This is a genomic window from Rhodococcus sp. DK176 (assembly GCF_038447315.2).
GTDB lineage: Bacteria > Actinomycetota > Actinomycetes > Mycobacteriales > Mycobacteriaceae > Rhodococcus_F > Rhodococcus_F jostii_A.
The window spans coordinates 168510-283852 of the sequence record NZ_CP118321.2 but is presented as its reverse complement, the minus strand read 5'-3'; the positions used below and the strand labels follow the sequence as shown (position 1 = coordinate 283852).

General features: G+C 67.8%; 99 protein-coding genes, 3 pseudogenes and 1 riboswitch (2 of these 103 cut by a window edge). Of the genes and pseudogenes, 43 read left to right on the top strand and 59 right to left on the bottom strand.

Annotated elements, in window-relative coordinates; all coding sequences use genetic code 11:
• Window positions 1-334, top strand: the final stretch of a protein-coding gene (locus PSR88_RS01155; RefSeq protein ID WP_009472799.1) for a Clp protease N-terminal domain-containing protein. It extends 410 nt beyond the left edge of the window; 334 of the gene's 744 nt are visible here — the last part of the coding sequence; its start codon lies beyond the left edge, outside the window; it ends in the stop codon at window positions 332-334.
• A 30-nt stretch (window positions 335-364) separates the two neighbouring features.
• Here the strand turns inward: PSR88_RS01155 and PSR88_RS01150 are convergent, their stop codons facing one another.
• Both PSR88_RS01150 and PSR88_RS01145 read right to left on the bottom strand, forming a co-directional pair.
• Window positions 365-1261, bottom strand: a complete 897-nt coding sequence (locus tag PSR88_RS01150) for a glucose 1-dehydrogenase (RefSeq protein ID WP_011593541.1) — start codon at window positions 1259-1261, stop codon at window positions 365-367.
• A gap of 146 nt (window positions 1262-1407) precedes the next feature.
• Window positions 1408-2331 (bottom strand): AraC family transcriptional regulator, encoded by a 924-nt coding sequence (locus PSR88_RS01145; RefSeq protein ID WP_011593540.1) that lies wholly within the window; start codon window positions 2329-2331, stop codon window positions 1408-1410.
• A gap of 151 nt (window positions 2332-2482) precedes the next feature.
• On the opposite strand from PSR88_RS01145, the gene PSR88_RS01140 reads away from it, so the two are divergent.
• Entirely contained in the window at window positions 2483-3565 is a 1083-nt protein-coding gene (locus PSR88_RS01140) for an aldo/keto reductase (protein WP_029538497.1), read from the top strand.
• Here PSR88_RS01140 and idi read toward each other — a convergent pair.
• From idi to PSR88_RS01115, 5 genes are all read right to left on the bottom strand, one after another.
• Window positions 3487-3906: an isopentenyl-diphosphate Delta-isomerase gene (idi, locus tag PSR88_RS01135; protein ID WP_192815052.1), complete on the bottom strand. Its 420-nt coding sequence runs from the start codon at window positions 3904-3906 to the stop codon at window positions 3487-3489. The genes PSR88_RS01140 and idi overlap by 79 nt on opposite strands.
• 2 nt (window positions 3907-3908) lie before the next feature.
• Window positions 3909-4649, bottom strand: a complete 741-nt coding sequence (locus PSR88_RS01130; RefSeq protein WP_411755659.1) for a hypothetical protein — start codon at window positions 4647-4649, stop codon at window positions 3909-3911.
• Window positions 4650-5065: 416 nt separating this feature from the next.
• Window positions 5066-6055 (bottom strand): non-homologous end-joining DNA ligase, encoded by a 990-nt coding sequence (ligD, locus tag PSR88_RS01125; protein ID WP_016881172.1) that lies wholly within the window; start codon window positions 6053-6055, stop codon window positions 5066-5068.
• Window positions 6056-6274: 219 nt separating this feature from the next.
• Window positions 6275-6580, bottom strand: a complete 306-nt coding sequence (locus PSR88_RS01120; protein ID WP_016881173.1) for a hypothetical protein — start codon at window positions 6578-6580, stop codon at window positions 6275-6277.
• Window positions 6581-6834: 254 nt separating this feature from the next.
• Complete coding sequence (locus PSR88_RS01115) at window positions 6835-6972, bottom strand: hypothetical protein (protein WP_157180088.1); 138 nt, start codon at window positions 6970-6972, stop codon at window positions 6835-6837.
• A 36-nt stretch (window positions 6973-7008) separates the two neighbouring features.
• On the opposite strand from PSR88_RS01115, the gene PSR88_RS01110 reads away from it, so the two are divergent.
• From PSR88_RS01110 to PSR88_RS01100, 3 genes are all read left to right on the top strand, one after another.
• Entirely contained in the window at window positions 7009-7719 is a 711-nt protein-coding gene (locus PSR88_RS01110) for a thioesterase II family protein (RefSeq protein WP_011593534.1), read from the top strand.
• Window positions 7716-8546 carry an SDR family oxidoreductase gene (locus PSR88_RS01105; protein ID WP_011593533.1) on the top strand — a complete coding sequence of 277 codons (831 nt, stop codon included), beginning with the start codon at window positions 7716-7718 and terminating at the stop codon, window positions 8544-8546. The genes PSR88_RS01110 and PSR88_RS01105 overlap by 4 nt, the downstream gene beginning before the upstream one ends.
• Before the next feature lie 94 nt (window positions 8547-8640).
• Window positions 8641-11448 carry an amino acid adenylation domain-containing protein gene (locus tag PSR88_RS01100; RefSeq protein ID WP_029538501.1) on the top strand — a complete coding sequence of 936 codons (2808 nt, stop codon included), beginning with the start codon at window positions 8641-8643 and terminating at the stop codon, window positions 11446-11448.
• Here the strand turns inward: PSR88_RS01100 and PSR88_RS01095 are convergent.
• Both PSR88_RS01095 and PSR88_RS01090 read right to left on the bottom strand, forming a co-directional pair.
• On the bottom strand, window positions 11424-38039 hold the full coding sequence (locus PSR88_RS01095) for a non-ribosomal peptide synthase/polyketide synthase (RefSeq protein ID WP_342338029.1): 26616 nt from the start codon (window positions 38037-38039) through the stop codon (window positions 11424-11426). The genes PSR88_RS01100 and PSR88_RS01095 overlap by 25 nt on opposite strands.
• 291 nt (window positions 38040-38330) lie before the next feature.
• Window positions 38331-38528: a hypothetical protein gene (locus PSR88_RS01090; protein ID WP_237723923.1), complete on the bottom strand. Its 198-nt coding sequence runs from the start codon at window positions 38526-38528 to the stop codon at window positions 38331-38333.
• Between PSR88_RS01090 and PSR88_RS01085 the strand changes: the two genes are divergently transcribed.
• From PSR88_RS01085 to PSR88_RS01075, 3 genes are all read left to right on the top strand, one after another.
• Window positions 38461-38622, top strand: coding sequence for an RGCVC family protein (locus PSR88_RS01085; protein WP_237735074.1), 162 nt, complete (start codon window positions 38461-38463; stop codon window positions 38620-38622). The two genes, PSR88_RS01090 and PSR88_RS01085, sit on opposite strands and share 68 nt — an antisense overlap.
• A 101-nt stretch (window positions 38623-38723) precedes the next feature.
• Window positions 38724-39488: a haloacid dehalogenase type II gene (locus tag PSR88_RS01080; protein WP_016881178.1), complete on the top strand. Its 765-nt coding sequence runs from the start codon at window positions 38724-38726 to the stop codon at window positions 39486-39488.
• Window positions 39489-39663: 175 nt separating this feature from the next.
• Window positions 39664-40068, top strand: a complete 405-nt coding sequence (locus tag PSR88_RS01075; RefSeq protein WP_016881180.1) for a hypothetical protein — start codon at window positions 39664-39666, stop codon at window positions 40066-40068.
• A gap of 57 nt (window positions 40069-40125) precedes the next feature.
• On the opposite strand, the gene PSR88_RS01070 is transcribed toward PSR88_RS01075, so the two are convergent.
• Window positions 40126-41115: a glutamate ABC transporter substrate-binding protein gene (locus PSR88_RS01070; RefSeq protein WP_016881181.1), complete on the bottom strand. Its 990-nt coding sequence runs from the start codon at window positions 41113-41115 to the stop codon at window positions 40126-40128.
• Window positions 41115-42479, bottom strand: coding sequence for a hypothetical protein (locus PSR88_RS01065; protein ID WP_016881182.1), 1365 nt, complete (start codon window positions 42477-42479; stop codon window positions 41115-41117). The genes PSR88_RS01070 and PSR88_RS01065 overlap by 1 nt, the downstream gene beginning before the upstream one ends.
• A 150-nt stretch (window positions 42480-42629) precedes the next feature.
• Between PSR88_RS01065 and PSR88_RS01060 the strand changes: the two genes are divergently transcribed.
• Window positions 42630-43721 carry a sugar ABC transporter substrate-binding protein gene (locus tag PSR88_RS01060; protein ID WP_016881183.1) on the top strand — a complete coding sequence of 364 codons (1092 nt, stop codon included), beginning with the start codon at window positions 42630-42632 and terminating at the stop codon, window positions 43719-43721.
• A 14-nt stretch (window positions 43722-43735) separates the two neighbouring features.
• Here PSR88_RS01060 and PSR88_RS01055 read toward each other — a convergent pair whose 3' ends face one another.
• Window positions 43736-44158, bottom strand: a complete 423-nt coding sequence (locus tag PSR88_RS01055) for a nuclear transport factor 2 family protein (protein WP_016881184.1) — start codon at window positions 44156-44158, stop codon at window positions 43736-43738.
• Between the two features lie 160 nt (window positions 44159-44318).
• On the opposite strand from PSR88_RS01055, the gene PSR88_RS01050 reads away from it, so the two are divergent.
• Window positions 44319-44948 (top strand): class I SAM-dependent methyltransferase, encoded by a 630-nt coding sequence (locus PSR88_RS01050; RefSeq protein WP_029538510.1) that lies wholly within the window; start codon window positions 44319-44321, stop codon window positions 44946-44948.
• On the opposite strand, the gene PSR88_RS01045 is transcribed toward PSR88_RS01050, so the two are convergent.
• Window positions 44899-45669 carry a MerR family transcriptional regulator gene (locus tag PSR88_RS01045; protein WP_029538512.1) on the bottom strand — a complete coding sequence of 257 codons (771 nt, stop codon included), beginning with the start codon at window positions 45667-45669 and terminating at the stop codon, window positions 44899-44901. The two genes, PSR88_RS01050 and PSR88_RS01045, sit on opposite strands and share 50 nt — an antisense overlap.
• A gap of 63 nt (window positions 45670-45732) precedes the next feature.
• On the opposite strand from PSR88_RS01045, the gene PSR88_RS01040 reads away from it, so the two are divergent.
• Window positions 45733-46209 carry a DUF6194 family protein gene (locus PSR88_RS01040; protein WP_016881187.1) on the top strand — a complete coding sequence of 159 codons (477 nt, stop codon included), beginning with the start codon at window positions 45733-45735 and terminating at the stop codon, window positions 46207-46209.
• Window positions 46210-46270: 61 nt separating this feature from the next.
• Here the strand turns inward: PSR88_RS01040 and PSR88_RS01035 are convergent, their stop codons facing one another.
• Complete coding sequence (locus tag PSR88_RS01035; RefSeq protein ID WP_009472773.1) at window positions 46271-46612, bottom strand: hypothetical protein; 342 nt, start codon at window positions 46610-46612, stop codon at window positions 46271-46273.
• A 269-nt stretch (window positions 46613-46881) separates the two neighbouring features.
• A complete protein-coding gene (locus PSR88_RS01030; protein ID WP_016881188.1) occupies window positions 46882-47004 on the bottom strand; it encodes a hypothetical protein in 123 nt (40 codons plus the stop codon).
• A 185-nt stretch (window positions 47005-47189) separates the two neighbouring features.
• On the opposite strand from PSR88_RS01030, the gene PSR88_RS01025 reads away from it, so the two are divergent.
• Window positions 47190-47498 carry an alpha/beta fold hydrolase gene (locus tag PSR88_RS01025; protein WP_011593518.1) on the top strand — a complete coding sequence of 103 codons (309 nt, stop codon included), beginning with the start codon at window positions 47190-47192 and terminating at the stop codon, window positions 47496-47498.
• A 124-nt stretch (window positions 47499-47622) separates the two neighbouring features.
• Here PSR88_RS01025 and PSR88_RS01020 read toward each other — a convergent pair whose 3' ends face one another.
• A complete protein-coding gene (locus PSR88_RS01020) occupies window positions 47623-48657 on the bottom strand; it encodes a Gfo/Idh/MocA family oxidoreductase (RefSeq protein ID WP_009472771.1) in 1035 nt (344 codons plus the stop codon).
• 201 nt (window positions 48658-48858) lie between these two features.
• Here PSR88_RS01020 and PSR88_RS01015 point away from each other — a divergent pair, with 201 nt between their 5' ends.
• The gene (locus tag PSR88_RS01015; protein ID WP_016881190.1) at window positions 48859-49473 is read left to right on the top strand and encodes a methyltransferase domain-containing protein; all 615 of its coding nucleotides are present in this window, start codon (window positions 48859-48861) and stop codon (window positions 49471-49473) included.
• A gap of 28 nt (window positions 49474-49501) precedes the next feature.
• Here the strand turns inward: PSR88_RS01015 and PSR88_RS01010 are convergent, their stop codons facing one another.
• Complete coding sequence (locus PSR88_RS01010) at window positions 49502-49822, bottom strand: hypothetical protein (RefSeq protein WP_009472769.1); 321 nt, start codon at window positions 49820-49822, stop codon at window positions 49502-49504.
• A 184-nt stretch (window positions 49823-50006) separates the two neighbouring features.
• Here PSR88_RS01010 and PSR88_RS01005 point away from each other — a divergent pair, with 184 nt between their 5' ends.
• The 3 genes from PSR88_RS01005 to PSR88_RS00995 all read left to right on the top strand — a co-directional run bounded on the left by PSR88_RS01005 (window position 50007) and on the right by PSR88_RS00995 (window position 52064).
• On the top strand, window positions 50007-50717 hold the full coding sequence (locus PSR88_RS01005; RefSeq protein ID WP_016881191.1) for an SDR family NAD(P)-dependent oxidoreductase: 711 nt from the start codon (window positions 50007-50009) through the stop codon (window positions 50715-50717).
• Entirely contained in the window at window positions 50714-51772 is a 1059-nt protein-coding gene (locus PSR88_RS01000) for an S-adenosylmethionine:tRNA ribosyltransferase-isomerase (protein ID WP_016881192.1), read from the top strand. Before PSR88_RS01005 ends, PSR88_RS01000 begins: the two co-directional genes overlap by 4 nt.
• A 97-nt stretch (window positions 51773-51869) precedes the next feature.
• Window positions 51870-52064 carry a CsbD family protein gene (locus tag PSR88_RS00995; protein ID WP_029538518.1) on the top strand — a complete coding sequence of 65 codons (195 nt, stop codon included), beginning with the start codon at window positions 51870-51872 and terminating at the stop codon, window positions 52062-52064.
• A gap of 21 nt (window positions 52065-52085) precedes the next feature.
• On the opposite strand, the gene PSR88_RS00990 is transcribed toward PSR88_RS00995, so the two are convergent.
• The 12 genes and pseudogenes from PSR88_RS00990 to PSR88_RS00935 form a co-directional block, all read right to left on the bottom strand.
• Window positions 52086-52418, bottom strand: a complete 333-nt coding sequence (locus PSR88_RS00990; RefSeq protein ID WP_009472765.1) for a gas vesicle protein K — start codon at window positions 52416-52418, stop codon at window positions 52086-52088.
• Complete coding sequence (locus PSR88_RS00985; RefSeq protein ID WP_011593512.1) at window positions 52411-52620, bottom strand: gas vesicle protein; 210 nt, start codon at window positions 52618-52620, stop codon at window positions 52411-52413. Before PSR88_RS00985 ends, PSR88_RS00990 begins: the two co-directional genes overlap by 8 nt.
• Before the next feature lie 4 nt (window positions 52621-52624).
• A complete protein-coding gene (locus tag PSR88_RS00980) occupies window positions 52625-53404 on the bottom strand; it encodes a GvpL/GvpF family gas vesicle protein (RefSeq protein ID WP_011593511.1) in 780 nt (259 codons plus the stop codon).
• Entirely contained in the window at window positions 53391-53798 is a 408-nt protein-coding gene (locus PSR88_RS00975) for a gas vesicle protein (protein ID WP_009472762.1), read from the bottom strand. The genes PSR88_RS00980 and PSR88_RS00975 overlap by 14 nt, the downstream gene beginning before the upstream one ends.
• Window positions 53795-54085 (bottom strand): gas vesicle protein, encoded by a 291-nt coding sequence (locus PSR88_RS00970; RefSeq protein ID WP_009472761.1) that lies wholly within the window; start codon window positions 54083-54085, stop codon window positions 53795-53797. The genes PSR88_RS00975 and PSR88_RS00970 overlap by 4 nt, the downstream gene beginning before the upstream one ends.
• Window positions 54086-54091: 6 nt before the next feature.
• A complete protein-coding gene (locus PSR88_RS00965; RefSeq protein ID WP_009472760.1) occupies window positions 54092-54346 on the bottom strand; it encodes a gas vesicle protein GvpG in 255 nt (84 codons plus the stop codon).
• A 3-nt stretch (window positions 54347-54349) separates the two neighbouring features.
• Window positions 54350-55138 (bottom strand): GvpL/GvpF family gas vesicle protein, encoded by a 789-nt coding sequence (locus PSR88_RS00960; RefSeq protein ID WP_011593509.1) that lies wholly within the window; start codon window positions 55136-55138, stop codon window positions 54350-54352.
• On the bottom strand, window positions 55138-55551 hold the full coding sequence (gvpJ, locus tag PSR88_RS00955) for a gas vesicle protein GvpJ (protein ID WP_016881193.1): 414 nt from the start codon (window positions 55549-55551) through the stop codon (window positions 55138-55140). Before gvpJ ends, PSR88_RS00960 begins: the two co-directional genes overlap by 1 nt.
• A complete protein-coding gene (locus PSR88_RS00950; protein ID WP_342338026.1) occupies window positions 55548-56735 on the bottom strand; it encodes an SRPBCC family protein in 1188 nt (395 codons plus the stop codon). Before PSR88_RS00950 ends, gvpJ begins: the two co-directional genes overlap by 4 nt.
• Window positions 56736-56740: 5 nt before the next feature.
• Window positions 56741-57454 (bottom strand): hypothetical protein, encoded by a 714-nt coding sequence (locus PSR88_RS00945; protein WP_342338025.1) that lies wholly within the window; start codon window positions 57452-57454, stop codon window positions 56741-56743.
• Window positions 57455-57738: 284 nt separating this feature from the next.
• Window positions 57739-57891, bottom strand: a complete 153-nt coding sequence (locus PSR88_RS00940; RefSeq protein WP_009472754.1) for a hypothetical protein — start codon at window positions 57889-57891, stop codon at window positions 57739-57741.
• Window positions 57892-58352: 461 nt separating this feature from the next.
• A pseudogene (locus tag PSR88_RS00935) lies at window positions 58353-59139 on the bottom strand (cupin domain-containing protein).
• A gap of 304 nt (window positions 59140-59443) precedes the next feature.
• Here PSR88_RS00935 and PSR88_RS00930 point away from each other — a divergent pair.
• The 4 genes from PSR88_RS00930 to PSR88_RS00915 all read left to right on the top strand — a co-directional run bounded on the left by PSR88_RS00930 (window position 59444) and on the right by PSR88_RS00915 (window position 62836).
• Window positions 59444-60643, top strand: a complete 1200-nt coding sequence (locus tag PSR88_RS00930; RefSeq protein WP_050787447.1) for a serine hydrolase domain-containing protein — start codon at window positions 59444-59446, stop codon at window positions 60641-60643.
• Window positions 60644-60647: 4 nt separating this feature from the next.
• Complete coding sequence (locus tag PSR88_RS00925) at window positions 60648-61145, top strand: SMP-30/gluconolactonase/LRE family protein (RefSeq protein ID WP_063711562.1); 498 nt, start codon at window positions 60648-60650, stop codon at window positions 61143-61145.
• A 94-nt stretch (window positions 61146-61239) separates the two neighbouring features.
• On the top strand, window positions 61240-62292 hold the full coding sequence (locus PSR88_RS00920) for an RNA polymerase subunit sigma-70 (RefSeq protein ID WP_029539640.1): 1053 nt from the start codon (window positions 61240-61242) through the stop codon (window positions 62290-62292).
• Between the two features lie 157 nt (window positions 62293-62449).
• Complete coding sequence (locus PSR88_RS00915) at window positions 62450-62836, top strand: hypothetical protein (protein WP_016884191.1); 387 nt, start codon at window positions 62450-62452, stop codon at window positions 62834-62836.
• 11 nt (window positions 62837-62847) lie between these two features.
• On the opposite strand, the gene PSR88_RS00910 is transcribed toward PSR88_RS00915, so the two are convergent.
• Window positions 62848-63774 (bottom strand): LLM class F420-dependent oxidoreductase, encoded by a 927-nt coding sequence (locus PSR88_RS00910; RefSeq protein ID WP_020476854.1) that lies wholly within the window; start codon window positions 63772-63774, stop codon window positions 62848-62850.
• A 54-nt stretch (window positions 63775-63828) separates the two neighbouring features.
• Between PSR88_RS00910 and PSR88_RS00905 the strand changes: the two genes are divergently transcribed.
• Window positions 63829-64305, top strand: coding sequence for a DoxX family protein (locus tag PSR88_RS00905; protein ID WP_029539641.1), 477 nt, complete (start codon window positions 63829-63831; stop codon window positions 64303-64305).
• Between the two features lie 215 nt (window positions 64306-64520).
• Here PSR88_RS00905 and PSR88_RS00900 read toward each other — a convergent pair.
• The 5 genes and pseudogenes from PSR88_RS00900 to PSR88_RS00880 all read right to left on the bottom strand — a co-directional run.
• A pseudogene (locus PSR88_RS00900) lies at window positions 64521-64952 on the bottom strand (UPF0182 family protein); the annotation flags it as partial.
• A gap of 173 nt (window positions 64953-65125) precedes the next feature.
• Window positions 65126-65443: a chorismate mutase gene (locus PSR88_RS00895; protein WP_016884194.1), complete on the bottom strand. Its 318-nt coding sequence runs from the start codon at window positions 65441-65443 to the stop codon at window positions 65126-65128.
• 116 nt (window positions 65444-65559) lie between these two features.
• On the bottom strand, window positions 65560-66963 hold the full coding sequence (locus PSR88_RS00890; RefSeq protein WP_029539642.1) for a phenylacetate--CoA ligase family protein: 1404 nt from the start codon (window positions 66961-66963) through the stop codon (window positions 65560-65562).
• Window positions 66964-67204: 241 nt separating this feature from the next.
• A complete protein-coding gene (locus PSR88_RS00885) occupies window positions 67205-67936 on the bottom strand; it encodes a hypothetical protein (RefSeq protein ID WP_016884196.1) in 732 nt (243 codons plus the stop codon).
• Between the two features lie 82 nt (window positions 67937-68018).
• Entirely contained in the window at window positions 68019-69623 is a 1605-nt protein-coding gene (locus tag PSR88_RS00880) for an acyl--CoA ligase family protein (RefSeq protein ID WP_016884197.1), read from the bottom strand.
• 123 nt (window positions 69624-69746) lie between these two features.
• Here PSR88_RS00880 and PSR88_RS00875 point away from each other — a divergent pair, with 123 nt between their 5' ends.
• The 4 genes from PSR88_RS00875 to PSR88_RS00860 all read left to right on the top strand — a co-directional run bounded on the left by PSR88_RS00875 (window position 69747) and on the right by PSR88_RS00860 (window position 73140).
• Window positions 69747-70598 carry a LuxR C-terminal-related transcriptional regulator gene (locus PSR88_RS00875; RefSeq protein WP_016884198.1) on the top strand — a complete coding sequence of 284 codons (852 nt, stop codon included), beginning with the start codon at window positions 69747-69749 and terminating at the stop codon, window positions 70596-70598.
• A gap of 482 nt (window positions 70599-71080) precedes the next feature.
• Window positions 71081-71818: a transglycosylase family protein gene (locus tag PSR88_RS00870; protein ID WP_016884199.1), complete on the top strand. Its 738-nt coding sequence runs from the start codon at window positions 71081-71083 to the stop codon at window positions 71816-71818.
• Window positions 71819-71885: 67 nt separating this feature from the next.
• Window positions 71886-72173, top strand: coding sequence for a hypothetical protein (locus PSR88_RS00865; protein WP_016884200.1), 288 nt, complete (start codon window positions 71886-71888; stop codon window positions 72171-72173).
• Between the two features lie 130 nt (window positions 72174-72303).
• Window positions 72304-73140: an HpcH/HpaI aldolase/citrate lyase family protein gene (locus tag PSR88_RS00860; protein WP_009472732.1), complete on the top strand. Its 837-nt coding sequence runs from the start codon at window positions 72304-72306 to the stop codon at window positions 73138-73140.
• Here PSR88_RS00860 and PSR88_RS00855 read toward each other — a convergent pair.
• Window positions 73119-74546 carry an MFS transporter gene (locus tag PSR88_RS00855; RefSeq protein ID WP_016884201.1) on the bottom strand — a complete coding sequence of 476 codons (1428 nt, stop codon included), beginning with the start codon at window positions 74544-74546 and terminating at the stop codon, window positions 73119-73121. The genes PSR88_RS00860 and PSR88_RS00855 overlap by 22 nt on opposite strands.
• 50 nt (window positions 74547-74596) lie before the next feature.
• Between PSR88_RS00855 and soxR the strand changes: the two genes are divergently transcribed.
• Window positions 74597-75037, top strand: a complete 441-nt coding sequence (soxR, locus tag PSR88_RS00850; protein ID WP_009472730.1) for a redox-sensitive transcriptional activator SoxR — start codon at window positions 74597-74599, stop codon at window positions 75035-75037.
• Window positions 75038-75207: 170 nt separating this feature from the next.
• A complete protein-coding gene (locus PSR88_RS00845; protein WP_009472729.1) occupies window positions 75208-75510 on the top strand; it encodes a hypothetical protein in 303 nt (100 codons plus the stop codon).
• A 53-nt stretch (window positions 75511-75563) separates the two neighbouring features.
• Here PSR88_RS00845 and PSR88_RS00840 read toward each other — a convergent pair whose 3' ends face one another.
• The 4 genes and pseudogenes from PSR88_RS00840 to PSR88_RS00825 form a co-directional block, all read right to left on the bottom strand.
• Window positions 75564-75758: a hypothetical protein gene (locus tag PSR88_RS00840; RefSeq protein ID WP_005246414.1), complete on the bottom strand. Its 195-nt coding sequence runs from the start codon at window positions 75756-75758 to the stop codon at window positions 75564-75566.
• Between the two features lie 69 nt (window positions 75759-75827).
• Window positions 75828-76289 carry an RrF2 family transcriptional regulator gene (locus PSR88_RS00835; RefSeq protein WP_011593492.1) on the bottom strand — a complete coding sequence of 154 codons (462 nt, stop codon included), beginning with the start codon at window positions 76287-76289 and terminating at the stop codon, window positions 75828-75830.
• A gap of 59 nt (window positions 76290-76348) precedes the next feature.
• The gene (locus tag PSR88_RS00830) at window positions 76349-77098 is read right to left on the bottom strand and encodes an SDR family oxidoreductase (protein ID WP_009472727.1); all 750 of its coding nucleotides are present in this window, start codon (window positions 77096-77098) and stop codon (window positions 76349-76351) included.
• Window positions 77099-77244: 146 nt separating this feature from the next.
• Window positions 77245-77403, bottom strand: a pseudogene (locus PSR88_RS00825) (hydroxyquinol 1,2-dioxygenase); the annotation flags it as partial.
• 77 nt (window positions 77404-77480) lie between these two features.
• On the opposite strand from PSR88_RS00825, the gene PSR88_RS00820 reads away from it, so the two are divergent.
• On the top strand, window positions 77481-77735 hold the full coding sequence (locus tag PSR88_RS00820; RefSeq protein ID WP_237724178.1) for an ester cyclase: 255 nt from the start codon (window positions 77481-77483) through the stop codon (window positions 77733-77735).
• Window positions 77736-78091: 356 nt separating this feature from the next.
• Complete coding sequence (locus PSR88_RS00815) at window positions 78092-78412, top strand: hypothetical protein (RefSeq protein ID WP_009472723.1); 321 nt, start codon at window positions 78092-78094, stop codon at window positions 78410-78412.
• Window positions 78413-78576: 164 nt separating this feature from the next.
• On the opposite strand, the gene bla is transcribed toward PSR88_RS00815, so the two are convergent.
• Window positions 78577-79530 carry a class A beta-lactamase gene (gene bla / locus PSR88_RS00810; protein ID WP_016884203.1) on the bottom strand — a complete coding sequence of 318 codons (954 nt, stop codon included), beginning with the start codon at window positions 79528-79530 and terminating at the stop codon, window positions 78577-78579.
• Between the two features lie 147 nt (window positions 79531-79677).
• Here bla and PSR88_RS00805 point away from each other — a divergent pair, with 147 nt between their 5' ends.
• The gene (locus PSR88_RS00805) at window positions 79678-80571 is read left to right on the top strand and encodes a LysR family transcriptional regulator (protein WP_029539643.1); all 894 of its coding nucleotides are present in this window, start codon (window positions 79678-79680) and stop codon (window positions 80569-80571) included.
• Window positions 80568-81479: a serine hydrolase gene (locus tag PSR88_RS00800; protein ID WP_016884205.1), complete on the top strand. Its 912-nt coding sequence runs from the start codon at window positions 80568-80570 to the stop codon at window positions 81477-81479. The genes PSR88_RS00805 and PSR88_RS00800 overlap by 4 nt, the downstream gene beginning before the upstream one ends.
• A 5-nt stretch (window positions 81480-81484) precedes the next feature.
• Here PSR88_RS00800 and PSR88_RS00795 read toward each other — a convergent pair whose 3' ends face one another.
• The 3 genes from PSR88_RS00795 to cobG are packed head-to-tail and all read right to left on the bottom strand — an operon-like array spanning window position 81485 to window position 84768.
• Window positions 81485-82987: a precorrin-2 C(20)-methyltransferase gene (locus PSR88_RS00795; RefSeq protein ID WP_016884206.1), complete on the bottom strand. Its 1503-nt coding sequence runs from the start codon at window positions 82985-82987 to the stop codon at window positions 81485-81487.
• On the bottom strand, window positions 82984-83610 hold the full coding sequence (locus PSR88_RS00790) for a precorrin-8X methylmutase (protein ID WP_009472718.1): 627 nt from the start codon (window positions 83608-83610) through the stop codon (window positions 82984-82986). Before PSR88_RS00790 ends, PSR88_RS00795 begins: the two co-directional genes overlap by 4 nt.
• Before the next feature lie 24 nt (window positions 83611-83634).
• Window positions 83635-84768: a precorrin-3B synthase gene (gene cobG / locus PSR88_RS00785; protein WP_011593486.1), complete on the bottom strand. Its 1134-nt coding sequence runs from the start codon at window positions 84766-84768 to the stop codon at window positions 83635-83637.
• A 6-nt stretch (window positions 84769-84774) separates the two neighbouring features.
• Window positions 84775-84918: riboswitch (cobalamin riboswitch) on the top strand.
• Between the two features lie 55 nt (window positions 84919-84973).
• Between cobG and cobN the strand changes: the two genes are divergently transcribed.
• From cobN to PSR88_RS00770, 3 genes are all read left to right on the top strand, one after another.
• Window positions 84974-88576 carry a cobaltochelatase subunit CobN gene (gene cobN / locus PSR88_RS00780; protein WP_016884207.1) on the top strand — a complete coding sequence of 1201 codons (3603 nt, stop codon included), beginning with the start codon at window positions 84974-84976 and terminating at the stop codon, window positions 88574-88576.
• Between the two features lie 32 nt (window positions 88577-88608).
• Complete coding sequence (locus tag PSR88_RS00775) at window positions 88609-89010, top strand: PPOX class F420-dependent oxidoreductase (protein ID WP_009472714.1); 402 nt, start codon at window positions 88609-88611, stop codon at window positions 89008-89010.
• A gap of 198 nt (window positions 89011-89208) precedes the next feature.
• Complete coding sequence (locus tag PSR88_RS00770) at window positions 89209-89418, top strand: hypothetical protein (protein ID WP_237724179.1); 210 nt, start codon at window positions 89209-89211, stop codon at window positions 89416-89418.
• A 58-nt stretch (window positions 89419-89476) separates the two neighbouring features.
• On the opposite strand, the gene PSR88_RS00765 is transcribed toward PSR88_RS00770, so the two are convergent.
• A complete protein-coding gene (locus PSR88_RS00765; RefSeq protein ID WP_016884209.1) occupies window positions 89477-90061 on the bottom strand; it encodes a TetR/AcrR family transcriptional regulator in 585 nt (194 codons plus the stop codon).
• A gap of 126 nt (window positions 90062-90187) precedes the next feature.
• Here PSR88_RS00765 and PSR88_RS00760 point away from each other — a divergent pair, with 126 nt between their 5' ends.
• On the top strand, window positions 90188-91327 hold the full coding sequence (locus tag PSR88_RS00760) for a DUF418 domain-containing protein (protein WP_016884210.1): 1140 nt from the start codon (window positions 90188-90190) through the stop codon (window positions 91325-91327).
• Here PSR88_RS00760 and PSR88_RS00755 read toward each other — a convergent pair.
• From PSR88_RS00755 to PSR88_RS00735, 5 genes are all read right to left on the bottom strand, one after another.
• Window positions 91296-91643 carry an ANTAR domain-containing protein gene (locus PSR88_RS00755; protein ID WP_009472710.1) on the bottom strand — a complete coding sequence of 116 codons (348 nt, stop codon included), beginning with the start codon at window positions 91641-91643 and terminating at the stop codon, window positions 91296-91298. The genes PSR88_RS00760 and PSR88_RS00755 overlap by 32 nt on opposite strands.
• Entirely contained in the window at window positions 91640-91846 is a 207-nt protein-coding gene (locus PSR88_RS00750) for a hypothetical protein (RefSeq protein WP_011593480.1), read from the bottom strand. The genes PSR88_RS00755 and PSR88_RS00750 overlap by 4 nt, the downstream gene beginning before the upstream one ends.
• 218 nt (window positions 91847-92064) lie before the next feature.
• Entirely contained in the window at window positions 92065-93426 is a 1362-nt protein-coding gene (locus PSR88_RS00745) for a metallopeptidase TldD-related protein (protein ID WP_016884211.1), read from the bottom strand.
• Window positions 93423-94943 (bottom strand): TldD/PmbA family protein, encoded by a 1521-nt coding sequence (locus PSR88_RS00740; protein ID WP_029539644.1) that lies wholly within the window; start codon window positions 94941-94943, stop codon window positions 93423-93425. Before PSR88_RS00740 ends, PSR88_RS00745 begins: the two co-directional genes overlap by 4 nt.
• Window positions 94944-94965: 22 nt before the next feature.
• Window positions 94966-95733 carry a TSUP family transporter gene (locus PSR88_RS00735; protein ID WP_011593477.1) on the bottom strand — a complete coding sequence of 256 codons (768 nt, stop codon included), beginning with the start codon at window positions 95731-95733 and terminating at the stop codon, window positions 94966-94968.
• Window positions 95734-95779: 46 nt separating this feature from the next.
• Between PSR88_RS00735 and PSR88_RS00730 the strand changes: the two genes are divergently transcribed.
• Entirely contained in the window at window positions 95780-96943 is a 1164-nt protein-coding gene (locus tag PSR88_RS00730; protein ID WP_029539645.1) for a sensor histidine kinase, read from the top strand.
• A 10-nt stretch (window positions 96944-96953) separates the two neighbouring features.
• Here PSR88_RS00730 and PSR88_RS00725 read toward each other — a convergent pair whose 3' ends face one another.
• The 3 genes from PSR88_RS00725 to PSR88_RS00715 form a co-directional block, all read right to left on the bottom strand.
• Window positions 96954-97358: a hypothetical protein gene (locus PSR88_RS00725; RefSeq protein ID WP_009472704.1), complete on the bottom strand. Its 405-nt coding sequence runs from the start codon at window positions 97356-97358 to the stop codon at window positions 96954-96956.
• A 116-nt stretch (window positions 97359-97474) separates the two neighbouring features.
• Window positions 97475-99130 carry an amidohydrolase gene (locus tag PSR88_RS00720; protein ID WP_011593475.1) on the bottom strand — a complete coding sequence of 552 codons (1656 nt, stop codon included), beginning with the start codon at window positions 99128-99130 and terminating at the stop codon, window positions 97475-97477.
• 60 nt (window positions 99131-99190) lie between these two features.
• On the bottom strand, window positions 99191-100720 hold the full coding sequence (locus PSR88_RS00715) for an APC family permease (protein ID WP_029539646.1): 1530 nt from the start codon (window positions 100718-100720) through the stop codon (window positions 99191-99193).
• A gap of 170 nt (window positions 100721-100890) precedes the next feature.
• On the opposite strand from PSR88_RS00715, the gene PSR88_RS00710 reads away from it, so the two are divergent.
• Window positions 100891-101619 carry a TetR/AcrR family transcriptional regulator gene (locus PSR88_RS00710; protein WP_016884215.1) on the top strand — a complete coding sequence of 243 codons (729 nt, stop codon included), beginning with the start codon at window positions 100891-100893 and terminating at the stop codon, window positions 101617-101619.
• Between the two features lie 50 nt (window positions 101620-101669).
• On the opposite strand, the gene PSR88_RS00705 is transcribed toward PSR88_RS00710, so the two are convergent.
• From PSR88_RS00705 to PSR88_RS00685, 5 genes are all read right to left on the bottom strand, one after another.
• Window positions 101670-102263 (bottom strand): nitroreductase/quinone reductase family protein, encoded by a 594-nt coding sequence (locus tag PSR88_RS00705; RefSeq protein WP_237724180.1) that lies wholly within the window; start codon window positions 102261-102263, stop codon window positions 101670-101672.
• 197 nt (window positions 102264-102460) lie between these two features.
• Window positions 102461-104020 carry a membrane protein gene (locus tag PSR88_RS00700; protein ID WP_016884217.1) on the bottom strand — a complete coding sequence of 520 codons (1560 nt, stop codon included), beginning with the start codon at window positions 104018-104020 and terminating at the stop codon, window positions 102461-102463.
• Window positions 104021-104258: 238 nt separating this feature from the next.
• Window positions 104259-104930 (bottom strand): PAS and ANTAR domain-containing protein, encoded by a 672-nt coding sequence (locus tag PSR88_RS00695; RefSeq protein WP_011593470.1) that lies wholly within the window; start codon window positions 104928-104930, stop codon window positions 104259-104261.
• A gap of 122 nt (window positions 104931-105052) precedes the next feature.
• Window positions 105053-105337 (bottom strand): YciI family protein, encoded by a 285-nt coding sequence (locus PSR88_RS00690; RefSeq protein WP_009472697.1) that lies wholly within the window; start codon window positions 105335-105337, stop codon window positions 105053-105055.
• A gap of 11 nt (window positions 105338-105348) precedes the next feature.
• Window positions 105349-105777, bottom strand: a complete 429-nt coding sequence (locus PSR88_RS00685; RefSeq protein WP_009472696.1) for a CBS domain-containing protein — start codon at window positions 105775-105777, stop codon at window positions 105349-105351.
• Window positions 105778-105953: 176 nt separating this feature from the next.
• Here PSR88_RS00685 and PSR88_RS00680 point away from each other — a divergent pair, with 176 nt between their 5' ends.
• On the top strand, window positions 105954-106613 hold the full coding sequence (locus PSR88_RS00680; protein ID WP_011593468.1) for a response regulator: 660 nt from the start codon (window positions 105954-105956) through the stop codon (window positions 106611-106613).
• 27 nt (window positions 106614-106640) lie between these two features.
• Here the strand turns inward: PSR88_RS00680 and PSR88_RS00675 are convergent, their stop codons facing one another.
• On the bottom strand, window positions 106641-107258 hold the full coding sequence (locus PSR88_RS00675) for a hypothetical protein (protein ID WP_011593467.1): 618 nt from the start codon (window positions 107256-107258) through the stop codon (window positions 106641-106643).
• A gap of 204 nt (window positions 107259-107462) precedes the next feature.
• On the opposite strand from PSR88_RS00675, the gene PSR88_RS00670 reads away from it, so the two are divergent.
• The 5 genes from PSR88_RS00670 to PSR88_RS00650 all read left to right on the top strand — a co-directional run.
• Window positions 107463-107969 carry an FxsA family protein gene (locus PSR88_RS00670; protein WP_009472693.1) on the top strand — a complete coding sequence of 169 codons (507 nt, stop codon included), beginning with the start codon at window positions 107463-107465 and terminating at the stop codon, window positions 107967-107969.
• Between the two features lie 12 nt (window positions 107970-107981).
• A complete protein-coding gene (locus tag PSR88_RS00665) occupies window positions 107982-109586 on the top strand; it encodes an amidohydrolase (RefSeq protein WP_016884219.1) in 1605 nt (534 codons plus the stop codon).
• Window positions 109576-111279: an apolipoprotein N-acyltransferase gene (gene lnt, locus PSR88_RS00660; protein ID WP_016884220.1), complete on the top strand. Its 1704-nt coding sequence runs from the start codon at window positions 109576-109578 to the stop codon at window positions 111277-111279. The genes PSR88_RS00665 and lnt overlap by 11 nt, the downstream gene beginning before the upstream one ends.
• Window positions 111206-111988 carry a polyprenol monophosphomannose synthase gene (locus PSR88_RS00655; protein ID WP_029539648.1) on the top strand — a complete coding sequence of 261 codons (783 nt, stop codon included), beginning with the start codon at window positions 111206-111208 and terminating at the stop codon, window positions 111986-111988. Before lnt ends, PSR88_RS00655 begins: the two co-directional genes overlap by 74 nt.
• Before the next feature lie 208 nt (window positions 111989-112196).
• A protein-coding gene (locus PSR88_RS00650; RefSeq protein ID WP_029539649.1) for a non-ribosomal peptide synthase/polyketide synthase crosses the window boundary here: on the top strand, window positions 112197-115343 show its 5' portion. Its footprint extends 27972 nt past the window's final position; the window shows 3147 of its 31119 coding nt (coding positions 1-3147); it begins with the start codon at window positions 112197-112199; its stop codon lies beyond the right edge, outside the window.

Genomic DNA, 115343 nt, shown 5'->3' with positions numbered 1-115343 from the left:
TCCCGAAGGGCTCGGCGCCCGGGCGATCGCCGCGCAGGGCGTGAAACTGGATTCGGTCCGGCACGCCGCGACCGCGACGCTGCCCCCCGCCGCCGAGGAGGTGCCCGCACTCGTTCCCTTCGATGCTCAGTCACGCAAGGCGCTCGAACTGACGTTCCGTGAGGCACTACGTTTGGGGCACAACTACATCGGAACCGAGCACATCCTGCTGGCCCTGCTCGAGGTCGAGGACGGGGTCGGTGTGCTCACCGGACTGGGTGTCGACAAAGCTGCCGCCGAGGAGAACATCGCCGCCAACCTCGACGCCATCGTCGCCGCCCGCGAAAAGGAGTGATCCGCGGGGGCTCCGTCGCCGCTGCGGTGCTCAGGTGAAGGGCGTCCCGCCGGTGACGCCGAGTACTTCTCCGGTGACGTAGCTGGATTCGTTCGATGCGAGGAATACGTACGCGGGTGCCAGTTCGGCCGGCTGGCCGGGCCTGCCCAGAGGCACGTCGTCCCCGAACTGCCGATAACCGTCGGCGGGCATCGTCGCGGGGATCAACGGCGTCCAGATGGGCCCCGGTGCAACGGCATTGACCCGGATTCCCCGCTTCGCCACATCGGCCGCCAATCCCTTGGTGAAATCGATGATCCCTGCCTTCGTGGTGGCGTAGTCGAGAAGCCCGGGAGACGGATTCGTCCCCTGGATCGACGAGGTGTTCACGATCGTCGATCCAGGTTCCATGACTGCGACGGATTTCTTGCACAACCAGAACAGCGCGTAGAGGTTCGTGCGCAGGACACGGTCGAACTGCTCGGTGGTGATGTCGGCGATACCACCCGTCTGCACCATCTGAAAGGCCGCGTTGTTGACGAGGATGTCGAGACCGCCGAGTTCACGGACCGTCAGGTCCACGAGATACTGGCAGTGGTCCTCCGACGTGATGTCGCCGGTCGCGACGACGCCTCGTCGTCCGGCCTCTTCCACCAGTCGCACGGTCTCCCGTGCATCCGCCTCCTCCTCGTCCAGACAACTGACCACGACATCGGCACCCTCGCGAGCGAACGCGATCGCCACCGCTCGCCCGATGCCCGAATCCGCGCCGGTGATCAGGGCGCGGCGACCGTCGAGGCGTCCGCTTCCCCGATAGGACTTCTCGCCGTGATCCGGGGCGGTCACCATGTCGGAGGTCAGTCCCGGGTGCGATAGCTCCGGTTGGTGTTCGCGATCGGGGGCGGGGTACTGCGTGGTGGGATCCTGCTGGGCGTACTGGTCGGCCATTCTCGTACCCTTCTTCGTCTTCTGTCGAATCGGCAAGCGGGACTGACAAGTTCGTCGAATCAAAGGCGCTGCCCGCCACGCTTACCCCTTCCGGAGCACCCGGAAACCGGGGTTGCATCCGCTACCGGACGCTGTGCGTCGACAGATCAGGGCAGGGGGCCGGTGTCCGACAGCGCGGTGTTTCCGCGTAGGCCGTGAGCGTCTTTGCCGGGGGAGGCGCCGAACAGGCGGCGGTATTCGCGATTGAACTGGGAGGGGCTGTCGTAGCCGACGTGATGCCCGACGCCGGCGACGTCACCGGGGTGTGCGACCAGCATCGAGCGGGCGTGTTGCAGTCGGATACGTTTCTGATACTGCAAGGGGCTCATGGCCGTGACGGCTCGAAAGTGCCGGTGAAACGCCGATGCACTCATACTGGACAACCGTGCGAGGTCGTCGATCCGCATCGGCTCGGAGTAGTTGTCGCGGATCCAGTGGATCGCCCGGCTGACATGCGCCAGGTCGCTGTCGGCCATCCCGATCTGGCGAATTGTGCTCCCATGTGGGCCGGTGAGCAGCCGCCAGAGGATCTCCTGCTCGATCAGCGGGGCGAGCACGGGCGCGTCCGCGGGGTGATCGAGCAGTCGCAGCATCCGGGCCGCGGCGTCGAGTAGATGGACATCTGCGTCGCCGGTCTCGATCGCCGGCACGCCGGCGGCGCCGCGGGACCACCGTTCGGTGGGGGCCTGCAGCACCAGTGCGGCGATGGCGGCCGGCCGCAGGACCAGTCCCATGGCCAACGACGGCGCGCCCTCGCTGATGTCGATGTAGTGGCCGGTGACAGGCACACTGGCGGTGACGACGAGACATTGCCCCGCCCGGTACTCGTAGAGTCGGTCGCCGAGCAGGAGCCGCTTGCCGCCTTGGGTCATGATCACCAGCAGCGGTTCGGTCAGCGAATACTCCGGCGCCGCCGACTCGGCCGTTACTTTCGACAACAACAGCCCATCGATCGGCGTCTGCAGATCCGGCCGGGCATGGACCGTGATTCCGGCGCGGATCTCGTCCAGGAGGTCGGGGGAGTTGCGCACAACTCACGAAAGCATCCGCGTGGCCACTACGGCAACCCAATCGGGGCGACACGGACAGGATCGTGCAATGCCCGGCGCCGATCGATCTACCGCTGCCACTGCGGTTCGCGTTTCGATGGATGTGCACATTCCGATACCCCAGGAGCAGATCATGCGACTCGATCAGTACGTCACACTCGGCCGCTCGGGACTACGGGTCAGCCCGTTCGCCCTCGGTGCGATGACCTTCGGCGAAGACGCCGGTGGCGCCGGCTGCAGCGTCGAGGAATCCGAGAAGATCCTCGCCACCTACCTCGACCTCGGCGGCAACTTCATCGACACCGCCAACTTCTACACCAACGGCCACTCGGAGAAGATCCTCGGCGATTTCTTCGCCGCCCATCGCGGTCGCCGCGAACGCGTGGTGCTGGCATCGAAGTTCTTCGCGAACCTCTTTCCCGGCGACCCGAACGGCGGCGGTGCGGGCCGCGCGGCCATCATCGCTCAGCTCCACGAAACCCTTCGCCGCCTGCGCACCGATTACGTCGACGTGTACTGGCTGCACAACTGGGACCGCCATACCCCGATCGAGGAAACCCTGCGCACCCTCGACGACCTTGTCCGCGCCGGCAAGATCCGCTACATCGGGATCTCCAACAACCCGGCGTGGGTGACCGCGCAGGCTCAGACCACGGCGCTGTTGCGAGGATGGACCCCGCTGATTGCACTGCAGGTCGAGTACTCATTGCTGGCCCGCACCGTCGAGGGCGAACTCGCGCCCCTCGCACTCGATCAGGGCATGGCTCTGGTGCCGTGGAGCCCACTGAAGAACGGATTCCTGTCGGGCAAGTATCGCCGCGGCACCGAGGTCACCGACTCTGCCCGCACCGCCTTCGTCGGCGGTCCGACCGATGCGGAGTTCGTTGTCATCGACGCCGCCGCCGCAATCGCCGACGACCTCGCGACCACCTCGGCTGCCGTCGCGCTGGCCTGGCTGCGTGCCCGATCCGGGACCGTCGTCCCCATCCTCGGCGCGAGGCGCGTCGAACACCTCACGGACAACGTCGCCGGGCTGGAGGTGACTCTCGGCCCCGAACACCTCCGCATCCTCGACGAGGTCTCGGCGCCGACGTTGAACTACCCGGCGCCGATGCACGGCGAGCAGCGGGCGATGCTTCAGTTCGCAGGCACCACCGTGGACGGGGAGTCGTCCACCGTGTATCCACCGCTGCTGCAGAGCGATGTCCGGTACTGACGGCCCACGTACTGGTGCGGATCACGTGTCCGGCACCGGAAATCGGGAAGGACCAGCGTGATGTCGGCGGGGATGATCCCGAGTACCTCGTCGACGCGGCGTGCGACCGCCTCCGGTAAGTTCTCGCCAGGGCAGGGATGACCGGAACAGCTGTTGGTCCAGACTCCGGGCCATGTCGACTTCCACCGTGCGCGCCGACCGACCAGCCCCTGTCCCTCGGGGTCGATGACGTAGGCGGAAGACGCAAGGTGCAGCGGTGTCGCCGAGGTATGTACCGATGCTTCGGCCACGGTGCCGACCTGGGCGCCTGCCTCGTCGAGCAGCTCTGCGGAGGGGCTCACCCCTAGTTCGCAGGCAATATCCGCCGAACTGCGCGAATCGTGGCGGCCGGGCTCGCCGGATGCCACACCTCGCGATCAGAGTAGGACCAGGCGTACGTCGGACTACCGTCGCAAATGCAGTCGAGTAGCCCCGGCTCGTCGAGTTCGTCGGCCGACCACTCGTACAACTGCTGCAGTCGCGGCCCGATCATGCCGTAGTCCAGCATCTCACCGATGTTGTGCTCAGCGGCGACATACGCCGCGACGTCGTCTCCGAGGGGATGTCGGTCGGGAAGGACCCGAGAAAGGGACAGGAAGATCCCGGTCATCGAGAGACGAGGATCTCCCAGAAGGGGGCCGGCCGGCGCGAGCCGCCCCAGCGCCAGACGCGGCGCCGAGACCAAGGCATGGGCGTAGAGAACACGGAGCAGTACCACGTTGAGAAAGAAGCGCTCGGGGTGGCTCTCGGTGCAGGCAAGGTCGCGATGGTCCAGGTAGGCGGAGGCAATGCTCGCATTGTGGGCCCGGTACCAGGTGCGTGCGGTCGGATCGGCAACGAAAAGCATCCACAGATCGACCGTGTGCGAGGACGGCGTCCCTCCCATTCCGCCGCTCCGGGCGACAGCCTCGCAGCCGTCGCGCATCAGCCGTTCGTTGACCGCTCGCCACCACGGACTGCCGGGCGGCATCGCACTCAGCGGCGCCAGCACGCCGCGACCGATCTGCCAGCGCATGAACGACAAAGCCGCCCGGCGGAACGGCAAGTGCCGGGGCGCGTTGCCGATCGGACCGTGATATGTACGGCGATCAGCTCGAGTCGGGCTGCAGGATCGTCCCGCACATCGTGGACCTGATCGACTGCCCACTCTGCGGCGGAACGTCGAGAAGTCACGCTCCCTATTGTCGGACCCGCCGGTCCGAGGGGGAAGTGTGCGATTTCTACTCGGCCGCCTTGCTGATCGGTTGCCGACACGGAGAGAGGTGCCGCCAAGGACGTAACAGTGGAAGAGCCCTGTGACTGCCTCGATTTCAAATGCAGAAGAGCTACAACACAGTTCCATTCCGGGCTTCGCCGATGCGGCGCCGGATCGGCGAAGCTCCTGGCGGTGTAGGGCCGCGCCCCGAAGACCGGCCGGGCCTGCCGAGGCACAGAAGCCATCGTGCCGAGACACGCGCGGGACTACGGTAACTCCTCGACGGTCACCCATCTCGGGTCTATCCCCGCGCGGAATCCCTTCCACGACGGGTGGCGGAGCCGCCGGTCCAGGGTGAACTCCCGGTACTCGACGGTGCCGACCAGAATCGGTTCCACCCAGCGGGCGTGAGCGGCAAGCTCATCGGGAACATGATCGTCGAAGGGACTGGAAGGGCGCTCGAGTGGCCGGAGCAGCATGAGCGTTCGGCGCCGGTGGGATTCGGTGAAGCCGGAACCGACGTGCCCGACGAATATCAAGCCGACCTGGTCCGCGTGGGCACCGACGATCAGCGACCGCAGACCGCCGCGGCTGGTCGCTTCCCACCCACCGACGATCACCTCGGCGCTGTTGCGTAGCGGAGTTTTGACCCAATCTGGTGAGCGGCGTCCGGGCCGATAGGGCGAGGTCATTCTCTTGGCGACAATTCCTTCGAGACCGTGCTCGTCGGCTAACCGGAGCATGTCCTCGCCGGCGACATCGACCCAGTGTGGAGGTACCCGTAGAGCCTCACCCTCCAGATCGAGGTTCAGGTCGGCCAGGAGTTGTCGGCGCTCGAGGTACGGCCACTGCAGGATCGGCGCCCCGCGGTGCACCAGCAGATCGAAGATGCAAAAGGCGACCGGTACGGCGCGCTGCAGCGCGGGCGGTGGATCCTGGATGGGGGTCCGCTGTCGGAGCAGGTCGAAGCGCGGTCGGCCGCTGCCGGCTGCGGGCGCGACGATCTCACCATCGACTATTACGCCTCGGCCTGGGTTGATCTCGGAGAGTCCGGCGGCGATCTCCGGGTATGCAGCGGTGATGTCGGCGTTGTCGCGGCTGAACAGGTGCACCGCGGCCGGGGTGATGGTGGCGACGGCGCGTACACCGTCGAATTTCATCTCCACCGCCCAGTCGTCTCCACCCGGTGGTGAGCCGAGCGTCGCCAGCATCGGTTTCACCGGGCGGAGAGGTGGTGCGGGCTGATGAGCGGGCACAATGCTGATTCTCCCCCTCGTTCCGCCCCGGCGCGGCATCGCCCGGATCGACGTCAGGTGGATGCCGATCACCCTCGCCACACTGCACATCCCGCCAGAACTGCCGACCGCAGATCACGGGGCCGGTGCGCCTCGTTACTCGGGAAAGTCTGATTCGTGGGTCGCCTGGGCAGGCCACGGCATAAGTGGACGCTCGCCGAATGCGCGGCGCGCCTCGCGTCAGGGCCGCTCGAGGACGACGACGTCGGTATCGCGGAGAGCCTGCCGTTGTCGGCGGGCGATGGCGTATCGCACGGCGGCACTGCGCTGCCGCAACATCTGTGCGTGCGTGGCTGCGAAGTCGTCGTCGAACAGAATCGCTGCGGCCTCGTCACACTCGATCAGCACCCACTCGTACGCCAGCCGGGCCGGGGCAGCGTCGTCGAAGAATGCCGGCATCACCGTGTCGTCGACGAGGTGGAAGGGAATGCGCGCGATTCGGTACTGGAGGCGGCCGAGCGCTCGTGCCGCGGCTGCGACTCCCATGCACTCGATAGTAGGTGGTACGACGTGCACGCGTATCAATTCCGCTGCCTCACAGTCGGACCGGGGTCCGTGTGAGCGGCCCCGCCGCTGAGCCCGCCGACAATTCCGCTGCTGAGGATCGACCCGCAACCAGGTGTGCCGACAATCGGCCGGGTGGTGTAGCAGACAGTGGACAAGCTTCCCGACCACGTCGAGTTCCGTCGGTCTTGACACCCAGCACATGTCGCTGTCCGTGTGCGTGCCATGCACCCCCTTCACCCGCATTCATCAGCCTGCTCGACGACGGGCACGTCGAGCAGGCTGGGCAGCTCGCGTGCTCCGCGGAAGTGCTGGCGGCCCTGCGCGGGCGAATTCCCACACCGCAGGGGAGCGCGGCCTAGGGTCGGAAGCATCAGCGGTCTTCCTCGGCGTCGTAGAAGGAGGTGACAATGTCACCTGCGACCCTGGTGTGTCTGCCGTACGCAGGGGTGGGCGCGTCATTCTTCCGCGATTGGCAGAGTTGTGCGCCGCGGGGACTCGACATCCTCCCCGTGCAGCTACCCGGCCGCGAGGAACGCTTTGGTGAGGACCTGCTCACCTCGGTCGACGCCGCCGTCCATGACATTGCGCCGCGCGTGCTGCCGGTCCTCCGGGAGTCTTCCGGGGTGGCCGTGTTCGGGCACAGCCTCGGTGCGGTCCTGGCCTACGAGCTGGCGCATCGCCTGACTGCCGACGGAGACGTCGCGCTGACCCGCCTGTTCGTGAGTGGATCGCCGGGTCCGGCGACCGTGCGGGAGGTCCGGGCGTCGTCGTTGGCGGATGAGGAATTCCTCGACCGGGTGGGTGAGCTGGCCGGGTACTCCCATCCCGCGCTGGCGAACCCGGAACTGCGCGAGCTGCTGTTGCCCGTCGTCCGGGCCGACGTCGAGATGCACGAAAACTATCGGCCACCACCACGCCCACCGCTGGACGTCCCGATCACCGCCCTCCGAGGGCGGGGTGATCACCTCGTCGGTGCCGCTCAGTTGGCGGAGTGGGCGGCGACGACGACCGCGGGGACGTCGGTGATCGAGGTCGACGGCGGGCACATGTACCTGACCGAGCACCCGCACGCGCTGGTACGGCTGCTTGCCGCGCAGCTCGCCGAGGACGCTCGGTGAGCGCCGACCTCGCCGGAAAGACGGCCTTCGTGACCGGCGCGGCGCGGGGGATCGGCCGTGCCTGCGCCGTCGAGTTCGCGGCGGCTGGGGCCGACCTCATGCTCGTCGACATCACCCGAAACCTGCCAGGGGTGCCGTACCCACTCGGTTCGCAGAGTCAGCTCGACTACACCGCGGAGTTGTGCCGCGAGCACGGTGCGACGGTTCTGACCCAGGCGGTGGATGTCCGCGAGCTCGCAGAGATCACGGCAGCGGTGCAGGTCGCCCACGAACGATTCGGTCGCCTCGACGTGCTCCTCAACAATGCGGGAATCGCCGCACCGTCCGGAAAGGCCGCTCACGACATCGCCGAATCCGAGTGGCGTCTGATGATCGACGTCGACCTCTCCGGGGCGTGGCGGACGATCGCGACGGCCGGACGGATCATGGTCACCCAGCGCAGCGGAAGCATCATCAATATCGCCTCGACGGCCGGGCTCGTCGGGTACCGCCACTTCGCCGGGTACGTTGCGGCTAAGCACGGCCTGGTCGGCCTCACCAAGGCCGTCGCCCTCGACTACGCGCCGAGCGGGGTCCGGGTGAATGCGCTGTGCCCGGGATCGGTGCGGGACAGCAGTGAGTACGAAGGGCGGATGCTGGCGGAGATCGCACGCTCCCTGGGTGTCGGCGTCGATGAGCACGAGTCGGTTTTCGTGCAGGCCCAGCCGACCAACAAGCTCGTCGAACCCGGCGAGGTCGCGGCAGCGGCGCGGTGGCTCGCGTCCGACGATGCGCGTGGAGTCACGGGTTCCGTGGTGACGGTGGACGGCGGTTTCACGGCCCGGTGAGAACGATGGGCCCGTGTCCGCCGGCCCCAGTCGCCGCGCGTCTGTCGACTACGATTGCTTCATGCACCAATCTCCTTGGGGGAGGTCTGGACCGGTGCGCACGGCGTTCGGCCATGCGATGACGGTGCGGGTGCCCCGCGGAGTGAGCTCGGACATGCTTGCGGTGCGGTGGGGTACGGCGTCCCGTCGCTGGTGGGAGCGCGCGACCAGGCCGTCGCGTCTATGGGTGGTGGATGTTCCGGCCGGTTCGGCGTCGGAGGAGGCACGACGCCGGCTTGCCGCCGAGTGCCGGCGGCCCGTCGCTGTCGATGGTCCGGCGGTGCGCGCAGTCGTGATGCAGTACCTCGACCAGGTGGCCGATCTGGTCGTGGTCGCCGATCGGCGTGATCTCGACACTGCCTCGCTCACGCTCGTGTGTGACGTGCTCGTCGGCGTGCGCGACGCCGACACGGTGACCGCGAATCCCGTTGGTCGACATCGGCACGGTCGGGCACTGGGCGGATGGAGCGCGGAGGTACTGCGTTCCTCCCACCCGCTGGTCGCGGCCCGTGAGGATATGACGGCGACGGTGGCCGCTGCCGCCGCGGTGGTGACCGGTAGGCGTGACGACCTCTCCGTGGTCACGGTTCCGGTGTGGCGGGTCGACCGGACGCGGCCGCCCCGAATGCTCGGCGGATTCGAGAACTGGGTCGACCTGGCCTTTCACACTTCCCTGGACCGCACTCTGGTCGAGCTGGCGGAAGAGGTGAAATGCTCACGGCAACAGGAGGTCTCGTGGGAATCCGTGAAGATCGGAGAAATGCGCAGTACGGCAGCCGGGGTGCTGGGGACGGTTACACGTGACACCGGACGTGAGTATCTCCCCTGCCAGACGGCGCCGTTTCCGCTGACACTCGTGCCGGTGGCCGACACCGGCGGACACGCCACCCTGGAGGTCTACGCCGACCCGGTGTCTGTGGACGCCGACACAGCGGCGAGGTTCGGGCAATGGGTCGCCCGAGTGGTGAACGGACTTCGCGATCCGTCACCGCGACGACGTCGTGTGTTCGGTGCGGCGGTGGCACCGGTGGGTGCCGGTGTGCGAGCGCCTGTCTCCGGCGGGAGAATCGAGGATCTCGTCGTCCGGCACGCTCACGAGCGTCCCGACGCGGTCGCGGTGACCCATGGCCGGCGCACATTGACTTACCGTGCACTCGAGGAGCAGTCGGCCTGGATGGCGCGAGGTCTTCACGATCGGGGAGTCGGCCCGGGGGACCGGGTCGGAATCTGTGTGGATCGGTCGGTCGATCTCGTCGTGACGATGCTTGCGGTGTTGCGCAGCGGTGCGGCGTTCGTTCCGATGGACGTGCGGCATCCTCCGGATCGGCTCGCGTACACGGCGCGTGATGCCGGTGTCCGATTGGTCGTGACCGAGTTGCAGGGCGAAGCCCGGTGGGCCGGAGTACCGGCGGTGACGCCGGGGGAGTTGCCGGGATCGGTATCGGGCCCGGGTGAGGTGGATTGGGCTGTGGGAGGCGACGGCGCCCCCGCCTACGTGGTCTACACGTCGGGGTCGACGGGTCGGCCGAAAGGCGTGGTGATTCCGCACCGTGCCGTGCCGGCGCTGATGTCGGCCACCGCAACCGAATTCGCGCCGACTCCCGGGGACACCTGGTCGATGTTCCATTCGCCCGCCTTCGATTTCTCGGTGTGGGAGATCTGGGGCTCGTTGTCGACCGGTGGCCGACTCGTGATCGTGCCGTACTGGATCTCGCGGTCCCCAGTGGAGTTCCACACATTGCTCGCCGACGAACGCGTCTCCGTCCTCAGTCAGACGCCGTCCGCATTCGTCCTCCTGGCCGCGGCCGACCGGGATCTCGAGCCGCTGTCCGCGCTCCGCCTCGTCGTGTTCGGCGGTGAGACTCTCGACCCCCGGGTGGTACTGCCGTGGCTCGACCGGTATCCGGAATCACGATGCCGGTTGGTGAACATGTTCGGGACGACGGAAACCACCGTGCACGTCACCGCGCACACCGTGACGCGGCGCGACGCCCTGACCGGATCGCGCACGGTGGGGAAACCGCTACCCGGCTGGGAGATGGCGGTCGCGGACGAGTTCGGCGATCCTCTGCCGAACGGCCTGACCGGCGAGATCTACGTCGGCGGGGCCGGTGTCGCGCTCGGGTACCTCGACCGTGCCGGACTGACTGCCTGCCGCTTTGTCGCTGCACCCGGCGGGTCCCGCTGGTATCGAACAGGCGATCGCGGAAGAATCTGTGACGACGGCACTCTCGAGCATCTCGGTCGCCTCGACACCCAGGTCCAGATTCGCGGGTTCCGTGTGGAGCTCGACGAGGTGCGGTCCGTGCTCCTCGACGATCCCGTCGTCACGGCAGCGGCCGTGGTGCCCTCGGGAAGGCCGGAAGACCCGGCCGGAATCGCGCTCGACGCCTACGTCGTCCCGGGCGGGTCCGCTGCGGCCGGGGGGACGGAGACGGTCGCAGCGATACGCGAACGCGCGGCCCGATTCCTACCGGAACACATGGTGCCCCGGTCGATCACCCTGGTCGACGCTCTACCGCTCACCATCAACGGAAAGATCGACGTGGCAAGGCTTCCCGCACCCGCCCCGCGGTCTCTGCCGCACAATGTCGTCGAACCGCAGGACGGTGGCCCCCTCACCGATGCGGGAACAGCGCACATGCTCACCGACATCTGGGAGTCGGTGCTGGGAGTCCCGGTCTCGCTGGACGACAACCTCTTCGAGCTCGGGGGGAACTCGCTGTGCGCGATCAAGGCCGACAGCATGATGCGGCGGCTCGGTCTTCCTGCCCTCCCGATGCGGGAGCTGTACCGGCACCCGAGCATCCGCGGAATCTGCGGCACTCTGGCGCGGCTCTACCCGCCCCGCCCGGATAGGTAGTTTTCGACGAGCATGCCGATCGCACGTGCTGGTTTCGGTTGCATCATGTCGTTGTGTCCGCAGTCGACGTGTTCTTCCTGCACGGTGCCGGTAATCGAGTCGCCCCATCCGTCGTGGGGACCGTCCTCAGCGATGAGCAGGAGCGCGTCCCCGCGAAAGACTCTCGGGGCGAATCGCGCCGCTAGCCGGGTCGACCGGTCATATCCCTCGGCGATGCGCCGCAGCTGGTCTGCCGTCATGGCCGCTGCGGGACCGTACGCCTCGCGGAGGCGGTCGCTGGCGTCGGAGTACCTGAGCGGTCGGGAGTTCGCGCCGGGTCCGACGTCGACCCCCAGCCCACGCAGAAGGTCTCCGACGTCCAACGGGTCGGGTTCCGCAATCGGTTCGCCCGCATAGCTGTCCAGGAGCACGAGGGACGCGACCTCCTCACCTCGGTCCTGCAGCTCGGTGGCCATGGCATGCGCGATCAGACCGCCGAGCGACCAGCCGAGCAGATGATACGGCCCCGCCGGCTGGACGGCACGGACCTCGTCGAGGTATCGGTGCGCCAGGTCCTCGATCGAGTCGTACTCGGGACCGCCGCCGAGGGAGGGCAACTGCAGTCCCCACACGGGCCGGTCCGGTGAGAGATGGCGCACCATCCCGGTGTACGCCCAGGCCAGGCCCATCCCGGCATGGACGCAGAATAGTGGTGCGAGCCGGTCACCACGGCGCAGCGGCACGAGAACCCGGAGAGCTTCGTCGGTGGTGGCGGGCACTTCTGTGGCGAGGCGGGCCGCGAGCCCCGCGGGAGTGGGGTTCAGGAAGAGCGCGGGAAGCGGCACCGGCCGGCCCAGTCGCCGCTGCAGGTCCGCGGCGACGCGGACCGCGGACAGTGACGTGCCGCCGAGTGCGAAGAAGTCGTCCTCCACTCCGATCGGGCGGTCCTCGCCGATGTCGACGACTTCCGCGATAGCCTCGACGACGGCCCGCTCCACGGCCGTGGACGGGGCACGGAATCGTTCGGGCCGGGGACCGAACTCGGGTTCGGGGAGGGCCGAGCGGTCGAGCTTGCCGGCCGGGGTCAGTGGCACCTCGTCGAGTACGACGACCGCGGCGGGCACCAGATACGGCGGAAGCTGCGCGGACAACGCCGTGCGCACCGCACTCGCGTCGACGTCCACGCCGGTCGCACCGTGGACATAGGTGACGAGTATCGGTTCCCCGTCCGGTCCGGTTCGCCCGACGGTGGCCGCGAAACCGATGTCCGCGCGCGCCGCGAGGATCGAATCGACCTCGCCCGGCTCGACCCGGAATCCGCGCACCTTGATCTGGAAGTCGGTGCGGCCGAGGTGTTCGAGCGTGAGGTCGGGCCGGGTGCGTACCAGGTCACCGGTGCGGTACATCCGCGACCCGGGGGCGGCGAACGGGCAGGCGACGAAATGGGTCGCCGTCGTGGCCGGGCGGTCGTGGTAGCCGCGGGCCAGACCGGGCCCTGCCAGGTACAGCTCGCCCGGGGTGCCCGGGGGAACGGGATGCAGCCGGGCGTCGAGGACGGCGGCGGTGAACCCGCGGACGGGGCGCCCGATGGTGACGGGTTCCGCCGGTGCCAGTGGTTCACTGACATGCGACCAGATCGTCGTCTCGGTGGGACCGTACGCATCGAGCATGCGCCGGCCGGGTGCCCATCGCCGGGCCAGGTCGGTCGGGCACGGTTCACCGGCGACGACGAGGACCCGCAGCGAGTCGAGTCCCGTCGGTTCGAGCGTGGCGAGCGCGGTCGGGGTTATGAACGCGTGGGTGATCCGCTCAACGGCGAGGATGTCCGCCAGGGCCGACCCGCCGTAGGTCGGCGGGGGTACGAGCACGACCTGGGCACCCGCACAGAACGCCATCGTCAACTCGAACAGCGACGCGTCGAAACTGGGGGACGCGAGGTGCGAGACCCGCGCATCGGGCGTGACGTGGAGGTGGTGACGTTCTTGCTCGAACAGGTTTGCCAGACCCCGGTGCGACACGACCACGCCCTTCGGGGCGCCGGTGGACCCGGACGTGTAGATGAGATAGGCGGGGTTGTCCGTGCGCAGCGGAGCTGTGCGGTCGACGTCGGTCACCGGCGTGGAAGGAAAGTGCCGCGTTTGCGTTTCGAAGTCGGGATCATCGAGCACCAGCCACTCGACCGTGTCGGGCAACTGTGCACGATACCCAGCGACGGTGAGGCCGAGCGCAGCGCCGGCGTCGGCGAGCATATGGGCGATCCGGGTGAGCGGATACGTCGGGTCGACGGGTACCGACGCCGCACCCGAGCGGGCGACCGCCCACACGGCACGGACCCACGCGATCGACCGCGGCAATGCCAGGGCGACGACACCCTCTGGGACGGCACCCCGAGCGATGAGCAACCGGGCGAATTGCGCGGAGTCTTCGCCGAGTTGGCGATAGGTGAGCGCGCGACCGGCGTCGGATACGGCCAGCCGGTCGGCGTGCCGCTCCACCGCCTCGGTCAGCAGGTCGGGCCACACCCGCGCCGGGAGGCCGGGCGGTCCGGAGACAGATGTGTCCTCGTCCTCGTCGCCGAGCGTGAGGTCTCCGACCGGGTGGTCCGGGTCGGCGACGACCGCCGCGAGGAGACGGGTCAGACGATCGGCGAAGCCCTGCACGGTCGCGGCGTCGAAGATGTCGGTGGCATAGGTGAATCCGGCGGCGATCCCGTTCGGGTCACCGGACTCGTCGAACGTCTCGGCGACCACCAGTTCGAGATCGACCTTGACGACGGGCGGCGTGTACTCGGCGACCGTGACCGTCAGGTCCGGCAGTGTGATCTCTGGTCGCTGGACGCTCTCGAATTCGAGTGACACCTGGAACAGCGGTGAGCGGGAGGTCGACCGCGCCGGATCCACGGCCTCGACGACGCGCTCGAAGGGCAGGTCGGCGTGCAGGAAGGCGCCGAGATCGACGTCCCTGGTGCGGTCGAGTACCTCGGTGAACGACCGGGAGCCGTCGACCGGCGTGCGCAGGACGAGTGTGTTGACGAACATGCCGACCAATGGGTCCAGCCGGGGATCGGGGCGGCCGGCGACGGGGGTGCCGATCACGATGTCGGAACTCCCGCTGAGGCGGGCGAGGAGGACGGCGAATACCGCGTGGATCGCCATGAAGAGCGTCGAGTTGTTCTGCCGCGCGAGCGCCGATAGTGACCGGTGCAGGTCCCGTCCGATGTGGAACACGACCCGATCCCCGTGGTGGATGCGGTGGGTGGGTCGGGGTCGGTCGGTGGGGAGGGGGAGGGTGTCGGGGAGGTTGGTGAGTGTGGTGGTCCAGTAGGTGGTTTGGGTGTGGGTGGTGGGGGTGGGGTGTTGGGGTGTGCCGAGGAGTTGGTGTTGCCAGTGGGTGTAGTCGGTGTAGGTGAGGGGTAGGGGTGTGGGGTGGGGTGGTTGGTGGTGGGTGTGGGCGGTGTAGGCGGTGGTGAGGTCGTGGGTGAGTGGGGTGAGGGAGTGGCCGTCGGCGGCGATGTGGTGGAGGACGAGGGTGAGGGTGTGGTGGGTGTTGTCGAGTTGGTAGAGGTGGGTGTGGAGGGGGGTGTCGGTGGTGAGGTCGAAGGGTTGGGTGGTGTCGGTGTTGATGTGGTGGGGGAGTTGGGTTTCGGTGGTGGGGGTGGGTGTGAGTGGTGGGGTTGTGGGGTGGGGGTGGATGTGTTGGGTGGGGTGTCCGTGGTGGAGGGGGTAGGTGGTGTGGAGGGGTTGGTGGCGGTGGATGAGGTCGGTGAGGGCGTGGTGGAGGGCGGTGGTGTCGAGGTGGCCGGTGAGGTGGAGGGTGAGGGGGATGTTGTAGGTGGGGGTGGTGGTGTCGTATTGGTTGAGGAACCAGATGCGTTGCTGGGCGGGCGATAACGGCACGAACTCGGGTTGGGGCCCCGAAGTGGGCACCGGCAGCGGGGCGTCGTTCGAGTCGTGGTCGAGGTGGGTGGACAGGACCCGCGGTGTCCGGTCCTCGAACAAGGTCCGGACGTCGATGTGGGTGTGCAGCGTCGAATTGACCCGTGCCACGACCCGTGTCGCCGTCAGCGAGTTCCCGCCCGCCTCGAAGAAGTTGTCGTCGACACCGACGTGCTCGAGCCCCAGAACGGCCGCGAATGCGTTCGCGATGGTCTCCTCGACGGGCGACGTCGGTCGGTGGGCGGGATCGGCCGGGGAGTCGAACCGGGGATCGGGCAGTTCGGCGCGATCGAGTTTGCCGACGGGGGTCAGCGGGATCCGGTCGATCGGCACGATCGCGCTGGGCACCATGTGAGCCGGAAGTCGTTCGGTGAGATAGGCCGAGAGTAGTGCCGGGGCGAGTTCCGCGGAACCGACGACGTAGGAGACGAGGATCGGGTCCCCGGCGGGTCCGGTGCGGGTGAGTGTCGCGGCGTATTCCACGTCCGGGTGGGCACCGAGGACGGCGTCGACCTCGGCGGGTTCGATGCGGAACCCGCGCACTTTCACCTGGAAGTCGGCGCGGCCGAGGTACTCGACCACCCGACCGCCGGACGTGTCGGCGATCCAGCGGACGATGTCGCCGGTCCGGTACATCCGCTCGCCCGCCGGCCCGTATGGAGCGGCGACGAAGCGTCCTGCGGTCAGCCCCGGCCTCCGGTGGTATCCGCGGGCCAGACCCGGCCCGGCAATGTACAACTCACCCGGAACGCCGTCCGGGACCGGTTGCAGCCGCGCATCCAGCACCACTTCCTCCGCACCGGCGATCGGGCCGCCGATCGTCACGTCGGACCCGGGTGCGAGCGGCGCGCTGATGTTGGACATCACGGTGGTTTCGGTGGGGCCGTAGCCGTTCCGCAGAGCACGGCCACGGGACCACCGGGTCACCAGACCGGGCGGACACGCTTCTCCGGCCGCGAGAATCTCGCCGAACCCGTCGTATCCGTCGAGATCATCGGGATCGGCCGAGGCTAGTGCGGCAGTCGGGACGAAGGCATGCGTCACCCGTTCGGCGGCGACGAAGCGGGACAGCTCCGTGCCGCCGACGATTGTCGGCGGGCTGATCACCAGAGTCGCGCCACAGCCGAACGCCAGTAGATAGTCGAACACCGATCCGTCGAATGAGGGTGACGAGAAGTGGAGCACGCGCGAGTGCCGCCCCGGACCGAGGCCGGCCGCCTGCGCCGCAGCGAGCGTGGCCAGCCCGCGGTGCGGAACCACCACGCCCTTCGGGACACCGGTCGATCCGGACGTGTAGATCATGTATGCGGGATGGTCGGGTCGCAATGGCCGGCGGCGATCGGCATCACCGACGGCGCCGCTCGGCTGTTGTTCGACCATCGTGACCGTCCCGGGTTCGTCCAGGACGAGCCATGGCACCGTGGCCGGCAGCCGCTCACGTTGCGGTGTCAGTGTGACGCCGAGCGCGACACCCGAATCGGCGATCATGTCGGTGATGCGTGCGGCGGGATAACCCGGGTCGATCGGGACGAAAGCGGCCCCGGTCTTGGTGATCGCCCAGACCGCAAGCACGGAGTCGGCGGAACGGGGAATCGCCAGGGCAACGTAGCGCTCCGGGCCGGCGCCACGCGTGATCAGCAGGCGCGCGAGCCGGTTCGACGCCTCGTCGAGGTCGCGGTAACTCACAGCGCGACCGGAGTCTTCGAGCGCGACGGCGTCCGGATCGAGGGCTGCGGCGTCGGTGACGATCGTCGCGAGCGTGCGGGTGGCGGGTGCGGGACCGCCGCGCACGGGCGCGAGCGCACGGAACTCGTCGTCGCCGAGAAGCCGCACCGACGCCACGGTCGTGTCCGGTGCCGTCGCGATGACGTCCAGTGCCCGGCACATGTGGGCCGCGATCGCCTCGGTGTCCTTGCGGCTGAGGAACTCCGGCAGAAACTCGAACTTGAGGTGGAGTGTGGTGTCGGTGGTGGCGGCGAGTGCGAGGGGGTAGTGGGTGGCGTCGGTGGCGGAGGTGGTGGTGATGGTGAGGTCGGTGGGTGGGGTGGTGGTGTGGTGGGGGTAGTTCTCGTGGACGGTGATGGTGTCGAAGGTGGTGGCGTGGGGGTTGGGGATGTGGGTGAGGGGGAGGTGGTGGTGGTCGAGGAGTTGTGTGTGGGTGGTGTGGGTGCGGGTGAGGAGGGTGGTGAGGGTGTCGGTGGGGTGGAGGGTGATGCGGACGGGGATGGTGTTGATGAAGAGTCCGATCATGGTTTCGATTCCGGGGATGTGGGGTGGGCGTCCGGAGACGGTGGTGCCGAAGGTGATGTCGGTGGTGCCGGTGTGGGTGGCGAGGACGAGGGCCCAGGCGGTGTCGATGATGGTGTGGAGGGTGAGGTCGTGGGTGCGGGCCACCGTCCGCAACGCATCGGTGTGCTCCCTTGACAGCGAGACCCGATACTCCTCGGGGAAAGTGGATGGGACGCGGCCGCGTGCGGACGGCACCAGGATCGTCGGTCCTTCCAGTCCGTCGAGGACGTCGGCCCACGCGGCCCGGCTCTCCTCGAGGGACTGCTGGGTGAGCCACTCCAGGTAGCGGCGATACGCGAGGGGTCGAGGCACAGCGCCGGGGTCGGTGTGGTGCTCGTACAACTGGAGGAGTTCGTGCAGGAGAAGGGGCGTCGACCAGCCGTCGAGCAGGATGTGGTGATGAGTGAGGGCGACCTGGTGGTGGGTCGGTCCGTGGGTGATGAGCGTGAGCCGGAGCAGGGGTGGCGCGGTCAGGTCGAACGCGGTGGTGCGGTCGGCGGTGACGATGTCGTGAGCGACCGTCCCGTCGCGCTCGTCGCTGAGATCGTGGTGATTCCAGGGAAGTATTGCAGGAGTGATGATTTGAATCGGGGTGCCGTCGGGAGTGTGTCCGAAGGCGGCGCGGAGGTTCGGGTGGCGGCCGAGTAAGGCGTCCGCGGCGTCGCGGAGACGGTCGGGATCGAGGGGGCCGTCGATGTCGAGGACGAGTTGCACGACGTAGGTGTCGAGGTCCTGGCTGGTCAATTCGTGGTGGAACAGTAGACCGGCCTGCAAGGGGGTGAGGGGCCAGACGTCGGTGAGGGTGGGGTAGTGGTGGTGGAGTGCGTCGAGGGCGGGTTGGTCGAGGTGGACGAGGTCGAGGTCGCTGGGGGTGAGTCGGCCGGCGCCGGGTCGGCTGATGTGGTCGGCGAGGGCGGTGAGCGCTTCGGTCCACAGCTCGGTGAGCTCGGTGACGTCGGCCGCCGGGAGCACACCGGGCGGATACACCCAGGTGGTGCGCAGGATCGGGGCGCCCCCTGACTCGTAGACGTAGGCATTGACGTCGAGAATCGCTGCGACGGGCACGTTTCCGAGAATCGTGGTGTCGAACTCGATGCTGGTTATCGGTTCCCAGCCGGCACCGTTCGAGAGCCCGTGCGGCGGGTAGTCGAATCGGCCGAGGTAGTTGAGGGTGATTTGGGGTTGGGGGAGGTTGCGGAGTTGTGTTGCGGTGTGGGGGTTGAGGTAGCGGAGGGGGCCGTATCCGGTGCCGTGGTCGGGGGTGTTGTGGAGTTGTTCTTTGATGGTGGTGAGGGCGTGTCCGGTGGCGGGTCCGCCGGTGAGGGCGTCGTGGAGGTCGATGTCGGTGAGGTCGAGGAGGGCGGGGTGGATGGTGGTGAACCAGCCGAGGGTGTGGGTGAGGTCGGCGCCGGGGATGTGGGTGTTGGTGCGGCCGTGGCCTTCGATGGTGACGAGCAGGGTGTGGGTGGGGGTGTGGTGTCGGTGGCGCCAGGTGGTGACGGCGAGGGCGAGGGCGGTGAGGAGGGCGTCGTCGATGCCGCAGTGGTAGGTGGTGGGGAGGGTGGTGAGGAGGGTGTGGGTGGTGTGGGGTGGGAGTTCGGTGGTGGTGTGGGTGGTGGTGTGTTCGGTGTCGTGGGTGGGGTCGAGGGGTCTGGTGCCGAGTGGGGGGTCGGGGGTGGTGAGGATGGTGCGCCAGTGGGGGAGTTCGTGGGTGTGGTGGGTGGTGGTGTCGGTGAGGGCGTGGGCGTAGCGGCGGGCGCTGGTGGTGACGGGTGGGAGTGTGGGGGTGGTGCCGGTGGTGTGGGCGTGGTGGGCGGTGGCGAGGTCGGGGATGAGGATGCGCCAGGAGACGCCGTCGATGGCGAGGTGGTGGATGGTGAGGAGGAGGTGTCCGGGTTGGGTGTGGGGGTCGAGCCAGACGAGTTGGAGCATGATCCCGTTCTCGGGATCGAGTCGGTGCGTTGCGGCGTCGAGTTGCGCGCGTGCCGTCGCGGCGAGGTCGTTGTCCGAGTGCGTCTCGACCGCGACGTGGGTGATGAGGGGTGCGGCGGCGATTGTTCCGGCCGGTGGGATCTCGAGGACGGTGTCCTGGTCCGTTTTTCCGCGCCGGAGTCGGGCTCGGAGCATGTCATGGTGGTCGAGGACCGTCTGCACGGTGGCGGTGAGAGTGTCGGTGTTCAGGTCGGGTGGGGCGGTGAGCAGGACCGATTGGCAGAACGTGTCGAGGTCGCCCCCGCGCTCGAGCAACCACCGCGCGATCGGCACGAGCGGTGCGGTCCCGACGCCACCGCCGGGAAGCTCGGCCAGCACGTCCTGCTTCACGGTGGCGGCGACCTCGGCGAGTGCGGCCACGGTCTGGTGCTCGAAAATGTCTCGGGGAGTGACGAAGACACCGTCCTCGTGGGCGCGGGACACCAACTGAATCGCCATGATGCTGTCGCCACCGAGTGCGAAGAAGGACTCGTCGGCACTCACGGACGGCACGCCGAGGACCTCCGCAAAAATCTCGGCGAGGGCCAACTCGCTCGCGGTCACCGGGGCGCGACCCGTAGAGACGCGTTCGGCGAAGTCGGGTGCGGGCAACTGTCGGCGATCGAGCTTGCCGTTCGGGGTCAGCGGCAGGCGGTCCAGGACCACGAGCGTCGCAGGCACCATGTGCGGTGCGAGAATCGTTCGGGCGAAGCCGAGGACCCGATCGATGTCGACAGCCCTCGTCTGTTCACCGTCCCGGACGGGTACGACGTACCCGATCAGGCGCTCGGTGCCTCGGTCGTCGGGACGGACCGACACCGCGGCCTGTGCGACATCCGGGTGGCGGACGAGCGTGGCCTCCACCTCTCCGGGCTCGATCCGGTAGCCGTGGAGCTGAACCTGGAAGTCGGTGCGTCCGAGGAACTCGAGTTGGCCCTGCGCGTTCCAGCGTGCGAGGTCACCGGTGCGATACATGCGTCCTCCGCGCCCGGCCGGGTCCGCCACGTACCGGGTCACCGTCAGCCCGGATCGGTGCAGGTACCCACGGGTGACCTGGTTCCCGGCAACGTACATCTCGCCGGTCACTCCGGTGGGTACCGGGTGGAGCCGCCGGTCGAGGACGTACACGCGCAGTCCCGGAATCGCCCGGCCGATGACCGACCGCGCAGCGGGACGAGGGTCGCCGAGGGGATGCCTGGTCACGTGCACGGTGGTCTCGGTGATGCCGTACATGTTCACGAGCTGGGGTCGGGTGTGATCGTGCCGGTCGAGCCAGTCGACGAGGTGACCGTGCTCGAGGGCTTCGCCGCCGAAGACGACGTACCGCAACGCCAGGTCGGTCGGCTGGTTCCGTTCCGCCGTGGCCAACTGGGCGAACGCGGTGGGAGTCTGGCACAGGACCGTCACCCGCTCGCGGCGGAGCAGGCTCAGGAACTCGTCGGGTGCGCGGGCGGTGACGGTGTCGACGATGACCAGTCGGCCCCCGTGCAGGAGGGCGCCCCACAACTCCCATACCGAGAAGTCGAAGGCGGCCGAGTGGAAGAGCGTCCACACGTCGGTCTCGGCGAAATCGAACGCAGTCCGGGTGTTGTCGAACAGTGTCGTGAGATTACGGTGTGTCACCACGACACCTTTCGGGCGTCCGGTCGACCCCGATGTGTACACGACGTACGCGACCGCGTCGGGGGTGAGCGCGGCCCGTCTCTCGGGATCGGTGATCGGATCCGGCGACAGATCCAGCAGGTGTGCGCGTGTGTCCGCGTCGTCGACGAGCACGGTGGGAAGGTTCCGCCGCAGTCGGGCCGCGTGGTCGGTCGTGGAGACGAGACACACCGGGGCGGCGTCGGACATCGTGGCGTCGAGCCGGTCGGCCGGGTGACCGACGTCGAGGGCGAGGTAGCCGGCTCCCGCTTGCTGTGCGGCCAGCAGGGCGACGACCAGATCGATTGAGGGTGGCAGTGCTACGGCGACGACCGTGTCGGGGGCGGCGCCCAGTTCGACGAGATGCCGGGCGAGTCGGTAGACGCGGGCACCGAGTGCCGCGTAGGTGAGCGTTTCGCCGGTATCGGTCAGCGCCGATTCGTCGGCGAAGCGGCGGACGGACCGAGTGAACCGGTCGGCGAGTATGGCCTCGACTGGCTCCGCCGGCGGCGAAGGTGTGCTCGACCCGGTCGTCAGCGCGGTCCGTTCGGTGGCGTCGAGGAGGTCGACGTCCCCGACTGGCCGGCCGGGGTCCGCGGTCACCGAGTCGAGGAGCCGGAGGAAGCGCGCGGCGACACCCTCGACGGTGGTGCGGTCGAAGATGTCGGTGGCATAGGTGAACGCGGCCGACAGGCCGGGGTTCGCGGCGTCCGCATGCTCGCGGAGGGTGAGCTGAAGGTCGAACTTCGCGAGGGGCGGAGTGTCCTCGGCGACCGTTACCGTCAGGTCCGGCAGTTCGAGGTGGAGTGGTACCTCGGTCCCATAGTCGATCAGGACCTGGAACAACGGTGTGTGCGTCGTGGACCGCTCCGGTGCCAGGATGTCGACAAGCATCTCGAAGGGCAGGTCGGCGTGCATGAATGCACCGAGGTCCGCGTCGCGGGTTCTGGTCAGGACTTCGCGGAACGAACCGGCCGAGTCGACCGGGGTCCGGAGGACGAGCGTCCCGACGAACATGCCGACGAGTTGGTCCAGCCGGGGATCGGGGCGGCCGGCGACGGGGGTGCCGATGACGACGTCGTCCGTGTCGCACAGGCGCGCGAGCAGCGCGGCGAAGGCCGCATGCAGAGTCATGAACGTGGTCGCCCCGGTACTCCGCGCCAGCGCACGCAGGCGGTGGTGTACGTCGGCGGGGATCTCGAAGCGGATGGACTCCCCGTGGTGGGTGCGGTGGGTGGGTCGGGGTCGGTCGGTGGGGAGGGGGAGGGTGTCGGGGAGGTTGGTGAGTGTGGTGGTCCAGTAGGTGGTTTGGGTGTGGGTGGTGGGGGTGGGGTGTTGGGGTGTGCCGAGGAGTTGGTGTTGCCAGTGGGTGTAGTCGGTGTAGGTGAGGGGTAGGGGTGTGGGGTGGGGTGGTTGGTGGTGGGTGTGGGCGGTGTAGGCGGTGGTGAGGTCGTGGGTGAGTGGGGTGAGGGAGTGGCCGTCGGCGGCGATGTGGTGGAGGACGAGGGTGAGGGTGTGGTGGGTGTTGTCGAGTTGGTAGAGGTGGGTGTGGAGGGGGGTGTCGGTGGTGAGGTCGAAGGGTTGGGTGGTGTCGGTGTTGATGTGGTGGGGGAGTTGGGTTTCGGTGGTGGGGGTGGGTGTGAGTGGTGGGGTTGTGGGGTGGGGGTGGATGTGTTGGGTGGGGTGTCCGTGGTGGAGGGGGTAGGTGGTGTGGAGGGGTTGGTGGCGGTGGATGAGGTCGGTGAGGGCGTGGTGGAGGGCGGTGGTGTCGAGGTGGCCGGTGAGGTGGAGGGTGAGGGGGATGTTGTAGGTGGGGGTGGTGGTGTCGTATTGGTTGAGGAACCAGATGCGTTGCTGGGCAGGCGAGAGCGGTGCGTACTCCGGTTCTTGCGCGGCGGCGGTCAACGGGGGGCGCGGCTCCGATTGTGTGTCGTCCAGGAGCAGCCGCGCCAGAGCGCGCGGCGTGGGGGCCTCGAACAGGCTCCGTACGGCGAGGTCGGTATGCAGGGTCGTGTTCACACGGGCGACGGCCCGGGTCGCCGTCAGCGAGTCTCCACCTGCCGCGAAGAAGTCGTCGTCCACTCCCAGACTCGACAGGTCGAGTGCCGCGGCGAGGGTTTCCGCGACGGTCTGTTCGAGTGGGGTGGCCGCCGACACCTGCGCGGGGAGCGGGGTGGATCGGAGGGCGCGGAGTGCGTCGCGGTCGAGCTTGCCCGACGGCGTCCGCGGAACCACGTCGATCTCGATGACCGCGGACGGAACGAGCTGTGCGGGAAGCCGACCGGCCAGGTAGTCGCGGAGTTCTCGGGGCCCGGCCGCACCGGCGGTCGTCACGTAGGAGATCAGTGTCGCGTCCTGATCGGTCGTGTCCGGGCCGCCCGTCGAGGGGAGGGTCGCGCTGAACGTGACCGCCGGATGACCGGACAGCACCGCGTCGATCTCGCCGGGTTCGATCCGGTACCCCCGCACCTTCACTTGTGAGTCGGTGCGACCCAGGTACTCGAGGACGGCAGACCCTTCGCGTCCGGTGTTCCAGCGGACGACATCACCGCTTCGATACATGCGACCGCCCGGTGGGCCGAACGGATCGGCCACGAAACGGGTGGCGGTGAGTGCGGGCTTGCCGTGGTATCCGCGGGCGATCGCGTCACCCGCGATGTACAACTCGCCCCGGGCCCGGATCGGGACCGGTTGCATTCGAGCGTCGAGTACGACCTCGGTGACGCCGCGGATCGGGCCGCCGATCACATTCGCACCGTCGGCGGCCGGATCGTCCGAAATATCCGCCGCTACGGTACTTTCCGTCGGTCCGTACGCGTTGATGAGTCGACAGTGCGGAGACCACCGGCGAATCACCTCGGGGGTGCACTTCTCACCGCCGGTCACGACGCACTCGAGGTCGTCCAGGCCGTCCGGGTCCAGGGCAGTCAGCGTCGTGGGGGTCAGGAAAGCATGGGTCACCCGGCTGTCGGCGAGATGCCGACGCAGTTCATCCCCGCCGTAGATCGTGGTGGGCACGATCACCGCCGTGGCTCCCGCGGACCACGTGAGCAGATACTCGAGTACCGACGCGTCGAAGCTGGGAGACGCGAAATGCGCCACCCGGGACGCTGCTGTCACCCCGGTACACTCGCGCAACGTGGTTGCGAGAGAGTTCACTCCACGATGACCGACCACCACACCTTTCGGAACCCCCGTGGAGCCGGACGTATAGATCAGGTACGCCGCGTTGTCGGGGCGGATCGTTGGCGCCGGACAAGCCTCCGAAACACCGGCGTGTGGTAGCCGGCCGGCACCCGTGCCCTCGATGTCGATCCACGTGACGGTGTCCGGCAGCGCGTCGCGACGACTGCTCGTGGTGAGCCCGACGAGGACTCCGGAATCGGCGACCATGTGCTGGATGCGGATCTGCGGATACGTCGGGTCGACGGGCACGAACGCGGCGCCGGTTCCGGCGACGGCCCAGACTGCGAGGACTGACTCGAGGGACCGCGGTATCGCGATGGCGACCACACTTTCCGGACCCACACCCGACTCGACGAGACGGTCGGCAAGGAGCAATGCGCGGGCCTCGAGTTCGGCATACGTCAGCCGGCGGGCCCCGTCGTCTACGGCGACGGCGTCGGGCGAGCGCTCGGCGGCGTCCCCGAGGATCGCGCCCAGGGTCCGCGGCTCGTCGGCCGCCTCACCCAGGGCGGGCACCACGGCTCGCTGCTCCGCAGCATCGAGAAGGTTCAGGCGGGCGATCGGCAGGGACGCGTCGGATCCCATGGCGACGAGCACACGCGCCAGTTGTCCGAGGATCGCGTCGACGCTGTCGGCGTCGAATGCCGACAGCTGGAAGATGCCCCGCAGGTGGAGTGTGGTGTCGGTGGTGGCGGCGAGTGCGAGGGGGTAGTGGGTGGCGTCGGTGGCGGAGGTGGTGGTGATGGTGAGGTCGGTGGGTGGGGTGGTGGTGTGGTGGGGGTAGTTCTCGTGGACGGTGATGGTGTCGAAGGTGGTGGCGTGGGGGTTGGGGATGTGGGTGAGGGGGAGGTGGTGGTGGTCGAGGAGTTGTGTGTGGGTGGTGTGGGTGCGGGTGAGGAGGGTGGTGAGGGTGTCGGTGGGGTGGAGGGTGATGCGGACGGGGATGGTGTTGATGAAGAGTCCGATCATGGTTTCGATTCCGGGGATGTGGGGTGGGCGTCCGGAGACGGTGGTGCCGAAGGTGATGTCGGTGGTGCCGGTGTGGGTGGCGAGGACGAGGGCCCAGGCGGTGTCGATGATGGTGTGGAGGGTGAGGTCGTGGGTGCGGGCCACGGTCCGCAACGCATCCGTCTCGGCGGCCGTCAGTGCCACCACGCGCTCCGCGCAGGAACCCGGATCCCGGTGAGGTTCGAGGCCCGGTGCGAGCCGCGTAGCGTCCTCGACACCCTCGAGCGCACGACCCCACGCGGCGACGGACGCCGAGACGTCGCGTGTGCCCAGCCATTCGAGGAAATCACGGTACGGCCGCACCGGCGCAAGCGCATCGGGATCCGCGTGGCTCTCATAGAGCTGGAGAAGTTCGTGCAGCAGTAGTGGGGTGGACCAGCCGTCGAGTACCAGATGATGGTTGGTGAGCACCAGATGGTGGTCGTCGGGGCCGGTCGTCACGAGGGTGAATCGCAGGAGAGGCGGCTCGGCCGGGTCGAACGGCGCGGCGCGGTCCGCGGTGACGATGTCGCCGAGTTCTGCGGCGGGACGGTGTGCGGTGGTGACGTCGTGGTGCGCCCAGGCGAGAGCAGTGGTCGTCACGACCTGTACCGGTGTGCCGTCCGCCGTGTGAGTGAAGGCCGCGCCCAGGTTCGGATGACGACCGAGCAAGGCTGCCCCGGCGTCGCGTAGACGGTCGGCGTCGAGGGGTCCGCTGATGTCGAGGACGAGTTGGACGACGTATGCGTCGGCAGCGGGGCCGCCGAGTTCGGCGTGGAACAGTAGACCGGCCTGCAAGGGGGTGAGGGGCCAGACGTCGGTGAGGGTGGGGTAGTGGTGTTGGAGTGCGTCGAGGGCGGGTTGGTCGAGGTGGACGAGGTCGAGGTCGCTGGGGGTGAGCCGGCCGGCGCCGGGTCGGCTGATGTGGTCGGCGAGGGCGGTGAGCGCTTCGGTCCACAGCTCGGTGATGTCGTCGACATCGGTTGCGGCAAGGACACCGGCGGCGTAGGACCATGTAGCCGTCAGCCGTGCAGCGCCCTCCGTGACGACCGTCGCGGCATCGATTGTCAGGACGGCTGCAGCAGCAAGGTCCGAGTCGGGTCGTCGGCTGAGATCCACATCCGTCACGGGCATCCAGCCCGCCTCCGGACCTGACGGCGGGTAGTCGAATCGGCCGAGGTAGTTGAGGGTGATTTGGGGTTGGGGGAGGTTGCGGAGTTGTGTTGCGGTGTGGGGGTTGAGGTAGCGGAGGGGGCCGTATCCGGTGCCGTGGTCGGGGGTGTTGTGGAGTTGTTCTTTGATGGTGGTGAGGGCGTGTCCGGTGGCGGGTCCGCCGGTGAGGGCGTCGTGGAGGTCGATGTCGGTGAGGTCGAGGAGGGCGGGGTGGATGGTGGTGAACCAGCCGAGGGTGTGGGTGAGGTCGGCGCCGGGGATGTGGGTGTTGGTGCGGCCGTGGCCTTCGATGGTGACGAGCAGGGTGTGGGTGGGGGTGTGGTGTCGGTGGCGCCAGGTGGTGACGGCGAGGGCGAGGGCGGTGAGGAGGGCGTCGTCGATGCCGCAGTGGTAGGTGGTGGGGAGGGTGGTGAGGAGGGTGTGGGTGGTGTGGGGTGGGAGTTCGGTGGTGGTGTGGGTGGTGGTGTGTTCGGTGTCGTGGGTGGGGTCGAGGGGTCTGGTGCCGAGTGGGGGGTCGGGGGTGGTGAGGATGGTGCGCCAGTGGGGGAGTTCGTGGGTGTGGTGGGTGGTGGTGTCGGTGAGGGCGTGGGCGTAGCGGCGGGCGCTGGTGGTGACGGGTGGGAGTGTGGGGGTGGTGCCGGTGGTGTGGGCGTGGTGGGCGGTGGCGAGGTCGGGGATGAGGATGCGCCAGGAGACGCCGTCGATGGCGAGGTGGTGGATGGTGAGGAGGAGGTGTCCGGGTTGGGTGTGGGGGTCGAGCCAGACGAGTTGGAGCATGATCCCGTTCTCGGGATCCAAACGTGTGGCGGCAGCACGGGACTCGACCTCGGCCCGGCCCTTCAGGTCGGCCGGATCATCGAGTGCGACCCGGCGGATCAGCGACTCGACCCGTGGAGCCTGGTGGGCGGCCACGACCTCCAACACCGTGTCTTCGTCCGTTGTCCCGCGCCGGAGCCGGGCCCGAAGCATGTCGTGGTGGTCGAGGACCGTCTGCACGGTGGCGGTGAGAGTGTCGGTGTTCAGGTCGGGTGGGGCGGTGAGCAGGACCGATTGGCAGAACGTGTCGAGGTCGCCCCCGCGCTCGAGCAACCACCGCGCCGCCGGTGGCAGCGGGAAGGAGCCGATCCCTCCGCCCGGAAGTTCGGAGAGGACCGCGCGCGGCTCCGGCCGTGTCGAGATCGCGCGCGCGAGCCGGGCGATCGTCTTGTACTCGAACACATCCCGCGGAGTGAGTGCCAGCCCGGCGGTCTTCGCGCGTGCCACCAACTGGATCGCCATGATGCTGTCGCCACCGAGCGCGAAGAACGAGTCGTCGACACCTACGGACTCGAGGCCGAGCACGTCGCGGACGAGGGTTACCAACGACTCTTCGACAGCTGTTCCGGCCGAGCGGAATTCCGCGGCGCGGGTCGTGAAGTCGACGACCGGAAGCGCGTTCCGGTCGACCTTCCCGTGGGGCGTCAACGGCAGCGTGGACAGTGAGATCACCGCGGACGGAACCATGTGCGAGGGAAGAAGTGACCTCGTGTGATCGAGCAGTTCCTCCTCTGCTACGTCGATGCCGGGGACGGGGACGACATATCCGACGAGGTGGTGTGCGCCGTTGCGATCGGCTCGCGGCACTACCACGGCCTGCGCGATCCCGGGGTGACGCAGGAGGGCGGATTCGACCTCGCCGGGCTCGACGCGGTAGCCGTGGAGCTGAACCTGGAAGTCGGTGCGACCGTGGTAGTCCAGCTGTCCATCGGGGTTCCAGCGGGCCAGGTCTCCGGTTCGGTACATGCGGGAGCCTGGGGCGCCGAACGGATTCGCGACGAACCGTCCGGCCGTGATCCCGGGCCTGCCGAGATACCCCCGCGCCAACTGAGCCCCGCCGAGATACATTTCGCCGGTCACCCCGGGGACGACGGGGTGCAGCCGACCGTCGACGACGTACACCTGTGTATTCCACACCGGCGACCCGATGGGCACAGTGGTGGCAGCTCGAGCGGCTGCGACGTCGTGGTACGTCGCTGTCACCGCCGCCTCCGCGGGACCATACATGTTGCCGAGGCGGACACCCTGCGCGAGCACGCTGCTCGCCGTCCGTGTACTGATCGCCTCACCCCCGGTCAGGACCCGGCGCAGGGACCCTGGGAAGGAGTGCCGATGATCGTTGACGAACACGTCGAGTAGGGAGGGCACGAACTCCACCACTGTGATCTGCATGTCGTCGAGGAGGCCGGACAGATAGTCGAGGTCGAACTGCCGATCCGGCGGCAGGAGGACCAGGACGCTTCCTGAACACAGAGCCGCGAAACACTCCCAGATGGCAACGTCGAAGGCGATCGGCGCCTTCTGTACGGTGCGGTCGTGCTCGTGTATCGGGAGCTGTGCCTGCGACCAGGCCAGCTGATTCGCTATCGCCGCGTGGGATACCGCCACGCCTTTGGGTGCGCCGGTCGAGCCCGATGTGTAGACCACGTAGGCCAGGTTGTCGGGGTGCAGTGATGCGCCGCGGTCCACGTCGGTCACTGGTGCTGTGTCTCGGGCCTCGTGGTCGATGTCGTCGAACCGTGCCACCGGAAGTCCGGTGGGAACGGGTACATCGGCGTCGCCGGTGGTGACGACGAGAGCCGCCGACGCGGATTGGATCAGTGATTCGATGCGGTCGGTGGGGTGGCTGGGATCGAGTGCGAGCACCGCAGCACCGGACTTGACCACCGCGTACATTGCGGCGAGCATCTCGACGGATCGCGGGATGACCAGGGCCACTATGGATTCGGCGCCGATGCCGCGTGCGAGGAAGGAATGCGCCAGCCGGGTGGACCAGGTGTCGAGTTCGGCGTAGGTGAGGATTCGATCCTCCCCGCGGACGGCCGGGGCATCGGGTGTCGCAGCGACCTGGGCCTCGAACAGGTCCACGATCGTCGTGGCCGGAAGGTCGTGGGCCGTGGCGTTCCACCGGTCGAGGACGAGCCCGCGTTCGGCGTCGTCGAGGATGTCGACGTCGCCCACCACCGTCTCGGGATTCGTCAGGGCGGCGGTGATCACCCGAAGGAGCCGGCTGGAGAAGGCACGGATCGTGCCGGCGTCGAACAGGTCGGTGGCATAGACGATCTGCCCGCTGATACCCGTAAGCGAACCGTCCTCGGCCGGTTGTTCACGCACCACCACATTCAGGTCGAACGGCGACACCCGGGGCTCGAGGTCCGTGACATGAGCCTCGAGGCCGGGCAATCCGAGGCATGGTGGCTCGATGTTCTGGAACGACAGCATGACCTGGAACAACGGATGAAGGGCCGCCGAACGCGGTGGGTGAAGTTCGTCCACGAGGGTTTCGAACGGGATGTCGGCGTGCGCGAAGGCCGCCAGATCGGCGTCGCGCACCGCCGCCACGACGGCACCGAACGGTGACGCCGGATCGACGGTCGTGCGCAGAACGAGAGTGCCGACGAACATACCGACCAGGGGATCGAGTGTCTGTTCGCCGCGGCCGGCGGTCGGCGATCCGACGACGACGTCCGTGGTGGAGGCGAGCCGGGACAGCAATACGGCCAGGGCCGCGTGGATGACGACGAAAGTCGTCGTGTCGTGGGCACGGGCGAAGTCGATGAGCCGGCGGTGCGTCCTCTCGGGCATCACGAACGGCACCGCTGCGGCCCGGTACGACGCGGTGGCGGGACGTGGCCGATCCAGCGGCAACTCCAACCGTTCGGGAAGATCGGCGAGCGCCGTGCGCCAGAAGTCGAGTTGCCGTGCCACCGGCGACGCCGGGTTGGTCACGGATCCGAGGACCTCCCGCTGCCACACCGCGAAATCCGAGAACCGGACGGGCAACGGCTCCCACACGGGAGCACGGCCGACGCGGCGCGCGGTGTACGCGGTGGAGAGGTCGCGCGCCAGGGGAGCCAGCGAGGACCCGTCGGCGACGATGTGGTGCACGACGACGGCCAGGACATGGGCGTGGTCGTCGAGTTGCCACAGTCGGACGCGTACCGGCGGACGGACCGTGACGTCGAACCCCTCGGCGACGACTTCGTCGACGAGGCCGGAGACACGCGCTGCGTCGGCCACCGGAATCGGTGCCAGATCGACCGGCACGCTCTCGGCGGGGACGACGACCTGCACCGGTCCGGTGTCGGTCAAGGGGTAGAGGGTCCGCAACGGTTCGTGCCGCACGAGGACGTCGATCAGGGCAGCGTGTAGCGCGGGGACGTCGAGGAGACCGGTCAGCCGGACCACCATCGGAACGTTGTAGACGGCCGACGTCACGTCGAACTGGTTGACGAACCACATACGCTGCTGCGCGAACGACACCGGTGCGGGTTCGGTATGGGCCCGTGGTCCCAGGGCGGGTCTGTCCGGGTGCACCTCGCTCGCATCGAGGACGGTGGCGAGTCCGCGTACCGTGGGCGCCTCGAAGAGGGAGCGGATTCCGATCCTGGTTCCGAACGCCGAATCGATTCGGGCGACCACTTTCGCCGCGTCGAGCGACGTGCCACCCAGTTCGAAGAAGTTGTCGTCGACACCGACGCCACCGATACCGAGAACCTGGGCGATCACCCTCGACACCGTCTTCTCGGTCGGGGTGGCCGGGGCGTGGTAGACGGGTGCGTGCCGCAGCTCCTCGGGAACGGGAAGGGCGTCGAGGTCGACGTCCCCCGTCTCGGTGACGGGCAGTCGGTCGAGGACGACGACAGCGCCCGGGACCCAGGGCGGGGGCAAGATCATGGCGGCGTGGGCGCGGACCTCGGAGATGGTCGTCGTCGATCCGGGTGCCGGCACGACATACGTCACAAGGGCGGGCTTTCCGGCGCGAGGGGTGTGGTCGACGGTGACGGCATTCGCGACCTGCGGGTGCGCGGTGAGGACGGTGTCGATGTCGCCGAGCGGGATGCGGTATCCGCGCAGTTCGGACTGGAAATCGCGGCGCCACAGAATGTTCAGGCCTCCGGTCGGCGTGAGGCAAGCGGCATCGCCGGTGCGGAGCATGCGTTCGCCGGGCGGGCCGAAGGGACTCGCCACGAAGTGGGTGCTCGTCGCTGCGGCCCGGCGATGGTAGCCACGAGCGAGCGTGGGTCCACCGATGTACAACTCACCGACGACGCCGGGTGGGACAAGCGCGAGGCGGTCGTCGAGGACCGCGAATCTTCGTCCTCGCGCGGGCCGGTATTCCATCCGGTCGGCACCGGCTTCCGGTGCACGATCGGTGGCGGCGGCGAACCAGACGGCCTCCACGGACGCGTAGACGGCGACAACTTCAGGGGCAGCCACGACCGCGGCGTCGACGGGGTCACCGGTGAGCAGGACCGAGCGAAGTTCGTCCGCCGCCGGCGCGGATTCCCTTGCTCGGGACAGGTGCTCGTACGCGGCCGGGGTCTGGGCGACCATGTTCACGTCGCGGCGGTGCAACAGGTCGGCCAGGGCGGACGGTGCGGAGGCAGTGGCGTCGTCGACCACCTCCAGCCGACCTCCATGGAGGAATGCGCTCCACGGGGTCAGGACGGTGACGCCCGGCGCGAAGGTCGGGACCATTGCCCAGACCTCGCCGGCCGGGACGGCGGGACGTGCCAGTGCCGACAGCACTGCACGGTGAGTCACCGATACCGGTTTCGGCAGCGCGGTCGACCCGCGTGTGAGCAGGACGTAGGCGGCGGTGTCCGGGCTGGGACCGGCGCCGACGTCGACGGCGGTGAGGGGGTGACCCGACCTGCGCGCGAGGTCGGCGACGGTGCCGGGCGCGTCGAGGACGAGGGTGGGAACGTGACCGTGGGGAAGATGTTCTTCCACAGCGGATATCGTCACAAATATCGCGACGTCAGGGATCGTCCGGGAGGTTTGCGTGGGCGACGCCCATCCGGGATCGAGTGGTAGGCACACGCCGCCTGCCGCGAGCACGCCCAGTGTGACGGCGACGTAGTCCATCGAATGGGGAATCGCCACGGCGACGAGGCGTTCCGGTTCCGCTCCGTGATCGTGGAGCAGCCGGGCGATTCGGTTCACCCGGTCGGCGAGTTCGCCGTACGACAGCGTGTCACCCGCGAACGACACCGCGACGGCGTCTGGTTGCCGTGCCGCCGTCCGGGCAAACTCCGCGGGCAGCGTCGTCGCGGGGCCCGGTTCGTCCGGTGCGGTCCACGAACGGAGGGCGACGTCACGATCCCGGTCGGTGAGCAGATCGATGTTCCCCACCACGGTGTCCGGCTCCGTGGTCACGATATTCAGGACGCGGACGAGCCGGTCGGCGAGCCCACGCACCGTCTCTTCGTCGAACAGATCGGTGGCGTATACGATTCCGCCGTCGATTCCCTGCGGCGCCCCGCCGTCATCGCGGCGTTCACTGAGCCACACCTGCAGGTCGAATTTACAGATCTTCGGGTCGTAGCCGACGGCCGCGACGTGCAGACCGGGCAGGTCGAGCTCCCGCGCCTCGTGTCCGGCAGGCAGGACGTTCTGGAACTCGAGAAGAACCTGGAACAACGGTGAACGACTGTCCGTGCGTTCGGGTTCGAGGGAGTCCACCAACTTCTCGAACGGATAGTCGGCGTGTGCGAACGCGCCCAGGTCCACATCCCGCACAGTGCGTACGGTGTCCGCGAAGCCCGCCTCGGGATCGATGCGGGTGCGCAGCACGAGCGTGTTGACGAACATGCCCACCACGTCGTCGAGTGCGGGCTCCCCACGTCCCGCGACCGGGGTGCCGATGCTCACATCGTAGGTGCCGGCGAGCCGGGCGAGCACGACTGCCAGCGCCGCGTGACACGTCATGAAGAGTGTGGACGTGCAGGTTCGGGACAGTGCCCGCATGCCGGCGTGCAACTCCGGAGGCAGGTGGAAGTCCACTCGGCCGCCGTGCAGGGACCGCCGCTGTGGGCGCGGACGGTCGGTCGGCAGCGCGAGAAGGGGCGGCGATCCCCGGAGCGACTCACTCCAATAGTCGAGTTGCCGCGACGCGAGGCTGTCGGGATCGGTGGGCCGACCCAACAGTGCGTGTTGCCACAAGGCGTAGTCCACGTACTGCACGGCCGGCGGTTCCCAGGCGGGGGCGCGTCCCTCGACCCGGGCACGATAGGCGGCGGAGAGGTCACGAGCGAGCGGACCAGCCGACGCACCGTCGGCCGCGATGTGATGGATCACCAGGGCCAGCACGTGGTCGGTGTCACCGATCGTGAACAGAGATGCTCGGAGCGGCGCGTCGACGGTGACGTCGAACGGCGCGGCCGCGGCCCCGGCGACGTGTGCGTCGAGGCCGGTCGGACCGTCGACCCGCACGGTCTCGACCCGGGGCAGCGCCCGTTCCGCGGGCAGGATCACCTGATGTGGTCCGTCGTCCGAGGTCGGGTACACCGTGCGGAGCGACTCGTGCCGTTCGACGACGTCTGCGATCGCTGCTTCGAGGGCACCGACGTCGAGGTGACCGGTGAGCCGGACGACCAGCGGAATGTCGTAGGCCGGGGAGTGCGGGTCGTACTGGTTGACGAACCACATCCGTTCCTGCGCCGGGGAGAGCGGAATCCTGGCGGGGCGGGGGAACCGGCGGAGGGGAGGCCGCTCGGAGCCATCGCCGCGCCGGCTCTCGACGATATCGGCGAGTGCGGCGACCGTCGGGTGCTCGAAGAGATCACGGACGTCCAGCGAGGTTTCCAGGGCGGAATTCAGCCGTGCCACCACCCGGGTCGCCGCCAGGGAACCTCCGCCGAGATCGACGTAGTCGTCGTCCACACCGACACCCGTGACACCGAGCACGGTCTCGAACACCGACGCGACCGTCTCTTCCGTTGGCGTGCGCGGCCGGTGGCCGGCGCCGCTCCGCGGGGCGAACGTCGGCGCCGGGAGCGCGGCACGGTCCAGCTTGCCGCTCGGGGTGCGCGGAATGACGTCGAGGGGGACGACCGCGGCAGGGAGCATGTGCGCGGGCAGTGTGCGCGCGAGCCGACGGTGCATTTCCCCGACGTCGACGCGCCGCCCTTCTGCCGGGTGAACGTAGGCGATCACCGCGGCATCTCCCGTGTTCGGGTCGGTCGCGGCAGTTGCGACAGCGAACCCCACGCTCGGGTCGGCACGCAGGACTGCCTCGATCTCCCCGAGTTCGATGCGGAAACCGCGGACCTTTACCTGGAAGTCGCTGCGCCCGACGTAGGCGAGGTCGAGGGCGGCGGATGGATCCTCCCCGTGCCGGACGCGCCATCGCACGAGATCGCCGGTCCGGTACATCCGCGTCCCCGGCGACCCGAAGGGCGCGGCCACGAAACGTACGGCATCGAGTCCGGCACGGTTTCGGTATCCGCGCGCGAGGCCTGGGCCCGCGAGGTACAGCTCGCCTACGGTGCCCGGCGGAACCGGGTGCAGCCGGTCGTCGAGCACGACGACCTCGAACCCGCATGCCGGCGCTCCGAGGCTGACCGGCTCATCCGGCACCAACGGTGCGCTGATGGTCGACATGATCGTCGCCTCGGTGGGCCCGTAGGCGTTGACGACGCGCGGCCCCGGCGCCCATGTGGATACGACTTCTGGCGGGCAGACCTCGCCGGCGACGGTGAGATGCGACAGGGTCGGCGCGCCACGTCGTTCGAGCGTGGCGAGCGTGGTCGGAGTGAGGACGGCGTGGGTCACCTGATAGTCGTTGAGTACTCGCTCCAGTTCCGCACCCCCGACCACTTCGGGCGGGACGATCACCACACGCGCACCGGATCCGACAGCCGCGAGCAGTTCGAACAGGGAGGCGTCGAAGCTCGGGGACGCGAACTGGGCCACCCGCCCGGTGGGCGGCACGTCGAGCCCTTTAATCTGTGCGGCGATCAGATTCGCGATCCCGCGGTGGGTCACCACTACCCCTTTGGGGACGCCGGTCGATCCTGACGTGTAGATGAGATAGGCCGGGTGGTCCCACCGCAGCGGGCGGGGGCGGTCGGCGTCGCCGACCGGTGTACTGGTGCGGACGGAAGTGGTGTCGTCGGCGTTGCGGTCGTGTAGTTCGATCCACTCGACGTCACCGGGTAGGTCGCCCAGGTGGCGGCTGACCGTGACCCCGAGATTCGCACCGGAATCGGTGAGCATGTGCGCGATGCGGGCTTCGGGGTATCCGGGATCGACGGGCAGGAAGGCGGCCCCGGATTTCGCGACTGCCCACACGGCGCGGACGAGATCAGCGGATCTCGGGAGCGCGAGAGCGACGACGGTTTCAGGGCCGGCGCCCCGGGAGAGGAGAACGCGAGCGAGCTGGGTGGATTCCTCGTCCAGCTGACGGTACGTGATGCCGGTACCGTCACCAGCAGCGTCGACGACGGCGATCGCGTCGGGGTCGCGGTGTGCCGCATTTGCCAGTATTTCGGGCAGCGTGCGCGGCGGAACTCCCGGATCGCCGCGCGCGGGTACGAGCCGGCGCCATTCGGCGGAACTCAACAGGTCCAGATCCGCGATCGGGATGTCGGGGTGCGCTGTGACCTGGTCGAGTACCCGGACCAGACGGTCGGCGAATCCGCGGATCGTCGACGGCTCGAAAAGCTCCCGCGCGAAGGTCAGTCGGAGGTCGAGCCCGGCGCGTCCGGGATGTTCGACGATGTGGATCCAGAGGTCGGCGCCCTCGTCGGACCGGCTGTCGGGTTCGTGAGGGTGATCGCTGGTCTGCAAGTCGAACCCGACCTGGAACGGGTGCCGGCCCGCAGATGCTGCTGGAATCGCGAGTGCGGCGGCGATCTCGTCGAAGCTGACGTCGGCGTGCGTGAACGCACCGAGTTCGGTCGTACGTGCGCGCTCGACGAGCTCGGTGAACGATTCGGTGCCGTCGACCCGCATACGCAGAACCAGAGGCCATCCGCCTGAGCCCGCGGGTGTCCCGAGGACGACGTCGCGGACCCCGCCGAGACGAGCGAGCAGTGCCGCGACGGCCGCATGCGTGACGGTGTACGTGGCGAACGGGCAGTCCCGTCCGAGGGTCTCGATCCGGTGATGCAGGTCCGCGGTCACGTGCGCCTCGACGTGCTCTCGCCGGCCGTCGACGGTACCTGCCCGGCGGGTGTGGTCGCGGGGAAGAGGTGTGTCGTGGGCCAGGTCGGTGAGCATCGTCCGCCAGTAGTCCAGATGTGCTGTGCGCCTGTGGATCCGATCTCCTTCATGTGCGGACTCCGCGTGCACCTCGGCCACGGGATCGCCGGGATCCGCCGCGAGAAACTCCTCGAGGAGGCCCACGAACGACCGATGGTGACGAGCCAATTCGTCCCGGGAGTAGCGGTGGGGGTTCCCGCGGAATTCGATGACCATCCGCCCGGCAGCGGTGGTGCGGTACACATTGACCAGCAGATCCTCCACCGGCCCCGACGTGACCACGTGAAAGTCTCCGGTGAGCGGTCCGAACTGGATCCGGCGGTGGAAGAGCATGACGTTGACCATCGGCCCGCACAGCGATTCCGCCGCTGCGGTCTCGCGCCGGATGTCCTCCAGCGTGAACCGCTGATGACGAAGAGCACCCAATATTTCGTGGTGTACCCGGCGGGTGAGGGAAGCCACGGTGTCGTCGGGTGCGGTTGCCACCGGCAGCGGAGCGAGCCCGACGAGCATCCCGCCCGATCGCTGCAGCAGTGTGGTGGTGCGGCCCGACACCGGGAGGTCGACGACCACGTCGTCTTGTCCGGTCATCCGGGCGAGATACGTGGCGAAGGCGGCGATCACTCCGGTCGCCGGCGGCGTGCCGAGCCGTTCGCCGGAACGGTCCAGTCGCTCCGTCGCGGCCGTCGACAGCAGGGTCTTCTCGAGAATGCTGTCCGCGACGGCGGGTGCCACTGTCGGCGACAGGCTCGAGTTGGAACGGAGACCGGCGAGGCGGTCCCGCCAATACGCCCGATCGGACTCGTAGTGCCTCGACGACCGATACTCCTCGTCGAGACGGTGAAGGGTGCGCAGATCTGCGGCACCGGCCGGTTGCGGCGTCCGTGCCTCCACACGCGCGGTGTACAGGGCGGCGATTCGGTTCACCAGCGTCATCGCTCCGTAACCGTCCAGTGCGACATGGTGAATTCTGCTGTACCACAAGTAGCAATCGTCACCGACTTGTAACACCGTCGACGTCGCCAGCCGGTCCCGCGTCGGATCGAGCGGCGCGGTGTAGTCCCGCGTCATCCACGCGTGGGCCGCCGCGACGGGGTCCGGCTCGTCTCCGAGGTCGACATATCCGGTCGACAGCTCGATGGTCGGGTCGACGATTTGGAACGGCTGCCCGTCGATCTCGAACACCCGCAGGAACGCCGACTGGAACTCACGACCCGCGGTCACCGACGCGTCGTCGAGGGCCGCGAGATCCAGAGCGCCGCGCACCTCGACGTACTGCGCAATGCACCTCGGGACGTCGGGGGCGAGGCGCTGGGCCAGCCAGATTCCGCGCTGCACGGGCGTCAGCGGGAAGGCGTCGGGCCGACTGCGAACGGTCGCGTCGCTCCTGTTCCTGGTATCCACTTGCTAGAACCTCCCGACGGCAACCAACGACGATTGCCTCTGGGTCGGACGTTTCGGCTTAGCTGATCTATATCGCGGGCACGACCGGGTCCGTTACTACCAGTATGTGCTGTACCTGCGAAGATGCCCCCGGCCGTCGCCTTGCGGGCCGACTTCCGGCGCTCGCCGAGAGGGCCCGCCCGATCAGGCGGTCGACCCGTGCGTCTGCCGAGGTCACGAATGGTGACGCGGCGGGGTTGGGCCGTGAGGGGGTAGCGTGGTGGTTGTCGAGGGTTATTCGAATATGCGCGGTCATGCCATGTCGTCCTCGGCGCCCACCGCGGCCCGCAGTCGAAGGGCCGAGAACTGGAGCGCCGCCATGGCGTCGAACCCGACTGATGTGTCAAATTTCCTCGTCTCCGAGTCGCCGAGCCCCACGCTGGTGGTGGAATCGGAGGCGTCGTGCACGGCATGCCCACACAGCGCGGATTCCCACGACGAGCTCGGGATTCGGTTCTGTGCCGTGACCTCGGCGCGAAGCCTCGAACGCAAGTGCATCTGCGCCGGTGACCAGGTGAGTGGACAGCACTACTCCCGGTACTGAAGCAGACGCTCACCCATGGGCGCTCCGTTCGATTCGCCGACGGCTTTGTATGACGGCACTATTCTGATGCCACGTCATCCGTTCGAGTCGAAAGGACGCCCATGGCTGGTGTGCCGTTCCGGTCCCCGTCGACGGGGCGCAATATCCGCGCCGTGTTGTTCGATACCTTTGGCACCGTTGTCGATTGGCGCACCGGTATCGCCACCGCTGTTGCGGATTATGCGGCGCGTCATCAGCTCGAGGTGGACGCAGTTGCATTCGCCGACCGGTGGCGCGCCCGTTACCAGCCATCGATGGACGCGATCCTTTCCGGCGCCCGCGAGTTCGTGACTCTCGATATCTTGCACCGCGAGAACCTCGACTTCGTGCTCCGCGAATCGGGTATCGACCCCACGAATCACGATTCCGGAGAGCTCGACGAGCTCGCGCGCGCCTGGCATGTGCTCACCCCCTGGCCCGACAGCGTGCCAGGGCTCACGGCGATCAAAGCCGAGTACATCATCGGCCCGCTCTCGAACGGCAACACCTCACTTCTGCTCGACATGGCCAAGAACGCCGGAATCCCGTGGGACGTGATCATCGGCTCCGACATCAACCGGAAATACAAACCTGATCCCCAGGCTTACCTGCGGACAGCACAGGTTCTCGGTCTTCACCCGGGCGAAGTCATGCTCGCCGCCGCCCACAACGGCGACCTCGAAGCCGCTCACGCCACAGGACTGGCTACAGCCTTCATTCTCCGGCCCGTCGAACACGGACCGCACCAGACGGATGATCTCGCGCCAACAGGCAGTTGGGACATTTCAGCCACCGACATCACTGATCTCGCAGCGCAGCTCCGTGCGGGATCGACAGGGTTCAGGTGAGGCGGCGAACCTTCTCCACTGCCCGCGTGATGACTGCGTCGAACTCGACCTGGAATTGCTTGCCCTGACATTCGAGCACCGTGAATCCGGTCGCGCGTCCCACCTCGTGTCAGGTAATTCTTGACGCCAGGTCCCATCCCTGTCAGGCTATACCTGACAGAATTGGGAGGTAGTCATGGAACTGGTCGAACGCGCCGTCAGTGCGGAAATCGACGCCGCTGCTCGCGCGGTGATAACGGTTGCGGCCGCCGAAGCAAGCCGTCACGCCGACGAAATCATCGGCACCGGGCCGCTTCCCGGCACGGCGGAATGGGACGCCGAGCAGGGCACGGACATTCCCAACCAGCGAACCCTGGCCTGGCACCTGCTGAGTCTTCGTATACAGCTCGCTGCCGGCCTGGACGGCATCGAAACCGTTCTCGGCCTGCGCTTTCAGGGAGCGACGTGGGCGACCATCGGCAAGGCCGCCGGGATGACCCGCCAATCCGCGCACGAGCGATGGGGTTCGCGCACCACGGCCCTGCTCGACCCGATGGGGACCGGCCTGCCCAAGACCGTTGCCGACGACGATCCGAGCTGAGCCGGGACGTGGTGGAACTCGGGGGATAAAAGTGGCGCCCGCCGTCTGAGGGGTCGGTCAGTCCCGGTACTCCGGGGCCGGTGGTCCGGGTGCCGGGCCGAGCGACGACAGCCACCGCTCGTAGAGGGCCGTCCAGGTTCCGTCTGTGCGCAGTCGTTCCAGTGTGCCGTTGACGAACCGGACGAGGTCGTCGTTTCCGGGAGCGAGGCCGATGGCGTACTGGGCGGAATCTGTTTCGGGACCGACGATTTCGAGATTCGGATCCTGGGCGACGAGACCGGCGAGGAAGGCGGCGCCTGCGACCGCGTCGGCCTGCCGCTGCTGGATGGCCATGAGACAGTCGTCCCAGTCGGGGACCGCAAGGATCGTGGCTTTGGGGGCGATGCGCGACAGCGCCGACATCGACGCCGGGTCGTGATGCGTGCAGACCCGTCGCCGGGCAAGGTCGGCCGGACCGGAGATACCCGACCCGTCCCGCACCACGAGCCGGCGTGAGGCCTCGAGATACACCGTGGAGAACGTCAAGTCCTGGAGACCTTGACAGGGGAGGGCCACCGGACGCACGACCATGTCCGCGTCACGGTCGGCGAGCATCTCGGCGCCGTCATCGGTTCCGAGCGGCCGGAACTCGACCTTGGTGGGATCGCCGAGCAGATCACGTGCGACCTCCCGAGCGAGGTCGACACCGAATCCGGTGAGGGTGCCGGTCGTCGGGTCGCGGAAACTGAACAGGTTGGTGTTCTGATCGACCGCGACGACCACGGTGCCGCGGGCACGGATATCGCCGAGCGTGCCGCCGAAACTCGGAGTCCCCGGGCGGAGGCTGGCCGGTGCTGCGCATGCCGGCGTCTCTGTATCCGGTGGCGGCGTGTCGGACGGTGCGATGAGCTGGGCGCCGGCCGACAGGGGAAACTCCGTGAAGTCTCCGGAGAACCTCGGGGCGGGTGCGTCGGGGGCGCCGCAGCCGGCAATCAGGACAGCGCCGAACGCGAGGCACCCGAGCAGCCGGGTGGAGCGCGGTCGCCGTTCCGGGTGTGTTCGCACCATCAGTGGTACTCACTCACTCGGGGTTCGATCCCCGCGACGACGGCGAGCGCTGCGGAAACAGCGAGCACGATGCCACCCACGGCGAGCGCCGCCATCGTGCGGTACGACTCCCGCATCGCGTCGAGTTCCTCGGTGCGCAGGGCGGTGATGGCGTCTTCGAGCGATTCGTCGAGGGCCCGGAACTGGGCGGTCGATGCCGTCGCGCCCGGACCGACCGCGACGTCCGCCGCGCCCTGGTAGTCGCCGTCTGCGAGCTTCTGCTGCAGATCCCGGTGCGCGCTCCGCCATCCGTCGAACGCGGCGGACGCATCGGCGATCGTCGGCGCGATCACGGTGTTCCGCGACGCGTCCGAGTTCAGAATCGCGGAGAGTGCGTCCGTGTGCCGGGCATAGTCGCTCCCGGCCGGATCGAAACCCGGCCGGAGCAGTCCCAGTGTCTCGTCGGCGCGGGCCTGCTGGGCGAGGATCCTCGCCTTCGCGACCGCCGCGAGGGGTTCGGCGCCGTCGATCCGTGCGCGTTCGCTCGCCGACGTCGACAACAGCCCGGCGATCACGATCCACACGACGAGTGCGGCCAGCAGGACCGTCGCGCACGCCAGCCCGGGATTGACCCGGCGACGGCTTCGATGCGCCACGTATGCGTGTGCGACGGCGAGGACGACGACCCCGGCCGACGCGACCACAATAGCGGTGGCGGGCAACCGGGCGGTGTGGGATTGCGTGTCGGCGACGGCGCGGGCCTGGTCGTTGTAGAGGTGTTCGGCCAAGGGCAGGATGGTGTCCTGCATCAGAGCCGAAGCGGTTCCGAGATACGCCACCCCGACCGGATTTCCCGCGGAGTCGTTAGACCGTGCGGTCGCCACCAGGTCCGTGTACACGGCGACGTGCCGCGACATCTCGGTGAGCAGTCGCAACGATTCGACGTCGCCGGAGGTGACGCCGTACGACGCGGTGACGAGTGCGTTCGACGCGTCCCCGAGCGCCTGGTTGTACCGGTCGCGCACCGCCAGCGGCTCGATGGCACCCGCGATGAACGACGATGTCGCTGCCGCGTCGGCGATCGACAACGAGCTGAACAGGTTCTGCGCGGCGTCCGCCAGCGGTTCGGTGTGGGCGCGAAGGGTTTCCATGCGCTGCTGCCGCGCGGCGACCACGGCGGACGTCACGAGACCGGCCGTCAGCGCCACCGCGACGAGGACGACGGCGAGGAGGGACAGGCGTCCGGGCGTCGACGCGAGGAATTCGCGCCAGGGGCGCCGGCGGACCTCGGGCTCGACGAGAAGGGATTCGTTCAGGAGATGCTCGTCGGCCGTCGAAGTGTCACGATCTCCGCTGAATACGGCGCCGCGGTCCTGGTGGAACACCTTCTCCTCCTCATCCCTGCACTCAGTGTGCGCCGATCACGGTCGGAAAACACCGAAAGCATCGACCCGCGCGAGTAGCGGGCCTCGCCCGCGGGTATCTCCAGACTGGGCACGATCAGGCTGGAGGTCACGGCTCATGAAGACAGGCTCATGAAGAGAAGGGTGCGCGCGTTCAGCGTCGCGGCTGCGGTCGGAGCGGTGGTGCTCGGGGCCTGCGCGGCCCCTGCTCCGCAGGGCGACGATGCACAGGAGAAGGTTTTCTTTTTCTTGCCGAACACGACGACCACCCGATTCGTGGAGCGCGACGAACCCTTGTTCACCGACTTCCTGGAGCTGTTCGCGCCGGAGGCGACGGTCACGGTCCGCAATGCCGAGGGCGATCCGGCCCGCCAGCAGAGTCAGGTCGAGTCGGCGATCGCGGAGGGCGCGTCCGTGCTCGTGCTGATCTCCACGGACGCGAGGTTCTCGGGTGGAGCCTTGACCGCCGCCGCCGAGGGGGACGTTCCGGTCGTGCTCTACGACCATGACGCGGTCGGTGGACCGGCAGACGTTCAGGTGATCTTCGATCCACTCGAGGTCGGCCGACGGCAGGGTAGCCGCGCCGCGGATCTGATCGCCGCGATGCCCGGCGACGGGGTGAAGATTGCCCGGGTGGGGGGAAACCTCGGTGAATACGGGACCCGTCAATTCCGGCTCGGCCAGGACGAGTTTCTGCAGCCGCTCGCCGACAGCGGCAAGATCCGCGTGGTCTGCGAGACCGCGATCGACGACTGGGACCCGGCCGAAGGTCAGGCATTCGCCGAGGAATGCCTGGCCCGTGAGAACAACGACATCGCGCTGTTCGTCACCATGAACGACGACCTGGGAGGCGGAATCGTCGCGGCACTGGCAGGCCGCGGGCTCGCCGGGCGGATCCCGGTCACCGGCGGCCAGGACGCCAATCTCGCTGCGCTGCAATTGATCGCACAGGAAACCCTCGACAACACGATCTTCAAGAATCTGTCCGATCAGGCAAAGGTCGCGGCGCAGCTGACCACATCGATCCTGCACGGTGACGGCATTCCGGAGGAGATCGTCAACGGCACGATCGACAACCAGTACATGGCCGTGCCGACGGTGTTCCTGCCCGTGCAGAACATCACGAAGGACAACCTCGACGTCGTGGTCAACTCCGGCTTCTACACCTGGCAGCAGATCTGTGCACCGGACCCGGCATCCGCGGTGTGCGGCGACCACAGCTGAGCCGTCGACGGGGTTCAGCTCAGGGGTGCGATGACACCGCGGTCGCCGATCTCGGCGCGGACGTCGATCACCCGCCCGGCCAGCAACCAGGCCGAAGGTCCGCGGCGCCATTCGTCGCGGTACTCGCCGAGGCATTCGTACGTCGCGCCGGCGCGTTCTCCGAGGCCGACGTGAAACGCCCGGAAATAGGACCGAGTGCGCGCCGCGTCACCGTCGACGTCGACGCGGATGTTGCCGAGCAGGTGCTGGGTGGCACCGCAGACGTCGAGGTAGGAGCGGACGCGCGCGACCACGTCCACCGGCCCCGTCCGCCCATAGGCCACGACATCTTCGGTGAGTGTCGCCGCGAACCCCGGCCAGTCCTTCGTGTCGAGCAGGTCGGCCACGACGTGCAGGCGGTCGGTGATCTGGACGCGGTCGGGAACGGACTCGGGCATGGCTCGATCTTCCTCGGAGGACCGGCCGCGCCGGCCCTGGCATCCCGCTGATCGAGACTCGCGTCGGCGAAACACCGTCGGGCTGCGGGTGGGTGCCGAGGTGGTGTCGCATACGGTGGCAGTGGCTCGCCGAGCGGGCCGGATCGAGGAGGAATCGGTAATGAGTGCACGCACCCCCGAGGAGCGCATCCCCAGCCAGTGGGAGGAGATCACAGCAGCCGACCCGGGGCATTCGATGTGGTACGTCGAGCGGTTCCGTGCCATGGAGGCGCAGGGCAAGGACATTGTCGGGGAGGCGCGGCTGGTCGATGCGATGCTCGGCCGCGGCGGTCGGGTACTGGATGCGGGGTGCGGACTGGGCCGTCTCGGCGGCTACTTGCACGATGCCGGTCATGTCGTGGTGGGTGTCGATGTGGATCCGGTGCTCATCTCCGTGGCAGAGGAGGATCACCCCGGTCCGACGTGGCTGGTCGGTGATCTCGCGGAGTTGGATCTGCCGGCTCGGGGGGTGACAGCCGATTTCGAGGTCATCGTCTGTGCGGGCAACGTGATGACTTTCCTGGCGCCGTCGACCCGGGAGGCGGTGCTGACGGGATTCGCCGCTCATCTCGCCCCGACCGGCCGAGTGGTTGTGGGGTTCGGCGCCGACCGGGGCTACGAGTTCTCCCAATTCCTCGCGGACGCTCAGGCCGGCGGCCTGACGGCGGATCTGCTGTTCTCGACGTGGGATCTGCGCCCGTTCAGCGAGGATTCCGATTTTCTGGTGGCGGTGTTGTCGCGCGCGCACTGAACACCCCTTCTCGGAGTGCGAGGAGCACGGTGAGGGCAGCGGTTGCGTCGAGCAGGGCTCGGGAGCGGGCTGTGGTGGCCTGGTCGCGGGCAGCGAGCGCGGCGCCGATGTCACCCGATCCGGGTGTGTGCCCGAGTTGGGTCATGACCGCGTGGAGAGGTGCGATGCGGTAACCGGCCTTGCGTAGCTGATGCACGACGCGAGCGGCGCGGACCTGTGAAGGGGAGTATCGGCGCGCTCCCGTGGGTGTGTCCCGGTCCGGGACGACGAGTCCCTCTGCGTCCCAATGCCGCAACGTGGAGGGGCGGATGCCGAGGGCGGCGGCGAGTTCGCTCACGCTCATCCAGTCGGATGCCTGCACGTCGTCGACAGGCTCGGTCGAGATGGCCTCAGCGGCCTGCTTCGCCAGCGCGAGTTCGGTTCGTTCCGTGTGGAGTCGGGCGTGCGCGGCATCGAGGAGGGCGACCGTTGTCGCGGCCGGGCACGTGTGCACGCTGCGCACGATCCGTGTGGCTTCGACCGGGCCGACGCCGATGGCGAGTTCCCGATAGGCGAGCGCGGACTGCACATGCACGTCGGTGTAGATCCGGTATCCGGTGGCTGTGCGGGTTGCGGGAGGCAGCACCCCGTCGCGTTCGAGGTTGCGTACGTGCTGCACGGAACATCCGGCACGCCGGGCGACATCGACGGTCCGCAGATGACGCGATTGGAGACTTGTCACCGTATTTCTCCTACGTCTGCTCCTCGAGGTCTCCACAAGCACTTTAATGAAACGCTGGAAGCTATGACCATGGACGACATCATCGACTTCGTCGAAGGCCTCGGCGATGTTCTGACGCTCAGGCCTGCCCCCGGCGACGGTTCGCCGGAGATCAGCTGGGGTGACACCTTCTTCTACTACACACCGGATCGGATCGTTCCGGACAGGACCCAGCCCTTCGCCACCATCGTCACCAAGAACTACCCCGGCGACGAAAGCTCGGGTCTGGACCGCGCGGGTGCGTTCCGGGTGAACATCCATGCCGGGAAGGAGGCGTTCATCGAGGCAACCGGCCATGCACCGCGAGAGCAGGGCGTCGCCGACGTCGACGCCGGTGCGCGCGACACCGTCATCGCGCATCCCGTCTATGGCTCACTGGCCTGGCTGGCAGTCATCGACCCCGGCTCGCGCACAGGCGAAGTCACGCGGGCGTTGCTGTGCCGTGCGCACGCCCTGGCTCGCTCGCGCTACGAGCGACGAGCGGAATCCACTCCACGCTGAGGGGGGAAGGCATGCGAAAGCGAGGACGACGAATCCTGGCGCCGTCCTCGGTCAAGCGTCATCACATCTGGTAGATCTGGCTGCTGTTCCACCCGACGAGGAGTTCGTCGAGCGTCATGCTCTGGTCTCGGCGTTCTTGCCGTTGGTCGCGTTGTCGGTCGTGGCGGGGGCCGTCACCGTGGTCACCACGATCGCCGGGGATGGTGGGTGCGGCGACTGTCGCAACGGGGTGTTCGGCCGCTGTTGCGATGGTGGTAGCGGCGCCGAGGGGGATGACGGCGATCGCGGCGGCGACGGCGGCCGTGGCGAACCGGTTCCGCAGGGTGATTCGAGGGCGACGGTTCACTGCGCCCGACGGATTCGCCGCGCGCGAAGCCTGGGAGTGGGGAAGTGAGATGTGCATGTCGTAATGTCCTGTTCGAATGCGTGGGCCCAACGTCCACAGCTACTCGAATGGTGTCTGCGAGGGCCCGGAACGTTACACCCGACAGTCCAGGAATTTCGGTTCCACAGTGAAACCGTCCCGGAGTGGAGATGTTCTCCATGGATGGATTCCCGAGTCCGTACCAGCGCCACGGTGACCGCAGGCGGGCACCACGGCGCGTCAGCCGGGAACAGTTGGGGGATAGGAGAAGCAATGCTGTCCATCGAATCCGGCGGTGCTCGAATCGACTACACCGTGCACGGTGACGGCCGATCCTCGTCGAGCGTGATGTTGCCGGCGGGCTTCACAGCCCCCGCCACGTCGTGGCGGTATCCGATCCCGTCGCTGATCGAGGCCGGCCACCGCGTCATCGCTGTGGATCTGCCGGGTCACGGGACGGCTCCGGCCACGCCGCACGGAACGACGATGCAGACACGCGCCGGATTCGTGCACGCCCTCATCGAGGGGCTCGACCTGCAAGGTGTGGCATGTCGACACGTCCTTTGCGGACAGGATTCCCCCGACCGGCCACGGCACCCCGATCTGGAGACGCGGCATGCGGTTGGTCCGCCTGCTCGCCGCGATGGGCCGCGTCGACCGAACACTGTCGCCACCGGAACTCGCCCTGTTGAACGATCATGCGAAAATCGACTGGCGTCCGACGATCCGTTCGAGCGATCTTCCCGTGCTCTTCGTGGCCGGTTCCGACAGCGAGTTCTGGCCGTCAGCACACGCCGCAGCGGCTGCGGCACTCGCACCGAAGGGAGCGTCGACCGTCGTTCCGCGCGCGGGGCACGCGACGAACATGGAACGACCACATTCGTTCAACAAGGCGGTCGCCGAGTTTCTCGATTCCGCGTCCTGAGCCCCGAACCGACGCGAGCCCCGAACCGACGCGAGCCCCGAACCGACGCGAGCCCCGAACCGACGCGAGCCCCGAACCGACGCGAGCCCCGAACCGACGTGAGCGCCGGCGCAGTCGCCTCCGGTCAGTCGAGGGACTGCACGACGACCGTGCTGCCGCTTTCCGCGGCCTCACGCGCCGCTCCCAACACCGCGATGGTGCCGAGCGCGGTGCGGGCAGGCACCGGTTGTGTGCCGGTGCCGGCAACGGCGGCCGCGAATTCCGTGTAGTAGTCCTGATACGCACCCCGCTGCGACGGAACCGGTTCCGCGCCATCCGCTGTGTGGAGGACGCCCCACCGTTCCCGTCGTTCGTAACCCCACCCGGTGGGATCGTCGATGGGCCGCACCCCTGCGAAGAGAGCCTGCGCCTGCACATCCGTCCCGTCCGCCACATAGCTGCCCACGCTGCCGAACGCGCGTAGCCGCCGCCCCTCGAGGTGGTTGACCTTGCTCGACGAGACGCTCGAATAGACCCCGCTGCGGTGAGCGATGTTGACGACGAAGCCGGCGTCGGTGCGCCCCTCCGGCCGATCGACGTAATCGAGGTGGGCGTCGACCCTCTCTGCCGGCCCGAACAACCACAGCATCTGGTCGACGACGTGTGCGCCGATGTCTCGCAGCAACCCGCCGGCCGGGCCTGATTCGAGCGTGTCGGCACCGTCCAGGTCGAAATGGGATTCGACACGCCAGATGTCGCCGAGTCGCGGCAACACCGACTTCAGGGTACGGATGTCGGCGTCGTATCGACGGTTGTGATAGACGCTGAGCAGCACGCCGGCGTCATCGGCGGCTGCTACCAGCTCGCGGGCCGTCTCGAGATCCGGCGCGAAAGGCTTGTCCGCGACCACGTGCACGCCACGCCCGAGTGCTTCGAGCACGAGTTCGCGTCGCGTCTGCGGTGGGGTGGTGATCGTGACGGCATCGACGCCGGAGTCGATGAGTTCGCCGAGGCTCGAGAACACCGGCACTCCGGGGAAGTCGGCGGCGGCCTGGGCGACACGGGAGTCGGATCGGGTCACGATGCCGCCCAGCGTGATTCCCTCTGCCGCGTCGACGAACGGTGCATGGAAGTAGCGGCCGCCCAGCCCGTACCCGACAATTCCGATATTCGTACTCATGCCTAAATTATATGTTAAGACATTCGAACATATGTCCGGTGTCGGCAGGGCAGGCAGTCGCGGTGTCGAGGGTCGAGAACCGCGCAGTGCCGTGCCAAGATGAGGTGGCACGATCCGTTTCAGGGAGGCGTCGAAGTGTCGGAGCGATCAGGACCCCTCGCCGATCCGTTCAGTGGTCGGCAGCCAACCAGCCACGAACGCATGACGGGACGGCCCTGGGATGCGTCGTATCACGAGGGGCCGGCGCCGTGGGATGTCGGCCGGCCGCAGCCGGCGGTCGTGCGGGTGGCATCCGAAGGCGGCTTCGCCGGAGCGGTGCTCGATGCGGGATGCGGCACCGGCGAGAACGCGCTTCACGTCGCCTCCCTGGGATTGCAGGTTGTGGGCGTCGACGTGGCTGAGACGGCACTGGCGATTGCCAGGGAGAAGGCCGACGACCGTCGGATCGAGGTCGAGTTCGCGCTGGCCGACGCGTTCCAGTTGGACGGAATGGGGCGCCGGTTCGACACCGTGCTGGACTGCGGACTGTTCCACACGTTCGACGCCGCCGAGCGACCACGCTACGTGGCGAGCGTGGCGTCGGTGACCGAACACGGCGGAATCGTCTATGTGTTGTGCTTCAGCGACGCTGGTCCCCATACCGGCCCGCACCCCGTCAGCCGGGAGGAGTTGCGAGCGGCGTTCGACCCCGGCGACGGATGGAAGGTCGCCGCCATCGAACCGGATCGGATCGAGACGAGATTCCACGACAACGGCGCACCGGCCTGGTTCGCGACCATCGAGCGGATCCACCCGGTGGGCGGGCCGGCCCGGTGAAAGTTCGGCATTGCGTTCTTGCGTGCCGTCATTCGGCGTTGCCGGTCGGGAAGTAGACCGACCCGTCGCTACCGACGCAGCCGCCCTGGACGGGGCCGGGACCGAAGTACGCGCCGTTGACCTGCCCGGCGCCACCGGAGGAATTCGAGCCGACTCCGGCTCCCGCGACGCCGACTGCCCCGCAGGTGTAGCTGTTCGAGTCGCCCGGATCGCTCTCGACCTGAACCTGTGTGCCCGGCGTTGTGGGATCCCCGTGCAGGTTCGGCGCCGCGGCCGCGACACCGGGTGTTGCGAAGACGGCGAGCGCGGCTGCCGCCGCGAGCGCCGACCGCACTGCGAATGTGTTCATACGATGTCACCCTCGATTCGTCTCATGGTAGGGACCCAATTATCGTCCGCTCCATCCTGAAATCCCACCCCGGAAGTGTGCCCCGCGAATCGGCCGGCGGTCCCCTGACGCTGCCGTCCTTGACATGAAGTGGACTCGAGGTTTCACGATGGTCGCAGATGTCACAGGAGACAAGGAGTCTGCGATGAACGGCACCAGGACGGCGCTGATCACAGGAGGATCTGCAGGGCTGGGACGGGTGAGCGCAGTCGCGCTCGCGGAGCGCGGCTGGGAGGTGATCGTCACCGGCAGGCGGGTCGAACCCCTCGATCGGGTTGCCGCGCGGGCACACAGCATCACCGCGCTCCCCGGTGACGTGACCGATCCGGGGCATCGCGAGAGTATCGCCGTCGAGATCGCGGCGCGGGGGCGACTGGACCTGTTGCTCAACAACGCCAGCGCGCTCGGACCCAGCCCGATGCCCGCCCTCGCCCGGTATCCGGAGGACGCATTGGCGCAGGTCTTCGCGACCGATGTGCTCGCCCCGCTCGCATTGATCGCCGCGTTGCTCGAGCACGTGCGGGACGCGGGCGGGACCGTGATCAACATTTCGTCGGATGCCGCGGTCGCGGCGTACGCGGGCTGGGGCGGTTACGGAGCCGCGAAAGCGGCGCTCGACCAAGCGACCGCGGTGCTGGCGGTGGAGGAACCCGGCCTTGCGGTGTATGCATTCGATCCCGGCGACATGCGCACCGAGATGCACCAGGCGGCGTTTCCCGGCGAGGACATCTCGGATCGGCCCGATCCGGAGACCGTGGTGCCTCCACTGCTGCATTTGCTCGACACCAGCCCACCCAGCGGCCGGTACCGTGCGGCGGACTTCGCGGTCGCAGCGAACACGGGGGTGTCGTCGTGACCCGCGCACGCATCCCCTCCGCGGCCGAGTTCCGGTTCGTGCTGCCTCAGCGATTGGAGGCGAGTGGCCCACCGGAGAGCCGGGGGCTGCTGCGCGACTCGGTGCGAATGCTGGTGTCCGATCGGGGCAGGGTGGAACACAGCAGATTTCACGACCTGCCGCGTTTCCTGCGGCCGGGCGACGTGGTGGTGGTGAACGCGTCGTCGACACTGGCGGCGGCGGTGGACGGGACCGTCGACGCGGTCGGACCTGTGGTCGTGCACTTCTCGACCGATCTCGAGGACGGAGACTGGGCGGTCGAGGTGCGAGCGCCGGGACCGGTCTCCGGCGCCCTCGATACGATTGCGGCGGGAACGCGGATCATTCTGCCGCGCGGTGTCGTTGCGACGCTCGTGAAACCCTGGCCTCTCGGGTCGACCAGGTTGTGGCGGGCCTCGATCGACGGCGTCGCGGACGTAGCCGCGGAACTGCTCGCCACCTCGGGCCGTCCGATCACCTACGCGTACGTCCACGAACGCTGGCCCCTGTCCTCGTACCAGACGATCTTCGGTCGCACCGGTGGAAGCGCCGAGATGGCCAGCGCCGCTAGGCCGTTCACTCATCCGATGGTTACCGACCTCGCGACCTCGGGGGTGGTGGTGGCACCGATCCTGTTGCACACGGGGGTCTCCTCGCCGGAGCGAGGGGAGCCGCCGATCCCGGAGCGGTTCGAGGTGCCGGAGCAGACGGCGCGGCTGGTCAACGACCGGCGTGCCGCCGGAGGCCGCGTCATCGCGGTCGGAACCACCGTGACCAGGGCCCTCGAGACCGAGGCCACTTCGGGCGGCATGGCGGTGGCGGGCGCCGGCTGGACGGACCTGGTGCTGAGTGCGGGTAGGCCGACCCTGGTCGTGGACGGCCTGATCACGGGCTGGCACGCACCGGGGGCGTCACACCTGATGCTGCTCGAATCGGTGGTGGGGGAGAAGGCCGTCCGTCGTGCCTACGACGAGGCGCTCGCACGTGGCTACCTGTGGCACGAGTTCGGAGACAGTGCATTGTTGCTGCGACGGTGACGACGCGATCGAGGTTCTCGACAGCGGCGCTGTGGACGAGTTGACTGAGGTTGGTGATCGCGAAAACGGAACGGATCACAGAGGACGGGACGTCGTCATGAACATGGGAAAGAAGATCCGGCACAAGGTCGAAACCGCCGAAGGCGCCGCCAAGAAGGCTGTCGGCAGGGCCACGGGGAATGCCCACCTCGAAGCCGAGGGGAGCAAGGAGCAGGCCAAGGGCAATGCCAAGCAGATGGGAGACAAGGTCAAGGATGCGGGCAAGAAGATCAAGAACGCCCTCAAGCATTGATCGAACCGCGGAGAGCCCGGACTATTCGTTCGACAGCAGCGGCCCCAGCGGTCCGAGATCGATGTTCAGGTCCTCGGGGGTGAGATCGAAATGCTCACGCAACTCGGCCATTCGCTCCTCGAGTAGCATGAGTGTCGTGCCGATGCGTTCGATCTGCTCGTCGCTGAGATCGCCGTGCTCGACTCGGCGTATCGCCTGCCGTTCCATCAGTTGGCGCAGTAGTTCGACGATCGTCAGGACCAGGGTGACCAGGCCCTTCTCGACGGATTCGGGGTCGGCGTCGATTCGCTGCGGCAGAACCCGGCGACCGATGTCGGTCGGTGCATCCGAATCGACGGGCTCGGGCTCAGTCATCGGTGGGCTCCGGCCCGACCGGGTCGGGGACGAGTGCGCTGACCGAAGCGATGAGTGTGCGCAGTGAGATTCGGACCATGTCGACGTCGGCGAGCGACAGGGTGATCTCACCGGTGATGACGACGCCGCCGCCGAGCACCCGATCGAGCAGATCGACGAGCGCGATGCGGCGAGTGTCGTCCGCGGGGACCATCTCGCTCATGTGCTCACCCGTCGATCCCGGCGAAGGAGTACGGCGGCCACGGTCCGGTCAGGTCCAGTGTGATGCCGGGGCGTGCGGTGTCGAGTGCCGAAACGAGCGCAGCGAAGTCGTCGACCCGCTCGTCGTCGACGAGGTAGGTGCCGTTGAAGATCATCCAGGCCCGTTTCCCGGTCAGCACCGGATCGGTGACCTGCCGTCGAACCCCGTCGACGGCATGGCCCAGGAGGGCGGAGTGAATCTCGTCCGCGTGGCCGGCCGCCCGGCGTTCGACGTCTTGCTGTGCGCTCAACTCCGCACGGCGACGCAGTAGGTACGCGGTCCCCTTGCCTGCCGCACCCGTCGCGGCGGGATCCTCCTTCACGTTCTGCGCCAGGGCCTTCGCGTCTCCGTACGCTTTGACACCCCACTCGCTTCGTCCGGTCACCCGACGCAGCGTTGCGCCGAACTCGTCCTGTCTTTCGTCGAGGAGGAGGCGAACGCGATCGTCGTCGAGGTAGAGGGTTGCCAGTCGCAACGGAACGGTGGGACCGCAGCGCAACACGGCAGCCACCACCGCGTCGTGTGCTCTCGCGGTTGCCGCAAGCCAGTCGAGGTCCTCGAGGTTGCGCTGCAGCGGTTCCTGCCCGAATTCGCTCAGGCTCACCGTTCCCACCACCGCGACGAGACCAGCCGACGACACAGCGCGGACCGGCTCGCCTGCCACGCCGGTGACTCCGGCGAGTTGTGCGTCGCCGATCCTGTCGGTGGTGATGCTGTACAGCCAGACACCCTCATCCGCGGTCATCGCGGGGCTTCCGACGTTTCCCCTCGACCTCGACCGTGTCGGCGGCCTGGACGGCAGGGCGGACCGACCTGTCGGACTCGAGTTCGGCGATCCGCTCCCGCAGCTTCCGGTTCTCGAGTTCGACGTCGCTGTTCTTGCCGGTCAGCCAGGGGTCGTGCTCCCACCAATCGATGCCCACCTCCTTCGCGGTCTCCAGAGAGGCGATCACCAGGCGCACCTTGATGGTCAGCAGTTCGATATCGAGCAGGTTGACTTGGATGTCTCCGGCGATCACGAGCCCCTTGTCGAGCACCCGCTCGAGAATCTCGCCGAGGTTCGTCGACTGATGCCCGCCGCCCATTCCGCCGCCCGAGCTCTGCGGAAGGTTGCTCGCACCGCCGCCGGTGATGGTCATGACGACGCGCTCCCACTGTCACCGACACCGCGAATATAGCGGCGGGTTCTGCGGTAGGACAACAGCTCTCCGTCCAGATCCAACACCACCTCGTACATCGCGAGCATGTCCGTCGACGACGGGATTCGCCGATCCTCGACTACCTCCACCTCCACCGTCCAGCCGTCGTCGGTCGGCATGACCGATGTCGCACCCAGCGGTTTCTTGCCGGTCAACTGCGCAATGTCATGCGTTGCGATCTCGGCGATCTCGGGTGCCGGCAACGGAGGTGGCTGCTCTTCTGCCATCGCAGGTCACTCCTTCTCCGTACCGGAGGGCGGCCGTGCCGTCCCGGTCATCCGGTCGAGGATGGCCTGCTGGGCCTGCTCTTCCTCCTCGGCGGAAATCTCGCCTGCCGCGCGCGCGTCCTCCAGTTCCTCGAGAGCACGCCGCGCACTCGCGGGATTGTGGGCTTCCTCCTCGACCTGTCGCTGAATCAACTCGGCCAGCGAGATCACCCCACGAACGGGGGCGAGTGGCAGCGTGGCAATGAACGACAGCAGACCCATCGGTCAGCCCTCCGGCTTCTGCGTCACCACGAAGTCGTAGGCGGCGAGCGGTCCGAGCAGGCGCATGTCGACCCGGCCGTCCCACTGCTCGGCCAGCTCTCCCACTGCCTTCTCGAGTTCTTCCTGCCGCGCGACTTCGACGAGGGCGGCTACTTGCGCGGCCTCCTCCTCATGCGTCGGTTCCCGGACGTTGACCGAATCGGACAGCGACTCGAGTGCCTCGACCACCTTCTGGGTGTCTTCGTCGCGTTTGGCTTCGATGGCGTTACTCACGATCTCGCCGAGGGCCATGCGGGCGTCGCGGGTGGTCTCCTCGGGCTGATCGCGGATCGCGCCGAGCAGTTTGCTCGCCTGCTCGTTCTCTTCGATTATTTCCTCGAGGATCGCCTGCTCGACGTATCGCCCCTTCACCACGTACTGTGCTCGGCCTTCGAGTTCCTTCAACGCCGCGGCGAACTCGTCGGCGTGTGCTGCGAGCAACTCTTCCTCGACGGCCCCTTCATCAGTCATGACCGCCCCGAAACGAAGCGGTAACACCGGGGCCACACGCGACGTGCCGTCCAGCACGTGCGCATGGGTTCGGAGGTCCTCGGGCTTGCCGAGCGGCCTGTCCACCGAGATCTCGCTCACGAGCGCTGCGATGTCGCCGTGCTTGACGATGCTGACCGGTCCGTCACACACGCCGACAGCGTCCTCTTCGGCTTGAACGTCGGCGGGCACGATGCCGTACACGTAGACACCGCTGGTGCGCGGCTCCTCAGCTGAGTCGGTGTTCTCATTCGACGTAGACATCACTTGTCACCTCGTGTGGACTTGCGCGAAACGCGTTCGCGCTCAGGTTCTTCCTTTCCGCCGCCGAGGATGTCGCCGAGTTTCTCACCGGCGGACTCGAGCGCGCCCTTGGTCTTCGATTTGGCGCCTCCCTCGGTGACGTCCCCGACCAGATCCGTCAGGCCTTTCGACTCGCCACTGCCGATCTCGAGCCGGTTCACGGCCTCCGCGAACCGCAGGTACGTGTCGACACTGGCGACCACGACGCGTGCGTCGATCGTCAGCAGTTCGATGCCGACCAGCGAGACGCGCACGTAGGCGTCGATGACCAGGCCCTTGTCGAGGATGGTGTCGATGACGTCGGCGAGGCTACTCGAGCTGGGACCACCGCTGACTCCGCCGCCGCCTCCCCCCGCCGGTTGAATCGACGTCATCGCCGTGCTCCTTGTCGCGAGCTCGAGGTCTTCGTAGCCGTTGCCTTGCGTGGGCGACCTCGCTGTTTCGGGGCCTGGTCCACAGCGGCGGCCGCGGTCTTGCGTGGGCGACCGCGGCGTCTCGGCGGCGGGGGTGCTTCCTCTTCCTCTTCCTCTTCGTCTTCACCCTCGCCCTCGTCAGCCTCGTCTTCCTCTGCCTCGGGCTCCTCGTCCTCGTACTCGTCTGTTTCGGCGGGCTCCTCGGTCTCGTCCTCTTCGCCCTCGTCCGGCTGGGTTTCGTCCTGTTCGTCTTCCGTTTCCGCCTCGTCCTCTTCGGGCTCGACCACCTGACCGTCCCGGATCTCTCCGCGCCAGCCCTCGACGTCGTCGGGATGGAGGATCGACTGTGTCATGACGTGGCGTGCAAAGTGTTTCAATTCCAGCCGTGCTCGGCGTCCCTGCGCACGCCAGAGGTTTCCCGTCTTCTCGAACAACCCCTTCGGGTGATACTCGAGAATCAGAACGATGCGGGTGAGATCCGGGGTCACCTCGTGGAACGTCACCGCACCGTCGATGAACCCCTTGGCGCCCTTCGAGCGCCACACGATCCGCTCGTCGGGAACCTGCTCGAGGATCGTCGCTTCCCAGGTTCGGTGCGACAGGAAGATCTGCGCCTTCCACTCGAGCTTTTCGTCCGATTCCTGCTCGACCCGTTCGACCTTCTTCATGAACGACGGAAAGTCGGCGAATTGGGTCCATTGGTTGTAGGCCAGCTGAACCGGGACCCCGACATCGATCGTTTCGACGATGTTGGTCAACTTCAGCTTCTTGCCTTTTCCGCTACCGCCACCGCCACCGCCGGTGACCGCGTCCTTGAGGTCGGACGCCTTGTCCTTGACCGTCTGCTTGGCGCCCTCCCACCAGCCGCCACCGGTGTCGGACTCGTCCGGTGACTCATCGTCATCTGACTCATCGTCATCCGTTTTCTCGGAACCGGTGAGGGCGGCGAGCAGCCCTCCTTCGCCGCCGTTCTCGGCGTACTCGGTGAGCCGCCCGGAGGTGTTCGCCACCTTGTCCGAGACCGAGGACAGTGCCTTCTCGGCGACCGTGCCGACCAGTCTCTGCATTGCTTCCTGCAGCACGCTCGACGATCCGTCCCCGTCACCCGGTGCGGCCTCTCGTAGTTTCTTCGCGGCGCTCGTCATCGCCATCACCTCCGTGCCCGTCGGACGGGCGCTGAATCAGTGGTGGCTTTGGCCCGCGTCTTGCGGCCGCGCGTGGGAGCTTCTTCGTCATCCTCGTCGGATTTCGCGGTCCGCGACCTGCCTGCCGGCCGGGAGCTACCGCTGCTGGAAGTCCGTCGACGCGCGGCGGGGCGCTTGCGAGGGGCGGGTTCCTCCTCGGCGGCTTCTTCCTCCTCGGGCTCCTCGTACTCGTCGTCCTCTTCGGCGTACTGTTCGTCGGGCTGTTCGTCCTGCTCTTCGTCGACTTCGGACTCGTCGTACTCGTCGTCCTGCGACCGGCCGCGTCGTTTACGGCCGAGTCTTCCGACCCTGCTGAGCTTGCCTACGGAGTTGCCGACACCGCTCACCGTGTCGTCCACGGTGTCGCCCACGTCGCCGACGGCTTCTCCGCCGCTCGACAGGAGCCGGTTGTTGAGAGAATTGATGCGCTGGCTTGCGGCCGTGACCGCTGCGGCCTTTGCCGCGTTGAGCAGCTCCTCGCGTACCGAGTCGCTGATCTTGGCGAACTCGGGGGAGCTCGCGAGCATTTTCGTCCCGCGTTCCAGTAAGTCGCGTGGCCCGCCGGGGAAGCGTCCGGTCGCACCCGCGGCCGCGAGCATCAGTGCCATTTTCATTCGGTGTGTACGGCCCAGCATGTATCCCGCACCGACGGCCAATGCCACCTGACCTTTGGTTTTCATCGTCGAACCCCTTTACCGAGTAGTCACCGGCGCACCGCTTGCCAACTTCGGCAATGTGTCGCAGAACCGTCCTCGGAAATGTGTCGCACAACCGTGCGCGGTAAGGGGCGCCGCTTGTGGACTACCCCAGCCGCGAGACACTCAACCAGCAGCAGAAGACTTGGTTCGAGCAACTTCCCGCGGCAGCGCATGTACGCGGGCTGTGTCGGGAGTGCGATCGAGTACCGAAAAGCGAAAGCAACTGAGCGGCAACCCTGTTCGCGGTCAAACTCTAAATTCAGGCTTCACTGCGCAGTGGCGCGCACCGCCGCGACGACGAGCGCCAGCAGGAGGACCACGAGAACCGGCGCGAGCAGGACCTCGAGGGTCAGGATGAGAACAAGGGCGACCTTGGCCTTGCCGCTCAACCCGGACACCAGCGCTTTGATCGCGGCCACACCGGATTCTTACCCGTCAGGGCGGCCCGAATGCCTGCGATTCCGGCTTTCATCCACGCTCGCTTTGCGCGGTCGCGTCGACGAGCGTGTCCATCCATTCGGGGATATTCTGCCGCAATTTCTGGGTGACCGTGTCACGCGGCCGCGCACCGCGTCCACGAGCCGGTAAACGTGCTCTTTCGGTCATTCGGCGACGGACTCGACCGCCCGCGACAACAGGCCGCGGAGGTTGCTCTCGTGGCTGCCGGTCGCCTGAGTGGGAGCCGTCGCCGTCGTGGATGATCGAGCTGTCGACGACGTGGTGGTTGCCGTCAGATTGTCACTGTTCCTGGTCTTGCTGCGGGAGGAAGTGGCTCCGCGGTCAGCGGGCCAGGGTCCTCCGGCCGCGTGTCGTCACTTGTGCCCCTATACCCGCGATCACCCGCGCGACCATTCTTGAACGAGAGCGGATTGCGGCACTATTACTCTCCGACGCCGCGTTCGTCGAGCGGGTTGGTGCGGGTGACGCGGAGCGGGTCGGACGAGGTGAACGGGAAGTTCGGCAGAGGGATGTCCTCGGATCCCACGACCTCGATGTGATGCGGGTACGCGCGGGGGATGAAAGACACATCACCCTCCTCGAGATGCCAGGTGTCGAGGGAGCCGTCCGGGTCCATGAACGTCATCCGCGCTGATCCGCGGCGCACGTACCCCATCTCTGCGGTGATCGGGTGCCAGTGCGGTTCGCGCATTCCGTCCTCGCGGATCCGCAGCGAGTACATCGACAGATCCTTCAGCGCCGACCAGAACTGGACGCGTGCCAGGTGGGCGGATCCGCAGCGCCCAGACCGAAGTCCTCAGGCCGCTCGCTCCGGAATGCGATGATGAACTCCGCGACGTCGGCGCCGACATTCTCGATGTGGTGCAGAGATCCGGAATCGATGTGGAACATCTCCCCGGCGCCGATCGTGAAGGTGGAGAATGTGCTGCCGGTATCGAGAACGGAAACCAGGGATGTTCCGGACACGCAATAGGTGAGTTCGTTGGCGTTCGCGTGCCAATGGGGGTGCGCATGGCACCGGGATTGATCAGCACGCGTTTGATCGACATGCCTTTCAGGATCGGGAACGTGTCCGCTGTTATCCGGGTGATCGAGCCGAGGTCGGATTGCTCGACGATCTCGCCACCGGTGAGCGAGGTGCTGTGGCTGCTGCGTCGCGTGCTCATGGAATTGCCTTCCGTGTCGGTGGTGGGAAGCAGTTCGCACATACAGGGTTCCGAGCAGGATTGTTCCGGTGAAGTCGAAGGAGCGGGTGGGCATCGGGGTTACGATGCACAAGGAGATCTGCCCAGCCGATACCCGCTCATAGGCGGTATCGAACTCAGCCGCAGAGGCGGTGTGCCGACGATGAGGGATTCCCCGGCGGAGAACGTGCCGAGCCGGACGGCCGGAGGGGGTCGTCACCGCACACTGAGAACCACCCGTGTCGTGCTCGCAGTGGGCGTTGCCGTCGTGATCGCGGGCTGCTCGACCACTTCCGAGCCGACGACCTCGCAGACGTCGAACGGTGCACTGCCCGCCACGACCACCGCGGCCGCCTCAACGGGGTCGGCGCTGAAACCCATCGATCCGGCTGCATTCCAGGCAGCCGTGAACGCTGCGGCCCAGGAACTGCTCGTGCCCGGTGCGGTGGTGCAGCTCCGCACCCCACAGGGGAACTTCGGCGCCGTGGTCGGTACGACCGAACTGGGCGTGCAGACGCCGCCTGACGAACACACCCACTTCCGGATCGCGTCGAACACCAAGACCATGACCGCGGCGCTGATCGTGCTTCTCGCCCAGGACGGCAAGCTCGAGTTCGGCGACCCGGTGTCCGCCTACGTTTCCGATGTGCCGAACGGCGAGAACATCACCGTCGCAGAGCTGTTGACGATGCGCAGTGGGCTGTACAACTATACGAACTCGCCCGAACTCGCGGCCACTCTGGATACCGACCCGGCGAAGGTCTGGACGCCGCAAGAGGTCTTGGAGATCGCGTTCCGGCACCCGCCGGAATTCCCGCCGGGCACCTCCTACGAGTACAGCAATACCAACTACGCATTGCTGGGTCTGATCGCCGAGAAGGTCGGCGGGCGACCGCTGACCGAGCAATTCCGGGATCGATTGTTCGGTCCCCTCGGGTTGCAGCACACCCTGCTTCCCGCCGCCGCCGACGCCGCGACCATCCCGGATCGCTACTCACACGGGTACATGTACGGCGAATCGTCCTTCGCGATGGTCGACGAGGAGTACCCCGCCGACATGCAGGCCGCCGCACGGGCGGGGACACTCCAACCCCTCGACTACACCAACCAGAATTCCTCCTACGCCACCGCTGCCGGCGGCGCCATCTCCACGGCGGACGACATGACCGCGTGGATCCGGGCACTGGTGTCGGGCAACGTCCTGAATTCCGAGTACCAGCAGCAATGGCTCCACAGCCTGCAACCGGAGGACCCGAGCACACCCGATGGGCAGCAATATGGGTACGGCATCAGCTATCAGCGTTTCGGGCCGAACGCCTCGATGTACTACCACGGCGGTGAGCTGCCGGGTTTCAACTCGTTCATCGGCTACGACCCGGACAACGACGTCACGCTGGTGATCTGGACGAACCTGACCCTGTCACCGGAGGGCAAGACCACGGCGAACGCCTTGCTGCCCACAGTTCTCGACGAGATCTACGCCGGGTTGTCCCTGGCGCCCACACCAGCCCCGACCACCACCAGGTGATGCGGTGTGGTTGTGGAGCTCCTGTTCGAAGCAGAAGGGTTGTTGGAGGAACTGCTGCACAATTTCACCGAGAGGCTTCGTGCGTGTTGTTCGCGACGACCTCCTGTGGCCGAACGGTATCGGCATCTCACCTGACGGAACGAGGGTTTACGTCGCCGAGTTCGCCGCTTCGCGTGTCCGCGTTCTGGGCCCGCAGGGGGCCTCGGCATTCGCTCATGCTCCTCGCGGTGAATGTGATGGGCTCCCGGTCGACGTCGAGGGCTGCGTCTGGGTGGCCCTGGGCAGCAGCGGCGGCATCGCTCGATTCAGCGCCGACGGAGTCCTCGATGAGCTGATCGACCTGGCAGGGCGTTTCGTGTCCTCGCTCGCCTTTTCCGGAACGGCGATATACATCACGACGCCGGGCGCTCTGTTGCGTCATGACGTCGACGTGCAGGGACTTCCCGTCGCAGAGGCGCGAGTTCCTGTGGCACGACTTCAGGTCACCGGTCGGGTTGGGTGACGCACGCGTGCTCGCGCCCCGCCGCAGAGCGGTGGACCGGTGTTCGCGAACAGGAGTGGGTCCGACCACCGGCGGTCGGGCAGAATCGTTTCTTGTGACCGACATGTCCGCACGAACCCCCGACGCGGCGGCGGCAGACGCCGAGGCTGCCGACCTGGCGCGGGCCCGCGACGGAGACGACGCCGCGTTCACCCGCCTGGTCGGACCGTTGCGCCGCGAACTGCACGCCCACTGCTACCGCATGCTCGGCTCCAGTCACGACGCCGACGACGCGCTGCAGGATGCCCTGCTGCGGGCGTGGCGGGGTTTCGCGCGGTTCGAAGGTCGGAGCACGCTGCGCTCCTGGCTGTACACCGTCGCGACGCGCACGTGCCTGGACGCTGTCGAATCGCGCGGTAGGCGGGCGCTGCCCGTCGACCTGGGTCCGTCCAGTGATCGTGCTGTCATCGGTGACGTCCCGCTCACGGACGTGGCGTGGCTGGGGCCGTACGCCGACGCGGGTCTGACCGCCGGTTCAGCGGGGCCGGCCGCACGCTACGAGCAACGTGAGGCCGTCGAATTGGCATTCGTTGCGGCACTGCAACATCTGCCGGGCAATCAGCGTGCGGCCCTGCTTCTCTTCGAAGTCCTGGGTTTCTCCGCCGCCGAGATCGCCGACACCATGAACACGTCGACGGCGTCGGTGAACAGCGCGCTGCAGCGGGCACGCACGATCGTCGCCGAGAAAATTCCGCCGGTGACGCAGGCGCGCACTGTGCGAGAGATCGACGACGCGCGTCTGCGTGCCATCGTCGCCGGGTACTCCACTGCTTTGGAACGCGGTGATGCCGACGCCCTGGTTGCCCTGCTGACGGAGGATGTCACCTGGTCGATGCCGCCGATGGCGCACTGGTACCGCGGTCTCGACGCGGTCACCGATTTCGCGGTCCGGGTCCCGCTCACGGGGTGCGGTTCGTGGCGTCACCTCCCGGTCGGTGCGAACGGTCAGCCCGCCGTCGCCTTCTACCTGTGGGACGAGGACGCCGGCACCCACCTGCGCTGGTCGATCACCGTGCTGACCCTGCGCGGCACCAAGATCGCGGACCTGACCTCGTTCCTCGGGCCGGAGCATTTCGACCCCTTCGGGTTGCCCGAATCGCTGCCCTGATCTGGGGCCGGCGACCATCGTGCGCCATTCGTCGGCACCCGTGCAGGCGGGCAATCGCCGCGGTAGCATCTTCCGATGCTGCGGTTTCGCCACCGATGATGCAGCCGCAGGTTACAGTCGGAACCGGTTTTTCCTTCTTCAGCAGGGTGGGATCGCGATGAAATTGATCAAGAAATCTGCAGCGTCGGTCCTCGTCGCAGCGACGGTGACACTCGGGGCGGGTACGGCCCACGCCGACCCAGTCGTACCGAACACGGGAACGCCTGCGCTGGCGATCCCCGGCAGGCACGAGGTCGACAAGCAGAAGGCCCTCGAGAACATGCTCAACGAGCTCGGCGTCGGCTGGGCCAACGGGGGAGCGGCCGGGACGGCGATCGGCGCGCTCATGGGTCTCGGCGTCGGATGTATCTCGATGTTCCCCGGCAGTCTCGCCGGTTGCATCATCGGCACACCGATCGGGGCGATCACCGGCGCGATCGTCGGTATCGGACAGGGCAACCCCCGGGCTCAACAGGCCATCCAGGAATACATCAACACGCCGTGAGTCGTTGTCCGTCAACTCTGTTCGCGGAGTTGACGGATCACGGGTGCAAACAGCTCCAGATACGGTTCATGGACGGTGATGTACGAAAAACCGTAGCGCTCCCGATGGCGTCGGAGTTGCGCGGCCATCTCGTCCACGGTTCCCACGAGGACATACGGGGTGTCGAGGACGTCGTCGACCGTCATCGTCCCACCGAGCCGGTCCGCGATCTCGTTGGCCGCGGCCCGGCGGTCGTCCGTCTCGACGACCAGCTGAACCAATAGATGCCACTCGATGTCTTCGGCTCTCGCTCCGGCGTGTGTCCGTACGAAGCGAATTCGCTCGGCCGTTTCATCTGCGGTGGCGAGGCGGAAGGTGCCCGGTGGCCGGCCCGGAATCTGAAATGCCCCCGCGACACCGACTATGTCTGCGTGTGCCGCCGCGATCTGCAGCACCCGGTCCCCGGTGCCGCCGACGATCAGCGGTGGGCCCGAGCCGCCGAATCCGCGCCGCTGCAACGGTCGTGGCAGGGCGCGGCCCTCGGGTAGCTCGTCGAGATCCGCGGTGAAGAAGGTGCGTAGGCCATCGACCATCTCGGACAACTGTTCGACCCGTCCGCCGAGGGCTTTCCATTCGATACCCGCAGCGTCGAACTCCCACTTCATGTGTCCGGCGCCGAGTCCGATCTCGAGCCTTCCGTCGGTGAGCACGTCCGTCGTCGCGATCTCACGGGCGAGTAGGGCGGCATTCCAGAACGGTGCGTTGAGCACCAGGGTTCCGACACGTAAGCAGGTGACGTCGGCGGCGGCCACCAGCAGCGGAAACGGGGCCGGGGCGCCGAGATGGTCCGCGGCGAACACGGTGTCGTAGCCGGCGCTCTCGCCGAGTCGACAACGGTCGAGAAGGGCGTCGCGGGATTCGAAGCCGAAGATGTTGAACGAGAATCTGAAATCACGCATGGCCTTCACGATGCACCCGAAGTGGCTCGGCCGGTGACCGAATGCGGTGAGTGAATCCGGGACCGCGCGGTCGACTATGCCGTCGCTGCTTTTCGTGTGGTTATCGGCTTCCTATTCTTCTGCCACGGCACGTCGACCTTGTTCGCGTGGCCGACTGCACCTCATGGAGGGCATACCGCAGCGGTAGGTGCCTGGCCGAGTTGGTGGGGCGCAGTCATCCAACTCGTCTGTGGCGCCGCGTTGTTCCTCGGCCTGGGGACACGAATCGCCGCGTTCATTGCCTCGGGTTCGACGGCGTACGCCTACTTCTGGAGTCATCAGCCGGACGGCGTGCTCCCCATCCAGGACAACGGTGAGCTCTCGGCCATCTTCTGCTGGGCCCTGTTCCTGATGATCTTCCTCGGCGCCGGCGCTCTCTCGCTCGATCGCCTCATTGCTCGCGGTGGGCGCACGGCGCAGTCGGGCGACGGCGACGAGGGCACCGCCGGCGAACAAGGACCTACCACCGAATTGCGTGAGGTGAACGCCTGAACTGCTTCTCGTGAGCCGGGGCGGTGACCGTTATCCGCCGGAGGTGAGGTAGGCATCGACCGCGTGCTGGAGGCGGTCGAGGGCGGCACCGAACGCACTGAAGTCGCCCCGCCGCTGGGCGTCGCGGAGCTGTTCGAGTGCCGCCTTCAGCTCGACAGGCGCGGTCGCATCCGCCGTCGGACGGTCCGGGGTGGTGATTCCTCCGACATCGAGTGGGAGATCACCGAGTTCTGAACCTGTTGCGGGCCCTGGGTGAGCGTGTCGGTGGGCAACTGCAGCACGCTGATCTTTCCGTAGTTCTCCGGGTCGGAGTGCGCGGAGATGTACGACGAGAGGAATTCTCGGTTGTGTCCGACGATGGCGCCGGCCGGCCGGAACGACGGCTGCGCGGTGCCCCGGTCCCCGACGAGGACGTCGAACGGGGGGCTGGTGGGGATTGTCGTCGACGATCGGGTCGCTGGGAACCGACCAGAAGGCGTTGGTGGTGAAGAATTCGCGGGGATCGTCGACGTGATATTTCGCGATCATCTCGCGTTGGACGGTGAACAGGTCCTCGGGATAGCGGAAGTGTGCGCGGAGTTCCTCGTGACGGACGCTTCCGGTTCCACGGTTCCGGGGAACACGTTCATCCAGGTTTGCAGTACCGGCGCCCATCTCGACGGGCGCAACGCGTCGCACCGTGGCGCGGCTACACGTCCGGCACCACGAGAAATGGGTGCCGTCCCGGATTGCGCTGGACAGGCGAACAGTGCCCAGCGTCATGGTGACTGCTGGGCACTGCTCTCGTGCTCGGTATCGACCGAGGTGAGAATGGGTGGGGCTACCGAGTTCGGTACGTCGACGAGAAGGGTGGCCGCGCGAGCCGGAGCAATTCCAGGGCCAGCAGCGAGCCACGGGGGCCCAGCTCGTCCTGATAGCGGCGGATCACGTCCGTCTCTCCGCCGAGCGCGACCATCGGCGCTCCGGACTCGATTCGGGTTCGGGCCGCGAACTGCGCGAGAGCGAGACGGCGATTGACCGCGTCCAGGATCTCCGCGTCGAGGCGAGCGATCTCGGCGTGAACGCGACTCAGATCAGTGGCGGCAGGCAATGCGCCCGCTGCGTTTTCGGTGACCGCCCCGAAATCCGTGTCCGTCATCGTTGCTCCTCGACTGTGTGATCGTGTACCACCATCGTCGGACCGGAGTGGCGGTGACGACAGACACCCTGGGGTGCGGATCGTCGACCCCTTGCTTCCCGCGAGGCACTTGCGGACTATCGCAGTGCGATGAACCGCTGCAGTTTCCCGCTCGCGAGATGACGCTGCAGATGGTCGACCACTTCGATCCGGACCTGCGGATCGGCCACACCTTGCCGGCGCAATGCCGCCGTGACAGCCGGCGTCAGGGCGGCGACGTCGGGGTCGCCGACCGCGAAGATCTCCGCTCCGTCGGCGGTCTGTCGGACCTGGTACTCGGAAATACGCGGATCTGCACCGAGGACGTAGCGAAAAGTGCTTGCGGGCACGATCGTCGTTCCGTACCGGAAATCGTCGTCGCGCCGCCCACCGATGTCGGCGACGCGTGCGAACGCGCTTCCGCACGCGCACCCACCGGGCAGCAACGTGACCTGGTCTCCGAGGTCGTATCGGATGAAGGGAAACGTGCGGTTGGCCAGACCCGTCGCGAGCGTTCGCGCCGCGGGCGCATCGGCTGCGACCGGAGCACCACTGTCATCGACACGCTCGAGCACAACCTCGTCCTCACACACGTGCAGGCCCTCGCCGTATCCGCAACCCACGGCCTGCACGCCGATCTCGGTCGACCCCCAGAGGTTGTGGATCGGCACCGACCAGGCGTCGCGGATGGCCTGCCGATCCTCCTCCAGCAGGGGTTCGGAGTTTGTGCTCACCCGCACAGGACTGATCTTCAGATCACCCGCCACCGTGGCCCGGGCAAGTCGCCCGATGACCGTCGCGTAGCCCACCAGATGCGTGGGCCGGGCCGCGGCCACCGCGGCGACGATCTCGTCGAACGGTGCGCCCGCCGGGATCACGACGGTCTCCATTCCCGGTGCGGTCGGCACGTCGAACAGTGGCGTGCTCGCATGCGGGGGGACACCGGCCGCCAGCACGGCCAGCCGCGCGGGAGACCGCACCGACGACGCCCGCCGTTCCTCGCGCGCCTGTACCCGCCAGGCAAGGCACGCCGCCGAAACGTAGAACTGCCAATCCCAGACGTAGACGCCCCGGACACCACTGGACCCACCCGAGCTGAAGATCTGCTCGTCGCCCGACGTGTACGAAAACCATTGCTGCTCGGCCAGAATCCGTTCGGCACGTTCGCGATCGAGGTCGCGCACCGTGACGATCGCATCCCACTCGTCCTGAGCGTCCCGCTTCGTCATCATCGGCAGCGTTGCCAGGTCGGTGAGCGAGGCCGAGGACGGATCGAGATCACGAAGCCTCCGGGCGTGAAATGGCGACCGCTCGCGTGCGTGCGCGAGGAGGGCCCGCAGCCGGTCGGTTCGGTAGCGCTCGATCTGATCTCTCGGCCAGTCCAGGCGTCCCAGGTGATCCTCGAGGGCGGCGTGAACCGCATTCACATGGCCGGCGCGCACACGCGCGTACGCCCTGCGCTCCGCGTCTTCCGAAGCACCTCCGGCAACCGATCGGGACATGACGCCCTCCGCATCACGGTGGTTCGGCGCACCACGCTCGTGCGTGCCCTTTCGAGTTTCGCACAGCGACGCATCGATCGTCAGGTGTGCGCGAGCCCAGCTCGGTGCCCACATGTCTCCCGGCGGGTCGGAGCCCCCGGCCTGGGGGTAGTTCTCGTTGTGCCGAGCGGAGTGTGGCGGATGCGATGACACCGGGGAAGAAGTAGTGGCGAAGCAATCAGTCGCGTTACTACTCGGGCCCTCAGACTTCGGCGTTCGGTGCGCGTTCGTCGGTGCGAACCTTTCGCAGGAGCCGCCTCAGTATTCGGGACTCCCGCCACCCGAACGAGGTGCGGTCCGTGGCGCGTCGGTGGACCAGGTCGAATATTCGTGCGGGGACGACCACCTGGTGTCTCGCCGCACTTGCGACGACCTCGATGACCGCGCGGTGGGGCCGGTCGTCCTCGAGCGCGAAGCCGGCGTCGTGCAGCGCCTCGGCAGGGAGCATCGGCCGCAACGCCGAGATCACCTCGTATGCAAACGCGTTGACATCTTCCCTGCCGAAGGCGTTCGTGAGGGTAACCGTGGCGACGGAACCGAGCAGTTCGCTCTCGCGGGCCAACCGGGGGAGTTGCCGTTCCCAGTCGGGCATCGAGGTGATGCCCGCTCCGGCGATCACGCCGACCGCGCCGAGGGCTCGAACATCGTCGATCCACCCGTGTGGGGGCACGACGACGCCCTCGAAGAGAACGTCCGTGTCATCCTCGATCAACAGGGTGCGCCCGTCGAGCGATCGCAACGACAGCACTGGCGACGTCACGCCGTCGACGCCGTCGAAGACGGGGCTGGGATCCCGCCATCCGCGCCCCGCCAACTTCCGCAGCAGGCGGTGCTGCATGCCGGGTTCGACGTCGTAGTCGAGCGCCACCATCGGTGTGACCCACTGGTTCGCTGCGTGGAAGATGGCGAACGCGTCGACTCCTGGTTCCCCCATGGATCGTTACGATGCCATAGAAAAAGTCCGACTGGAAGGTTTTGTTCTCCGTTTCCGCGCCGAGCGCTGCCTGCGAGATGCGTCAGTTCGAATTTCGAAGTTCGAACTTGAGGACCTTCCCGGTGGGGGTGCGGGGGAGTTCGAGGGGAAAGACGATCTCGTCGGGAACCTTGAACTTCGCAATGCGCCCACGGGTGTGCTCGACGAGTTCCTCGGCCGTGACGGTGGCCCCCTCCTTCACGATGACGAATGCCTTGGGCCGCTCACCCCACTTGGGATGTGGGACACCGACGACCGCGACGTCGAGTACGGCGGGATGCGTCATCATCGCCTGCTCCACCTCGACGGTCGAGATGTTCTCGCCGCCGGAGATGACGATGTCCTTCGCGCGGTCCTTGAGCTGGATGTAACCGTCCGCGTGCATGACGCCGAGATCGCCCGTGTGGAACCAGCCACCCGCGAACGCTTCCGCAGTGGCCTCAGGATCGCGGTAGTAGCCGAGCATCACGTTGTTGCCGCGCAGCACGATCTCCCCCATGGTCTCGCCGTCTGCCGGCACGTCGTTCATCTGCGCGTCGACCACGCGGGCGTTCTCCGCCTGCACCATGCCCACGCCCTGCCGGGACAGCAGGGACGCACGCTCCTCGGCGGTCCGATCGCTCCACGAGTCCTGGTACTCGCAGATCGTGTACGGCCCGTAGACCTCGGTCAGCCCGTACACGTGGAAGACGGTGACGCCGATCGCCTCCAGCTGGGCAATCACCGTCGGTGACGGCGGTGCCCCGGCGGTGGTGATCCGCAGGGCGTCGACCGGATGTGCCTGGGGCGCTTCGGCAATGGTGGAGCACACCGCGGGAGCGCCGCACAGGTGAGTGACACCGAGGGTGTCGATGGCGTCCCAGATCGCATCGGCTCGCACCGCCCGCAGGCAGATGTGGGTGCCGGCGGCCTGCGTGACCGCCCACGGGGTGCACCAGCCGTTGCAGTGGAACATCGGCAGCGTCCACAGGTACTTGGTGGACCCGGTGAAGCCGTTGTGGAACGTCTCGCCGAGGGAGTTGAGGTAGGCACCGCGGTGCGTGTACATCACGCCCTTCGGTTTCCCGGTGGTTCCGGACGTGTAGTTGATCGCGATCACCTGCTGTTCGTCGTCGACACCCCAGTGCAGCGGGGTGCCGTCCACGTCGTCCGCGGCGGCGAGGAAGTCGGCGTACATCCCGGTCACGATCCCCTCCGGGACCATCGGCCGCGCGATCGTCGAGTCGGGGATCTCGATCACCTCGCGCAGACTCGGGACCGCCTCGCGGGCGGTCGCGACGGATCCGACCAGTTCGGAGTCGACGAACAGCAGGCTCGTTCCGGAGTGCTCGAGGATGTACTCCAGTTCGCGGCCCGCCAGCCGCGAGTTCAGCGCGATGAGGACGCCGCCTGCGAGGGGCACCGCGAAGTGCGCGAACAGCATCTCGGGGGTGTTCGGGCACAGGAATGCAACGCGGTCGCCGGGCTCGATCCGGCTCCGCAGGACCCGGGCGAGTCGCTCGACCTCGTCGCCGAACTCGCGGTAGCTGTAGCGGCGGTCGCCGTGAACGACGGCAATCCGGTCCGGGAACACGCTCGCCGAGCGCTCGAGGAAGCGCAGCGGGCTGAGCGGTGTGTGGTTTGCGGTCGAGAGGGTCGGTCCGGACACTGGAAACCTCCGAGATGTGGTGAGACTACTGTGACGGGCGCTACACGCCCCGGATGACGTTAGGGAACGTCAGGCCGGCACCGCTACCCTCCGAAGTGGGTATTGCCGAATATGAGAGTGCCAGTGAACGACACGTTGAGACCCAGCGACACCGACGCGATCCGCGCCGAACTACGCGACCTACGGCGGCAGACCGACTTTCCGGTGCTCTTCGGAGGCACGGTCGAGGGCGGGCATCTCACGCTGTCCGGCTTCGTGGGAACACGGAGCACGATCCTGCGCGACCTCGTCATCGACGCGGAGTGCGGCGTCGGCGGTCGCGCCATCGCGGAGCAGCGCCCGATCGGGATCCAGGACTACTCGAACTCGGAGTCGATCACGCACGAGTACGACGTCCAGGTGGGCGCCGAGGGGATCGAAACCCTGCTCGCGGTCCCCGTCGTGGTTCGTGGCCGCACGCGCGGCACCCTTTACGGGGGACTGCGCGCCAACCGCCCGCTCGGTGACCGGGTGACCGACCGGGTGATGCGCGGGGCGGCCAGGCTGGCGCGCGAGCTCGACATCCGGGACGAAGTCGACCGCAGGCTCGCCATGCTCGCCGCGTCGAGCGGCGTAGATCGCGGCGTTCCGCGAGACGTGCGCGTGTCGGAAGCGATCACCGAGAGCTACCTCGCGCTTCGCGACATCGCGGACAGGCTCGGCGACGACGGTCTCGGCGCCGAGGTGCAGGCGGTCGAGCAGAAGTTGCGCCGACTTACCGCGCCGGGCGACCCACCGACGATGACGCTGTCGCGGCGTGAGAGTGACGTCCTGGCGCACGTGGCGCTGGGGTGCCGCAATGCCGAGATCGCCGACCGGCTGTCGCTGAGCGTCGAGACCGTCAAGTCGTACATGCGCAATCTCATGGGCAAGTTGGAGGTACGCAGCAGGCAGGAAGCTGTTGTGGAAGCCCGACGTCAGGGTTTGCTTCCCTGACCCGTCACCAATTCGGTGAATGATGTCGAGATGCTTTGCTGTCGAGGGCTGCTCATCTCGTTCGGATCGGGGGACGGCGGCGTCTGCCGCCACGCCTGCGGGCCGCGGAGGTTCGCCGCGCTGGGCCGTGTCGAAATCGAGACCACGCCGTGGGGCGGGAATGAGTGAGCCGCTGGGGCATTCGCCTGCCCGCCCAACGCATTACGGAATTGTCACGACATGACGTCGAAACGGTATCGAAACCTCAGAACAGCACAATTTTCACTCGCGTTTCTCAATAGTCGAACATCCGTACCTTGTTCATGCCGTGTGAATTTCGGGAGGAGGCCACGTTCGGGGGCCCGCCGCTGCAGATCTGCCGACGCGGGTTCGTAATCCCGACACCTTCGAGGCGCGGGACGAGGCACCGAAAGGGACGGCCGACAACCGAGGCGTTGTCGCCGGCACGCCGCGTCCGCACGCGCGGAGAGGATTGAGCCAGCATGACCACTCGCAACATGGAAAAGTACACCCTCGGCTGGATCGCCCTGATCGGCGCGGTCGTCACCGTTCTGCTCGGGCTGGGCGCCGGAACCGCCGGAGGCGCCCCGCACGACTGGGAGGAAGTCGCCGAGTGCGAAAGCGGCGGCGACTGGACCACCGACACCGGAAACGGGTTCTACGGCGGACTGCAGTTCACACCGGAAACCTGGAAGGCCAACGGTGGAACGGGCGTGGCCTCGGAAGCCAGTCAGGCCGAGCAGATCCGGGTCGCCGAGAACGTCCTGAAGACCCAGGGCCCCGGCGCGTGGCCCGTGTGCGGACAGTATCTGAAAAAGGGTGGCACAGCGCCCGTCGAGGTACCCCACACCACGCCTGCACCTGCACCGGCCATCGAAACTCCCGACCCTGTCGAGACTCCTGACCTCGTCGAGACGCCCGATGCTGTCGAGACGCCGGATGTTGTCGAGACGCCGGATGTTGTCGAGACGCCGGATGTTGTCGAGACGCCGGATGTTGTCGAGACGCCGGATGTTGTCGAGACGCCGGATGTTGTCGAGACGCCGGATGTTGTCGAGACGCCGGATGTTGTCGAAGCGCCTGCGACCGTCGACGATTCCGCCGCGGTGAAGGCAGCGGTGAAGGCGGCGGCCCAGGAAGCGCTGAACAGCGCGCGTGAACTTGCCGAGCAGAACGGGTCGGGTCAGGTGTTCGAGGAGCGGGCGTCGGCTCCCCGGTAACGTCCGACGGTTCTTGTGCGAACTAATCACACAGAACTGTCGTGTCGTCGCCTACGAAGGAGATCCCGTGCAGAAGAAGTCGGCTCGGCGTACCGCAGCATTGGTCGGGATACTGTCCGCGCCCCTCGTCCTCGGAGCCACCGTCGGGGCCGGAACCGCGAGTGCCGAACCATGGCACATCGGCCCCGTCTACCGTGCCGAGATGTCCGGTGAAGGCGCGGAGTACTTCTGCGGGAAGGCCGCGGCGCTCGAACAGACGTCGGGAGCCGTGATCGTGCCGTGCACGTTCGATGAACCGACCAACGTCTGGTACCGCGTCGTCTTCAATCCGGCCTCCTGGGGCTTCGACTTCTGAGGTGGACTGCGCGGATCGGAGGCGCACCTGACGAAGCGGTGACCGGACACCGTCGGCGCACTCCGCTTCGTCGAGTGCGTCGCCTCCCGGCCGCGCGCAGACTCCTCGGTATGGCCGAGGGAAGAGCAGAATGAGTGTCGAGACAGCCCAGCGCAGCGAGGTCGGCGTCGCAATGGCGCGGAGTTGGCTTCTGGTTCCCGCAGTCGGGAGCGAGGTCCTCGCGGCGGCGGCTGCGTCCGGCGCCGACTCGCTGGTCATCGACCTCGAGGACGGTTTGCCATTCGCTGCGAAAGACGAGGGGCGCGCCCGCACCGCCGAGTGGCTCGCACGCAATGCAGGTTGGGTGCGGATCAACGACGCGACCACCCCGCACTGGCAGCGCGACCTCGACGCGATCCGCGGCCTGCCCGGAGTGCGCGGGCTGATGCTGTCGAAAACCGAATCGCCCGAACAGGTACGGGACACCGCTGAAGGGATTCCCGGTATTCCGGTGGTCGCTCTCGTCGAGTCCGCGGCCGCGATCGTGGCAGCCGACGACATCGCTCGCACCGCTCCCGTCTCTCGTCTCGCGTTCGGGATCGGCGACTACTGCCGCGACACCGGTGCCGGGCGAACCCCGATGGCGTTGGCGTACGCCCGATCCCGGCTCGTCAATGCGAGCCGGGCTGCCCGGATCGGAGCCCCGATCGACGGACCGACACTGTCGCTCGACGCCGAGGCCGTACGGGACGACACGCGACTGGCTCGTGAAATGGGGATGACCGGAAAACTGACCCTCGCTACTGAGCAGGTGCCGGTGATCAACACCGCGTTGGCACCCGACTCGAACGATATCTCCTGGGCCGAAACGACGATCGCGCGTCTGGGTGCGGACGGTAGTCGTGTTACCCACGGCGGGCATCCGCCGCAGCTCGCCCGTGCCCACGACATTCTGCGTCGCGCAGCTCACTTCGCGTCGCGGACGTAGGGCCGTCCGGCGTCCTCGCGCTCGGCTTGCCGGGTCGCGCGGTACGCGGTGACCACGCCGACCGCCGCGATGACGCCGAGGCCGAGGAAGAGTAGTCGTGCGGAGGCGAGGGTCGAGGGCGCACCGAGATTGACCAGTACACCGGCGACGGCTGATCCCACGGCCATAGCGATCAACTCGACCGTGTTGAGCCCGGCCGCGGCCTTCGCTCCCTCCTGCTCGTCGTCGGTGCTCCGCATGGCGGCGACCATCAGGTGCGGGAAAGCGAGGCCGATTCCGGCACCTGCGACGGCCAGGGTGCCCGCCCACAGAATCACCGTGACCGGTCCGGCGGCGTCACGCCAGAGTGCCGCCGTGAGGAGCAGGCCGGCGGCGAGGACCGCAGGTCCGGCGATCTTCGCCGCCGTCTGCGCACGCTGGCGGGAGATGTCGGAGCTGAAGATCATGGTTGCCGACCATCCCACCGACATCATGGCGCCGAGGAATCCTGCGGCAAACGGCACCAGTCCGGCGAGTCGTTGACCGAACAGCGGTGTGAAGGCCTCCGACACGGTGCCGGACGCGAGCACCGCGATGGTGAGGTAGATCCACTTCAGGGACGACGCCCGGGTGTACGTCGACTGCGGCAACACCCGGCGCGGTGATCGCCGCTCCCAGGCCAGGAAGAGAACGATGAACGCGGCACCGACCGCGATCAGCGCCAGCATGTGGGTCCGGTTGCCGACGATGCTCGCCACGCTGATTGCGATCGTCGCGAGGGTGAGCAGGACGAGTGACGTGGCAGGCACGGGTTCTCCGCCACGCACACGCTCGGTTCGCGGCAACGCCCGGGGCGCGATCACGGCGATGGCGGCGGTGACCACTGCCAGGGCGACGAACGCGAGACGCCACTGGCCGAGTTGCGCGAACAGCCCACCGATCGCCGGTCCGGCCAGGGTTCCGACGCCCCACATCGCCGAGACCAGCGCGGTCGCGCGGGCCCACAGATGCTCCGGTAGCGCCTCGCGCAGTACCGCGTAACCGAGCCCCGCGAGCAGGCCCCCACCGACCCCCTGGACAGCTCGTCCGACGAGGAGCACCTCCATCGACGGGCTGACGGCGCAGATCATCGTGCCGACGAAGAACGGAACCAGGGCGAACAGGTACGCACCGAGCGCCCCGCGATGTGCGAGCAGCCGGCTGACGGTCATCGACGAGATCACGGACGCCACCATGAAGACGGTCGCGCTCCACGCGTACAGCGATTCGCGCCCGAGTTCGCCGATGGCGGTGGGCAGCAGGCTCGTCGTCAGAAAGATGTTGACGGCGTGCAGTCCCACACCGCCGGCGAGGACGGCGGAGGTGGAGCGGTAACGGGGTCCGAGCAGTTCGGACCAGCTGGCCGGTGACGGGGCGGTCGATGTCATGCACACCACGCTAAAATCTCGAGTGGACTCGAGGTCAAGGGGCGGATGTGATGTCATTGGATCCGAAGGATCTGCTGTCGGTGGGGGAGGTGTCCCGTCGGACCGGTGTGGCCGTCTCGGCGCTCCATTACTACGAGCAGCTCGGACTGATCGCGTCGACGCGGACGTCCGGGAATCAACGCCGGTACGAACGGCACATGCTCCGGCGGATCTCGCTGATCGTGGTGGCCAAACGGCTCGGGATTCCACTGGCCGACGTGGGAGCGGTGTTCGAGACGCTCCCGGCCGACCGGATGCCGTCGATCCGCGACTGGCAGCGCGTATCGAAGCTGTGGCGGGTGCAGCTCGAGGATCAGCGCAAGCGTATTGAGCGTCTCGAACACGAGCTCACCGGATGCATCGGGTGTGGTTGCCTGTCGATGAAGGCGTGCTATCTGCTCAATCCCGAAGACCAACTCGCCGTGGAAGGTTCGGGTCCGAACCGGCTCTGAACACCCGATCCCGGACGTCGGTATGTCGCGATCGATCTCCGTAAGGGTGGGGTGATTCCATCCCAGGGGTGCCGCGAAGCCCCCCGAGGGTTGGTTCAGTTCGGGCGCTGGAGTGGGCAGAGTTGTACCTGTCAACGAAGCACTATCCGACCATCCCTTGGAGATACTGAATGATCAACGCCCGCCGCACCATTGCCGCTGTCGCCTTCGCTGCTCTTCCCGTCCTGAGTGCCTTCGGGGCGGCGTCCGTTGCGCATGCCGAGCCGATCGGCCCGAACGGGCCCACCGGTGGCCCGTGCCCGATCGTGAACACGGACTCGCAGGGCAACGAGACAGTGACGTATGGCAAGCCCGGAGACCGCAACGGCGCCCTGGTGTGCGGTGCGGACGGGGAATGGACGGTGGGCAAGGCCGGCGGTTTCAAGGGCGGTCCCGGACAGATTCAGACTCAGCCCGGACTCTCACGCGGGTGAGCAGGGCATGACCCCGCTGGGCCGAACGCTCCCGGCGAGCATTGACGGACGGGTCAGAGGTATTCGTGGCGGTGTCCGCATTCGAGGCCGTCCGGCGCCGATCGTGGGCATCGATTCATGCAGTGGAAGACGCGATACCGCTTACCCGGGGGCAGTGACGCGAAGCCCGCATGAGCGTCCTTGATCTCGTATCCGATCGGACCGCGGCAGAACGAACAGGTCTTGGTCTCGTCGGTTCCGGTCTCCATCCATCGATCGTAGGGCGGTTCACGGTGGGGGAAGTCAGGAATCTCGCGTTCCGTCTGCCGCGGGTGACCTCAGGTCGTAGACGTCGCCAAGATGTGTTTGAGGACGGTGAGGTCTATCGTTGCGCCGAGGTCGGCGATCGTCACACTCGATAGTGATGCGCGCCAAGCCTGTTCGGCACCGGCCATGACTTTCGCGATGCCGCACGCGGAGCGGCACTGCTCTGGAGGGGCGGCGAGCACTCCTTGCCTGCGGATCTCGGTGCACCGAAAGGCGGGCTCGGTTCCGTCGACGGCCTGGACGACGTCGAGGACGGTGATGGCCTCGGGTGCGCGGGTCAGGACGTATCCGCCATCGCGCCCCTCGGTGGGGTGGACGAGGCCGGCACGTGCGAGCGACTGTAGATGCTTGGCGAGGTAGGTCTTCGACACACCGTGCAGTTCGGCCAGCCGGGCCGTGGGTACCGGGCTCTCGGCCTGGCTGAGAACCACGCAGCAGTGAAGTGCCCACTCCACGCCGCCGGAAAGCTTCATGGTCACGACTCTATCCACGCCCCTGTGTCGGTGTTGTGGGGTGGTACTGCATCATCGTGTCAGGCGTGTTCGCGCAACCACTCGTCCAGCGTGGTCGGTGCGATCCAGGCATTGGCGCCGGGTGTCGGTGTGATCGCAGCGTCATCGAGCTTGGCGCCGAAATAGCCGGCGTCGGGGTCGGTGGTCACGGTCCGCTGGTCGCCGGTCGCCGCGAACAGCCGTCGAACGAGTGCATCGATGCCGAGCGGTTCCGGCCCGGCAATCTCGATCGTGCCGTCGAGCGGGGCGCCGACGGCGACTTCGGCTACCCGGGTGACGACGTCGTGCGAGGCGATCGGCTGAAGGTGTGCCGGGGTCGCATGAACCGTGTCGCCGACAGTGCCTGCGTCGGCGATACCGGCGATGAACTCGAAGAACTGCGTCGACCGCACGATCGAGTAGGGGATGGGGCCGGACTTGACCAGATCCTCCTGGGCGACTTTGGCGCGCATGTATCCGGAGTCGGGGAGCCGGTCGGCGCCGACGATGGACAGGACGACATGGTGCCGGACGCCTGCCGCCTCTTCGGCGGCGAGCAGGTGGTTCGTCGATTCGCGGAAAAAAGCCAGGACGTCGTCGTCTTCCCATGACGGCGAGTTGGTCAGGTCCACGACGACGTCGGCGTCCTCCACAGCCTCCGCGACGCCCTTGCCGGTGGTGGTGTCGATGCCGTCGCCGCGACCGAGTGCAGCGACGTCGTGACCGGTCTCGGTCAGCTTTGATGCGACCTGACTCCCGATCAGTCCGGTTCCGAAAATGACGATCTTCATACCCGTCTCCTAACGTGGATTTATATTGTCCGAGTTTACTCGGATGGTAGGTGTCCGAGTCAAGGGTTGTGTACGTTCCGTGCGCCGGGCCGGGGTAGGCCTCCTCGTCCTTCGTGGCAGAGCTATGCATGCACCGACGGCGAGAATCAAATCTGTTCTGGTGCATGGACTATGTCGAGCCCGCATCGAGACCAATGCCGGTCGCCGATGCGGCGCCCATCGGGGATGGGTGTCCCTGGGGGTTGCTCCACGAAGTTCTTGATCAGCGAGTCCTTCACACCGAACACGCTGTCCCCGCGTTCGAGTTACGGGTCGCCCCACCGCCCCGCGGACGTCGCAAAGCTCTACGCTCCGCTATGTCGGCACCGCGATATCGCAACCGGTGCGGACCATCGCACACCGGAGAAGATCGCCGCCGGTCTCGAACCTTGATGACACGCTCATCGATGGCAACCGTGCGGCGGTGACCTACGCACTATCCGGCCACTTGAATGGCCGCCTGGGCCCGTACGAGCCGAAAGGGCGGAGTGTGCACCTGGCCGGAGTGCAGATGCTGGAAGTGAAAGGCAACCGCATCATTACCAGCACCGACTATGGGGACGGTGGTGCGCTTCATCGCCAGCTGAGCACGTCGTGAACCTTCAATGCGACTTCAGCCCTTCCTCTTTCGGATGATCGCCGTCGACTCCTGGGCCTTCGCCCGCTTCTCCGCCCGGCGCTCCTTGAGTGCGCGTGCGGACTGTTCGAACTCTTGACGGCGGATTTGTCAGCCATTGTCGCTCCATCTTCGGAAGTGGCAACCACGAACTGATCCCGACCATACCCAGGAAAGTGGATAAGTCCACTTCGGTATCCGACTCGAACGTGGTGCCGAGCTGGAAGCATCCTTCCGTGAGATCCCAAGAACCGCAGGAACGCTCACGAACTTGCTTATTCCTGGGCGGTGGCTATGGTGCATGCAAGCATCAACGGCATCTACCGGAGGACTGAAATGTGAATGCAGCTACCGATCGTCAATGGGCGGTTCGTGACGCTGTTCTGCGTTGGCTTCTCGCGAAGACCACGGAAGGGTACCGAAGTCCGATTCTGGACGCGGATGCCATCGGTGAGACCGTTGGCTGGGCGCCCGCGCCCCTGACCCGGGACGAAGTGGCCGATGCGTCGAATTACCTCTACCGGGAAGGGTATGTGACAGGGGTGCCGGTGATGGGTATCGGCATTCCGCGCCCGATGTTGACGGTGGCCGGGCGGCGCGTCGCCAAGACGGAAAGGCCGCTGCGCCGGGCGATGCGCGGTCACGACGTCGTGAGCTAGCGGCAGTTCGCTCCGCACCTCGACGCACCAGCTAGTGGGTCACCTGTGCAGTCGAGAGCGAGGTTTGGTACGGGTGCACGAGACTGCCGTCGCCCGTAGCCTTCGGCGGCGGGGGAGTCGGGCCGTCACAGGTCGGCCGGCTCCCCGCGCCTTGCTCAGATGGCTCACGGCGCAGTCAAGCCTTCGATGACGGCCGCGGTGGTGTCGGCGATCGCCTGGTTGTTTCCCTGCGCGTCCTGCTGATTGGTGAGGCTGTCGGTGAGGATGGCGAGGACGAGGGGTGCGCCGTCCGGACTCCACGCGACACCGGCATCGTTGGCGGTGCCGAACCCGCCGCCACCGGTCTTGTCGGCGGCAGTCCACCCGGTCGGCAGACCGGCGCGCATTCGCTTGTCCGACGTCTTGCTCGCCCGCATCCACTCGAGAAGCTGATCGCGGCTCGCCGTGTCGAGGGCATCTCCGAGGAGCAGCGCCCGGAAACCCTGCGCGAGGCCGTTCGGTGTCGTCGTGTCCCGGGGGTCGTCGCGGAATGCGGTGTTGAGTTCGGTCTCCCACCGGTCCAGCCGTGTGCCCCCATCGCCGACGTCCCGGGCGAGGGCGGTGATCGCCTGCGGCCCGCCGATCTCCCGGAGCAGGTAGTTCCCGGCGGTGTTGTCGCTCTGCGTCAACGCGGCTTCGGCGATCTGCCCCAACGTCATCGGGGCGCCGACCGCTGCGGCGGTGACCGGCGAGTTCTCGACGAGGTCGCCGGATTCGATCACGACCGTCTTGTCGAGTGACGTCGACCCGTCCTCGGTCTTGCGCAGAACCGCCGCGGATGCGTAGGCCTTGAACGTGGAGCACATCGCGAACCGTTCGTCACCCCGGTGGCTGTAGACCTCGCCGGTCGCGGGATTGACGGCCGTCACTCCGATCCGCGTGGAGTACTGCGCCTCCAGGGCGTCGATCGTCGCGTCGAGGGACCGGCGATCCGATATCGCGGCCACCGATGTGGTGGGCTGGGCTTGCTCCGCGGTGGCCGTGCACGCCCCGAGCAGCAAGGGCAGAGCCAGCGCGAGGGCGACGGCACCTCGGCGACCGGTGCGCCTGGGCTTCGGATGATTTCGGTGGGTGGACATGGATCCAATGTCGGATGCGGACACTCATAGCGCAAAGACGAAAGCGGCGTCATCGCGAGTCGGGCGCGCTATCACCCCAGTTCAGGGCAACGTTTTGTGCCCGGGAAACGATGGCGTCGCGAGATGGGGGCGGCCGGAACTGATTCAATGGTCGCCATGGATCTGCTCCGCCACCTCAGTTTCTTTGTCGCCGTTGCGGAGGAGGGACATTTCGGCAACGCCGCATCCAGGCTCGGGATGACGCAGCCGCCGCTGTCACAGGGAGTGCGGCGGCTCGAACAGCGACTCGGCGCGGAGCTGGTCCATCGCAGTGCCCGCGGAATCGGACTCACCGACGCCGGACGCCAATTGCTTCCGCGTGCGCGACTTCTCGTCGCCGACGCCGCCCGATTCGAGGACGAGGCGCACCGCATCGCCGGCGGTCGCGACGCGGTGGTGCGATGGGGTGTCCCGCACTCGGTAGCCGACGGTGTGGTGGTGCGGTGTGTCCGTGCCCTCCGCGACGCGGACGAGACCCGGCCCACCCGGGTGGTGACGACCACGGCGTCCACCACCGAACTCGTGGACGCCGTCCGCACGGGCAGTCTCGACGTCGCCGTGGTCGAGCATCCCGCTCTGCTCACCGGTCTCGACAGCGGGCCGGTGCTGAAGCTTCGGCGGTGGGTGGTGGTGCCGGACGACCACCCGGCGGCGGTCGCGAAGAAGGCACAGGTCCGGATGCTGCGCGGGCTGGCGTTGGCCACCGGTCCACGCTCGGACAATCCGCCTGCCCACGACCTGTTCGTCGACCTGTGGCGGGCCCGAGGGCTGGACCCGGACATCGTGGTCGCACCGGGTCCGCGCGAAATTATCACGCACGTGGCCGCAGGCGGTCATTTCGGCGTGACGGCGACGGCACCGACGGTGATGCCGGGTGTGGCCTGGGTCGATCTGCTGCGCGAAGACCTCGCGCTGCGCGTGCGCATCGTCTGGCGCTCGGGGACCGACGTGGCACCGTCCGCTGCCGCCCTCGACCGGGTGCTGCTGAGGGCCGGTCGATGACGCCGTCGGCGGCGAAGCGGATCCGTGACGTCTTCGCCGACGCCGGGTGCACCGGATGGCTGCACGCTCGCCGCGTCGGGACCCCGACCGGCGGCGACGCGGGTGACATCGCGGTCGGCGCGGACGATCTCGTGGTGCTGGCATCGGTCTACAAGCTTCCGCTACTCGTCGCCCTGTGCCGCGCTTTCGAATCGGGGGAGTTGTCGCCGACCGCGTCCGTCCGGGTCAATCCGGCCGACTGCACCCCGGGACCGACCGGGGTGTCGACGTTCCGTGATCCGGTGGTGCTGAGCTGGCGGGATCTGGCACTGTCGATGATGACCGTGTCCGACAACGCCGCCGCCGACCTCGTCCTCGGGCAGGTGGGACTGGCGAGCGTCGAGCGCACACTGTCCGAGCTGGGCATGACGAGCACGCGCATCATCGGCGGCACAGCGGATGCGCACCGCAGTCTGGTGATCGACGCCCATGCGCACACCACCGCCGAAGCATTCGCGGCGCTGGCCGACAACGACGAGGCGTGGACGGTATCCGCCTACGACCCGTCGTATGCGAGCGCGACGACACCGCGGGAGATGACTTTGCTTCTCGACGCGATCTGGACCGGAAGGGCGGTGCCCGGGCCGCAGGGCGAGTTCGTCCGGCACGTGATGTCCGCGCAGATCTGGCAGCACCGCATCCGGTCCGGGTTCCCGTATTCCGAGGTGGACGTCGCCGGGAAGACCGGGACCATCGGCGCCATCCGCAACGAGGTGGCCGTCGTGACGTTTCCCGGTGAGACGCCCGTCGCGGTCGCCGTCTTCACCCGCGCCGCCCGAACCGACCCCGTACTACCGGTGGTCGACGCCGCGATCGGGCACGCCGCCCGGATCGCGGTGACCGAACTCCGCTCCGGCCGCGTGGACTGAGGTACTCAGCCCGGATAACGCCGGGGCGTGAACACCCTGGTCCCGTGTTCGTTCTCGACCACGGTCGTCATGGAGGAGCCCACGATGAGCAGGCACCGCATGTCGATCTCGGCCGGGTCGAGGTCCGCGAGCCGCACGACCCGCACCGACTCCTGCGCGCCGGCCACGTCGCGGCCGATGATCACCGGGGTGTCGGGGGAGCGGTGCTCGAGGACCAGGTCGCGCATCGCGGCGACCTGCCAGGTGCGTGACTTCGACGCCGGGTTGTAGACGGCGAAGGCCATGTCGGCGCTTGCGACCGCCGAGATGCGCTGCGCCACCACGTCCCACGGCTTGAGCCGGTCCGACAGCGACAGGACGGCGTAGTCGTGGCCGAGGGGTGCGCCGACCCGGCTCGCGACAGCGTTCGCGGCGGTCATGCCGGGCAGGACACGCACGGGGACGCCGCGCCACTGCTCCTCGGCCGCTACTTCCAGCACCGCGGCGGCCATCGCGAACACACCCGGGTCACCGGACGACACGACGGCGACGCGGGACCCGTTCTTCGCCAGGTCGAGTGCCATCGCGGCGCGTTCGGCCTCGACGCGGTTGTCGCTGGAGTGACGGCGCTGGCCGGGACGTTCGGGGACCCGGTCGATGTAGGGGCCGTAGCCGACGAGATCGGTGGCGAGCGACAGTTCGTGCTGCACTTCCGGTGTCGTCCAGGCCTGGTCGCCGGGACCGAGCCCGACGACGACGAGTTCGCCCTGCGGTGCCGTGTCGTCGCGGCGGGCGTTCGACGGGCTGGGCACGATGGCGATCGAGAAGTAGGGGACGTCGCTGTCCGAGACGTCGTCGGCGGCGTCGATCTTCTGCCGGGTCGTGCTGGCCCGCTCGACGTACCACGTCTCGTCGATGCGGCCGGAGTCCTTCAACGCCTGCCGGACGGCCGGGTAGGTGCGTCCGAGCTTCAGGATGGCGGCGGCGTCGGTCTCCCGCAGGCGCCGCGTCAGCTCGCCGGGCGGCAGCGTTCCGGGCAGGACGGTCAGAATTTCCTCGCCCTCGACCAGCGGCATCGCCAGTGCGGCGGAGGCGGCGCTGATCGACGTGACCCCGGGAACGACCTCCGCCTCGAAGCGAGGCACCAACCTCTTGTGCATGTGCATGTACGAGCTGTAGAACAGCGGGTCGCCCGCCGCGAGGAGCGCGACCGAACGGCCGGCGTCGAGGTGGGCGGCGAGTCGCTGCGACGCCTCCTCGTAGAACTCGTCCATCGCCCCCTGGTAGCCGCCGGGATGGTCGACGGTCTCGGTGGTGACGGGGTAGACGAGGTGCTCCTCGATCTGGCCTTCACGCAGGTACGGCGCCGCGACCGCGCGGGAGATGCTCTTGCCGTGCCGGGCGCTGTGGAACGCCACCACATCGGCCTCGGCGATGACCCGCGCGGCCTTCACCGTCACCAGTTCCGGGTCACCCGGTCCGATGCCGACGCCCCACAGTTTGCCGGTCACGCGCTCTTCGAAGCTCATTCGACCTCGCTCGCAATCGCATTCAGCGCCGCAGCCGTGATGGCACTGCCACCCCGGCGGCCGCGGACCACCAGATAGTCGAGTCCGCTCGGGTGCTCGATCAACGCTTCCTTCGACTCCGCGGCACCGATGAAACCGACCGGACCGCCCACGATCGCGGCGGGCCGGGGTGCACCGGATTCGATCATGTCCAGCAGGTAGAACAATGCGGTCGGGGCGTTGCCGATCGCGACGACGGCACCCTCGAGTTTGCTGCCCCACAATTCGAGCGCGGCCGCCGAGCGGGTGTTCCCGATCTGCTCCGCCAGCACCGGGACCCGGGGGTCGCGCAGCGTGCAGAGCACCTCGTTGTCCGCGGGGAGACGCTTCCGGGTCACGCCTGCCGCCACCATCTGCGCGTCGCACAGGATCGGGGCGCCGCCCGCCAGCGCCGCGCGGGCGGCCTTCACGACGCCGGGGGTGAACGCGACGTCGTCCACGAGGTCGACCTGACCGCTCGCGTGGATCATGCGGACCACGGCCTGCGAGACGTCCTCGGGAAAGGCACTGAGATCCGCCTCGGAACGGATCGTGGCGAAGGACTGGCGGTAGATCTCCGCGCCGTCTCGGATGTACTCGATCATTCGCTCACGATAGAGGCACCGCGGTCACGGCTCCTCCACCCGGTAACCCGTCTCCGTGGCAACGACGTCGGCGACCTCACCCTTGGGCCGCCCGCAGCACCGCTCGCAGCCCGACCAGTGCTGCCTGCCCTCCACCGGGAGTTCGCCGCGCGCGACGGCATCCCGCGCGTCGGACCGCACGTCGGCGAGTGCCTTCTCGCATCCGGGCTGCCCGGTGCAGGCACTGACGTTCAGCCAGGGGGAGTTCTCGTCGAAGATCAGGCCCATCGGGGCGAGGACCCGGACGACCTGCTCGGCGGACCACTCGTCGAGATCGCACAGCAGCACCGATTTCCACGGCGTGACGATCACCGGTTTCTCGACGGCGGCGAGGAACTCGGCCAGCCGGGCGTCGAGGATCCCGAACGCGAGACCGCCGCCGAGGGTCACGTTGCCGTCCGGTTGGTCGAGCCACCCGATCGGCGGCCGATGCTCGTCGAACCCGTACACCGGGTCGGCGGTCGGAGCCAGCGTCAATGCCGACAGGGTTCGTTCGACCCCGTCGGCGATCTCGGACAGCCGCCAGTGCTGATCGCGCAGCTCCAGGAAGACGCGGGCGGCGTCGAGGAGCACCTTCACCGATTCCGTCGTCGTGATCCGGGCGCCGCTGTCGCGACCGGCGAGAACCAGGGCGACCTCCGTCTCGCTCACCGCATGGACACCGAAATCGCCGCCGAGCGCCGAGACGTCGCCGCGCCCGTCGTCGAGGGTGAACAGGGTGCGGCCGGGCAGGTCCGCCAACGCGGAGTCCGCGCACAACGTCCGGTCGAGTTCGTCGACCAGATCCCGCAGGTCCGCGAGTCCACCGATCCGGCCGGTCAGCGGCGAGACGAGGATGTTGCGGACCCGTTCGTGCGTCTCCGACGGCAGGAGACCCGCGTCGGCGAGGCGGCGCGCGAATTCCTGCGGGTCGCGGACCGCCCGCAACTGCGCATTGCCGCGGGAGGTCAGTTCGATCTCGCCGTTCCCGAGGTCACGGGCCGATTCCGCGAGGGTCTGAAGCTGGGTGGAGGTCAGCACGCCTCCTGGGAGGCGCACGCGTGCGAGCGCACCGTCCGCGGCCTGGTGGACCTGCAGCGCGCCGGGGCATGCATCGGGGCGGGAACGGGAGTCGACCATGGTCCCAGGTTACGTCCGGCCCCGGGTAGCATCTCCAGCACTTGCGACAGCAGGAGAGGAAGCCGGTGAAAATCCGGCGCGGTCGCGCCACTGTGAGCTCGCCGAAACCGGTGGGCGAGCCAGACCCTCACCTGCCGTCCTCCGACCTACGGTTCCGCACAGAACCACTGCCACGGGGCGCGACACCCCCAGGAAGGCTCCACACGTGATCCTGCTGCTCTCCACCTCCGACACCGACCTGCTCAGCGCACGCGCCAGCGGGGCGGACTACCGCTGGGCCAACCCGGCACGGCTGCTGGTCGAGGAGGATCTGCCGGGACTGCTCGACGGCGCCGACCTGGTCGTGGTTCGCATCCTCGGCGGCCGCCGGGCCTGGGAAGAGGGCCTCGACGCGGTCCTGGCCAGCGGGCTGCCCGTGGTGGTCCTCGGCGGCGAGCACGCCCCGGACGCCGAGCTGATGGAGTGCTCGACGGTCACCGCCGGTGTGTCGGCGGAGGCGCACAACTATCTGGCCGAGGGTGGCGCCGACAACCTCGGCCAGCTGCACCACTTCCTGTCGGACACCGTGCTGCTGACCGGTCACGGTTTCGAGGCGCCGGTCCACCTGCCGAGCTGGGGTGTCGCGCCGTTCGCTCCCGCTGTGAACCCGGAGCGCCCCACGATCGCCGTTCTCTACTACCGCGCCCAGCACCTGGCCGGGAACACCCGCTACATCGAGGCACTGTGCGACGCCGTCGACGCGGCGGGCGGCACTCCGCTGCCGATCTTCTGCGCGTCGCTGCGTACCGCCGAACCGCAGTTGCTGAACACGTTGCGCCGGGCGGACGCGATGGTGGTCACCGTGCTCGCCGCCGGCGGCACCAAGCCGGCCGGAGTCTCGGCCGGTGGCGACGACGAGGCGTGGGACGTCGCCGCACTGGCCGCGCTGGACGTGCCGATCCTGCAGGGCCTGTGCCTGACCAGCAGTCGTGAGTCGTGGGAGTCCAACGACGACGGATTGTCACCGCTCGACGTCGCCACCCAGGTCGCGGTCCCCGAGTTCGACGGTCGGCTGATCACGGTGCCGTTCTCGTTCAAGGAGATCGACGCCGACGGTCTCTCCACCTACGTTCCGGACGCAGAGCGCGCCTCCCGGGTGGCGGGGATCGCCGTCCGGCACGCCCGACTCCGGCACATCCCCGCATCCGACCGCCGGATCGCTCTGATGCTGTCGGCGTACCCGACGAAGCACGCCCGCATCGGCAACGCCGTCGGTCTCGACACCCCGGCCAGTGCGATCCGGTTGCTCACCGAGATGCGGGCCGCTGGATACGACCTCGGCCCGGTCGACGGGCCGGATTCCGTGCCGGGTCTCGCGGCCCAGGACGGCGACGCGCTGATCCATGCCCTCATCGCCGCCGGCGGACAGGACCCGGACTGGCTGACCGCGGAGCAGCTCGAGGGCAACCCGATCCGGATCTCCGCCGCCCGCTACCGCGAGTGGTTCTCGGCGCTGCCCGCGGAACTGCGCGAGGGCGTCGAGGACCATTGGGGTCCGGCGCCGGGCGAACTGTACGTCGACCGCTCACAGGATCCTGCCGGTGAAATCGTCATCGCCGCAATGCAGTTCGGAAATCTCGTGCTGATGGTGCAGCCGCCGCGCGGATTCGGGGAGAAGCCGGTGGCGATCTACCACGACCCGGACCTGCCGCCGAGCCACCACTACCTCGCCGCCTACCGGTGGATCGCCGCGGACGCCGCCGCCGGCGGTTTCGGCGCCGACGCCGTCGTCCACCTCGGCAAGCACGGAAACCTCGAATGGCTGCCCGGCAAGACACTCGGCATGTCCGCGTCGTGCGGCACCGACGCCGCGCTCGGCGACCTGCCGCTGATCTACCCGTTCCTGGTCAACGATCCGGGCGAGGGCACGCAGGCCAAGCGCCGCGCCCATGCGACGCTCGTCGATCACCTGATCCCGCCGATGGCCCGCGCCGAGAGCTACGGCGACATCTCACGACTCGAACAGCTCCTCGACGAGCACTCGAACATCTCCGCGCTCGACCCGTCCAAGCTGCCGGCCATTCGCCAGCAGATCTGGACGCTGATGCGCGCCGCCAAGATGGACCACGACCTCGGACTCGAGGAGCGGCCCGACGAGGACGTGTTCGACGACATGCTGCTGCACGTCGACGGCTGGCTGTGCGAGATCAAGGACGTCCAGATCCGTGACGGCCTCCACATCCTCGGTGCGGCCCCCCGCGACGACGCCGAGGTCGAACTGGTGCTCGCGATGCTGCGCGCCCGGCAGATGTGGGGCGGCGAACAGAACGTGCCCGGACTCCGCGAGGCGCTCGGCCTCAGCGAGGACGGCGACGAATCCCGCACCCGCGTAGACGACATCGAGCAGCAGGCGCACGCACTGGTGCAGGGGATGCACGACGCCGACTGGGAACCGGACGCCGCCGACACCCTCACCGACGATGCCACCGTCGCGAAGATTCTCCGTTTCGCCGCCACCGAGGTGGTGCCCCGGCTTCGCGAGACCGACAACGAGATCGCCCAGGTGCTGCACGCGCTCGACGGCGGATTCATCGCCGCCGGGCCGAGCGGTTCGCCGCTGCGCGGGCTGATCAACGTGCTCCCGACGGGCCGAAACTTCTACTCCGTCGACCCGAAGGCCGTGCCGTCCCGGCTCGCCTGGGAAACCGGCCAGGCGATGGCCGAATCGTTGCTGGACCGGTACAAGTCCGATCACGGGGAGTGGCCCCGCTCGGTGGGCCTGTCCGTGTGGGGCACGTCCGCGATGCGCACCTCCGGCGACGACATCGCCGAGGTCTTCGCGCTCCTCGGTGTGCGCCCGGTGTGGGACGAGGCGAGCCGCCGCGTGGTGAACCTCGAGGTGATCGACCTCGAGGAGCTCGGCCGGCCGCGCATCGACGTGACGGTCCGGATCAGCGGCTTCTTCCGTGACGCGTTCCCGCACGTCCTGGCGCTGCTCGACGACGCCGTCCGGCTCGTCGCCGCGTTGGACGAACCGGCGGAGAGCAACTTCGTGCGCGCACATGCCCAGGCGGACCTCGCCGAGCACGGCGACGAACGGCGCGCGACCACCCGCATCTTCGGGTCGAAGCCGGGCACCTACGGGGCCGGACTGCTGCAGCTGATCGACTCCAAGAGCTGGCGCGGCGACGCCGACCTCGCCGACGTGTACACCACGTGGGGTGGTTTCGCGTACGGCCGCGGACTCGACGGCGCACCCGCCGCCGACGACATGCGGACCGCATACCGTCGAATCACCGTGGCGGCCAAGAACACCGACACCCGCGAACACGACATCGCCGACGCCGACGACTACTTCCAGTACCACGGCGGAATGGTCGCGACCGTGCGGGCGCTCACCGGAAAGTCGCCCGAGGCGTACATCGGCGACAGCACCCGTCCCGAGTCGGTGCGCACCCGAACCCTGTCGGAGGAGACGTCCCGGGTGTTCCGCGCCCGCGTCGTGAACCCGCGGTGGCTCGAGGCGATGCGCCGCCACGGCTACAAGGGTGCGTTCGAGATGGCGGCCACCGTCGACTACCTGTTCGGATACGACGCCACCACCAATGTCGTCGCCGACTGGATGTACGAGAAGCTCGCCGAGTCGTACGTGCTGGACGACCAGAACCGCAAGTTCATGGAACAGTCCAACCCGTGGGCCCTGCACGGCATCGCCGAACGCCTGCTCGAGGCGGCCGAGCGGGACATGTGGGAGCACCCCGAGCAGCAGACCCTCGACGGCCTGCGGCAGGTGTATCTCGAGACCGAAGGCGAACTCGAAGGGGACTGACCCACCGCCCGGGCTTCGCAGTTCGGTCTAGCATGGGGCCGGTGACCACAGAATTCGACCGGGTGTCGTCCGCGAAGTATGTCCTGCTCACCACGTTTCGGAAAGACGGCACCCCGGTGGCGACGCCGCTGTGGGCCGCCGCCGACGGTGACCGTCTGTTGATGTGGACGGTCACCGACTCCTACAAGGTCAAACGCATCCGCCGCAACCCGGAAGTGACGGTGGCCGCATGCGATGCTCGCGGCAAGCCGAAGGGGCCCGAGGTTCCTGCCCGCGCCGTCATCCTCGACGCTGCCGACACCGATCACACGCGGGACGTGATCGCCCGAAAGTACGGCATCCTCGGTTGGCTCACGATGAAGGGCAGCCTCCTGCGCCGAGGAAAGACCGGCACCATCGGGCTCGCCGTGACGGCCGACGACCGGCGTGGGTGATCGGACGTTCGAGGGTGGATTGGACGCGCCCACCCTGGGTCACCTTCCTCACCCTGGGGTGAGGGAAGGTGACCCGAGGGGCCTGGCGGCGTGCGGGTGCGGGGATCACGGTGGGTATGTCCCGTAGACGGGAGTATCACCATGAACCACCACATCGCCCTGCGTCGCCGCGTTGACCGATCCATGCGATCGCGGCGCGTGAACATCCCACGCCGGGACGCACACGCCGTCGTCATCGCCGGACTGCTCGCGTCCCGCGTCCTCGCGGACTACTTCGGTACGGTCACGATTCACGAGAAGGATCACCTGGCCGACAACGCCGTTCACAGCATCAGGAAGCGCGGCGACCTCATCGCGAGCCGTACATTCGACGACGGCGTCGTCTGGCTCCGCTACCGGCCCGCGTGATGAGGGGCGGGTCGGCTTCTCGCGGAACGGGTATGTGGCACCGCATCTCGGTGAACGGTCAGAGGAGTGTGCGGAGATGCTCGGCGATCATGCGCCGAGCGGTGTCCGGGGTGTCGGTATCGCCGAGCAGAACGTGCATCGCCGCGCCGTCGACAAGTGCGTGCAGGCGCATCGCCTCGGCGTCGACGTCGATGTCCGGCGCGATCAAGCCCCGTTGAGCGAGGCCGGTCAGGATCGCGGCGCATGCACCACGGAGCTGCCATTGGGCGTCGAGGGCGATGTCTTTCAGTAGGGGATGGGCGGGGCTTTCCGCGACGAGGGCCAGGTTCACTTCCATTTCGCAGCGTCGGCGGTCGTCGAGGGGGAGTACCTCGTCCAGCACTGCGAGGGCACGCTGCCACGGGTCGGTGATCGACGCGTGGGCCTGTGCTCGTTCGCGGACACGCGTTGCGACGAGCCGCATCGAATAGGCGAGGAGTTCGGCCTTGCTGGCGAACACGTGTCGGAGCGATCCGCTCGAGATTCCGGCCTCCGCGGCGACATCCCGGACGGACACGGCGCCGATGCCCTCGCGTTGGATCACCCGCCACACGGCCTCGGCGATCTCCTGCTGCCTTCGGTCGTGGTCGATGAGCTTCGGCACCCTCCCATGCTAGCACGGCCGTGTTAGCATGGACACTTGTTGGCACGATCGTACTAACAAGTACTGGAGGGCTGAAGGCATGACGTCGCAACTGTCGAGTTCCACCGCTACGCCGCGCTCGACGTCATGCGCGATGCGGCCATCGTGGGAACCCTCGCCACCAACATCTGGATCTTCACCAACGTCGAGGGTCTGGTGGGGTATGTCAACGGCACCGGACGTGCCACCGGCGGATGGGCCCCGGTGCAGGCGATTCTGCAGCAGTTCGCGCAGGGCAAGTTCCTCGGCCTGCTCACCATCATGTTCGGCATCGGACTGGTCATCCAGCAGCGCTCCGCGCAGCGACGTGGCGCTCGGTGGCCGGGCGGCTACCCGTGGCGCGCGGGGCTGCTGATGCTCGACGGAGCGCTACATTTTCTGCTGTTCACCGAGTTCGACGTGCTGACCGGCTACGCCCTCACCGGATTGATCGTCGCCTTAATCCTGACCACAGGCATAAGCGTGCAACGCGTCTGGGTGGCGTGCGCGGTGACCGTCCACGCGGCGATGCTGGGCCTCGTCGTCGCGGCATTGTCCTCGGCGCCCACGCGGGAGCCGCGGCCACCGTCACCGAACCCCTATGCGGACGGCAGTTTCTGGGATCTCGTCATCTTCCGCGCCGACCACGTGTTGCTGTTCCGGCTCGAGGTGCTGTTCATCCTGCCGCTGTCGATCGCCCTGTTCCTCGTCGGCGCCCACCTCTACGGTGCGCGCGTCCTCGATCCGGACCGTGGCGCCTTGCGCCGCCACCTGATGGTCGCGGGCCTGGCGATCGCACTTCCGCTGGACTTCGCACTCGGATTATTCGGCGGAGACGCAGGCCTGATCCTCGGAAGGTACGGGACCGCTCCGGTGGTGGCGCTGGGACTACTCGCCGCGATCGCACACTTCTACTCTGGCGGGAGCGAACCCGGCCCGGCCGGTCGGGCGCTCTCGGGAGTGGGCCGCACTGCGCTCAGTTGCTATGTGCTGCAGAACATCCTGTGCTCGGTCGTCTGCTACGGCTGGGGATTCGGCCTCGCGGTCCGGTTGGGCGGCGCCACCGTCGTGCCGGCGACGGTCGCACTGTTCGGTGCGGTCTCGGCAACCCTGATCGTCGTGTCACGCCTGTGGTTGCGGCGGTTCGATCGGGGGCCGCTCGAGTGGCTCACGCACCGGGGCTACCAGCGTCTCATCCGGGCGGACAGGGACGGTGTCACCGCGCCAGCAGCGTCGTCCATTCCTTGAACTCGAGGGCGTACGACGGTGCGGGCGTCGTCACGGACGGGCACGGCTGTCGCCGAGTCGCCAACTCCACCAACGACTTAGCTGCCCGCATCACACTGACGTGATGATGTCGGGAGACGTCGAGTAACTCCTCGAACGCCTCGGCATCGCCGTAACCGCGGGTGGCGATGAGAATGCCTTTCGCGGTGGCGAGAACCTCGCGTCCGTCGGGGTGACGGTGCGGAATCGAATGTGCGGGCGGTGCGGTTTCGAGTACGTCGTTCGACACGGTGATCTCCTGGATTGTGGTGCTTCGCTGATGTCTGGGCGCGGTCATACCGCCGCCACCATCAGGGCCGTCGCGAGGACGACGATCAGTCCTCCCGTCGCGGCGGCGAGAACCGAACCGGTGATGATGCCGATTCCGGTGGCGCAGACGAGGCAGACGAACGTCGTCAGCGCCACGTCGGCGAGAGCGAACCGTCTCGTGACCTTGGTGTGGCCGTGGAGCAGGTCGCGGGTGGTGGTATCGGAGTGCATGAAACCTCCTGGTCAGACGGGCAAGGGACGTACTCGGCGCATGCGCCGGCCACGCGGCGCTACGGTGAGTTTCGGCCCCGTTCTCTGGAGACCTGAATATGACATGCGCGGCGAAACGGCTCTGGAGTGAGGAATCTCATATGCGCGATGTCTGCAGCATTTATAACGGAAACTGCACGGGCTGTCACCTAGACGAGCGTCCGCATAGAATCCGCCCCTCAGAGCGCCTTGCTGACGGACGACATGTGGAAGTCCGGGACGCGCAACGCCGGCATCGCGGTTCGGGTGAACCAGTCCTTCCATTCCCGGGGCAGCGTCCGCTCGGTGGCACCGGCCTGGGTGACCCTCCGCAACAGGTCGAGGGGGCTCTCGTTGAACCGGAAGTTGTTCACGGCGCCCGTGACCTTCCCGTTCTCGACGAGGTAGACGCCGTCCCGCGTCAATCCCGTGAGCAGCAGGGTGGCGGGGTCGACCTCCCGGATGTACCAGAGGGTGGTCAGCAGCAGCCCTCGTTCGGTCTCGGCCACCATCTGCTCGAGTGACACCGAACCGCCGGCGTCGAGGATCAGGTTGTCGCCGGGCGCGGTCACGTCGGCGCCGAACTCCTTCGCCGCAGCCCGCGGGTACGCGAGCGCATTGACGGTCCCGTCGCGGATCCAGTCGACCCGGCCCGCGTCCATCCCGTTGTCGAAGACGGACACCGATTCGGACGACGACCCGGTGACGACGAACGGCGTGCATTCCAGGCCGAGCGCGGCCGGATCGGAATAGAGGGTGAGGGGCAGCGCACTCAGCTTCTCCCCGATACGGGTGCCCCCGGGCGCCGACAGGGCGGAATGCCCTTCTTCGGCGGCCCGGCCCTCCATCGTCCACATGAGGTAGATCATGAGGTCCGCGACCGCGGACGGCGGCAGGATCGTCTCGTAACGGCCCGCGGGCAGCTCCACCCGGTTGCGTGCCCAGTCGAGGCGCGTGGACAGGTCCTGGAGCAACTTCACGCTGGCCACATCCGTGAAGTCCTTGGTGCTGGTGCCCACCCAGGCGCTGGCATCGCCGCGTTTGCCGTTGATCTCCACCGATCCGGTCGGCTGGGCGAATCGGCGCCGGATTCCGGTCGACGTGCCCAGCCACGTGGTGTGCAGCTGGTGGTGGGCGAAGCCGTAGAGCTGGTCGCTGCCGTCGAAGCCCATGCTCAGATCCTGGGCGAGCTGTTCGAACGCGCCGATCTCGGTGCGCTCCGCCGAGTCGTCCCACCGCTCATCGGCGTCGGTTCCGGTGAGTAGCGGCATCGCGTCCGATGCGGGTGTGGCTGCGCGGGCGGCGATTTCGGCCGAGCGGACCACACCGTCGATGTCGGCGGCGTCGACGGAGGCGGACGTGACGATGCCGACCTTCGCGTCCTCGCCGGCCCGGACGATCGAGATGACGGTCCAGCTGCGCGATGTGGACACGCCGTTGGTGGTCATCGAGTTGCCTGCCCATCGCAGCGACGCCTCGCTGGCATCGGTGACGATCACGATGGTTTCGTCCACGGTGGCCCGGGCGAGGACCTGCTCGACGAGTTGCTGCGGTGCGATCATCGGCCGCCTTCTGTCCGAGTGTTCAGTACGTTGACGCCGCGGAAGAGTGCCGACGGGCAGCCGTGGCTGACGGCCGCGACCTGGCCGGGCTGCGCCTTGCCGCAGTTGAAGGCGCCGCCGAGCTGCCACGTGGAGCGGCCGCCGACGGCGTCCATCGAACCCCAGAAGTCCGTGGTCGTCGCCTGGTACGCGACGTCGCGGAGTTGGCCGTCGAGCTTCCCGCCGCGGATGCGGTAGAACCGCTGACCGGTGAACTGGAAGTTGTAGCGCTGCATGTCGATCGACCAGGACTTGTCGCCGACCACATAGATGCCGTCCTCCACATCGGAGATCAGGTCGTCGGTGCTGCGGTCGGCGTCGGGGTCGGGCTGCAACGACACGTTGGCCATTCGCTGAATGGGGACGTGGTGCGGCGAGTCGGCATACGAGCAGCCGTTGGAACGCTCCAGCCCGAGCCGGGGCGCGAACGCCCGGTCGAGCTGGTAGCCGACGAGAATCCCGTCGGCAACCAGGTCCCAGGACTGGGTTTCGACGCCTTCGTCGTCGTAGCCGATCGTGGCGAGACCGTGCCGCTCGGTCCGGTCCGCGGTCACGTGCATGATCGGCGTCCCGTAGCGCAGCGTGCCGAGCTTGTCGGGGGTGGCGAACGACGTGCCGGCGTACGCGGCCTCGTAGCCGATGGCGCGGTCGTACTCGGTGGCGTGCCCGATGGATTCGTGGATGGTCAGCCACAGGTTGGTCGGGTCGATCACCAGGTCGGTGGGACCGGGTACCACGGTGGGGGCCTTCACCTTCTCGGCCAGCAGGTCCGGGATCCGGGCGAGTTCGTCGGTCCAGTTCCACACCCCGTCGCCGGCAACGTATTCCCATCCGCGGCCGACGGGCGGAGCGAGGGTGCGCATCGTCTCGAACACACCGGCCGACTGGTCGACGGTGGTGGCCTCGAGTTGCGGATGCAGCCGCACCCGCTGCTGCACGATGGACGATCCGGCGAGATCGGCGTAGAACGTCTGCTCCTTCACCTGCAGGCATCCGGCAGTGACGTGGTCGACACCGTCGGATGCGAGGAGCCTGCGGGAGTATTCACCGAGCAGCGAGATCTTGTCGGAGGCGGGAACTTCGAACGGATCGACGTCGTAATCGGACACCCAGCGGACGTCCGTGTGCACCGGTTCGGCGGCGAGTTCGACGTGCTCACGGTTCAGTCCACGCAGCGCCCGGGCGACCGCGACGGCCTGTTCCGCCGTCGCGGCGGCGGTCGCCGGCGTCAGCTCGGCATGCGACGCGAAACCCCAGGTGCCGTCGACGACGACACGCACCGCGAAGCCGAGTTCGCTGGTGTCCACCGCCGACTGCACTTCGCCGTCGCGCAGCCGCAGCGACTGGCTGGTCAGCCGATGCACCCGCAGGTCGGCGTGCGACGCGCCCGCCGCGCGGGCAGCGGCGAGTGCCGCGTCCGCCAGCGAACGCAGGGGGAGGGCAAGGAATTCCGGATCAACCTGTCGTGGAGCCGTCACCTGGACCACCGTAGTCGGTCGCTCAGCCGAATTGCTGCCAACCCAACCGGATCACCATCGCGATCACCACGATCAGCAGGGTGATCCGGACGAATCCGGCGCCCTTGCTCAGTGCCATCCGCGAGCCGATGACCGCGCCGATCACGTTGCAGACCGCCATACCCAGGCCGAGTGCCCACAGCACGTGACCGGTGGCGGCGAAGAACACCAGCGCACCGAGATTCGATCCCAGATTGATCACCTTCGCCATCGCCGCACTGCGCACGAATTCCGTGCCGAGGAACGTGGCGAAGCTGATGATGAGGAATGTGCCGGTGCCCGGCCCGAACAGTCCGTCGTAGAAACCGAGGAGCCCGGCAGACAGCAGGACGACCGCGACGACCTTCCGCCGTGTCGGCGGATCCTTTGCCAGCGTGGTCCCGAGCTGCGGACGGATCGTCACGAAGACGGCAACGCCGACGAGCACCGCCATGATGAGCGGGATGAAGACGTCCTTGTCGATGCGCGACACCGTTGCCGCGCCGAGCGCGGATGCCACCGCCGCGAGCAGGCCCGCGGGAACCAGCAACCGCCAGTTCATGGGGATCCGGCGCGCGAACGTGACGACGGCGGCGGAGGTGCCGGTGAATGCGGTGAGCTTGTTGGTGGCCAGCGCCGCCTGCGGCGTCAGCTGCGGTGCGACGAGAAACAGCGCGGGAATGAGGATCAGTCCGCCGCCGCCGACGACGGCGTCCACCCACCCGGCGGCCGTCGCGGCGGTGAGAAGAAGCGCCCAGTCACCCACATTCATGGTGCAGACTCAACCACACCCACCCCGAGGTACTTACGCTGTGCACATGCGGAGGTTCAGTCTGTGGCTGCGAGGAAAGCCGACGGTTGCGGACTCGATGCTGGCGGCGATCCTGTTCACCCTCGAGGTGTTCGTGTTCACCGCGTCGGGCGACCGCTCGCCGTGGGTGCAGCTGGTCATGGGTTTCCTGCTGTGCCTGCCGATCGTGTGGCGTCGCAAGTACCCGCGGGCGGCGGCCGGTGCCGTTCTCGTGATGTCGATCACGATCACCTTCATCAGTTATTCGATCGGTGACCTCGACGCCGAACATCCCGGTCTGCTGGCGCTCGCCGTCGCCCTCTACACGCTCGTCGCCTACGTCGACCGCAGCACCGCCGCGGTGTACGCGGTGGGTCTCGTCGTCGATTCGGCCCTGTCGATCTGGTTGCTGGAACAGGAACTGGTGGCCGCCGGACTGTTCTCCGTCCTCGTCTTCGCGCTCTCGTGGATCACGGCGGAGTTCCTCGGCGCCCGGCGGGCCTACGACGAGGAGGTCGCCGCGCGCCTCGTCGTCGCCGACTACGACCGGGATCGCCGCGCCGAGGATGCGGTGGCGGCCGAGCGGACCCGGATCGCCCGGGAACTGCACGACGTGGTCGCACATGCGGTGAGCGTGATGATCGTTCAGGCCGACGGCGCGTCGTATGCCCTGAAGACCAACCCCGACATCGCGAAGCAGGCACTCACCAACATCGCGAGCACCGGGCGGGAGGCTCTGGCGGAACTGCGGCGCACCGTCTCGCTGCTGCGCACCGAACCGGCGACCGACGACATGCCCCAGCACGGCACGGCCGGCCTCGCCCGAGTGGTCGACATGATGCGCAGCGCCGGCCTGCCCGTGGAACTCGAACTGACGGGGGAGTTGGACGACATCAGCCCCGCGGTCAGCCTCGGCGTCCACCGGCTGGTCCAGGAATCGTTGACAAATGTGCTGCGGCACGCCGGGGAGCGTCCGCGCGCGAAGGTGCGGGTGCGGCGGCGCGAGACGGATGTCCTCGTCGAGATCACCGACAACGGCAACTCGTCCGGGCAGTTCTCGCTCGGGTCGGGCAACGGCCTGCTCGGTATGCGAGAGCGGGTCGCCGTCCTGCACGGCACCCTCGAGGCGGGACGGCAGACAGACGGCAGCTGGCGGGTCACCGCGGAGTTGCCGCTCGAGCTGGAGGACTGAGCGGCCTCGGTCACTCCGTCTCCGGTGGCGCTGCTTCCTCCGGCTGGTCGAGGACGCTGACGGTGACGCCGTAGGGGAGGAACCGCACCGACCGGTGGGGATCCGTGTTGTGCTTGTGCGCGCGGAGCGCATCGAGTTCGGTGGCATACACCTGCTCGACGCGTGCGACGCCCTCGTCGTCGAGCGTGTAGATCGCCCACACACCGTCACCGGTCTCGCCGGCGGTTTCCGGCTTCGCCGCGCCGCGCGGAGAGCGGGCGAAGTCCGCGAACACGCCCGTCCACGGAATCTGAGAATCCGCCTGGTCCAGGAACCTGACGATCCGGTCCTTGACGCCCTGCAATTCCTCGCCGGCCTCACGGATCACGCGGTCGAGATCGTCGGGGTCGAACCCGAACGGCCTGTTGTCGCCCATCACTGTCTCCTGACTTCGGCGGGACACCTCCAGTGTGGCCGCGGATGCCGATCGGCGCCACGACGGTCCGCCGATCGGCATCCGCGCCGCCGAGCAGGGCTGCCTCCCGCTGGTCCTCAGGCGTCCGGTGCGGAGTAGACGCGATTACCGCCCACATAGGTCAGGACCGCCCGGCTCCCGCCGATCTCGTCGGCGGTTCCCGTGAACGGATCCCGGTCGAGGACCACCAGGTCTGCGAGCTTGCCCACCTCGATGCTCCCCGTGTCGTCGAGGTGGTTCACGTACGCGGACCCGGCGGTGTAGGCGGTCAGTGCGGCCGTGAGGTCGATTCGTTGCTCCGGGAGGAACACCGGGCGCCCCTGCCCGTCCCGGCCCGGCAGCACGCGATTGACCGCGACGTGGATGCCGTGGATCGGGTCGGCGCTGCTGACCGGCCAGTCGCTGCCGGCTGCCAGCGTTGCGCCCGAACGCAGCAGGGAACCGAAGGGGTACTGCCTGCGGGAGCGCTCGTCCCCGAGGAAGGGGATGGTGAGTTCGTCCATCTGCGGTTCGTGGGCTGCCCACAGCGGTTGCATGTTGGCCGTGACGCCGAGCGCGCGGAAGCGGGGGATGTCGTCCGGGTCCACGACCTGAAGGTGGGCGAGGTGCGGCCGGGTGTCGCGGAATCCGTTCGCCGTCCGAGCGGCGTCGACCGCGTCGAGCGCGTCGCGCACGGCCCGGTCACCGAGCGCGTGGAAGTGCACCTGAAATCCGAGGGCGTCGAGCTCGGTGACGTATCCGCGCAGCTCGTCCGGGTCGACGAAGCTGGTGCCGGAATGGGCTGTCGCGCAGCCGCATCCATCCAGATACGGGGAGATCATGGCCGCGGTGCGGGATTCGGCGACACCGTCGAGCATGATCTTCACGGTGTCGGCCCGCATCCGCCCGACGCGGAGAAGGGAACGCCGCCGGAGCAGATCGGGGATCTGCTCGGCGCCCCGATCGCGATCCCACCACAAGGCGCCCGCCACCCGCGCGGTGAGTGACCCGTCGCCGGCCGCGCTCAGGTAAGCGTCCGAGACGTCGGAGATCCCGGAGGTGTCGCCGAGTAGCGCGTCCTGCCAGGCGGTGATGCCGAGCGAATGCAGGTGCTGCTGGGCGTGGAGCAGGGCCTTCAGCCGGTCGTCGGGCGTGTGCTGCGGGGTGTGGCAGCCGACCAACTCCATCGCGGACTCCTGGAGCATGCCGGTCGGCAAGCCGTCGGCGTCGCGTTCGATACGTCCACCGACGGGATCGGGGGTGTCTCGGGTGATGCCCGCGAGGTCCAGCGCTCTCGTGTTGGCCCAAGCCCCGTGGTGGTCGCGGTTGGGCAGAAACACCGGCCGATCCCGCACGACGGTGTCGAGGAGTTGCGCGGTGGGTGTGCCCCCGTCGAACGCCTCCATCGACCACCCGCCGCCGACGATCCACGGCAACTCCGGGTGTGCGTCGGCGTAGCTGCGGATGGCGGCGAGGGTGCCGGCGGCGTCGCTGGTGCCCGTGAGGTTGCAGCGGGCGTACTCGAGGCCGGCCACCACGGGATGGATGTGCGCGTCCTGGAAGCCGGGCAGCAGCAGCCTGCCGGTGAGGTCGACGACCTCGGTGCGGGAGCCGATCAGCTCCCGGACCTCGTCGTGGCCGACGGCGGATATCCGGCCACCGGTGACGGCGACCGTCGTGGCGCGGCTGCGGGCCGGGTCCAGGGTGGCAATCGATCCGCCGGTGAAGACCAGATCTGCGGGTTCTGCTGACATCGAAAATCTCCTGTCGGGAAGTGATTTAGTCGGTGGTCGGATCAGGTCGCGTCGCGCTGATCAGGAACGGGTGGTCACGGGAACGTCGGCGGGCGCACCGAGCAGGTTGACGTCGTCGGCATCCGTTCCGCGGCCGGTGACGAAATAGGGCGACCGTCGGACCCACTTCGCGTGCGCGGCCACAACCAGCCCCGAGATCAGGATGAGGACCGGGAACAGCAGCTGAAACCAACCGTTGGTCGCGCTGAATTCGAGATGATCTGCCGAGGTGTAGAAGATCCAGCCCAGGTAGCCGCCCAATGCCAGCAACACCAGGGCGCTGAGAGCGGGAAACACGACCGCGCGCAGTCCCTCCCACGGACGTTCCCGCAGGAGTCCGCGGAACCGGACGGCTGCGGCGAGTGCCGTCAGGCCGTACCAGAGGGCGACCACCAGACCGATCGAACTGATGCCCGCACCGAGAAGGTCGCTGAGCTTGGGGATGACCGTGGCCAGCAGCGCGACCACGGCGGAGATGCCGCCGAGCAGCACGGTTCCGGCCGCCGGGGTTCCATAGCGGGAATGGATGCGGGTCCACACCGGGCCGAGCGTGCGGTCCCGGCCCATCGCGAACAGTCCACGCGCGCTGGGTATCACGGTGGCCTGGAGCGAGGCGATGACGGAGAACATCAACGCCACCACGGGAAGCGCGGCCAGCGGCTGACGGGCGAGTGCCTCGCCGAGGAACGCGAGCCCGACGGTCCCGTTGTCCGCCAGTTCCGTGGGGGTGAGGACGCGCTGGAACGCCACCGCACCGAGCAGGAACAGGCCGAGGACCAGGAAGACGGTGATCACGCCGGCGCGGGACGCGTCGCGCGGATCGCGCACCTCCTCGCTCACGCTGAACGCCGCTTCGAAACCCCAGTAGAAGAAGACCGCGATCACCATTCCCTCGGCCAGCACGGCGAACGACGGAATCGCGAAGGGATTGAACCAGGAGAGGGAGAACGGCTGGCTCCCGGCGAACAGCCCATACGTGCAGAAGCCGATCAGCACGACGTACTCGAAGACGAGGAGATACTTCTGCAGCCGTGCGGCGACCGCGACGCCGCGGACGGCGGTGAAGGTCACCGCACCGAGGATCGTCAACCCCAGCATCGTCGACTGCAGCGTGGAGTCGGGATCGAGAGCGAGCCCGCCGATGCTGTGCAGCCCGGCCATGCCGGCGAGTTGCAGGATCGCCGACCCGGCGATCGCGGTGGTGTAGGCCATGAACACGACAACGGCGACGATGGCCATCCACCCGGTGAGGAAGCCCAGCCACGGACTGAGACTACGGCCCACCCAGACGTAGCTGTTGCCGCAATTCGGTTCGACCCGGTTGAGCCGGGCGTATCCGCTGGCAATTCCCAGGATCGGGACGAAGGCCAGTAGCAGCACCACCGGCATCTGGAGGCCGACCACGGCGGCGATGACTCCCAAACCGACACCGATGCTGGTCGTCGCCGCGGTACTCGAGGCGGCGATCGCAACTCCGTCCATGACGCCGAGGGATTTGCGGAGGGCCGTCGCCCTCGGCGCGTCGGCCGCGCCGTTGTTCACTACTGCCATGTGTGCGTCGCTTTCGCTGGAGGGTGGAGAGGGACGCGAGGCCACGCGCCGGTCCGGTGTCTCGTGCCCGCGGCCTGGGGCTTCGCTCCCTGCCTGTGACATGCAACACCGTCACCGTTTACACCGTCAACGGTGTTGGCATAAGCTGCGGCCGACGGAAGGAGCCGGGAATGGCGAAGCAGGTGGTGTCGGACTCGTCCCGGAAGAGGCGCAGGCCGACGAAACAGGGCGCAGTTCTCTCGGAGCAGCTGATCATGGAGACGGCGCTGCGGCTGCTCCGGCACCACGGCAGTGCGGGCCTGTCCGTCCGCCGACTCGGGGCTGCGCTCGGGGCCGACCCCAGCACCCTGTACCGGTACTTCCGGGGCATCGACGACCTGACGTTGGCGATCGCCGACGAGCTGATCGGACGGTCTTTCCACGGGTGGGAACCCACCGGAGACTGGTGGCGCGACTTGCACTCCCTCGGAATACGCTCGCATGCAGCGTATCTGGACCATCCCCAGGCGGCAGTCCTGTCGGCCAGCCGCGTCAGCGGTCGCACCTCGGAGAAAGCGGCCGTCGACACGATCCTCGGGATACTGCGCGAGGCGGGGTTCCCCGACGGCGCAGCGGTGCGCCTCTACCGCGCGTTCGTCGATCAGATGCTGGCGTTCGCCGCCCTCGACGGAGCCGAACTCGCACTACGCGAGGACGTCCGCGAGTCCGACCGGCAACTGTGGCGATCGTCCTACGCGCAACTGCCTGCCGAGACGCACCCGCACATCGCCGCGACCGCGGGCCTGCTCGTCGACCTCTCCGACCGCAGCGCCTATCCCGACGCACTCGAACTGCTCCTCGACGGCGCGCGCGCCCTGCTTCACCGACTCGACGCGAAGCGAGAATCGGCAACCTCGTGACAATGGTTCGGCTCGAATCGTGGCCGAACGGCCCGAGGACCCGGGCCGGATCACCGGGGAGCATCCCGGAGCTCGACGACGAGCGGCCGACCTGTGTCGAACCAGTACCGGTGTAGATCCTTGATCTTCGCGCGCGTAGGCAACCCGCGCAGATGCACGGCGCATTCGCCGTAGTCGAACACAGTGACCGTCTCGCACAGCGCGTCCCGGGCATCGTCGAACTCCGCGCGATTGGTGATCTCTCGCGCGAGTCCATCGAACCAACCTGCCGGCAACCGAAGTCGAACCCGTGGGTTCCCACGGATGTTCCACACCCAGCCGGCGACGAAATCCGGGCGCGTCATCGCCAACGCGGGTGGCAGAAGAGAGACGAGGTAGGCACGGTCACCGCGTTGGATCACCCGCACACACTTTCGTCGCTGTTTGCCCGTCTTGCGTCCAGTTGTCGTCAGTACTGCAAATCCCGTCGGAGGGCGCACGAGGAAGCCGGGCAGCATCAGGGCACTGAGGACTGCCCCGTTCCGAGGCCTCCGCATCAGGCGCCCGTGCTTGGACGCCTCCTCCGCCGCCGCAGTGCGGACCTTCCGGTTCCGCTCGTGATCATCCGGCGCGGCCGGTCGATTCTCGTCAGCTGCCACTCGCATCGCCCCGTCCCAGCGTTCCCCGCGAGCAATATGGCAACGGTTCACCGTTCCACGCGGCGGCATTTCACGTGTCAGGCGACGAAGAATCGCGCGCCGTGTCGTAGCAGCGGGTCGTAGAATCCGTTGGCGGAGAAATCCGATGGATCCGCACCTTTTCAACGCACGGACCGTCTTCGAGGGCAGGCCGCACGACCGCGTCAGCCGGCGGTGAGCGGCACCAGGATGAAGTGACCGGCTCCGCGGGCGGCGGAGAACACGTCCCAGGACATGGGACCGCCGGGACCACGGCCTTCCTCGTACCGGAGATCGAACGCCGGGTTCACGGGTGCGAGCCGGTAGTCGAAGAAGACGTAATTGGCGCGCAGCAACGTTCGCGCCGGTTCGGTGGCCTCCGCGAGACGGGGCACCAACCGGTCCTCGACCACCAATCCGCGGTCGGAGAACTCGTCGACGATCACGCACTCACAGAAGTACGCGAGGGTCCCGATCTCACCGGGGGATCGCACCGGCGCCTCCCCGACGAGTGTCCCGACCGCCCGGCCGACCCGCTCGTAGTCCTGCGCGCTCGCCCAGTTACCGAAGATGGGCGGCGCGTCCCACGGGAGACCGCTCTCGACGTCGTAGTACACGGCGCCGACTCCCAGCACAGCGAGGAGGCCGGCCAGCGAGCCGGCGACGGCGCGGTCCGGGGTGTCGCGCGCGGCGCTCCAGTGGATGCCGGCGGCGAGGACGGCGAACATCGCCAGCGTGGTCGCCGGCGCCACGTAATACCAGTGGTACGGCACGGTGTCGAGCACGACGTAGGCGACGTAGTAGAGGGCACCGGACAAGCCGAGCGCGAGCAGCGGCACGGGCACCGGCACCGGTCGCTTCCACGGTCTGGCGTACGAGGCGAGCGCGACGAGAATCAGCACGAGCGCGAGGGCCGCGGGACCGAATGCCGCCACGGTCCGCCATGGATTGGACTCGAAGTACATGATCGGGCCGGTGAGATAGTTGTAGCCGCCCACGTCGGAGGCCTGGCCCTGCTTGATCAGGAAGGTGTCGGGCAGCGCCGAACCGAGGACGACCCAGCTGAACAGGTACCACGGCCCGGCGATCGCGGCGAAGCCGGCGAGGGCGCGGCGCAGTTGCGTGCGAATCACCGGTGACAGGGCGGCGATGACTACAACGAAAACGAGCAGGTCCAGACGCACCAGCGTCGCCGTCCCCGCGGCCGCACCGAACCAGGCGGTCCTGCCCTCGACCGCGAACCACACCATCACCGCGACGGCCGCCGGGATCAGCAGCACCTCGAGCCCGACCGCGGACAACACGAACGGGTTGAACACCACCAGCGCGCCGGCGAGCACCGCCCACCCGGACCCGAGGCCGAGCCGCCGGCACATCCGCGCCAGCACCCAGCCCAACAGGGCGGTGACCGCGACGTTGAGCATTCCGAGTGCCAGCAGGGGATCGCCCGGGCCCCACAACCGGGTCAGGAACGTCAGTGCCCCGAGCACGAGCACGTTGAGCGGGGACGTCGACGTGTTCGCGGTCAGGCCGTGGACGATCGCCCACTCCCCGTGGACGGCGAGGTTCCTGGCGGCCGACAAACTGATGTAGGCATCGTCCGTCAGGCTGCCGGAGACGATCCAGAACAACACGGCGGCCACCACCGCGCCGGACGCGGCGAGGATCATCGGCGCCCGGAACGGTCTCGGTACCGGTGGCGGGGCAGACCGCTCGAGCGGTTCGTTCAGCAATCCTGTGGACACCGCGACATCCTAGAGACCGGAGCCGCGACTGCTGCTGGCAGCCACCGAATTCGACGGCCGCGCGGTCCCGGTCCCCGGAAGTGCCGCACCGCGCGCACTCGCTGGTGCCCGTCGACTGTTTAGTCATTCGACAAGACGGGAAATCGACGCTCCAGGGTCGGAAGCGTCACCGGTGGCACCACCGGCCCAGGTTCCGCGGGTTGAGCCCCCAGGTCGCGGGACCGCCCCCGGGCTTTTCCTATCGGCGGTGCCGCTCGTGAGTGGTGAGCAGCAGAGCGTCGAAACGGTCGCGAAACGAAGCGGGAGTGTGGATTTCGTCGCCGAATGCGAGAACGAGTTGGTCGGCGATCACGCGGATCTTCGTGTTCGTCTCCTGTGACCGCCACGTCAGGAGGTCGAAGGCGGCGTCCGCGGAGATGGAGTAGACGAGCATCAGCGCACCCTTGGCCTGTTCGATGATCGCCCGCGAACGGACGACGTCGGCCGAAGCGACGTCGGCCTTGTCGAGCAAGCGCGGGTTGTTCCAGACCTCGTCGGTCCTGTCCTGCCACACGAGCACGACGAAGCGGGTGTCCGCGGACGTGAAAGTGGAGGCGAACCCGTGCGCCCACAGCCAGTTCCCGTTTCTGTGCCGGACGCGGGCATACCCGGCGTCGGAGGTACCGGTGTCGAGGACACCCCGGACGAGGCCGAACCATCGCGGCGCGTCCGACGGGTGCATCAATCCCGCGAGGTCCACACGATCGAATTCGTCCGATCGGTATCCGACGAGGTCGGCGAGGGCAGGGTTCGTCAACACCAGTTGCCGTCGGTCGTCGTAGACGCAGACCGGGCGCGGAAGAGAGACCACCAGCGATGTGAACGCGTCGTGGCCGAGGCTGTCGGCCGGTGCGAGGGGGAACCCGGGCATGCGTACTTCCTTCGATGTTTCGCCCCGACGACGACTGGTACAGCGATCATCGCGGCGTGCGCAGAACGATCCGCTAGAGGTATTCGGAGCCGAGCCCTGTTCGGCTGGGTGTGACGTGCGTCCTACTCGCTGAATTCGCCCATCGCGGGCGTCCATCCGCGGATCTGCACCTTCTGCACCAGATTCTCCTGGGCGAACGGATCCTGCGTGAACAGGCGTGCGACGGCGTCCTCGTCCTCGGCGTCGACGATGAACAGCGCACCGTGGCCATCGGCGAGGGGGCCGGTCGAGCGCATCACCTTGCGGCGGACGAGTTCGGTGAGCCACCCACGATGCTGCGTCCGGTGATCGTCGCGGAGGGACGACGTCTCGGGGCTGTACGTGTATTCCACGACGAACAGAGCCATGAGGTTCTCGTTCAGCCGTGGTCGATGTAGGACTCGAGCTGGTCGCGTTCGGTCTGCAACTCGCCGATCCGGCTCTTCACCACGTCGCCGATGCTGACGATGCCGACCAGCTGCCCGTCCACGATCACCGGCAGGTGCCGGATCCGGCGTTCGGTCATGGTTTCGGCGAGACTGTCCACGGTGTCGGTCGGGAGACAGGCGAACACCGACGTCGTCATGATGTCCACGACCCGGGCATTCAGGATGTCGGGCCCGCGTTCGTGGATGCGGCGCACCACGTCGCGTTCGGTGACGATCCCGACGACGGCGTCGTTCTCCGTCACCACCAGGGCGCCGACATTGTGCCTGGCGAGTTCGCCGATCAGCGTGCTGACCGGCATCTCCGGATCGACCGTCACCACGGCCGGACCCTTGTTCCGCAACACATCCGCGATTCGCATCTGGACACCCCGATCTGTGGGCACTCCGACTGGCCGCCGGTTCGATCATAGGCAGACTTCGAGCGTATGCCAGCGCTTCTGCCGGTCTTGGTTTGGTTACCCACTCGTGACCGCGGCGCTCGGTGCCCGTCGTGCGGGCCGGGCGCCCACCGGGACAGCGGTGTTAGGTTGGCGCTGTGCCGATCACCGTGCTACTCGTCGACGACCAGGAACTGATGCGGATGGGCCTCAACATGGTGCTCGACGCTCAGGACGACATCACTGTCGTCGGTGAGGCGAGCGACGGCGCGGCCGCCGTCGCCGCGGTCCGCACACTCGAACCCGACGTGGTGTTGATGGACGTCCGCATGCCGGTGGTGGACGGGGTGAGCGCGACCGCCCAGATCCTGGAGTCGGGGGTCGCGAGCCGCGTGCTGGTGATGACCACCTTCGACCTCGACGAGCACGCCATGGGTGCACTGCGGGCCGGGGCCAGTGGCTTCCTGCTCAAGGACACCCCGTCGGAAGACCTGGTGTCGGCCATCCGCAGTGTGGCGGCGGGTGACGCAGTGGTGTCGCCGAAGGTGACCCGCCGGCTGCTGGCGAAGTTCCTCGACGACGGTCCGGGCCCGCTTCGTGACCCGGAGGTCCTCGACGTGCTGACCGAGCGTGAACGGGAAGTGCTGCAGCTGGTGGCCACCGGGTTGTCGAACACGGAGATCGCCGGTCAGCTGTTCCTCTCGGAGTCGACCATCAAATCGCACGTGGGCCGGATTCTGACCAAGTTGAACGTCCGCGACCGGGTGCAGGCAGTGGTGCTGGCCTACGAGACGGGCCTGGTGCGACCCGGCTCGTAGGACGGCGGGTGGGGAAGCGAACTGCGGCTAGACGGTGAAGGTGCCGACGGTCGGGACCACGGTGCACGTCACGGAGTCGGCGTAGCCGACCGTGCCGAACATCGTCGCGAGAACGGTTCCCTTGCCGGTGTCGACGACCTTGGACAGCAACGGGGTATTGATGAGCGGCAGCTTGTCGTCGAGCTTGACGATCCCGCCCTGGAACGTCGTGAGGTTGATCCAGGCGACGCTGAGATCGGACGACTGCGGGATCGCGACGTAGGCGGGGACGGCCTGGAATCGGAGTTGGTTCGGGGAGATCTGGGGAAAGAGGTTCGGTCCGCCCTGGGCGCTCGCCAGCGTGACCGTCGCGGGCTTGTCGGCGACGCCGCACCCGAGGGTGGGGGACGGGTACATGAAGTCCTGTGGTGTGGTGAGTCCGACCTCGAGCACGTCCTTCGGGATGAACACGCTGGCGCCGAGAAGGGCGTCCACGGCGGCGGTCGCGGCGGGGGAGACCTCGGTGGCCAGCGCCTGCAGTTCGGCGGCACCCTTCGCGAAGTCGGCGACCGGTGCTGCGGATGCCGGTCCCGTGGACAGCATGCCGAAGGCGGCTGCGGACGCGAGAACGATTGCGGCTCGGCGGAAGACGGTGGAACGAGTCATATCGGCTCCTCGTTGTGCGCGGGGTCGGAAGACCCCCATCGCAGTGAACTGCATCATGCGCAGAGTCTCAATGTCAACTTGAGGGTTAGCATTGTGAGCGCTTCGATATCTCCGGCCGGGAGAAAAACTGCGCCGTCGAGCGTTGAACGATCAGACGGTTGACCCCAGACCCTCGATGAACCCGGCCGTCCGAAAGGGGGCGTCATGTACGCCGCACTGTTCCTGTTGTACGTAGTGGTGGAGATCGCCGCGCTCGTCCTGGTCGGTCACGCGATCGGCGTGCTGTGGACCGTGCTCCTCCTGCTCGGTGGAACGCTGATCGGACTGCTGCTGATGCGGTCGCAGTGGCGTCGTGTGATGGACGGCCTGCGCCGGGCGGCGAGCGGCGACGGCTCTCCGGGTGCCGCGGTCGCGGACGGCGCGCTCGTCGCACTGGGCTCCGCGCTGATGTTCGTCCCCGGCCTGGTCACGTCGGTGCTCGGTCTGCTCTTCCTCGTTCCCCCCACCCGGTGGGCCCTTCGGCCCGTCGTGGTCCTGCTGGCAGGCCGGCGTGCCGCGACCGTCGCGGCCGGGGCGGAGGCCTTCGCGCGGGCACCCCGACGCGGTCGCGGCGAGGTGATCGAAGGGGAGGTGGTCGACGAGGTCTTCGAGGGCGAAGTGATCGACGAGGAACCCCGAACCCCGACCCGTGATCCCCACGTTCTGCCCTAACAGGCAGACTGGTTGCCTGTGACTACACAACTGCTGGTCGGCGGCCGAATCTACAGTTCCTTTGCACCAGACGCCACGTCGATGGCAGTGACCGGCGGCGTCGTGTCGTGGGTCGGCGACGACCGCGCGGCCCGCGCGCTGCATCCCGGCGCCGACGTGGTCGACCTCGGCGGCGCGTTCGTCACCCCGGCCTTCGTCGACACCCACGTGCACGTCACGGCGCTCGGCCTGAACATCGTCGGGCTCGATCTGGTCGGTGTCGGGTCGCTTCGCGAATGCCTCGACCGGCTCGCCTCCTTCGCCCGCACCCACGGCGACGCGGTCATCTGGGGACACGGCTGGGACGAATCGGCGTGGCCGGAAGGCGCCGGTCCCACCACGGCGCAGCTCGACGAGGCCGCACCCGGGCGCACGGTGTATCTGTCTCGGATCGACGTCCATTCGGCGGTCTGCTCGACCGCCCTGCGACAGTCGGTCCCGGATCTGAGCGACACCGCCGGGTTCTCGCCGGAGGGGCCGCTGACGTTCGAGGCGCACCACGCCGCCCGCACCGTCGCGCGCTCGCTGCTGACGGCCGAGCAGCGTTCCGCCGCCCGCACCGCCGCACTCGACGCCATCGCCTCCCGCGGCATCGTCGCTGTGCACGAGTGCGGAGGGCCCGACATCGCCGGACTCGACGATTTCCGGGAACTCCTCGCCACCCCGCACGGCGTCGAGGTCCGCGGCTACTGGGGTGAGGCGGTCACCGACGCCGACGAGGCCAGGAAGTTGCTGAACACCACCGGCGCCCACGCGCTGGGCGGCGACCTGTTCATCGACGGATCCCTCGGCTCCCACACGGCGTGGCTCAGCGAACCCTATGCCGATCTGGACGGCGGCACCGGCAAGAGTTACCTGGGAGTCGACGAGATCGCCGCCCACGTGCGGGCCTGCACGATCGCCGGAATCCAGGCCGGGTTCCACGTCATCGGCGACGCCGCCGTCCGGGCCGCGGTCGACGCGTTCGCCGTCGTCGCCGCCGACCTGGGCGGGCCCGCGGTCGCGAAGGCCGGGCACCGACTCGAACACGTCGAGATGATGACCGGGGACGACGCGGCGCGGCTCGCGCAATGGGGTGTGATCGCCAGCGTCCAGCCCGCGTTCGACGCCCTGTGGGGTGGCACCGACGGCCTGTACGCGCAGCGCCTGGGAACCGAGCGTGCCCTCACCCTCAACCCGTTCGCCGCCGCCGCCTCAGCCGGGGTGTCGCTGGCGCTGAGCTCCGACGCGCCCGTCACCCCGGTCGACCCCTGGGCGATGCTGCGCGCGGCCGTCCATCACCGCACCCCCGGCAGCGGGATCTCCCCCCGCGCGGCGTTCTCGGCGGCCACCCGGGGTGCATGGCGGGCAGGCGGGGTCCGAGACGGTCTCGCCGGGACGCTCGACCCGGGAGCGCCCGCGTCGTACGCCGTGTGGGATGCCGGGGAACTCGTCGTCAGCGCGCCCAAGGACTCCGTGCAGCGGTGGTCGACCGATCCCCGGTCCCGGGTTCCGGCCCTGCCGCGGCTCGAGGACGACGCGCCCGCACCGGTCCTGCTGCGTTCGGTGCACCGGGGGAGCGTCGTCCATGAGCGGTAGCACCACACCTCGCTGGACTATCGGAAAGCTCGGCGTGCTGGTGCGTTCCGTCCTGTCGGTGGCTGCGGGATTCCTCGTGTTCGCCGGCTTTCCGCCCCGGCCCCTGTGGTTCCTCGCACCCATCGGCATCGCCCTGCTGACGCTGATCCTCACCGGAGCCGGGGGTGCGGCACCGAGACTGCGCGCGGGTTTCGGCTACGGGTATCTCGCGGGACTCGGTTTCCTCGTGCCGCTGCTCCCGTGGATCGGGGTGTTCGTCGGAGCCCTCCCGTGGCTTGCGCTCGCCGCGGTCGAGTCGTTGTACATAGGACTGTTCGGGGTGCTCGCCGTGCTCGTCTCCCGGCTCCGCTGGGCCCCGCTGTGGATCGCGGCGTGCTGGTCGCTCACCGAATGGCTGCGCGCGAGCGTGCCGTTCGGCGGCTTCCCCTGGGGGCGATTGGCGTTCGGCCAGTCGGAGGGCTGGTTCCTGCCGCTCGCGAGCATCGGCGGTGCCCCGCTGCTCAGCTTCGCCGTCGCACTGACCGGCGCCGGACTGGCATCCGTCGCCGTGACGGTGCGGGCCCGGGCGAGCGGTGCCACGAACTGGACGCGGCCGCTCGCAGGCGGCCTGGTCGCCGCCCTCGCCGCGACCGTCGTGTCGCTCGCGTTGTGGCCGACACTGCCGGGCATGGACTCGGGAGACCGGACGATCACCGTCGCCGCGATCCAGGGCAGCGTCCCCAAGCTCGGACTCGACTTCAACGACCAACGCAAGCGGGTCCTCGACAATCATGTGAACCGCACCCTCGAACTCGCCGACGATGTCGCGTCGGGCGCGGCGCCGCAGCCCGACCTCGTCGTCTGGCCCGAGAACGCGTCCGACATCGATCCCCTGCGCAACGCCGACGCCGCCGCCGACATCTCCCGGGCGTCCGAGGCGATCGGTGCGCCCATTCTGGTGGGCGCGGTGCTGGTGAACTCCGACCGCACCACCACCAACTCGGTGATCGTGTGGGACGGCGATGCGGGACCACAGGAGCAGCACGACAAGAAGATCATCCAGCCGTTCGGCGAGTACCTGCCGTACCGCGGGTTCTTCCGGCACTTCTCCGCGTACGCCGACCGGGCGGGCAACTTCGTTCCCGGCGACGGTGACGGCGTCGTCCACGCGGACGGGATCGCCGTGGGCGTCGCGACCTGCTACGAGGTGGCGTTCGACCGGGCGTTCGAGCAGTCGGTGCGCAGCGGCGCCGAACTGCTCGCCGTCCCCACCAACAACGCCACGTTCGGCGACACCGAGATGACCTACCAGCAGCTCGCCATGTCGCAGGTGCGGGCCGTGGAGCACGGCCGCGCCGTCGTCGTCGCCGCGACCAGCGGTGTGAGCGCGATCATCGGCCCCGACGGGTCCACGGCGGCGGAAACCTCACTTTTCGTACCCGCGGCCCTGGTGTCACAGGTGCCGCTGCGCACCGGTACTACGCTGGCAAGTCGGCTCGGCCCGATTCCGGAGGTTCTTCTCTGTGTCGGCGCCGTCGCTGCCGTCGCGTTCGCCGTGGTGCAACGACGACGCACAGTTCGCACACTGATTCAACGCAGTACCGAGAAGGCGCCGGCAGTTGCCGGCAGGGAGGATCCTCATGGCATCGGAGACCGATTCCGGGCAGAGCGGGGCACCGAGCGCACGGACTCTGGTGATCATTCCGACGTATAACGAGCGGGAGAATCTCGGCCTGATCGTGGGTCGCCTGCATGCGGCGCTGCCGCGGACGCATGTTCTCGTCGTCGACGACGGCAGCCCGGACGGCACCGGCGACGTCGCGGACGCCCTCGCGTCGAGTGACGACGCCAGTCGCATCCACGTGATGCACCGCACCGAGAAGAACGGTCTCGGAGCCGCGTACATCGCCGGTTTCCACTGGGGTCTGGACCGCGACTACACCGTCCTCGTCGAAATGGACGCGGACGGCAGTCACGCGCCCGAGCAGTTGCATCGCCTACTCGACCAGGTGGACGCCGGCGCCGACCTCGTACTCGGTTCGCGGTACGTGCCGGGCGGCACGGTCGTCAACTGGCCGAAGCACCGTGAGTGGCTCTCGCGCGGCGGGAACATCTACTCGCGGCTCGCGCTGGGCGTGAAGATCAAGGACATCACCGGCGGATACCGGGCGTACCGCCGTGAGGTGCTCGAGAAGCTCGACCTCGCCGCGGTGGAGTCGCACGGCTACTGCTTCCAGGTGGATCTCGCATGGCGGGCAATTCAGGAGGGCTTCGACGTCCGCGAAGTTCCCATCACGTTCACCGAACGAGAGATCGGCGAATCGAAGATGAGCGGCGGGATCGTTCGCGAGGCGCTCCTCAAGGTCACGCAGTGGGGGCTGCGGAACCGGATCGCCAAGCTCAAGGGTGCGGCAGCGAGGTAGCACCCGGGTACCAACCGCTGCCCCATTCCTTCGACAGAAGCAGTGGGGCAGTGCTGGGGTAGATGCTCTGAAACGTGATACCCATGGGCAAATGCGCGGTCAGTCCACATTTTGAGACGGGCTGAAACGGTTTGAACCGTACGTCCGATAGGAACTTGAAGCGTACTCCCGGGTAAGGTTCGGTAAATTCCCAGGTTCGCAGGTCACTATGAGTTTCCGTGGGTGGCCGGTGGGTGTCGTGCCCACCGCCGTAGTGGGAAAGAGGACGAACAAGGTGGTCGACGCTGTGCCGAGTGGTGATGTCACCGCCGTGGATCGTATTCCGGACGGTGCATTCCCACTCTCCACCGCTCAGCGGGGGATGTGGTTCGCCCAGCAGCTCGATCCCGAGGTGCCCGTCACCATCGCGCAGTGCGTGGAACTGGTGGGTGTCCTCGACGTGGCGTTGCTGTCGGAGTCGTTGATCACCGCCGGCCGCGAACTCGGCTCCGCCTTCCTCCGCCTCGTCGAGGTCGACGGAGTTCCCTATCAGCTGGTCGATCCGACCCTGGACGCGTCGGTCAGGTTCGTCGACCTGCAGCGCGAGCCCGATCCGCGGGCGGCGGCCAAGGAGTGGATGCGGCAGGAGTACACCACTCCGCTCGACGTGTGCCGCGACCGGCTCGTCACCTCGGCGGTCCTGTGCACCGGGCCGGATCGTCATTACTGGTACAGCCGTGTCCACCACGTCGCACTCGACGGCATGGGATCGATGACGCTCATCGACCGGACTACGCAGCTGTACACCGCAGCCGTGCAGGGGCGCACCGCCGCACCGTCCAAGGCCGCCGCACTCACCGACGTCGCCCGGGTCGACGACGACTACCGGATCTCGCCGCGCTACCGCGCCGACCAGGAGTACTGGTCCGAGCGGGTATCCACCATCGGCGAAACGCACAGCCTCGTCGAGCGCTCCGCGCCCGCACGGGCACGAAGCCGAACGGCGGGTGGGCAGATCCCCGGGACCCTCGTCGACCACCTCGAGGCCGCGACGGATCGTCACGACTCGTCGACCGCGTTCGAGGTCATTGCGGCGTTCGCCGCGTACCTGTCCCGGATGACCGGACGCGAAGAGGTCGCGGTCAGCCTGCCCGTCACCGCCCGCACCACCGCGCTGCTCCGCCGCTCCGGCGGCATGGTCTCCAATGTGGTCCCGTTGCACCTGCACGTCCGTCCGGACATGACGAACGCGGACCTGGTGGCGGCGGTCCGGCTGGAAGTCACCGCGGCACTCCGCCACCAGCGCTATCCGCACATCGACATCCGGCGGGACGCCGCCACCGAGCACCAGGGCTTCTACGGTCCCCTGATCAACGTCATGCTGTTCCACGACGAGATCACCCTCGGCAGCATCGTCGGCAGGCTCGAACTGCTGTCCACCGGTCCGATCACCGACCTCGCGGTCAACGTCTATCACGGAGTCGCCGGTACCAGCCTCAACCTGGACTTCGAGGCCAACCCCGACCTGTACTCCGAAGGCACCCTCCGCGCCCATCACACCCGCTTCACCCGGTTCCTGGGCGCGTTCCTGACCTCCGACACCGATGAACCTCGACGGGTCGGCGACCTCGACATCCTCGACGACGACGAGAGCCGCACCCTCGTTCCGGCTTCCGGCCGCGCCGGGTTCGCACCCGTCACTCTGCCCGACCTCCTCGGGGGTGCCGTCCGCAGCAACCGGGACGGGGACGCACTCGTCGCACCCGGGCACGGGATCTCCTCCGCCGACACCCTGAGCTACCGCGCCCTGGACGAAGCGTCGAACCGGCTCGCGCGGCTACTGATCGACCTCCAGGTCGGCCCGGAGGTCATGGTGGCGTTGGCGTTGCCGCGGTCGCGGGAGTCTGTGTCGAGCGTGTGGGCGGTGGCGAAGGCGGGCGCGGCGTTCGTTCCGGTCGATCCGAGCCTTCCGGCCGACCGCATCGCGTTCATGCTGGAGGATTGTGGTGCGCCGATCGGTATCACCACCGCCGCGTTGCGGGATGGTCTGCCGGAGTGCACGCACTGGATCGTGTTGGACGACGACGAGTTTCGGGCGACCGCGGCGGCGTATCCCCCGGATGCGGTCACGGACACCGATCGGACGCGGGCGTTGTCGGTCGATCACCCGGCGTATGTGATTTACACGTCGGGGTCGACGGGCAGGCCGAAGGGTGTGGCGGTCACGCACCGGGGTGTGGTGAATCTGGCGGCGGACGAGCGTGACCGTCTGGTGGTGTCGTCGGGTTCGCGGGTGCTGCATTTCGCGTCGCCGAGCTTCGATGCCTCTGTGTTCGAGTTGGTGATGGCGGTGTGTGCGGGTGCGACCCTGGTGGTGGCGCCGACCACGATTTACGGTGGCACCGAGTTGGCGGAGCTGATGGCCGAGCAGCGGGTGACGCATGCGTTCTGCACGCCGGCGGCCTTGGCGTCGCTCGATCACCGCGGTCTGGACCATCTGAGAACGGTAGTGGTGGCGGGTGATGTGTGCCCGCCGGAGTTGGTGGCGCGGTGGGCGCCGGGCCGGATCATGGTCAATGCGTACGGTCCGAGTGAGACCACGATCATGTCGTCCGCTACCGGACCGATGGTGCCCGGGCAGCCGGTCACCGTCGGGTCACCGACCGTGGGTGTCGATCTCGTCGTCCTCGACCACCGGTTGCGTCCGGTCCCGGCCGGGGTGCGCGGCGAACTCTACGTCCTCGGCTCCAGCCTGGCTCGCGGGTATGTGCGCCGGGCCGGGCTGACGGCGGAGCGTTTCGTGGCGAGTCCGTTCGGCACCGGCGGTCGGATGTACCGCACGGGTGACGTGGTCCGCTGGGTGACCGCCCCGGACGGGCCTCCGGTTCTGGAGTTTTTGGGCCGCAGTGATTTCCAGGTCAAGATCCGGGGGTTCCGGATCGAATTGGGTGAGATCGACGCCGCGTTGACTGCGCATCCGGTGGTGGAGTTCGCCTACACGGTCGGCTATGACGACGGGAGCGGGAGCAGTCGCCTGGTCTCGTACGTGCTGCCGGTGCCGGCAACCGACGTCGAAACCCGGGTGTTGTCGGAGTTCGTCGGGGAGCGTCTTCCCGGGTATATGGTGCCGTCGTCGATCATGATGTTGGATTCGCTGCCGCTGACCCCGGCCGGCAAACTCGACCGCAACGCCCTGCCCGCACCGGTATTCGCCGCACGCTCGGCCGACATCGTGCGCCCGAGAACGGTCACCGAGGAGATCCTCCTCGGGATCTTCCGCGACGTCCTCGGCCTGCCCGAACTGAGCGTCGACACCAGCTTCTTCGAACTCGGCGGCAACTCGCTGATGGCCACCCAGGTCGTGTCCCGGGTGAAC

What these genes read in the sequence shown, in the direction of transcription:
- PSR88_RS01150 (WP_011593541.1), bottom strand. Translation starts at nt 1,261, where the DNA reads ATGGCCGACCAGTACGCCCAGCAGGATCCCACCACGCAGTACCCCGCC.
- PSR88_RS01140 (WP_029538497.1), top strand. Translation starts at nt 2,483, where the DNA reads ATGCGACTCGATCAGTACGTCACACTCGGCCGCTCGGGACTACGGGTC.
- PSR88_RS01120 (WP_016881173.1), bottom strand. Translation starts at nt 6,580, where the DNA reads ATGGGAGTCGCAGCCGCGGCACGAGCGCTCGGCCGCCTCCAGTACCGA.
- PSR88_RS01115 (WP_157180088.1), bottom strand. Translation starts at nt 6,972, where the DNA reads ATGCTTCCGACCCTAGGCCGCGCTCCCCTGCGGTGTGGGAATTCGCCC.
- PSR88_RS01110 (WP_011593534.1), top strand. Translation starts at nt 7,009, where the DNA reads ATGTCACCTGCGACCCTGGTGTGTCTGCCGTACGCAGGGGTGGGCGCG.
- PSR88_RS01080 (WP_016881178.1), top strand. Translation starts at nt 38,724, where the DNA reads ATGGCTGGTGTGCCGTTCCGGTCCCCGTCGACGGGGCGCAATATCCGC.
- PSR88_RS01075 (WP_016881180.1), top strand. Translation starts at nt 39,664, where the DNA reads ATGGAACTGGTCGAACGCGCCGTCAGTGCGGAAATCGACGCCGCTGCT.
- PSR88_RS01070 (WP_016881181.1), bottom strand. Translation starts at nt 41,115, where the DNA reads ATGGTGCGAACACACCCGGAACGGCGACCGCGCTCCACCCGGCTGCTC.
- PSR88_RS01060 (WP_016881183.1), top strand. Translation starts at nt 42,630, where the DNA reads ATGAAGAGAAGGGTGCGCGCGTTCAGCGTCGCGGCTGCGGTCGGAGCG.
- PSR88_RS01055 (WP_016881184.1), bottom strand. Translation starts at nt 44,158, where the DNA reads ATGCCCGAGTCCGTTCCCGACCGCGTCCAGATCACCGACCGCCTGCAC.
- PSR88_RS01050 (WP_029538510.1), top strand. Translation starts at nt 44,319, where the DNA reads ATGAGTGCACGCACCCCCGAGGAGCGCATCCCCAGCCAGTGGGAGGAG.
- PSR88_RS01040 (WP_016881187.1), top strand. Translation starts at nt 45,733, where the DNA reads ATGACCATGGACGACATCATCGACTTCGTCGAAGGCCTCGGCGATGTT.
- PSR88_RS01035 (WP_009472773.1), bottom strand. Translation starts at nt 46,612, where the DNA reads ATGCACATCTCACTTCCCCACTCCCAGGCTTCGCGCGCGGCGAATCCG.
- PSR88_RS01030 (WP_016881188.1), bottom strand. Translation starts at nt 47,004, where the DNA reads ATGACGCGGTGGCCGGCCTCGATCAGCGACGGGATCGGATACCGCCAC.
- PSR88_RS01025 (WP_011593518.1), top strand. Translation starts at nt 47,190, where the DNA reads ATGCGGTTGGTCCGCCTGCTCGCCGCGATGGGCCGCGTCGACCGAACA.
- PSR88_RS01020 (WP_009472771.1), bottom strand. Translation starts at nt 48,657, where the DNA reads ATGAGTACGAATATCGGAATTGTCGGGTACGGGCTGGGCGGCCGCTAC.
- PSR88_RS01015 (WP_016881190.1), top strand. Translation starts at nt 48,859, where the DNA reads ATGACGGGACGGCCCTGGGATGCGTCGTATCACGAGGGGCCGGCGCCG.
- PSR88_RS01010 (WP_009472769.1), bottom strand. Translation starts at nt 49,822, where the DNA reads ATGAACACATTCGCAGTGCGGTCGGCGCTCGCGGCGGCAGCCGCGCTC.
- PSR88_RS01005 (WP_016881191.1), top strand. Translation starts at nt 50,007, where the DNA reads ATGAACGGCACCAGGACGGCGCTGATCACAGGAGGATCTGCAGGGCTG.
- PSR88_RS00995 (WP_029538518.1), top strand. Translation starts at nt 51,870, where the DNA reads ATGAACATGGGAAAGAAGATCCGGCACAAGGTCGAAACCGCCGAAGGC.
- PSR88_RS00990 (WP_009472765.1), bottom strand. Translation starts at nt 52,418, where the DNA reads ATGACTGAGCCCGAGCCCGTCGATTCGGATGCACCGACCGACATCGGT.
- PSR88_RS00985 (WP_011593512.1), bottom strand. Translation starts at nt 52,620, where the DNA reads ATGAGCGAGATGGTCCCCGCGGACGACACTCGCCGCATCGCGCTCGTC.
- PSR88_RS00980 (WP_011593511.1), bottom strand. Translation starts at nt 53,404, where the DNA reads ATGACCGCGGATGAGGGTGTCTGGCTGTACAGCATCACCACCGACAGG.
- PSR88_RS00975 (WP_009472762.1), bottom strand. Translation starts at nt 53,798, where the DNA reads ATGACCATCACCGGCGGCGGTGCGAGCAACCTTCCGCAGAGCTCGGGC.
- PSR88_RS00970 (WP_009472761.1), bottom strand. Translation starts at nt 54,085, where the DNA reads ATGGCAGAAGAGCAGCCACCTCCGTTGCCGGCACCCGAGATCGCCGAG.
- PSR88_RS00965 (WP_009472760.1), bottom strand. Translation starts at nt 54,346, where the DNA reads ATGGGTCTGCTGTCGTTCATTGCCACGCTGCCACTCGCCCCCGTTCGT.
- PSR88_RS00960 (WP_011593509.1), bottom strand. Translation starts at nt 55,138, where the DNA reads ATGTCTACGTCGAATGAGAACACCGACTCAGCTGAGGAGCCGCGCACC.
- gvpJ (WP_016881193.1), bottom strand. Translation starts at nt 55,551, where the DNA reads ATGACGTCGATTCAACCGGCGGGGGGAGGCGGCGGCGGAGTCAGCGGT.
- PSR88_RS00950 (WP_342338026.1), bottom strand. Translation starts at nt 56,735, where the DNA reads ATGACGAGCGCCGCGAAGAAACTACGAGAGGCCGCACCGGGTGACGGG.
- PSR88_RS00945 (WP_342338025.1), bottom strand. Translation starts at nt 57,454, where the DNA reads ATGAAAACCAAAGGTCAGGTGGCATTGGCCGTCGGTGCGGGATACATG.
- PSR88_RS00915 (WP_016884191.1), top strand. Translation starts at nt 62,450, where the DNA reads ATGAAATTGATCAAGAAATCTGCAGCGTCGGTCCTCGTCGCAGCGACG.
- PSR88_RS00910 (WP_020476854.1), bottom strand. Translation starts at nt 63,774, where the DNA reads ATGCGTGATTTCAGATTCTCGTTCAACATCTTCGGCTTCGAATCCCGC.
- PSR88_RS00895 (WP_016884194.1), bottom strand. Translation starts at nt 65,443, where the DNA reads ATGACGGACACGGATTTCGGGGCGGTCACCGAAAACGCAGCGGGCGCA.
- PSR88_RS00890 (WP_029539642.1), bottom strand. Translation starts at nt 66,963, where the DNA reads ATGTCCCGATCGGTTGCCGGAGGTGCTTCGGAAGACGCGGAGCGCAGG.
- PSR88_RS00885 (WP_016884196.1), bottom strand. Translation starts at nt 67,936, where the DNA reads ATGGGGGAACCAGGAGTCGACGCGTTCGCCATCTTCCACGCAGCGAAC.
- PSR88_RS00870 (WP_016884199.1), top strand. Translation starts at nt 71,081, where the DNA reads ATGACCACTCGCAACATGGAAAAGTACACCCTCGGCTGGATCGCCCTG.
- PSR88_RS00860 (WP_009472732.1), top strand. Translation starts at nt 72,304, where the DNA reads ATGAGTGTCGAGACAGCCCAGCGCAGCGAGGTCGGCGTCGCAATGGCG.
- PSR88_RS00855 (WP_016884201.1), bottom strand. Translation starts at nt 74,546, where the DNA reads ATGACATCGACCGCCCCGTCACCGGCCAGCTGGTCCGAACTGCTCGGA.
- soxR (WP_009472730.1), top strand. Translation starts at nt 74,597, where the DNA reads ATGTCATTGGATCCGAAGGATCTGCTGTCGGTGGGGGAGGTGTCCCGT.
- PSR88_RS00845 (WP_009472729.1), top strand. Translation starts at nt 75,208, where the DNA reads ATGATCAACGCCCGCCGCACCATTGCCGCTGTCGCCTTCGCTGCTCTT.
- PSR88_RS00840 (WP_005246414.1), bottom strand. Translation starts at nt 75,758, where the DNA reads ATGGAGACCGGAACCGACGAGACCAAGACCTGTTCGTTCTGCCGCGGT.
- PSR88_RS00835 (WP_011593492.1), bottom strand. Translation starts at nt 76,289, where the DNA reads ATGAAGCTTTCCGGCGGCGTGGAGTGGGCACTTCACTGCTGCGTGGTT.
- PSR88_RS00830 (WP_009472727.1), bottom strand. Translation starts at nt 77,098, where the DNA reads ATGAAGATCGTCATTTTCGGAACCGGACTGATCGGGAGTCAGGTCGCA.
- bla (WP_016884203.1), bottom strand. Translation starts at nt 79,530, where the DNA reads ATGTCCACCCACCGAAATCATCCGAAGCCCAGGCGCACCGGTCGCCGA.
- PSR88_RS00805 (WP_029539643.1), top strand. Translation starts at nt 79,678, where the DNA reads ATGGTCGCCATGGATCTGCTCCGCCACCTCAGTTTCTTTGTCGCCGTT.
- PSR88_RS00800 (WP_016884205.1), top strand. Translation starts at nt 80,568, where the DNA reads ATGACGCCGTCGGCGGCGAAGCGGATCCGTGACGTCTTCGCCGACGCC.
- PSR88_RS00795 (WP_016884206.1), bottom strand. Translation starts at nt 82,987, where the DNA reads ATGAGCTTCGAAGAGCGCGTGACCGGCAAACTGTGGGGCGTCGGCATC.
- PSR88_RS00790 (WP_009472718.1), bottom strand. Translation starts at nt 83,610, where the DNA reads ATGATCGAGTACATCCGAGACGGCGCGGAGATCTACCGCCAGTCCTTC.
- cobG (WP_011593486.1), bottom strand. Translation starts at nt 84,768, where the DNA reads ATGGTCGACTCCCGTTCCCGCCCCGATGCATGCCCCGGCGCGCTGCAG.
- PSR88_RS00775 (WP_009472714.1), top strand. Translation starts at nt 88,609, where the DNA reads ATGGGGCCGGTGACCACAGAATTCGACCGGGTGTCGTCCGCGAAGTAT.
- PSR88_RS00760 (WP_016884210.1), top strand. Translation starts at nt 90,188, where the DNA reads ATGCGCGATGCGGCCATCGTGGGAACCCTCGCCACCAACATCTGGATC.
- PSR88_RS00755 (WP_009472710.1), bottom strand. Translation starts at nt 91,643, where the DNA reads ATGACCGCGCCCAGACATCAGCGAAGCACCACAATCCAGGAGATCACC.
- PSR88_RS00750 (WP_011593480.1), bottom strand. Translation starts at nt 91,846, where the DNA reads ATGCACTCCGATACCACCACCCGCGACCTGCTCCACGGCCACACCAAG.
- PSR88_RS00745 (WP_016884211.1), bottom strand. Translation starts at nt 93,426, where the DNA reads ATGATCGCACCGCAGCAACTCGTCGAGCAGGTCCTCGCCCGGGCCACC.
- PSR88_RS00735 (WP_011593477.1), bottom strand. Translation starts at nt 95,733, where the DNA reads ATGAATGTGGGTGACTGGGCGCTTCTTCTCACCGCCGCGACGGCCGCC.
- PSR88_RS00730 (WP_029539645.1), top strand. Translation starts at nt 95,780, where the DNA reads ATGCGGAGGTTCAGTCTGTGGCTGCGAGGAAAGCCGACGGTTGCGGAC.
- PSR88_RS00725 (WP_009472704.1), bottom strand. Translation starts at nt 97,358, where the DNA reads ATGGGCGACAACAGGCCGTTCGGGTTCGACCCCGACGATCTCGACCGC.
- PSR88_RS00720 (WP_011593475.1), bottom strand. Translation starts at nt 99,130, where the DNA reads ATGTCAGCAGAACCCGCAGATCTGGTCTTCACCGGCGGATCGATTGCC.
- PSR88_RS00715 (WP_029539646.1), bottom strand. Translation starts at nt 100,720, where the DNA reads ATGGCAGTAGTGAACAACGGCGCGGCCGACGCGCCGAGGGCGACGGCC.
- PSR88_RS00710 (WP_016884215.1), top strand. Translation starts at nt 100,891, where the DNA reads ATGGCGAAGCAGGTGGTGTCGGACTCGTCCCGGAAGAGGCGCAGGCCG.
- PSR88_RS00705 (WP_237724180.1), bottom strand. Translation starts at nt 102,263, where the DNA reads ATGCGAGTGGCAGCTGACGAGAATCGACCGGCCGCGCCGGATGATCAC.
- PSR88_RS00695 (WP_011593470.1), bottom strand. Translation starts at nt 104,930, where the DNA reads ATGCCCGGGTTCCCCCTCGCACCGGCCGACAGCCTCGGCCACGACGCG.
- PSR88_RS00690 (WP_009472697.1), bottom strand. Translation starts at nt 105,337, where the DNA reads ATGGCTCTGTTCGTCGTGGAATACACGTACAGCCCCGAGACGTCGTCC.
- PSR88_RS00685 (WP_009472696.1), bottom strand. Translation starts at nt 105,777, where the DNA reads ATGCGAATCGCGGATGTGTTGCGGAACAAGGGTCCGGCCGTGGTGACG.
- PSR88_RS00675 (WP_011593467.1), bottom strand. Translation starts at nt 107,258, where the DNA reads ATGACTCGTTCCACCGTCTTCCGCCGAGCCGCAATCGTTCTCGCGTCC.
- PSR88_RS00670 (WP_009472693.1), top strand. Translation starts at nt 107,463, where the DNA reads ATGTACGCCGCACTGTTCCTGTTGTACGTAGTGGTGGAGATCGCCGCG.
- lnt (WP_016884220.1), top strand. Translation starts at nt 109,576, where the DNA reads ATGAGCGGTAGCACCACACCTCGCTGGACTATCGGAAAGCTCGGCGTG.
- PSR88_RS00655 (WP_029539648.1), top strand. Translation starts at nt 111,206, where the DNA reads ATGGCATCGGAGACCGATTCCGGGCAGAGCGGGGCACCGAGCGCACGG.